Genomic DNA, 114,783 nt, shown 5'->3' on the forward strand with positions numbered 1-114,783 from the left:
TCGACTACTCCGGTCGTTCCGTCATCACCGTGGGCCCAACCCTCAAGCTGCACCAGTGCGGTTTGCCCAAGTTGATGGCCATCGAGCTGTTCAAGCCTTTCATCTTTGCCCGTCTCGAAGCCATGGGCATCGCGACGACCATCAAGGCGGCCAAGAAGGAAGTCGAAGCCGGTACACCGGTGGTGTGGGATATCCTGGAAGAAGTCATCAAAGAGCACCCCGTGATGCTCAACCGTGCGCCTACGCTGCACCGTTTGGGTATCCAGGCGTTTGAGCCTCTGCTGATCGAAGGCAAAGCCATCCAGTTGCACCCCCTCGTTTGCGCGGCCTTCAACGCCGACTTCGACGGTGACCAGATGGCTGTTCACGTGCCGCTGTCGGTGGAAGCCCAGATGGAAGCCCGCACCCTGATGCTGGCTTCGAACAACATCTTGTTCCCTGCGTCTGGCGAACCTTCCATCGTGCCGTCCCAAGACGTGGTGTTGGGTCTGTATTACGCGACCCGTGACCGCATCAATGCCAAGGGCGAGGGCCTCATCTTCTCCGACATCGGTGAAGTGCAGCGCGCATTGGATGCGGATGCCGTCGAGTTGACCGCCAAGATCAACGTGCGCATGACCGAGTGGACCAAAGACAAAGTCACAGGTGAATTCACTTCATCGGTGTCGATGGTCGAGACCACCGTGGGCCGTGCATTGCTGTCGGAAATTTTGCCCAAAGGCCTGCCTTTCTCGAACCTGAACAAGGCTTTGAAGAAGAAAGAAATTTCCAAGCTGATCAACACGTCTTTCCGCAAGTGCGGCTTGAAAGAGACCGTGGTGTTCGCCGACAAGCTGTTGCAAAACGGGTTCCGTCTGGCCACACGCGCCGGTATCTCGATTGGTATCGACGACATGTTGGTACCGCCAGAGAAGCCAGCCATCATTGAAGCGGCTGAAAAAGAAGTTCGCGACATTGAGCAGCAATACGTCTCTGGTCTGGTGACCGCTGGCGAGCGCTACAACAAGGTGGTCGACATCTGGGGCAAAGCCGGTGACGTCGTCTCCAAGGTGATGATGGACCAGCTCCGCAAAGAGAAGACCATCGACCGCCATGGCAATGAAGTCGATCAGGAATCGTTCAACTCGATTTACATGATGGCCGACTCCGGTGCCCGTGGTTCTGCAGCGCAGATTCGCCAGCTGGCCGGTATGCGTGGCCTGATGGCCAAGCCTGACGGCTCGATCATTGAGACCCCCATCACGGCGAACTTCCGTGAAGGTCTGAACGTGTTGCAGTACTTCATCTCGACCCACGGTGCGCGTAAAGGTCTGGCCGACACGGCTTTGAAGACCGCCAACTCGGGTTACCTGACCCGTCGTCTGGTGGACGTGACACAAGACTTGGTTGTGACCGAGCTCGATTGCGGTACGTCTGATGGTTCGCTGATGCGCGCCATCGTCGAAGGTGGTGAAGTCATCGAATCTTTGCGTGACCGTATCCTCGGCCGAACTGTGGCCGATGATGTCTTGCACCCAGAGAACCGTTCTGTCTTGGCTCCTGCGGGCGTCATGCTCGATGAAGACCTGATCGATGAGCTCGAAGCCGTTGGCGTCGACGAAGTCAAGGTGCGTACAGCATTGACCTGTGCCACACGTTTTGGCTTGTGCGCCAAGTGCTATGGCCGCGACTTGGGTCGTGGCGGCTTGGTCAACAACGGCGAAGCCGTGGGTGTGATCGCTGCCCAGTCCATTGGTGAACCGGGTACCCAGCTGACCATGCGTACGTTCCACATTGGTGGTGCAGCTTCGCGTGCAGCCGTCGCCTCCAGCGTGGAAGCCAAGTCCAACGGCACCATCGGCTTCAATGCCACGATGCGTTACGTGACCAACACCAAAGGTGAGTTGGTGGTGATTTCCCGCTCTGGCGAAATCGTGATCAGTGAGCACGGCCGTGAGCGCGAGCGTCACAAAGTGCCTTACGGCGCGATCTTGGCCATCAAGGCGGACCAGACCATCAAGGCTGGCACCATCTTGGCCAACTGGGATCCATTGACCCGCCCGATCATCACGGAATTCGCCGGTCAGGTGAAGTTCGAGAACGTCGAAGAGGGCATGACCGTTGCGAAGCAGCTCGACGAAGTGACCGGTTTGTCCACCTTGGTGGTCATCGACCCCAAGCGTCGCGGTGCAGCCAAGGTCATCCGTCCACAGGTCAAACTGATCGACGCGCAAGGCAAAGAAGTCAAGATTCCTGGCACAGACCACTCGGTGACGATTGGTTTCCAGATCGGCTCGCTGATCCAGGTGCGCGACGGCATGGATGTGGGCCCGGGCGAAGTGCTGGCCCGTATCCCTGTCGAAGGTCAGAAGACCCGAGACATTACCGGTGGTTTGCCACGTGTGGCCGAACTGTTCGAAGCCCGTACGCCCAAAGACAAAGGCATGTTGGCAGAGATCACCGGTACCGTGTCGTTTGGTAAAGAGACCAAAGGCAAGGTTCGCTTGCAGATCACAGATCCTGAAGGCAAGGTCTGGGATGAACTGATCCCCAAAGAGAAGAACATCCTGGTGCACGAAGGCCAAGTGGTCAACAAGGGCGAGAGCATTGTGGACGGCCCCGCCGACCCACAAGACATCTTGCGCCTCTTGGGTATCGAAGAGCTGGCCCGCTACATCGTCGACGAAGTGCAGGACGTTTACCGCTTGCAAGGCGTGAAGATCAACGACAAGCACATTGAAGTGATTGTTCGTCAGATGTTGCGTCGCGTGGTGGTGGAGAACATTGGTGACTCCACCTACATCTCCGGCGAGCAGGTTGAGCGTTCCGAAATGCTCAACACCAACGATGCATTGCAACGTGAAGGCAAGATCCCTGCGACATTCAGCAACTTGTTGCTGGGTATCACCAAGGCCTCCTTGTCGACCGATTCGTTCATCTCGGCCGCTTCCTTCCAGGAAACGACCCGTGTGTTGACCGAAGCGGCCATCATGGGCAAGCGCGATGAGTTGCGCGGCTTGAAGGAAAACGTGATCGTGGGTCGTCTGATCCCCGCAGGTACAGGCTTGGCTTATCACAAAGCCCGTGCAGTCAAGGACGCCATGGACGACGCAGAGCGCCGTGCGATTGCCGATGCCGAAGCGGCCGACTTGGCTGGCGAGGCGACTGAAGATACAGTCACAGACGCAGGCGAAGCCGCCTAAGTGATGGGTTCACCTTTCATCGGGTGACCACGGATCAGCCCCTGCACCGTTTTGCGGTCAGGGGCTGTTTTTATGGCGAGGATTCAGCGGAGGTAAAACCATGGGGGCATTGATCTTTGGCCTGCTGTTGGCCGTCACCCTGTTTTGGGCGGTCGGGGCGCACAACCGCTTGGTGCGTTTGCGCGCAGAGGTTGTTCGCCAGTGGAGCAGTGTCGACGCGGTATGGCTCCGTTTGCTGGTGCGCATGCAAGGCGGCATCGCTGCGCGCCAGTCGCTGACGGCTGAAGCAGACGCAGATGAATTGCAAAGCTTGCAGCAGGCTTGTGACGAGTTGTTGGAGGCCTTGTCTCAAGCTCGGTTGCAACCCCTGGATGGTGAAAGCCAGAAACAGGTGATCGCGCAGCACCTGAAGGTGCTCGCTGAAATTCGACTGATGCTGCAAACGGCCAACGATGCGGTCAAGCCCGACCTCGACATTGCCTTGAACCGGATGCGTCAAACACTGCCTGCCGCACTCATCCCCTACCATGTGGCGGTGGCCGCCTACAACGATGCGCTGGCCATGCGGCCGGCATCTTGGTTGGCCAGACGCTTGAATCTCAAACCAGCGATGCGCATGGATTTGTCCATGGGTGCTGCTTGAATCTGACCATGACACCCATGCCCCCATTGACCGGACAACCCGCAACGGGCCAGTCGCCACCTTTGTGGCGCTTGCTGCAAGCAACGGCTGCAGCCGTACAGGCCACACGCCAGGGGCGCTCACTGACAGCACAGCTGGAGGGCGTTTCTCAGGATTTGCGTCCAGGCGTTCAAGCCCTGAGTTTTTTGGCCTTGAGACAACTGGGCCGTGCGACCGCTTTGCGTGAGCAGTTGGCCGCTAAAACACCACCACCTGCGGTGGATGCTTTGCTCTGCACGGCCCTGGCCCTGTGCTGGAGCGAAGTAGATGCCCCATACCCTGTTCATACGCTGGTCAACCAAACGGTAGAGGCCGCGCGCAAACAACGGCAAACCCAAGCCCAAAGCGGGTTCATCAATGCCTGCCTGCGCCGTTTCATGCGCGAACGTGATGACTTGGTGCATCAGACCGATGGCAACCTCCAGGCGCAATGGAATCATCCGCGCTGGTGGATAGAGCGCCTGCAGGCGGATCACCCGCAGCAATGGCAGGAACTGCTGGACATGGCCCAAAAGCCTGCGCCGATGACGTTGCGTGTCAACCGTCAACATCACACTGTGGCCGCCTATCAGCAGCAGCTTGACGCGATGGGTGTGTCATCCCGGGTCGTGGGCTCGCAGGGCCTGCAATTGAGCAAGGCCATGCCCGTGCACTTGTTGCCTGGCTTTTCTGCGGGCCATGTGTCTGTGCAAGATGCGGCAGCACAAGTGGCGGCCCCCCTGCTCATGCAAGGCTTGGACCCGACGCAACCCTGGAAAATTCTGGACGCGTGCGCAGCGCCCGGGGGAAAAACCGGACATTTGCTGGAGCTTCACCCCCACGCGAATGTGCTGGCACTGGATGTGGACGAATCCCGTTGCGAGCGGATTCATCAAAATTTGCAGCGCTTGGGTCAACGTGCCCAAGTGCGCGCCGCAGACGCCGGCCAGCCCGATCAATGGTGGGACGGTGAGCCGTTTGACGCTATTTTGCTGGACGCGCCCTGCACAGCATCGGGCATTGTGAGAAGGCACCCGGATGTGCGCTGGCTGCGCAGACCCACAGACAGCGGGCAATTGGCCAAAACTCAGGAGAGCTTGCTCAAAGCCCTTTGGCCCTTGTTGAAGCCCGGTGGGCACTTGCTTTATTGCACCTGTTCGGTTTTCAAGGCCGAGGGAGATGAGACCGTGCAAGCGTTTCTTCAACGCAACACAGATGCCTTATTGCAGCCCTCTCCAGGGCATTTGATACCCGGGCAGACACCAAGTGGTCTGCCAGTCGAGCACAATCCATTGGGTGAACATGATGGGTTTTATTACGCACTGCTGGAAAAGCGCCGCAGCTGAGCTCGGGCGCATGACTCGCTGGGTCCTGGGGGCCTGGCTGCTTGTCGCGTCTTGCGCTTGGGCCCAGACCTCGGTGGCTGAGCTGACAGAGCTGCGCGCCGAGCGTCGGGACGCTGCGTTGTTCGTGACCGCTCAGCTGAAACTGGAGCTGGGGCCCGCCGTTGAGGACGCGTTGCTCAAAGGCCTGGCGGTTCACTTTGTTGCCGAGGCTGAGGTCATGCGCGACCGATGGTATTGGTATGACCGAAAAATTGGCATGTCCACGCGCTATTACCGCTTGGCCTTTCAACCGCTGACGCGCCGTTGGCGCTTGAATGTCTCGAACGAGCCCATTTCGGGTTCGGGCCTGGCGGGCAGCATCTCGCAAAATTTTGAAACGCTGTCCGAAGCGCTGGACGTCATTCGACGTCAATCCGGCTGGAAAGTGGCCGAAATGGCCGACCTGGATCTGGATGCCCGGCAATACATCGCCTACCGTTTCCGGCTGGATATTTCCCAGCTGCCACGCCCTTTTCAGATCGCAGCGGGCAACCAGGCTGAGTGGACCTTGGTGGCGAGCAGGCAATTGCGCCTGACAACAGACATGGTGCGCTGACGTGGGGCTCTCCATCCGTCGTTCCGAGAAGCAAGTGATGCAGGCATCGCGTACCAGCCGATGGCTGTTGGGTTTGGGTGCTTTGGCGATGGTGGTGATTGGTTTGGGCTTGCTGGTGTTGATGACACAAGCCACGGGCAACCGTGAACGCTACAACCAGAATTACCAGTGGCTGACGCTGATCAATGCCGTGGTGGCCAGTGGGCTCTTGATCACCATCTTGTGGGGCGCTGTCCGGCTGCTGCTTCGACTTCGCCGTGGTCAATTCGGCTCCCGTTTGCTGGTCAAACTGGCCGGCATTTTTGCGCTGGTGGGGGTGATTCCCGGTGTGTTGATTTATGTGGTGTCCTACCAGTTCGTATCACGCTCGATTGAAAGCTGGTTTGACGTCAAGGTGGAAGCGGCGCTGGTGGCGGGGCTGAATCTGGGGCGAGCCACATTGGACACGCTGAGCACGGATCTGGCCAAGCAATCGCGTGTTGCCGCGGCTCAACTGAGCGATGTTGCCGATGTGAGCGCGGGCGTCGCCCTGGAAAAAATACGCGAGCAGCTGGGCGTCAGTGATGCGGTGCTGTGGACGACCAGTGGCCGCATGGTGGCCAGCGCAGGCCAATCGCGTTTCCAGATCAGACCGGAGTTACCGCCGAGTCAGCAAATCAAAGAGGCGCGTCAAAAAGGCCACATCGAATGGGTCGAGGGGTTTGATGAAGCCATTCCGGGGGGCGACAAAGGGCGCATCAAGGCGCTGGTCTTGTTGCCCCAATCGGGCCTTGCGTTTGATGAAGACCGACGCTTGTTGCAAGTGACGCAAGACTTGCCACCAACGCTGGTCAACAACGCGCTGGAGGTTCAGTCCGCTTACAGCGAATACCAAGAGCGCGCCTTAGCGCGTGAAGGCCTTCGGCGCATGTACATCGGCACGCTGACCCTCAGCTTGTTTTTGGCGGTACTTGGGGCGATCTTGTTGGCCGTGGTGCTGGGCAACCAGTTGGCTCGGCCTTTGCTGTTGCTGGCGCATGGTATGCGCCAGGTTGCTTCGGGCGATTTGACCCCCAAGTTGGCATTGCAAGGCAACGATGAACTTGGGGGGCTGACGCGTTCGTTCGCCGACATGACGCAACAGTTGTCGGATGCTCGATCCAATGTACAGCGCAGCCTGGTTCAGCTGGATACGGCCCGTGGCAATTTGCAAACGATTTTGGACAACTTGACCGCCGGTGTCATGGTGTTCGATGCACAAGGCGTGATTCAGTCGGCCAATCCGGGTGCCACGCGCATCTTGCGTGTGCCGGTGGCGGCGTACAAGGGCATGTCCTTGCTCAGCTTACCTGCGCTCGAAGGGTTTGCGCAAGGCGTTCTTGGCCAATTCGCGATGTTGCGCGCTGACAGCGGCGCCCATGAGCTGGACCATTGGCAAAAATCTTTTGAAATTCATGCAACGGGCCAAGGCCTGTCTGAAACAGCGGTGACCTTGTTGGCCCGTGGTGCGGTACTGCCAGATGGGATGCGCCTTTTGGTGTTCGATGACATTTCGGAAATCGTCTCGGCTGAGCGAGCGCAGGCGTGGGGTGAAGTGGCCAGACGTCTGGCGCATGAAATCAAAAACCCGCTGACCCCCATTCAACTGTCCGCTGAAAGATTGCAGAGAAAATTGATCGGCAAGTTGGATGCCCAAGACGACGCGGTGCTGGCCAAGTCGGTCAAGACCATCGTGGACCAGGTCGATGCCATGAAGCGATTGGTCAATGAGTTTCGCGACTATGCCCGACTGCCTTCTGCCGATTTGAAGCCGGTTCAGCTCAATGCCCTGATCTCTGATCTGATGGTGCTGTATGCGAATGAGCCTGCCGATCAGATCCACCGCGCCATGGTGGTTACGGAACTTGACGCAACGTGCCCGCCGATCCTGGGTGATGAACAGCAACTTCGGCAAGTGATCCACAACCTGCTTCAAAACGCACAGGATGCCTGCGAGTCAAAAGGTGAACCGGCCCAAGACGCACGCGTGGGCGTGCGCACCGAATGGAATGCCGCACGCAACAGGGTTCGGTTGGTCGTGTCCGATACGGGGCCTGGTTTTGAGCCCAATATCCTCAAGCGTGCGTTTGAACCTTACGTCACAACCAAGGCCAAAGGCACGGGATTGGGCTTGGCCGTGGTGAAAAAAATTGCCGATGAACACGGGGCCAAAATTGAGCTGAGCAATGTGATGCAGGATGGCGACATCAAAGGCGCGCAAGTCTCGCTATCATTCGCACTGGAAACAACCAAGGGCAAATTGAATCAGCCCGCTTATTGAACAGAGACACGCAGACAATATGGCAAATATTTTGGTCGTTGACGATGAGCTGGGAATACGTGATCTGCTCTCTGAAATCCTGTTCGATGAAGGGCATCAAGTCGAGCTGGCCGAAAACGCTGCCAGGGCACGCGAAGCACGTTTGCGCATGCGACCCGACTTGGTGCTGCTCGATATCTGGATGCCCGATACCGATGGCGTGAGTCTCTTGAAAGAATGGGCGACCGCCGGCTTGCTCAACATGCCCGTGATCATGATGAGCGGACACGCCACCATTGATACAGCGGTGGAGGCCGTCAAGATTGGTGCCCAAGCCTTCCTGGAAAAACCCATCACCTTGCAGAAATTGCTCAAGGCTGTTGAACAGGGTTTGGCCAGAGACCAAGTCAAACAGGCGGTGAGTTCGCTGTTGGCCACGCAAGCAGCCAGCGTGATGCCTTCGTCGTTGATGGGCAGCGATATCGCCAGCGTTGTGCTGGAGGTTCAGCAAAGTTTCGATTTAGACCGACCTTTGCGAGAGGCTCGCGATGCCTTTGAAAAGGCTTACTTTGAATTTCACCTGGCCCATGAAGCCGGCTCCATGACGAAAGTGGCGGAGAAGACGGGCCTTGAGAGAACCCACTTGTACCGAAAACTCAAACAGTTGGGTGTGGACTTGTCTCGCAGCAAACGCAATGGCTGATTTGTCCGTGATTCACCGGAACACGCCTTTTCCTCTGCTATAATCTTGCTTCCGGCCCGGTAGCTCAGTTGGTAGAGCAGCGGATTGAAAATCCGCGTGTCGATGGTTCGATTCCGTCCCAGGCCACCAGTTTTACACCGTAAGTACGCAAGTGCTTGCGGTGTTTTACTTTGCGCGGAGCATTTATCCATACATGACAGCATCTCCTCAATCTCTGACTGGGCTTGTTCCTTTTTTGAAGCCGTATCGGTGGGCTTTGGTCTTGGCAGCGTTGTTCTTGCTGCTGGCCGCAGGCACCACGCTGGCTTTTCCGTGGGTCTTGCGCCAGTTGATTGACCAAGGCCTGTCGACCGGGGCCACGGCCGAGCAGCTGTCGGGCAATTTTTTGCAGTTGTTTGGCGTGGCAGCGGCTTTGGCCATGTTTTCTTCCGGGCGTTATTACACCGTGAGCTGGCTGGGCGAGCGCATCACGGGTGACCTGCGCAACGCGGTGTATGGCCATGTGCTCAAACAAAGCCCTGCCTTTTTTGAAACCACGCAGTCGGGCGAAGTGCTCTCACGTCTGACCAATGACACGACGCTGGTGCAAACCGTGGTGGGCTCCTCGTTTTCGATGGGGCTGCGCAATCTGGTCATGGGCGCGGGCGCCTTGTTGATGCTGGTGTGGACCAACCCTGTGCTGATGCTGCAAGTGGTGGCGGTGCTGGCGGCGGTGATTTTCCCGAGCGTCTATCTGGGCCGCAGGGTGCGCCGTCTCTCTCGCGCCAACCAAGACCGCGTGGCCGACTCAAGCGCCATCGCCTCAGAGGTGCTCAACGCCATCAGCGTGGTGCAAAGCTACACCGCCGAAGGCCGTGAGACGCGCCGTTTCATCGACTCGACTGCCCGCGCTTTGGGCACAGCCCAGGGCCGCATCCGTGCGCGCGCCGTGCTGGTGGGTTTCATCATCATGGCGTCCAGCGCGGTGCTGCTCTGGGGCCTGTACATGGGCACGCTGGCGGTGCGCGCAGGCACCAGCACGGCAGGCCAACTGGGCGAGACGGTGTTTTACGTGATCTTGCTGGCCAGCGCCTTTGCGGTGCTGGGCGAGGTGTATGGCGACATGCTGCGCGCAGCCGGGGCCACCGAGCGCCTGATGGAGTTGCTGCACACAGAGTCGAATCTGAAGATCGCTGCCAAACTGCAAAAGGCTAGCTGGCCGCAAGGCGGCTCGTCCTTGCAGCTGGAATCGGTTCGGTTTCACTACCCCTCGCGCCCAGACACCTGGGCGCTGGACCAGCTCAGTGGGCAAATCCACCCGGGCCAGACAGTGGCTGTGGTGGGCCCAAGCGGCGCGGGCAAAACCACGCTGTTCGATTTGCTGATGCGCTTTCACGACCCGCAGTTCGGCCGCATCGTGCTGGACGGCGTGCCGATCGACCAAATGGACCTGCACGACCTGCGGGGCCGCATGGCCATCGTGCCGCAAGAACCCGTGATTTTTTCGGGCACGGTGATCGAGAACATCCGCTACGGCCGCCCCGAGGCCAGCGTGGAAGAAGTGCACGCTGCCGCCGAAGCGGCTTACGCGCAAGAGTTCATCCGCGAGCTGCCTGAGGGCTTTGACACCTATTTGGGCGACCGGGGCGTGCGCCTGTCGGGCGGTCAGCGCCAGCGCATCGCGATTGCAAGGGCCATATTGAAGAACCCACCGCTCTTGCTGCTGGACGAAGCCACCAGCGCGCTCGATGCGCAAAGCGAGAAGATGGTGCAAGCCGCTTTGGACAAAGCCATGGTCGGCCGCACCACGCTGGTGATCGCGCACCGCCTGGCCACGGTGCAGCGCGCCGATGTGATCTGGGTGCTGGAGCGCGGACGGCTGATGGAGCAGGGCACCCACGCCGAGTTGCAGGCCAAGGGCGGGCTGTACGCCAGTTTGGCTGCGCTGCAGTTCAACGCGACATGAGATGCGCTGGGCATGCCCTATGGGTCATGCAGGCAAAGAAAAAGCCGCTGTGAAGCGGCTTTTTCATGGGCAAGCTGAAAAGGATCAGTTGCGGTTGTCGCGGTAGCCGCTGCCGTAGCCAGTGGTTGGCTCTTTGGGCTTGGAGATGTTCACCACGATTGAGCGGCCGCTGACCGACATGCCATTCAGGCCGGTGATGGCTGCTTGGGCTTCTTCGGCGCTGGACATTTCGACAAATGCGAAGCCTTTGGAGCGACCTGTGTCGCGGTCCATCATGACTTTGGCAGACAGGACGCCGCCAAATTCAGAAAAGTTTTGACGCAAGCTGGCGTCGTCGATGGTGTAAGGCAAGTTGCCCACGTAAATTTTGCTGCTCATGGTTGAGCCTTTCAGAGAGGTGGCGTGCAGGTTTTGAAATCAACATGCACGCAGGAAATGGCGGTTTCCTGAGGGATTCCGCCGGGAAAAGTGCCTTGCCTTGCAGGCAAGGGCACCTTTATTGGGGGGGGGGCGCACTGGCAAGCTGCGGCGTCTGCCGATGACGGGCTTACTTGCTGCTTGTTTGGAGGGGCTTTGCTTGGCAGCACAAAGGCGTTGGGCTTGTCGCTGCGCCGGGCGTCTGCTTGTGGCAAATCGTTGATTCCGACAAGCGGTGCCACAAACGAATGGTGATTATATTCTCGAATTAAATATCGGTCAATTTTCTTATTTCCATTGGTTTTAAGCGTGGCTGCTTGAGTCGGCTTTCTATTCGCCATGCAAAAAGCTCAACTATCTGACTTTTGCTGACAGTGCCGCTGGCATGGCTCACAATTCGGCATCCAGTATGTTCTGGCAAATTGCGCTAAGGAGTGCCCTATGTCTTCACGTTTCATGTCTTCCAATTCCAGCCGCCGTGTCTTCATGATGCAAGTGGCGACAGCGGCCAGCGCTTTGGTGGTGGCCAGCGAGGCTTCTGCCCAAGCCATGGTGGACGAAAAAGATCCTCAGGCTGCAGGCTTGGCTTACAAAGCCGATGGCACCAAAGTGGACAAAGCCAAGAACCCCAAATTTGTTGCCGGTTCGAATTGCGCCAATTGCGCATTGTTTCAAGGCAAAGCAGGCGCTGCAGCCGGTGCATGCCCGCTGTTTGCAGGCAAGCAAGTGTCGGCCAAAGCCTGGTGCTCTGCCTGGGCCAAGAAGGCCTGATCATTCATGGTGCCTGGCAAGGCATCTGTTTGATCCAAACCGCCTGCGGGCGGTTTTTTTATGCCCCCAGCAAATCAGGCGTCGTGCAATGTGTCGCCATGAACTTCCAGGGCGCCGCTGCGCTCCAGTTCTGCCAGCATCATGTCGAGCCAGGTGTTCACGTCGTGGCCTTGGCCAAATCGGCGGTGCAAGTCATTCATGTAGGGCACGTTCAAGGCCCAGTCGCTGAATTCGGCTTTGGATATCTGCCCCCATTCGAGCAGTTTGAATTTGAGCAACACCTTGGTGCCGTAACGCGCATGGCGCTCGGGATTTTTGGCAAAGCCTTCGAGTTTGCTGCGGGCCAGCGCCAAGGCTGGCGCTACTTCGGTGAACACCGCCCCATGCCCGGGAATGATGGTTGCGGGTTGGAGTCTTTCGATCAGGTCGAGGGTTTGACCCACTTCGTCAAATGCATCCACCCCGACCAACTCGGGGAACACCACGCCAAAACCGTTTTGCCAAAGTGCATCGGCGGACATCAGCAAGCGGTGCTCCGGGGCGAACAAGATGACGGAATGCGGGTCATGTCCCGGGGCCGCATGCACTTCCCAGTCCATATTCGCCCAGCGGTGGCTGGTGCCTGGCTTGAGCAAGCCGGTGAATGTGAAAGCTGGGCAGTTTTGCCCCGTGGGCTTGTAGCTCAATTCGTCTTCGCACCAGGTGTGAACAGCAGGTGCCAAGCCAGGGGGGATCCAGGTTTTCAGCACCGGGTAGCGCGCTTGCAAGGCCTGATTGCCACCACAGTGGTCACTGTGCAGGTGCGTGTTCGCCAATTGGTCCAGTGCGCGGCCCTGCAATGCTTGGTCAACCAAGGCCAGGGTTTGTGCTTGGTGCGTGACATAGCCGCTGTCCACCAGTGTGGCGTTGTCTGCGTCGCACAGCAAAACGTTGTTGGCCGATAGCCACCCGCGTTCCAAGACGGTCACGCCTGCAGGCAAGGAAACGAGGGATGTCATGCGGTCGTGGGTGGTTATTTGTTGCTGCGCAATTCCCGACGCAGGATTTTGCCGACGTTGGATTTGGGCAATTCATCGCGGAATTCGATGTATTTGGGGCGCTTGTAGCCGGTCAGGTTTTCCTGGCAGAAGCGTGATACCGCTTCTTCGGTCAGCAAGGGGTCGTTGCGCACCACAAACACCTTGATGGTTTCGCCTTGCATGGTGTCGGCAATGCCGACGACCGCACACTCCACCACGCCCGGGCAAGTCGAGATGACGTTTTCGAGCTCGCTCGGGAAGACATTGAAGCCGCTCACGATGATCATGTCTTTCTTGCGGTCCACGATGCGTGTGAAGCCCTCGTGGTCCATGATGCCCACGTCGCCGGTGCGCATGAAGCCGTCGGTTGTGAAGGTCTTGGCGTTTTCTTCAGGCTGGTTGTAATAACCCGTCATCACGTTCGGGCCCCGGATGCAAATTTCACCCGAACTGCCCACAGGCAAGCTTTGACCAGCATCGTCCTTGATGGCGATGTCGATGCTGGGCAGCGGCAAGCCGATGTTGCCGCTGAAGTGGGTTTGCGTGACGGGGTTGTTGGTGCCAATGGCGCAGGTCTCGCTCATGCCCCAGCCTTCGATCATGGCGCTGCCGGTGGCGGCTTGCCAATGTTTGGCAGTCCCCTCGGATGCGGCCATTCCGCCAGCTTGCGTCAAACGCAGCGAGGAAAAATCGATCGTCTTGAACATGGGGTGTTGCATCAAGGCGTTGAACAAGGTGTTGACGCCGGGCAGCATGTGGAAAGGGCGCTGCTTGAGCACGTCAATGAACTTGCCAAAATCGCGCGGGTTAGGCACCAGCGTGAGGTGCGAGCCTTGGCGGATGGCCAGCAAGCACAGCGTCAAAGCGAAGATGTGGTACAGCGGCAAAGCGGCGATGCTGTTGACTTTGCGCAGATCGCCAATGCTGGTCAGGGCCGGCGTGAACCAGCCTTCGGCTTGCAGGATGGCCGCCACGATGTTGCGATGCGTCAACACCGCACCTTTGGACAGTCCGGTGGTGCCGCCGGTGTACTGCAAGAAGGCGATGTCGTCCAAAGTCTGCGGCACGGGCTTCAGGCTCAGATGGCGGCCTTGGGCGATGGCTTTCTTGAATGGGGTCACTGTGCGCCCACCCGCCAAAGGCAGCTCGAATTCGGGCACCATTTTGGCCAGATGGCGCACGGCAAATGTCATCCAGCGGCCATACCAGGGGCCGAGCAGGTCGCCAATCGAGGCCACCACCACATGTTGAATGGCCGTGTGTTCGATCACCTCTTGCAAAGTCGACGCAAAATTTTCGAGAATCACAATGGTGCTGGCCCCCGAATCTTTGAGTTGGTGCTGCAGCTCCCGTGCGGTGTAAAGCGGGTTGACGTTCACGCAGGTGTAGCCGGCGCGCAAGATCGCAGCCATGGTGACGGCAAATTGGGGCAAATTGGGCAGCATGATGGCCACGCGGCTGCCGGGTGCCAACCCTTTGTCCTGAAGCCAGGCCCCCAGGGCTTTGGACAATTCGTCCAGCTCCTTGTAGCTCATCCAGCGGTCCATGCAGACCGAAAACGGGCTGTTGCCATGCTCACGGAAAGCGGTCTCCAGCAAGTCTGTCAGGCTGCTGTATTGGTCCGGATCAATGTCGTGCGGTACGCCAGGGGGGTAATTCTTCAGCCAAATACGTTCCATCGCTTGTTCTCCTCAATCCGTTCATTGTCACCGTCTGTTTCGCAAAGTGTGATCGGGCAATTCCCCATGGAGGCTTGATAAGGTCTCTCAGGCGACAAATAAGCAGTACAGACAAAGGCGGGGGATTGGGTGCAAAATAAGGGAAAACCCGAGCCACCCGATGACCAAACCCCCAAACTCTCGCCCCGGATTCTGGTGCCAATTTTGGCGACGATGGGTTGCGGGTGTCGATACGCCAGCGTCCGGGCAGCAGCGGAGCGGAGGATGGATTCCCATTCGGTCTTTGTCGCCCCGGCACAAGCCGCGCATCCTGAAACATTTGCTGTCTTTGGAGCCACAAGACCGGTATTTGCGTTTTGGCTACCCCGCCACCGATGAACAAATCGAGCGCTATGTCTTGGGCTTGAACTTCGACCGGGATGAGATTTTCGGGGTGTTCAATCGCCGCTTGGCTTTGGTGGCCATGGCGCATTTGGCCTTTTCGGTCGATCCGCAGTGGGCCACTTGCGCCGAGTTTGGTGTGTCGGTGGCTTCGCACCAGCGTGGCAAAGGTTTGGGCGGGCGACTTTTTAACCATGCCGTCATGCACGCGCGCAACCAAGGCGTGAGCATGTTGTTCATCCACGCGCTGAGTGAAAACGTGGCCATGCTCAAAATTGCGCGCCATGCAGGTGCCAAAGTTCAGCGGGATGGCAGCGAAAGCGAGGCCTATTTGACCTTGCCCGAGGCAACGCTGGACAGCCAGTTGAGCGGCTTGATGCAAGAGCAGATGGCTGAATTCGATTACCAGCTGAAAAATCAGGCCCACCAATTTCGCGAATGGCTGGCCACAGTGCAAGAGATTCGCCAAGGGGTGCGTGATGCCCGCCACACAGTGCACAAGCCATGATCTGGCGAAGTGTCATGTGAATCCGCTATCCTAGAGCCTTAGCCATAACAGCATGTCCTGCACTCTCTGACTGTGTCCGACCCCTATCCTGCGCGCCACCCCGAGCGCGAAGACAAGCGCAGTTTTTTGCAAAAACTCGCCGAATTCATCCACCCCGGTCCTGACTCTACCGACGAGTTGATCGAAACCTTGGCCGAGGCCGAGGACAACCACATCATCAATGCCGAGAGCCGTCTGATGCTCGAAGGCGTGATCCGCATGGCCGACATGACCGCGGGCGATGTGATGGTCGCGGCCCCCCGAATGGACCTGCTGGACATTGAAGACCCTTTTGACCAGTTGTTGCACCAGGTCATTGAAACCGCGCACTCGCGCTTTCCGGTCTTTGAGGGCGAAAAAGAAAACATCATTGGCATCTTGCTGGCCAAAGACCTGCTCAAGCTGCAGCGTGCGCCCGAATTGAACATCCGGGCGCTGCTGCGCCCGGCTGTGTTTGTGCCCGAGAGCAAAGGCCTGAACGATCTGCTGCGCCAGTTCCGCGACAACCGCAACCACCTGGCCATCGTCATCGACGAGTTTGGCCGCACGGCAGGTCTGATCACCATTGAAGACGTGCTGGAGCAAATCGTGGGCGAGATCGAAGACGAATTCGATATTGCAGACGATGAGGGTGATATTTTTGGGTTGCCCGACCGCAGCTTTCGCGTCAGCGGCGACACGTCGCTGGAGCGCGTCAGCGAGGCTTTTGGCGTGAACTTGCAAGAAGCCCGTGAGGACGCGGAAGGCCCGGACTTTGACACCATTGGTGGCTTGATTGCCCACGAAATGGGCCATGTGCCACGCCGTGGCGAAAAGCATGTTTTGGCGGGCTTGCAGTTTGTGGTCTTGCACACCCGTGCCGGTGCCGTGCGCTGGTTCAAGGTGTCGCCTGATTCCCTGACCTCGACCTCAGAGCCCAAGGCATGAATTGGGGCGCACAGCGAGCTCGCGGCCTGTCAGCCGTGTGGCCCGCTTTGGCCGGTACCTTGCAGGCAGCGGCCATCGCCATGCCTGGCAGTGGCCAAGCGCATGGCTGGCTTCAGGTCTTGAGCCTGACTGTATTGGCCGCAGGCCTGACCCACATCGTCCATTTTGCGCATTTCGCGCATTCACCCCGTTTCGCCCTGAAGTCTGCCGCCTGGTCGGGCGGCATTTTTGCCGCCGCTTGGCTCACGGGGTGCTTTTGGTGGCTGTATGTGTCCATGCACGATGTGGGCGGTTTGCCTGCGCCTTTGGCGGCGCTGGCGGTGCTGCTTCTGGCATCGGCCTTGGCGCTTTATTACGCCGCAGCTTGCGCGGCGTGGGTGGCCTTGGCACGGGGTGCCTTGCGGCATCGGCCCGGTTTGGCCAGTGCCTTGTTTGCTTCTTTGTGGACATTGGCCGAGCTCATGCGCGGGCGCTGGCTGACCGGCTTTCCGTGGGGCGCGGGCGGTTACGCCCATGTCGATGGGGTGTTGGCCGTCTGGGCACCTTGGCTCGGGGTGTATGGCATCGGCGCGTTGGCGGCTTGGTTGGCCATGCGTCTGGCCTTGTCGGGTTGGCGGCTGCGTGCGCTCAAACCCTTGGTCGGCGTGCTGGTGGTCTCCTGGGGGCTGCAGGCTTGGGGGCCCTCTTTGACCACGTCGGCCGGCTTCGGTCAAGTCGAGCTGCTGCAGGCCAATATTTCCCAAAACGTGAAGTTTGACGTGGGCAGCGGCATTCGCGATGCGCTGCAGTGGTACGACGCCCGGCTGCGCAGCAGCCATCAAGCGTTGGTGGTGGCACCCGAGACGGCTGTGCCCTTGTTGCCCCGGTATTTGCCCGAGGGTTATTGGGCCGGCTTGCAGCAGCATTTTTCACGCCCCGGTCAGCCGCTGGCGCTTGTTGGCGTGCCTCTTGGTGACATGGCGCAGGGGTACACCAACTCGGTGGTGTCCCTCGGCCCCACCGGTTTCCCGGATTACCGCTACGACAAGTCGCACTTGGTGCCATTTGGCGAGTTCATGCCCCCTGGCTTTGTCTGGTTTGTGCGCATGATGAACATCCCCTTGGGCGATTTCCGCTCCGGCGGATGGGATCAGTCCTCGGTGGCTTGGCAAGGTCAGCGCCTAGCGCCCAACGTTTGCTACGAAGACCTGTTTGGCGAAGAGTTGGCGGCGCGTTTCAAAGACCCCACTCAGGCCCCCACGGCCTTGGTGAATGTGAGCAACATCGCCTGGTTTGGCGACACCTTGGCGGTCGATCAGCACCTGAGCATCTCGCGCATGCGCGCCATGGAGCTGGGGCGGCCCATGCTGCGCGCCACCAACACAGGTGCCACCGCCATCATTGACCACCAAGGTCGCGTGACCGACCAATTGCCGCGTTTTACCCGTGGCACCTTGGTTGGCCAATACGAAGGGCGTGATGGCTTGACGCCCTACGCGCGTTGGGCGGCCGCTTTCGGCTTGTGGCCGCTTTGGGGGCTGTGCTGTGCGGTGGTGGGGGTCGCCTTGTGGCGCCGCCGAGCGGCCTGACGGCCTGATTTTCGGGACGCTGGACGGGCTTGGCTTGGTTCGCACAGCGGTGCACGCGCGATCAGCCCGTTTTCACTCGGCAAAGACCGTAAAATCAAGGGTTTGCGCAAACGCTTTGCGCCCAATCAACCCCGGCCAGCTCGCTGCTGGCTCCGCTTCGGCCATGTTGACCTTCCAGCAGATCATTCTCAAATTGCAGCAGTACTGGGACGCCCAGGGTTGCGCCTTGCTCCAGCCCTACGACATGGAGGTCGGCGCGGGCACCAGCCACACCGCCACGTTTTTGCGCGCCATCGGCCCCGAGCCTTGGAAAGCTGCTTACGTGCAGCCCAGCCGCCGCCCCAAGGACGGCCGCTATGGCGAAAACCCCAACCGCCTGCAGCACTACTACCAGTTCCAGGTGGTTTTGAAGCCCGCACCCAGCAACATCCTGGAGCTGTACCTGGGCAGCCTGGAAGCGCTGGGCTTTGACCTGAAAAAAAACGACATCCGCTTCGTCGAAGACGATTGGGAAAACCCCACGCTGGGGGCCTGGGGTTTGGGTTGGGAGGTGTGGTTGAACGGCATGGAAGTCACGCAGTTCACCTACTTCCAGCAGGTGGGCGGCATCGACTGCAAGCCGATCACGGGCGAGATCACCTACGGCTTGGAGCGTCTGGCCATGTACCTGCAGGGCGTGGACAACGTCTACAACCTGCAATGGACCGATGGACTGACTTATGGTGATGTGTACAAGCAAAACGAAGTCGAGCAATCGACGTACAACTTCGAGCACAGCGATGCCGAGTTTTTGTTCACCGCCTTTGGCGCGCACGAAAAGCAAGCCCAGCACCTCATGGGCGCACAGCTGGCTTTGCCCGCCTACGAGCAAGTGCTCAAGGCCGCACACACCTTCAACCTGCTGGACGCGCGTGGCGCGATCAGCGTGACCGAGCGCGCCGCCTACATTGGCCGCATCCGCAACCTAGCGCGCAGTGTGGCCCAAAGCTATTACGAGAGTCGCGAACGTCTGGACTTCCCGATGGCCCCGCGCGAGTGGGTTGCGCAAATGCCCAAGAAGGCCGCCTGAGAGGAACAAGAACAATGACAACACAAAATCTTCTCGTTGAACTGTTTGTGGAAGAGTTGCCGCCCAAGGCGCTGAACAAACTCGGTGCCGCCTTTTCGGGTGTGCTGGCTGAACAACTCAAGGTCCAAGGCTTGGCTGCGGCCGACGCGGTGGTGACGGCGTTCGCCTCGCCCCGCCGCTTGGCCGCCCATGTGACGGGCGTGCTGGCGCAGGCCGCCGACAAGGCAGTGCAACAAAAGCTGATGCCCGTGGCGGTGGGCCTGGACGCGGCGGGCAACGCCACGCCCGCCTTGCTCAAAAAACTGCAAGCCCTGGGCGCCGATGTGAGCGATCCGGCAGCCGCTGTGGCTGCGCTCAAGCGTGCGCCGGACGGCAAGGCCGAAGCTCTGTTTTATGACAGCGTGGTCAAGGGCGCGTCCTTGCAAGCCGGTTTGCAAAAAGCGCTCGATGAAGCGCTGGCCAAATTACCGATTCCCAAAGTCATGCAGTACCAGCTGGAGACCGATTGCGAACTGCCGGGCTGGAGCAGCGTGAACTTTGTGCGCCCCGCGCACAGCCTGATCGCTTTGCACGGCAGTGCCGTGGTGCCTGTCAAGGCCCTGGGCCTGACTGCTGGCAACAGCACCCAAGGCCACCGCTTTGAAGCCAAGGTACCCACAGTGGTGGTGCAGCATGCCGACCACTATGCCGAGACGCTGAAAAATGACGGCTCGGTCATCGCCAGCTTTGCTGAACGCCGCGCCGAGATCGTGCGCCAGCTGCAAGCCGCAGCGGCCAACGTTGGCCACGGTGCCCGCCCCATCGAAGACGAGGCCCTACTGGACGAAGTGACCGCCCTGGTCGAGCGCCCCAACGTGCTGACCTGCCAGTTCGAGACCGAGTTCTTGGGTGTCCCGCAGGAGTGCCTGATCCTCACGATGAAGGCCAACCAGAAATACTTCCCGCTGATCGATGCCTCGGGCAAGCTGACGAACCGGTTCTTGGTGGTGAGCAACATCACGCCCGACGACGCCTCGTTTGTGATCGGCGGCAACGAGCGAGTGGTGCGCCCGCGCCTGGCCGATGCCAAGTTCTTCTTCGACCAGGACCGCAAGAAGTCGCTCGAATCGCGCGTCGAAGGCCTGTCCAAAGTGGTTTATCACAACAAGCTGGGCACGCAAGGCGAGCGCATGGCGCGTGTCTGCGCGATTGCCAAGGCGATTGGCCTGCAAGTCGGTGGCGACGCCCTGGCCGCACAAGCCGAGCAGGCTGCTCGTTTGGCCAAGACCGATTTGCTGACCGACATGGTGGGCGAGTTCCCCGAGCTGCAAGGCATCATGGGCGGGTATTACGCCCGTCACGACGGCCTGAGCAGCGATGTGGCCGAAGCGATTGAAGACCACTACAAGCCCCGCTTCGCGGGTGACGAGTTGCCCCGCAACAACGTCGGCCTGGTGGTGGCGCTCGCCGACAAGCTCGAAACCCTGGTCGGCATGTTCGGCATCGGCAATGTGCCCACGGGCGACAAAGACCCGTTTGCGCTGCGCCGTCATGCGCTGGGCGTGATCCGCATGCTACTTGAGCGTTTGCCTGAGCAAGATATCGATGCTTTGCTGCAAACAGCCTTTGGCAGCTTTGAGCACGCTGCGTACTCGACAGAACTTGCCGATCGTGCAGTCGTCGCAGGTTCGGTGACGGCATTCAATCTGGATACGCCTGAGTTGGTCGCCAACTTCATCTACGACCGCCTGTCGGGCAGCCTGCGTGAGCAAGGCTTCAGCGCGCAAGAAGTCGACGCCGTCATGGCCCTGCGCCCCGCCCGTCTGGGGCAGGTCAGCCAGTTCCTGTCGGCCGTGCGCGCCTTTGCGGCGCTGCCCGAGAGCCCGGCGCTGGCCGCCGCCAACAAGCGCATTAGCAACATCTTGAAAAAAGCCGGTGAGGTGGACGCCCACGTCAATACGGCGCTGCTCAAAGAAGACGCCGAGAAAAACCTGCACGCCGCGATGCAAAAGCTGCTGCCAGAGTCCGAGGCGCAATTCAAGGCGGGCGACTACACCGCCAGCCTGCAAACCCTGGCCGCGCTGCGCGCGCCGGTCGACGCCTTCTTTGACGACGTCATGGTCAACGCCGAAGAGATGGACCTGCGCCTGAACCGCCAGGGCCTGCTGAAAAGCCTGCATGTGGCGATGAACCGCGTGGCCGATTTGTCGCGCCTGGCCGCCTGATTCCGCAACGGCCATGCAAATCAAACTCGTCATCCTGGACCGCGACGGCACGATCAACCGGGCCAGCGACGAGTTCGTCAAGTCGCCCGATGAATGGCACCCTTTGCCTGGCGCGCTGGAGGCGATCAGTCGCCTGAATCACGCCGGGTTCCATGTGGTGTTGGCCACCAACCAGTCGGGTCTAGGGCGCGGTTTGTTTGACATGGCGGCTTTGAATGCGGTGCATGGGTACATGCTGAAAAATCTGGCTGCAGCCGGCGGGCGCATTGATGCCATTTTTTATTGCCCCCATGCGCCGGACGAAGGCTGTGCCTGCCGCAAACCAGCACCCGGTTTGTTGATGCAAATCCAGGAGCGTTACGGCATTGATTTGGCGGGCGTGCCTTATGTGGGCGACAGCTTGCGTGACATGGAGGCGGCACAGGCAGCGGGGTGCGCGCCGCACCTCGTGCTGACAGGGCGTCACCCCGACATGCAGAACCAGGTTTTGCCACCAAATTTCCCGGCCAACACCCAAGTGCACACCGACTTGGCGGCCTTTGTGGATCACCTCTTGGGTGATGCTTCTTCAACGACGCAGCTCTGAATCGCCACAACCCATGAATTTTCTACGCTCAATCGCTCACCTTGTCTGGATGGCCGTCACGGTCATTCCTTGGGCGCTGTTCGTGGTCGTGATTTCTTACTTTGTCAGCAGCACGCGCCTGTACTGGATTTGTGCCGCATGGCTGCGTCTGGCGGTGAACAGCGGTACCTGGATTTTGGGCATCGAAAACCGCATTCAGGGCATGGAAAACCTGCCCCAGGGCAGCAAAGACCCGGCGGTCTTGCTGGTCAAGCACCAGTCCACCTGGGAGACCTTTGTGATGCCCGCGATCATGCCGCACCCACTGGCTTATGTGTTCAAGAAAGAACTGCTCAGCGTGCCGTTTTTTGGTTGGGCCATGGGCCGCCTGGACATGATTCACATCGACCGCAAACAGCGCTCGCGCGCTTTTGCCAAAGTGGTGCAGCAAGGCCGCCGCCTGATGGAAGAGGGCGTGTGGGTCATCATGTTTCCGGAAGGCACACGCATTCCCCGTGGTCAAAAAGGCGAGTACAAAAGCGGTGGCGCGCGTCTGGCCATTGCGGCGGGTGTTCCCGTCATTCCGATCGCGGTCACGTCGGCCCGCTGCTGGCCAACACGTGCATTCGTGAAGACGCCCGGGGTGGTAGACATCTCGATCGGCAAAGCCATCTCCAGCGAAGGGCGCAGTGCCGATGAGCTGATGCTCGAAGTCGAAGCCTGGATCGAATCCGAAATGCACCGCCTTGACCCTGAGGCCTATCCGCAATCCTTGGCCCACTGAGGCTCCGGGCAGGCAAACCATGCGTGCGCCTTTGCAGTTTGTGCTGGATTTTTTCACAGGGGGCGACCCCGTGATGCCGGTGTCCGGTCGTGCAGCCGGGTCTGCAGAAGCCACACCAGCCCAGTCGTCACGCGATGCCGATGCACCCTCGGGCCAGCGCCCTCCTGTTGTCGATCCCGGCTTGCCCGGTACCGCGTTGGTCCCTTCCCCCTCCGGCTTCACGCATCCTGCAGCCAACCGCCATGCGCAGCTGCAAGAGGTGTTGGTGTCTTACCGTTTTGAACGTTCGCGCCGCAAGAGCATCGGCTTCATGGTCGGTGCCGATGGCTTGGTGGTGCGCGCCCCCAATTGGGTGCCGCTGCGCGAGGTGGATGCCGCCGTGCAGGAAAAAGGGGCCTGGATCGTCGCCAAGCTGCAGCAGTTCAAGGAGCGGCAGACCGAGCAGTTTCAAAAAGCCATCGAGTGGCGACATGGTGCCGAGGTGCCTTTTTTGGGGCGCACGGTTCAGCTGTGCGTGCTCGAGCGCGGCGTGGGCCGGGTGTTGGGGCAAGACATTCCGCCGGATCGGGTGTTGCCTGTCACGGTGCCGCCGGGGGCGTCGGTTACCCAGGTGCGCGATGCGGCGCAGGTGTGGCTCAAGAAGCAGGCCAAGACCTTGTTTGAGCAGCGGCTGCACCACTTTGCGCCCTTGCTGGGGGTGCGCTGGGAAAAGCTCAGCCTGTCGAGCGCCAGCACCCGATGGGGCAGTGCACGCAACGATGGTCACATTCGCCTGAACTGGCGGCTCGTCCATTTGCCCATCAGCCAGATCGACTATGTGGTGGTGCATGAGCTGGCGCACTTGCGTGAGATGAACCACAGCCCCCGGTTTTGGGAGACCGTGGGCGAGGTCATGCCGGACTATGCGCAGCGGCGCAAAGCCCTGAGGCAAGCGCCGGTGGACTTGGCTCAGGACTGAGCGGTGCTGAATCGGTAAATGCCGTCGGCGCTGCGATGGCGCACCAGTCGCCCTGCCAGCCACAGCAAATTCAAATGGGCCACGGCTTCGCCCATGGCAAAGGTGGTCTGGTGGACATCCAGAGCGCGCCTGAAAATCAGGGGCAGTGCATCGTGTGCACTGTGTGCTTGTTGGCTGCAGGCTTCCAGCAATTCGTTCAAGCGCTCGTCGTGGTGGGCGCGCAATTGCGCAATGCGACTGGCCGCCCCTTTGAACGGGCGCCCATGCGAGGGCAGGATCAGCGTCTCATCCGGCAGGTGGGCCATTTTGTCCAGCGAGTCCAGAAACAGCTGCAGTGGGTTGCTGTCGGGCTCCATGGCGTACACGCTGACGTTGGTGGAAATCGAGGGCAGCAACATGTCGCCGCTGATCAGCACTTGGTTTTGGGCATCGTGCAAGGCCATGTGCTCAGGTGAATGGCCAAAACCACTGATGCACTGCCAGGTTCGCTCACCGATTTTGACCGGTGCGCCCGCCATCAAGCGCACGTAAGTTGGCGGTATCTTGGGCACCATGCTGGGGTAGTAGCCCACGCGTGACTTGACCACGGCCAACTCGTCGGCTTTGTTCCAGCCATGGGCGGCAAAAAATTGCACGGTGGCATCGCCGCCAAAGTTCGATTGACCGCTGCAAGCCAACATGGCCGACTGGTATTCGCTGGTGCTGATCCATAAAGGCGCTTGCCATCGCTCGCACAGCCAATGCGCCAGACCCATGTGGTCCGGGTGCATGTGGGTCGCCAACACGCGCAGGATGGGCAAACCTTGCAGCACCGCTTGTTCGACTTGCAACCAGGCCTCCCGCGTGGCCGGGTTGTCGATGCCGCAGTCCACCGCCGTCCAGCCCTCTTGCATCACACCCGCTTGGGTGGGGTGGGGCAAGCGGTCGCGCAACAGCCACAGGTTGATGTGGTTCAGCGCAAATGGCAGACCCATGCGCAACCAGAAAATGCCGGGTGCCACCTCGATGACCGAACCCGCGGCGGGCAACTGTTCACCCAGGGGGTAATGCAGAGGGGGGGCTTGGACGCTGGCCTCTGGTCGATGCATCACGGCGGGTGTGGGCAATGTGGACATGCGTCGGGTGGTTTGGGTTAGCATTCGGATCATTGACGTTAACGTTAACGTCAAACATGAATTTGCATTCTAGGGGGCGGTTTTTGACAAAGCTGTCTCCGTTGCGCAAGCAAGCTAAGGACTCCTTCCGTCATGGCGAACACGTACACGATCAGCGATTTGGCCCAGGAATTTGACCTGACCACCCGCGCCATCCGTTTTTACGAAGACATGGGGCTGCTGGAGCCCGAGCGCTCTGGCCCGGGTGGGCGCAATCGGGTTTATTCGGCCCGAGACCGCACCCGCCTGAAGTTGACCTTGCGGGCCAAACGTCTGGGTTTGTCGCTCACCGAGGCCAAGGATCTGATTGACATGTACGACAGCCCGCGTGACACGGGGCCTCAGCTCAAGAAGTTTCTGGTGGTGTTGGCCGAGCACCGCCGCCAGCTCGAGTCGCAACTGGCCGATCTGGAAGCGACGCTGGACGAGGTCAAAACCCACGAAAAAGAAACACGCAGTTTGCTGAACAAGGCTTCCAAAGCCGTGAGCCCCGGCTAAATCGTGTGCGAACGAGGCGTGCATGCAGGTGTTTTTCTAATTGACGTTTACGTAAACGTCAATTAAAGTCTTGGCCTGAACTGCTTACAGGATTTCATGTGACCACAGCCCCATCTCCTCATGAGCGCGTCGCACTCAGTCTGGCCCGTCAGGGCATGATGACCCACTTGGGTGTGCGCTTGGTGTCGGCCACGCCAGGGCAGGTGGAGTTGGCTTTGCCCTATGGTGACAAGCTCACCCAGCAACAAGGTGGCTTCCATGGCGGGGCCATTGGCGCACTGGCGGACATCGCTGGTGGCTATGCCGCCCTCACGGTGGCGCCTGAAGGCATGGAAGTGGTCACCGTCGAATACAAAATCAATTTTCTGAACAGTTTGCAGGGGGGCGAAATCCGCGCCATCGGCAAAGTGCTCAAAGCGGGTCGCCGTGTCATCGTCACATCTGCCGAAGTCGTGCACATCGATGCCGATGGCAAAACATCGCCTTGCGCGGTGATGCAGCAAACCGTGGCACCCGTTCCCCAAACGTATTAACCCCATTTCAGACGCAACGCTGACGCGCTGACACCCCAAAGACCCCCACAAGGAAAACCCATGAACAACTTGCCCGGCCTGAATTTCCAACTCGGTGAAGACATCGATGCCCTGCGCGACGCCGTGCGCGACTTTGCCCAAGCCGAAATCGCCCCCCGTGCCGCCGAGATCGACCGCAACGACCAATTCCCGATGGACCTGTGGCGCAAGATGGGTGACCTGGGCGTGCTGGGCATCACCGTGGGTGAGGAATACGGTGGCGCGAACATGGGCTATTTGGCCCACATGATCGCGATGGAAGAAATCTCACGCGCCTCGGCCAGCGTGGGCTTGTCGTACGGCGCGCACTCCAACCTGTGCGTCAACCAGATCAAGCGCAACGGCACGCCCGAGCAGCGCGCCAAGTACCTGCCCAAATTGATCAGCGGCGAGCACGTCGGCGCCCTGGCCATGTCCGAACCTGGCGCGGGCTCGGATGTGCTGAGCATGAAACTCAAGGCCGAAGACAAAGGCGGTTATTACCTGCTCAACGGCTCCAAGATGTGGATCACCAACGGGCCTGATGCTGACACCTTGGTGGTGTACGCCAAGAGCGAGCCCGAGCTGGGCGCGCGCGGCGTGACGGCCTTCCTGATCGAAAAGGGCATGAAGGGCTTCAGCATTGCGCAAAAGCTCGACAAGCTGGGCATGCGCGGCAGCCACACGGGCGAGCTGGTGTTCAACAACGTCGAAGTGCCCGAAGCCAATATTTTGGGTGGCCTGAACAACGGGGCCAAGGTGCTGATGAGCGGCTTGGACTACGAACGCGCCGTGCTCACCGGTGGCCCGCTGGGCATCATGCAGTCGGTCATGGACAACGTGATTCCTTACATCCACGACCGCAAGCAGTTTGGCCAAAGCATTGGCGAGTTCCAGCTGATCCAGGGCAAAGTGGCCGACATGTACACCGTGCTGCAAGCCGGTCGCAGCTTTGCCTACACCGTGGCCAAAAACCTCGACTTGCTCGGTGCCGAGCACGTTCGCCAAGTCCGCAAGGACTGCGCCAGCGTCATCTTGTGGACGGCTGAAAAAGCCACCTGGATGGCGGGCGAGGGCGTGCAAATCTTTGGCGGCAACGGCTACATCAACGAATACCCGCTGGGTCGCTTGTGGCGCGATGCCAAGCTGTATGAAATCGGTGCAGGCACGTCAGAGATTCGCCGCATGCTGATTGGCCGCGAGCTGTTCGCTGAAACCTGCTGAAGCCCATTGGTCATTCCGCGGTAGTCCAGTCCGGCGACAATCCCACCATGACTTCTTCACTGCAAAACCTTCTGGACAACAACCGCCAATGGTCCGCGCGCATGGTGCGCGATGACCCGGCTTTTTTCTCACGCTTGGCCAACCAGCAAAATCCCAAGTACTTGTGGATCGGTTGCTCCGACAGCCGGGTGCCTGCCAACCAGATCACCGGGCTGGACCCGGGCGAGGTGTTCGTGCACCGCAATGTGGCCAACGTGGTGGTGCACTCCGACCTGAATGCCTTGTCGGTCATCCAGTACGCGGTGGATGCGCTCAAGGTCGAACACATCATGGTGGTGGGCCACTACGGCTGTGGCGGCGTGCTGGCCACGCTGCGGGGCATGCGCGTGGGCCTGGCCGACAACTGGTTGCGCCATGTGCATGATGTCCAAGTACGCCACCGCCGTCGCCTCGATCACCTGACGGTGCCCGAGCAAGAAGACGCCCTGTGCGAAATGAACGTTATCGAGCAGGTGGGCAACGTGGCCCTGACCAATGTGGTGCAAGACGCCTGGTCACGCGGCCAAAAGCTCAGCGTGCACGGCTGGTGCTACGGCATCAAGGACGGCCTGGCCAAAGACATGGGCGTCAGCATGAGCGGTGCCCACGAGGTGGTGGACGTGTTCCGCAACGCCTTCAAGCGCTACCCGCGCGGTGGTGTGTGAAATTGGGCACAGACATGCACGCCATACATCCTTTGGCTTATTTCTTTCGCTGAGTCCAAGGCCCAAAGTTGATTTCCTTTTGAATTTTCTGGAGAAAACCATGTCCGATCCCATCGTCATCGTCAGCGCTGCACGCACCCCCATGGGCAGCTTTCAGGGTGACTTTTCCGCGCTGGCCGCCCACGACCTGGGTGGCGCAGCCATCAAGGCCGCTGTCGAGCGCGCAGGCCTGAACTCGCAATTCACGCCAGAACTGGTGACCGAGGTGCTGTTTGGCAACTGCCTGATGGCAGGCCAGGGCCAGGCCCCGGCGCGTCAAGCCGGTTTCAAAGGTGGCCTGCCCAAAGGCGCGGGTGCAGTGACCTTGTCCAAAATGTGCGGCTCGGGCATGCGCGCAGCCATGTTCGCCCACGACATGCTGGTGGCGGGCTCGCACGATGTGCTGGTGGCCGGTGGCATGGAAAGCATGACCAACGCGCCCTACCTGATGCTCAAAGGCCGTGGTGGCTACCGCATGGGCCACGACAAAATTTACGACCACATGATGCTCGACGGTCTGGAAGACGCTTACGAAGCCGGTCGCAGCATGGGCACCTTTGGCGAAGATTGCGCTGCCAAATACAGCTTCACCCGCGCCGAACAAGACCACTTTGCCACCACCAGTGTGCAGCGCGCCAAGGCCGCTACCGAGTCGGGCGCGTTTGCCGCCGAGATCACACCCGTCACAGTCAAAGACCGCAGCGGCGAACGCGTGGTGTCCATCGACGAAGGCCCCGGCAAAGTCAAGCTTGACAAGATCACTTCACTCAAGCCCGCCTTCAAGAAAGACGGCACCATTACCGCGGCCAGCAGTTCGTCCATCAACGACGGCGCGGCCGCCATGGTGCTGATGCGCGAAAGCACGGCCGCCAAACTCGGCTGCAAGCCCTTGGCCCGCATCGTGAGCCACGCCACCCACGCGCAAGAGCCCGAGTGGTTTGCCACCGCCCCCGTGGGCGCGACGCAAAAAGCCCTGGCCAAAGCCGGCTGGAAAGTGGAAGACGTCGACCTGTGGGAAGTCAACGAAGCCTTTGCCGTGGTGCCCATGGCGCTCATGAAAGAGCTGAACGTGCCGCACGACAAGGTCAACGTGAACGGCGGTGCGTGCGCTTTGGGTCACCCCATTGGCGCATCTGGTGCACGCATCATGGTCACCCTGATCCACGCCCTGAAAGCCCGCGGCCTCAAAAAAGGCCTGGCCACGCTGTGCATCGGCGGGGGTGAAGGCACAGCGGTCGCGCTGGAATTGGTGTGATCGAGGCGCTTACTGTGGGAGGCCGCCCCTGCGGCCGAATGCCTGCAGTGGCGCGGCGCACATTCGCGAGCAGGGGCTCGCTCCTACAAAAAACGCAGTCTTCATGAGCACCGTCCTTCTGATAGGCGCATCACGCGGCATAGGCCACGAACTGGCCCGCCAGTACATCGCAGACGGCTGGCGCGTGATCGCCACCGCCCGCTCGGACGATGGGCTGGCGAGCCTGAAGGCCTTGGGCGCACAAACCCTGCGCCTGGATGTGGCCAACCCGGCCAGCAACTCGGGCCTGTCCTGGCAGCTGGATGGCGAGAAGATTGACCTGGCCATTTATGTGGCAGGCGCGATGGACCGTGCCAGCGCCAGCACCCCGCCCACCCGCGACAGTTTTGATGCCGTCATGCACACCAACGTGATGGGCGCGATGCAGGTCATTCCGCAAATCGCGCCCATGGTGCAAGAGGCGCAAGGCGTGATCGCCTGCATCAGCTCGGTCATGGGCAGTCTGCAAGAGACCACCAACGGCAATGCCGCGCTTTACCGCGTGAGCAAGGCGGCGCTCAATATGGTGGTGCGCTGCACACAGGCCGAGCAGCCCGACATCACCGTGCTGGCCATTCACCCCGGCTGGGTGCAGACCGAGATGGGCGGTGCAGCCGCACCCCTCACGCCCGGGCAAAGCGCAAGCAGCCTGCGCCAAACGCTGAACCGCATCCTTGAACAACGCGACCCGATACACCGGGGCGCATTTTTGAACCACGACGGCCAGAGCCTGCCGTGGTGACCCGATAAAGAAAGAGACCCATGCTGCTGACCCCCGACCAGGAAATGATCCGCGACGCTGTGCGCGACTTTGCACAACGCGAACTCTGGCCCCATGCGGCCGAGTGGGACAAAAAACACCACTTCCCGAAAGACGTGCACAAAGGCCTGGCCGAGCTGGGCGCGTATGGCATTTGTGTGCCCGAAGAGTTGGGTGGCGCGGGTCTGGACTATGTGACGCTGGCGCTGGTGCTCGAAGAAATCGCGGCCGGTGACGGCGGCACCAGCACCGTGATCAGCGTGACCAACTGCCCGGTGAACGCCATCTTGATGATGTACGGCAACGCCGCACAAAAAGCCCAGTGGCTCACGCCCCTGGCCCAGGGCCAGATGCTCGGCGCGTTTTGCCTGACCGAGCCGCATGTGGGCTCCGACGCTTCTGCGCTGCGCACCACCGCCGTGAAAGACGGCGACGGCTACGTCATCAACGGCGTCAAGCAGTTCATCACCAGCGGTCAAAACGGCGATGTGGCCATCGTGATCGCGGTGACCGACAAGGGCGCGGGCAAAAAAGGCCTGAGCGCCTTTTTGGTGCCCACCAGCGCACCCGGCTATGTGGTGGCACGCCTGGAAGACAAGCTGGGCCAGCACAGCAGTGACACCGCGCAAATCAACTTTGACAACTGCCGCATACCCGCCGAAAACCTGATCGGCCAGGAAGGCGAGGGCTACAAGATCGCCCTGTCGGCGCTCGAAGGCGGGCGCATCGGCATCGCCGCGCAAAGCCTGGGCATGGCCCGCAGCGCCCTCGACGTGGCCATTGACTACGCCAAGCAGCGTGAGAGCTTTGGCACGGCCATCTTCAACCACCAGGCGGTGGGCTTCCGTCTGGCCGACTGCGCCACACAGCTCGAAGCGGCGCGCCAGCTGATCTGGCACGCGGCCAGCCTGCGCGACGCAGGCAAGCCTTGCCTCAAAGAAGCCGCCATGGCCAAGCTGTTCGCCAGCGAAATGGCCGAGAAGGTCTGCTCCGCCGCCATTCAGACCCTGGGTGGCTACGGCTATGTGAGTGACTTCCCGGTCGAGCGCATCTACCGCGATGTGCGGGTGTGCCAGATCTACGAAGGCACCTCCGATGTGCAAAAGATCATCATCCAGCGCGCGCTGTAACAGGAGAGTTTCATGCCCATTACCAAAGGATTTCAAGCGTTGGTGGACGAGGCCATGGCCGAGGTCACGACTTACAGCGTTGACGAAGTGCGTGCCCGCCTGAACCAGCCGAATGTCCAGATCGTCGACATCCGCGACCCGCGCGAGCTGGAGCGCGAAGGCACGGTGCCTGGCGCTTTGCTGGCCCCACGCGGCATGCTCGAATTTTGGGTCGACCCGGCATCACCGTATTTCAAGCCCGTGTTCGCCGACGAAAGCAAGGAGTTCATCCTGTTTTGCGGCGCAGGCTGGCGCAGCGCGCTGGCTACCAAGACCCTGCAAGACATGGGCATGACCAACGTGGCCCACATCGACGGCGGCTATGCGGCCTGGAAAAAAGCCCACGCGCCCATGGTCACGCTGGAGCAGCACAAAGCCGAAAGCGCTTCGCGCAAAAGCCATTGAGCGTGATGGCGTCTGGGCGGAAGCACCTGCTCGCGAATGCCTGCCAGGGCCTCAACACATTCGGCCGCAGGGGCAGCCTCCCACAAAGACAGAGATGTACGCATTCGTGTGATGCGTGTGGGAGCGAGCCCCTGCTCGCGAATGCCTGCCCGAGCCCCAATACATTTGACCCACACTCATGAATAAGACTTCTTGCCCCTGCGGCCGCACCACCGCCAAAGGCCAGCCGCTGGCGTTCGATGCTTGCTGCGGCCCTTGCCATGCTGGTCAGGCCGCACCCGATGCCGAAAGCCTGATGCGCTCGCGCTACAGCGCCTTTGTGCGCGGCGATGTGCCGTATCTGCTGGCCACCTGGCATGCGGCCAAACGCCCGGCCAGCCTGGAGCTGGAAGCCGCCGCCCAATGGCTGGGCCTTCAGATCAAACAGCACCGCGTCACCGGCGAACACACCGCCGAGGTTGAGTTTGTGGCCCGCTTTCGCGTGGGCGGCAAAGCCGTGCGCCAACACGAGCGCAGCCGCTTTGTACGTGAGGACGGGCGTTGGTTTTATGTGGACGGCGATGTGCTCTGAGGCCGTGCAGAGACAGACCGTATGATTCACGGCATGAACTTTGAAGCCATTTTGTTTGATTGCGACGGCGTGCTGGTGGACAGTGAGGCCATCACCTGCGGCGTGCTGCGTGACATGTTCGAGGAGCAGGGTTGGCGCATGACGCTGGCCGAGTGCATGCAGCGCTTTGTGGGGCACACGGTCAAAAGTCAGCGCGACACCATCGAGGCCCATACGAACCAGCCCCTCACCGACGCGTGGTTGGAACAGTTTTTTGCCCGACGAAACGAGCGGTTGACGCAAAGCATCACCGCCATCGACGGCGTGCACGACGCGGTGGCTCACCTGCATGACCACTGTCAAGGCCGCATCGCCGTGGCCTCTGGGGCAGACCGTTTCAAGGTCGAGATGATGCTCAAGCAAGTGGGCTTGATGGACTTTTTTGAAGGCCGCATTTTCAGTGGTCACGAAATGCCGCGCAGCAAACCCCACCCTGATGTGTATTTGGCTGCAGCCGCGCATTTGCAAATCGATCCGGCGCGTTGCCTGGTGATCGAAGACACCACCGTGGGCATCACGGCGGGTGTGGCTGCGGGGGCTACGGTCTGGGCCTATGCGGCACCGCCAGCTGAGCACACACCGCTGTTGCAAGCGGGTGCGCAACGGGTGTTCACCGACATGCAGGCTTTGCGGCTTGGCTGAAAGGGCTGGCCACAGGCTGGGGCTTGTGAAGCGCAGCATGTGATGCACAAAAAAAGGGCGCCGAAGCGCCCTTTGGTTTTTCAGTGTGTGCTGAAAGATCTGTGGTCTGAAGCGGCGGCAGCGCCGTAGCCGGTTTCAGAGCGCACTTGCTGGGCAGGGAAGGCCGCGCGCTCTTTCTTGGCTTGCTCGCTCTTGTCCAGAATCGAGAAGAGCCAGATGCCCACAAAGCCAATGGTCATCGAGAACAAGGCAGGCGAGCTGTACTGGAACCAGGCCGAGCCCTTGGGGTTGCCCAAGGTCACCTCCCACACCGCAGGTGACACGATGGTCAGGCCCACGGAAGAGATCAGGCCGAGGAAGCCGCCGATCACCGCGCCGCGTGTGGTGCAGTCTTTCCACAGCACCGACAAGAACAGCACCGGGAAGTTGGCCGAAGCCGCGATCGCGAAAGCCAGCGACACCATGAAGGCGATGTTCTGCTTTTCAAACGCGATGCCCAGACCCACGGCGATCACACCCAAAGCCACGGTGGTGATGCGCGAGACACGCAGCTCGGACGTGCTGTCGGCTTGGCCTTTTTTGAAGACGGTTGAGTACAAATCGTGCGACACGGCCGAAGCACCCGACAGCGTCAGGCCCGCCACCACGGCCAGGATGGTGGCAAACGCCACCGCCGAAATGAAGCCATAGAACACATCGCCGCCCACGGTTTTTGCCACCAGCACGGCCGCCATGTTGGCTGTACCTGCGCCGCCCTTGATCACGCCTTTGCTGATGTCGGCCAATTCGGGGTTGGTCAGCACCAAAGTGATCGCACCGAAACCGATGATGAAGATCAGGATGAAGAAGTAGCCTACCCAGGTTGTGGCCCAGAACACCGACTTGCGCGCTTCTTTCGCATCGGGCACGGTGAAAAAGCGCATCAGCACATGGGGCAAACCGGCCGTGCCGAACATCAGCGCCATGCCAAACGAAATGGCCGAAATCGGGTCCTTGATGAAGCCGCCGGGGCCCATGATGGACAGACCGGCTTTAGCGGCTTCTTCGGGCGTCTTGCCGCCGGCTTCGGCAATCGCGGTTTTCACGGCCACGCCTTTGGCAAACAGCGCTTCGGGGCTGAAACCGAACTGCGCCAAGACCATGATGGCCATGAAGGTGCCACCGCACAGCAGCAAGCAAGCCTTGATGATCTGCACCCAGGTGGTGGCGGTCATGCCGCCAAACAGCACGTACACCATCATCAGTGCGCCCACGATGACCACAGCCATCCAGTACTCCAGACCAAACAAGAGCTTGATCAACTGACCAGCACCGACCATCTGGGCGATCAGGTAGAAGGCCACCACCACCAGCGTGCCTGAAGCGGCAAAGGCGCGGATGGGCGCTTGCTTGAAGCGATAGCCCGCCACGTCGGCAAAGGTGAACTTGCCCAGGTTGCGCAGGCGCTCGGCCAGCAAGAAAGTGATCACGGGCCAGCCGACCAAAAAGCCAATCGAGTAGATCAAACCGTCATAGCCTGAAGCCATGACAGCCGCCGAAATGCCCAGAAAGGACGCGGCCGACATGTAGTCGCCAGCAATCGCCAGGCCGTTTTGGAAACCCGTGATGCCGCCACCGGCGGTGTAAAAGTCTGCGGCCGATTTGGTTTTGGCCGCAGCCCATTTGGTGATCCACAGCGTGCCGACCACGAAGGTGCCGAACATCAAGATGGCAGTCCAGTTGGTGGATTGCTTGGCGGCGTCGCCAATGTCTGCACCGGCAGCCAGGGCGGCGTTGCCCGCGATCAGGGTCAAAGCGCCCAGGAAAATTTGCATCGCCTTGTTCATTTCGTGGCGTCCTTCAGGATGTCTTTGGTCAGCGCGTCATAGCGCTTGTTGGCGCGGTTGACGTAGATGCCGGTGATCACGATGGTGAAAACAATCACACCCATGCCGAGTGGGATGCCCACGGTGGTCACACCAGCGCCCAGAGGCTGTGCGAGAAATGGCTTGTTGAAGGCGATCAGTGAGATGAAGCCGTAGTAAACGACCAGGGTCAACACGGTCAGGAGCCAGCCGAATGCATTGCGCTGCTTGCGCAGCTGTGCGTACTTAGGGTGGCTTTGGATCTTGGCGATCACGGGGTCAATCATTGTTATGTCCTGCTTTAAAAACAAAAAAGGCAGACCCCCAATTCACCCGATCTTTAGATCTGAATGAGTTGTTTGTCTGCCTGACGGCGAATGTCGCACAAGGGACTGACCTTTTGCTTACTTAAGGCTGCGCAGTAGGATCAGGGCCATGACTTCAACATCTCACGCCCCCTTGCGCCAACTGCCTGCGGGCGTTTGGGTTTTGGGCTTCGTCAGCCTCTTGATGGACATCTCTTCGGAAATGGTCCACAGCCTATTGCCCTTGTTCATGGTGGGCGTGCTGGGTGCCAGCGCCTTGACGGTGGGCCTGATCGAAGGCATCGCCGAGTCCACCGCCCTGATCGTCAAAGTGTTTTCAGGCGTGATCAGTGATTACCTGGGCAAGCGCAAAGCCCTGGCTGTGCTGGGCTACGCCATGGGCGCTTTCAGCAAACCCTTGTTCGCGTTGGCCCCCACCATGGGGTGGGTGCTCACAGCCCGCTTTGTGGACCGCATTGGCAAGGGCATTCGTGGCGCACCGCGTGATGCGTTGGTCGCCGACATTGCACCACCCGAGATGCGTGGCGCGGCCTTTGGCCTGCGGCAATCATTGGACACGGTGGGTGCTTTTTTGGGGCCCTTGCTGGGTGTGGCTTTGATGCTGTTGTGGGCCAATGATTTTCGGGCGGTGTTCTGGGTCGCTGTGGTGCCGGGTGTGTTGGCGGTGTTGTTGCTCATATGGGGTGTGCGTGAGCCTGTTGCACATGTGGGCGAGCGCAAAGTCAATCCGATTCGCCGTGACAACATCCGGCGTTTGGGTGGGGCATACGCTTGGGTGGTTGGCGTGGGGGCCGTGTTCACGCTGGCGCGTTTCAGCGAGGCTTTTCTGGTGCTGCGTGCGCAACAGGCCGGGATTGCCTTGGCGTGGGTGCCCCTGGTCATGGTGGCGATGAACCTGGTCTATGCCGCTTGTGCCTACCCCTTTGGACTGCTGTCAGACCGCGTGAGTCACCGTGCCTTGCTGGCCTGGGGCTTGGTGGTGCTGATCGCCGCCGATCTGGTGCTGGCCAGCGACCCGCATTGGACACGTGTGCTGTCGGGTGTCGCGCTGTGGGGCGTGCACATGGGCATGACCCAGGGTCTGTTAGCCACCATGGTGGCCAACACCGCGTCAGCCGATTTGCGTGGCACTGCGTTCGGATTTTTCAACCTCATCAGTGGGCTGTCGATGTTGGTGGCCAGTGTCTCGGCTGGTTTTCTGTGGGATCGCTGGGGCGCATCTTTCACGTTTTATGCCGGGGGCATTTTTTGCGTGATCGCGTTGCTGGGGCTGATGTTTCAACCGCCCCCTGGGCGATTTGCCGACAGCGAAGCTTGAACGTCAACGTTCAGATCGGAACTCATCTGGCGTGTGCCCTGTCCAGCTTTTGAACGCCCGCATGAAACTCTTCTCGTTCTGAAACCCCACTTCGGCTGCGATCTGTTTGATCGGGCGTGTGGTGCGCAAGAGCAAGTCGGTGGCAGTGTCGCGGCGAACCGCATCCTTGAGTTGCTGCAGGCTGGCACCTTCTTCTTTGAGTTGTCGGTGAAGGGTGCGTGCCGACAGGTTCAACCACCCGGCCAGATCGGCTGCATTGCGGCTGTGTTCGGGGTGCTCGGCCAGGGTCTGGCGCACTTTCTCGATCAGCAGGCGGTCGCGTCGGTAGGGGCGCACCGTGAGCAAGAGGGCGCGTTGCAGCATGCGTTGCAGCGCGGCTTCGTCGCGACGCACCGGCAGACTCAGGTACCCCGCATCGAATTGCAGGCTGTGCGCCGGAGCGTTGAAGTGCGTGGGGCCGTCAAACAGCACGCGGTAACTGTCGGCATGGGGGGGAGGGGCAAAACGCAAAGTAGTTTGCAGCAGCGGAATGCGGGAGTCGGTCAGCCAGCAGGCCACGCCCAAAGCGTTGCGCAGCACCGACACCACCGCAAATTCCTGCAATGCGCCCAGGTCCCGGTTTTCATGCAATTGCAGCTGCGCTACGCCACCTTCCATCGTGACTTGCAGGTGGATATCGTCGGTCAGCAGGCCATGGTGGCGGCACCAGCGCTGCAGCGCCACGCCCAAATTGGGCGCGGTCAGCGAGGCGCGCACCAGCATGCCGTAGCTGCCCCAGGGCAAGCGGCGGCTGAACCAGCCCAGGGCCTCGTCGTCCAGTGCTTTCATGGCAGTGGCCGATAGCCATTCCATTTGCAGTGCGGTGATGCGGGCGTCGTCCTGACTCAGTAAGTTTGGCGCAATTTGTGCCTCGTTCAAGGCGGGCAACGGGTCCATGCCGCGCTGGATGTAGGCTTGAACAATGGCGCGAACAAAAGCCACGGGCGTCTCGGCGCGACCCGTGACGGGTGGGCGAAGTGGGGCAGGCAATGGGTGATCCATGTGGCTTGAAATTGTGGCACGATTTGCAACCCATTTGACGCCACGGGAGAGGGAAACCGGCCTAAGCTGGCGAACATTGCACGTTTGATGCCCCGTTTGCCCCGACCCGATGGGCACAGCCAAGGAAGACACATGACTGTTTTGCACTCCCAATTGAACCCGCGTTCGGCCGATTTTCAGCACAACGCCGCTGCCATGCGCGGCTTGGTCGATGACTTGCGCGCACACCTGGAGCGTATCGCTTTGGGCGGCGGTGACGCTCCTCGCGCCAAACACACCGCCCGGGGCAAGCTGCTGCCGCGTGACCGCGTGCAAATGCTGCTCGACCCCGGCACGCCCTTCCTCGAAGTTGCGCCGCTGGCGGCCCTCAACATGTACAACAACGACGCGCCCAGCTCGGGCGTGATCGTGGGCATTGGCCGCGTGAGCGGGGTGGACTGCATGATCGTGTGCAACGACGCCACGGTGAAGGGCGGCACCTACTACCCCATGACCGTCAAAAAGCATTTGCGTGCGCAAGAGATCGCCCAGCAAAACCGCTTGCCCTGCATTTATTTGGTCGACTCGGGCGGTGCCAACTTGCCCAACCAGGACGAGGTCTTTCCTGACCGTGACCACTTTGGCCGCATCTTCTTCAACCAAGCCAACATGAGCGCGCAAGGCATCGCGCAAATCGCGGTGGTCATGGGCTCGTGCACGGCAGGCGGGGCTTATGTGCCCGCCATGAGCGACGAAACCATCATCGTCAAAAACCAGGGCACCATCTTTTTGGGCGGCCCGCCTTTGGTCAAAGCGGCGACGGGCGAAGTGGTCACCGCCGAAGACCTGGGCGGTGGCGATGTGCACACCCGGTTGTCTGGTGTTGCCGATCACCTGGCGCAAAACGATGTGCATGCCTTGTCTTTGGCGCGTCAGGCGGTCAAAAACCTCAATGCGCAAAAGGCCCCCAACATCGCCACGCACGCGCCGGTGCCGCCCAAGTTCGATGCCGAAGAGTTGTACGGCGTGATCCCGACCGACACGCGCAAGCCCTTTGATGTGCGAGAGATCATTGCCCGCATCGTCGATGGCTCGGAGTTCGACGAATTCAAATCGCGCTTCGGCACCACCTTGATCTGTGGCTTTGCCCGCATCGAAGGCATGCCCGTGGGCATCATTGCCAACAACGGCATTTTGTTCAGCGAGTCGGCCCTCAAAGGCGCGCACTTCATCGAACTGTGCTGCCAGCGCAAGATCCCGCTGGTGTTTTTGCAGAACATCACCGGCTTCATGGTCGGCCGCAAATACGAAAACGAAGGCATCGCCCGCAATGGTGCCAAGATGGTCACGGCCGTGGCCACAGCCGCTGTACCCAAGTTCACCATCATCATTGGCGGCAGCTTTGGCGCAGGCAACTACGGCATGTGCGGCCGCGCCTACAGTCCTCGCTTTTTGTGGATGTGGCCCAACGCCCGAATCTCGGTCATGGGGGGCGAGCAGGCCGCGAGCGTGCTGGCCACCGTCAAGCGCGACGGCATCGAAGGCAAGGGCGGCCAGTGGAGCATGGAGGAAGAAGAAGCCTTCAAAGCCCCGATCAAGCAGCAATACGAAGACCAAGGCCACCCCTACTACGCCACCGCCCGCATCTGGGACGACGGCGTGATCGACCCGGCCGACACGCGCCGCGTGCTGGCGCTGGGTTTGAGTGCATCGCTGAATGCGCCGATCCCCGAGACGAAGTTTGGTTTGTTCCGGATGTGAAGGTGTGCAAATGAGTGCCCTCTATATTTCCATCCAAGGCGGCGTGCAAACCATCACGCTGTCGCGCCCCGATGTGCGCAATGCGTTCAACGACGAAGTCATTGCCGAGCTGAAACAGGCTTTTCTGGCGGTGGCCCAAGACGCCAGCGTGCGCTGTGTGGTGCTGGCGGCGGTTGGCCCAGCCTTTTGCGCCGGTGCCGACCTGAACTGGATGCGCCGCATGGCCGACTACACCCGCGACGAAAACCTGACCGATGCGGGCGAGCTGGCGGCGATGCTTCGGGCGATTTACGAATGTCCGCAACCCACCATCGCCCGCGTGCAGGGCGACGTGTATGCCGGGGGCATGGGCCTGGTGGCAGCGTGCGACATGGCGGTGAGTGTGGACACGGCGAACTATTGCCTGAGTGAAGTCAAGCTCGGACTGATCCCCGCGACCATCAGCCCTTACGTGATCCGCGCCATGGGCGCGCGTGCGGCGCACCGTTACTTTTTGACGGCCGAACGCTTTGGCGCGGCTGAAGCACACCGTATCGGTTTTGTGCACGAGGTGGTGGCGGCCGATGCGCTGGATGCCAAAGTGGCCGAGCTGACCCAAGCGCTGGTGAGTGCCAGCCCCCACGCCGTGTGCGCCTGCAAGAAGCTGGTGCAGGACGTGGCCGAACGCGAGATCAACGACGCGCTGGTGCGTCAGACGGTGGAAGGCATTGCCGACATACGTGCCAGCAGCGAAGGCAAAGAGGGCGTGCAGTCCTTTTTGCAAAAACGTAAACCCAACTGGTTGGTGTGAGGAAATAGACATGTTCAAAAAAATACTGATCGCCAACCGTGGCGAAATCGCCTGCCGAGTCGCAGCCACCGCCCGCCGTATGGGCATCCAGACCGTGGCCGTTTACTCAGACGCTGACGCCGGTGCCAAGCATGTGCAGGCTTGCGACGAAGCGGTGCATGTGGGCGGCAGCGCCCCCAAAGACAGCTACCTGCGCTGGGAGCGAATTCTGGAAGCCGCCAAGGCCACGGGCGCTGAAGCGGTGCACCCCGGCTATGGTTTTTTGAGCGAGAACGAAGACTTTGCCAAGGCCTGTGCCGCAGCCGGTCTGGTGTTCATCGGCCCGCCTGCTTCGGCCATTTTGGCGATGGGCCTCAAGGCCGAGTCCAAGCGTTTGATGGAATCTGCCGGTGTGCCCTTGGTGCCTGGCTACCACGGCGCAGACCAAGACCCGGCACTGCTGCAACGCGAAGCCGACCGCATCGGTTATCCGGCCTTGATCAAAGCCAGCGCAGGCGGTGGTGGCAAAGGCATGCGCGTGGTCGAAAAGTCCGAAGACTTTGCCGCTGCGCTGGCAGCGTGCCAACGCGAAGCCATCAACAGCTTTGGCAGCGACGCGGTGCTGATTGAAAAATACGTGCAGCGCCCTCGTCACATCGAGATTCAGGTGTTTGGCGACACGCAAGGCAACTGCGTCTATCTGTTTGAGCGCGACTGTTCGGTGCAGCGCCGCCACCAAAAAGTGCTCGAAGAGGCCCCGGCCCCCGGCATGACCGAAGCCCTGCGTGCGCAAATGGGCGCAGCTGCGGTGGCGGCGGCCAAAGCGGTGAACTATGTGGGCGCGGGCACGGTGGAATTCATCGTCGAGCAAACGGCGTATGACCAGCCTGAGTCCATGAAGTTTTTCTTCATGGAGATGAACACCCGCTTGCAGGTGGAGCACCCGGTGACCGAGGCCATCACTGGTCTGGACCTGGTGGAGTGGCAGTTGCGTGTGGCCAGCGGCGAGCCTTTGCCTTTGCGTCAGGACCAACTGCGCATTCAGGGCCATGCCATCGAAGCGCGCATCTGCGCCGAAAACCCCGACAACAACTTCTTGCCTGCCACCGGCACCTTGCAGGTCTACCGCAAGCCGCAAGCCAGCAGCTTTGAGCGAACGAACATGAGCGACACAGGCGTCGCGGTGCGCATCGACGACGGTGTGCGCGAGGGCGACACCATCAGCCCGTTCTACGATTCCATGGTGGCCAAGCTGATCGTGCACGGCGACACCCGTGAACAAGCGCTGGCGCGTCTGGACACCGCGCTCGCGCAAACCCACATCGTGGGCCTGAACACCAATGTGCAGTTCTTGCGCCATGTGGTGCGTTCGCCCGCCTTTGCCAAGGCACAACTCGACACCGCGCTCATTCAGCGTGAAGCAGCGGTGCTGTTCAAACAGGAAGCCGTGGGCTTGCCTGCGGCCGTGGCCGCCGTGGTGGCGCACACTTTGCAGGCCGACAAGGCCTTGCAGGGGCAAGACCCGTTCAGCCGCCGCGATGGCTGGCAGTCACACGGGCTGGCGCAGCGCCGTTTTGAATTCGTCTGGCAAGACCAGCCACGCTCGGCTCGCCTGAGCTATCTGCACGACGGCGCTGTGAGCCTGTCGCTCGAAGGCGATGCCCCGGTGTCGGGCATGTTGAGTTTTGCGCCCCATGGTGCAGGCCTGTGGGTGCAGTGGGACGATGCACGGTGCTTCAGCCAGATCGACTGGCAAGGCGAGACCGCGCACATCTTCACGCCCCAGGGCGCGACCCGCATCACCGTGCTCGACCCCTTGGCCCACGCCGGCGAAGCCGCCCAAGAAGGTGGCCGCCTCACCGCCCCCATGCCGGGCAAGGTGGTGTCTTTTGCCGTCAAGGCGGGCGACAAGGTCAAGGCCGGTCAGGCGCTCGCGGTGATGGAAGCCATGAAGATGGAGCACACCATCAGTGCGCCCAAAGATGGCACGGTGGCCGAGCTGCTGTACGCACCCGGCGATCAGGTGGCCGATGGGGCTGAGCTGCTCAAGCTGTCGGTGTGAAACGTTTGCGGCTGCGGCGTACGCTGGCTATTGAAGTGGGCTCAGACTGTTGTGGGAGGCCGCCCCTGCGGCCGAATGCCTGCTCAGCCTTGGCGCGCATTCGCGAGCACGGGCTCACTCCCACAAAAGGAAACTGACGGGCCTGTACAGGAGGGCCTTGCCCTTGGTGACAGCCCGGTCAGACGCTTGCTGACAAAATCACGCCATGAAAATCACCATCTGTTTTGCAGGTCTGCCGCCAGAGCCTTGGGTGCAGGGCCTGCAGCAAGCGTTTCCACAGGCTGAGGTTTTTGCATGGGCTCCCGGAGCCCCCCAAGCCGACCACGCCATCGTCTGGGCACCGCCCCAGCAGTTCATCGACGAACAGCCGGGGTTGCAAACCCTGTTCAACATTGGCGCGGGTGTGGATGCCTTGCTCCAGTTGAAACTGTCGCCAAGCCTGAAGGTTGTGCGCCTGGACGATGCGGGCATGTCGGTGCAAATGGCCGAGTTCGTGTGCCACGCGGTGATCCGACATTTTCGGGAGCTGGATGGCTACGACGCCGACACGCAAGCGGGCAAATGGTCCTACCGCAAACCCCGCAGCCGTGCCGATTTTGCAGTGGGCGTGATGGGCTTGGGCGTGCTGGGTGAGCGCGTGGCCAAGGCCTTGCAGGTCTTCGAATTCCCGGTGAACGGCTTCAGCCGCAGTGCCAAAGACCTGCCAGGCATCCGCTGCTTCAGCGGCGCACAAGGCTTGTCTGAGTTTTTGGCCGCCACGCGGGTGCTGGTCAACCTGATGCCGCTCACGCCCGAAACCGAAAACATCCTGAACCACGCCAACTTGTCGCAGTTGCAAAAGGGCGGCTATGTGATCAACGTGGCGCGCGGCAAGCATCTGGTGGAAGAAGACTTGATCGCATTGATCGACAGCGGTCATTTGGCCGGGGCTACGCTCGACGTGTTCCGCACCGAGCCCTTGCCAGCCGAACACCCTTTTTGGCAACACCCAAAAATCACCGTCACGCCCCACACCTCGGCCCGCACTTTGCGCGAAGAAAGCGTCGCGCAAATCGTGGGCAAAATTCAGGCTTTGCAGCGCGGCGAGGCGATCAACGGCATCGTCGATCACCAGCGCGGCTACTGAGCAGAAAGAAAAGAACCATGCCCATTCCCAAACGCGTACAACTCATCGACGTCGGCCCCCGCGACGGCCTGCAAAACGAAAAGCAGCCTGTGCCAGCCTCGGTCAAGATTGAGCTGGTGCACCGCTTGCAAGCCGCAGGCCTGACCGAAATCGAAGTCACCAGTTTCGTCAGCCCCAAGTGGGTGCCGCAAATGGCCGACAACGCCGAAGTGATGGTGGGCATCCAGCGCCAGAGCGGTGTGCGCTATTCGGTGCTCACGCCCAACCTGCAGGGCTTTGAGGCGGCTCTCAAAACGCAGCCCGACGAGATCGTTGTTTTTGGTGCGGCCAGCGAAGCCTTCAGCCAGAAAAACATCAACTGCTCCATTGCCGAAAGCATCGAGCGTTTTGCGCCGGTGGTGCAGGCGGGGCTGGCCGCAGGCATCGCGGTGCGTGGTGCGATGAGTTGCACTGTGGGCTGCCCTTACGAGGGCGACATCGCACCCGAGCGCGTGGCGTATCTGGCTGGTTTGATGAAGCAGATTGGTGTGCAGCGCGTGGACGTGGCCGACACGATTGGCGTGGGCACGCCGTTCAAGGTGCAAAAGGCCATCGAGGCCACGCTGCAATCTTTCGATGTGGACCACATCTGCGGCCACTTCCATGACACCTATGGACAGGCGCTGTCCAACACGCTGGCGGCGCTGCAGATGGGTGTGTGGAATTTCCAGTCGTCGGTGGCCGGTCTGGGTGGTTGCCCTTATGCCAAGGGGGCGACGGGTAACGTGGCCACAGAAGACGTGGTCTACATGCTGCATGGCATGGGCATCGAGACCGGTGTTGATCTGGACAAGCTGATCGATGCCGGGGCCTACATCAGCGAGTTTTTGGGCCGTAAAACCCAGTCGCGTGTGGCCACCGCCATCCTCAACAAGCGGGCGGGCTGAAGCATGTGCGGATCAGAACTTCATGCCCTGCCTGAAGGCGTGCAGCGTGTCTCGCGCGTTTTGCAAGAGGCCGCCCATCCGCATGCGCCGGTGATGCTCGATGGCGCAGCGCGCACCGCCCAAGAGGCTGCCGATGGTTTGGGTGTGCAACTGGGCCAAATTGCCAAGAGCGTCATCTTCAAGCGCAAGGAAGACGGCGTGGCGGTGTTGGTGGTCACGTCCGGGGACCGGCGTGTGGATGAAAAGAAAGTTTCGGCCTTGGTGGGCAAGGTCGGCCGCGCCGATGCCGATTTCGTGAAAGCCCAAACGGGCTTCACGATTGGCGGTGTGTCGCCCGTCGCACACCAGAACCCTTCGGTCACTTTGCTTGACCAGGATCTTTGGCGCTTTGAGGTGGTTTGGGCGGCAGCAGGCCACCCGCACGGGGTGTTTCAATTGCAGCCCGATGACCTCAAGCGCCTAACCGGCGCACCGGTGGCCGACGTGGTGCAAGCTGCGCCAGAGGAACTTGCATGAGCCAGCACTATTGGAAAAAACTGAGCGAACGCGCAGAGCAAGTTCTGGCCGAGCCCACGCCGCCAGCGCCGAATTCGGTGCCATCGCCTTGTGTGTCGCTGTGCCTGATGCACCCCAGCGCAGGCTGGTGCGATGGCTGTCTGCGCACACTGCCCGAAATTGGCGGCTGGAGCCGGGCCACCGACGAAGAAAAACGCCAGGTCTGGGCGCAGATTCCGGAGCGTTTGCGCCAACGCCAGGCGCTGGAATCCTGAGCTTTTGAAACGTCGATCACCGAGGCCTGCACCATGAAAACCATCCACTTTTACCTCGACTTCATCTCGCCTTACGCCTGGCTGGCGTTCGATGCCTTGCCGCAAGCCTTGCAAGGCATCAGTGTCCGGGTGGTGCACAAGCCGGTGGTGTTTGGTGCCATGCTCCATCACCATGGCCAGTTGGGGCCCGCAGAGATTCCCGCCAAGCGTGACTGGACTTACCGGCAGGTGCAGTGGCAAGCGCGCGCGCAAGGCACGCCCTTGCAGCTACCCGCCAGCCACCCTTTCAATTCTTTGGCTTTGCTGCGCTTGGCCACGGCGTGTGACCCCGCAGGCGAGCCCAACCGCTTTGTGTGCGAAAAGATTTTCCGGCACGTCTGGTGCAGCGGGCAGGATGCAGCAGATGCACAGCGTCTGGCCGCCTTGAGTGCCGATCTGGCCCCAACGGCCGATGTGGGCAGCGCCGAAGTCAAGCAGCGCCTGAAGGACAACACGGACGAAGCCCTGGCGCTGAACTTGTTTGGGGTGCCCAGTCTGGTGGTCGATGGCCAGGTGTTTTGGGGCAACGATGCCTTGCCCATGTTGCGCGCCTATTTGCTGGGCGACCCCTGGTTTGAGAGCGATGACTGGACAGCCGTGGGCCGTTTGCCGGTGGGCGTTCAGCGCAAAGTCTGAGTTTTTCCGGGGCGTTGCCCATCGGTCTAACCCTCGAATTTGATCTGCGGCAAGTTCTGCATCAGCTTGGGCTGTCATCATGGTGCTGGAGACTTCGATGAAACTGGCCCTGATTTCCGACATTCATGCCAACCGGCAAGCCTTGCAGGCTTGCCTGGCCCATGCGCGCCAGCAGGGAGCCGATCAATTTGCTTTTCTGGGTGATCTGGTCGGCTACGGCGCAGACCCTGCGGCTGTGCTGGACGACATCATGGCCTTGGCAGCGCAGGGCGCGCTGGTTTTGCGCGGCAACCACGACGACATGGCGTTGAACCCGCCCCATGCGCAGGGCGGCGAGGCCACCTTGGGCGCGCAAGGCGCGCAATGGACACACGCGCAGTTGGGTGCTGCCCACCGCGAATTTTTAACCCATTTGCCGCTCACCTTGTCGCACGATGGCTTGCTGCTTGTGCATGCCAGCGCCGACCGCCCGGAGTCGTGGCGCTATGTGGATGGCGAGGGTGCCGCTGGGCGCTGCCTGGAGCAGGCCCTGGCGCAACAGCTGGGGCCGCACGTCCTGGTGGGGCATGTGCACCACCAAGCCTTGTATTACCAGGGGGCAGGCCGAAGCCTGATGAAATTCGAGCCCATGCCGGGTTCGCCCGTGCCCACCCCGGCGCACAGGCCCATGGTGGCCTGTGTGGGGTCTTGCGGTCAGCCCCGTGATGGCGATCCCCGCGCCATGTATGCGATTTGCGACCGCAAGCTGCAAAAGATGACCTTTCATCGGGTGCCCTACAACCACACCGAGGCCGCCGCTGCTATTCGCCGCGCCGGCTTGCCTGAATCTTTTGCAGAGCGACTGGAGCGTGGACGTTGAAACTGCTGAACCCCGGACACTTGATCGACGGCTTTGAGGTGGAAGCCTGTTTGCATGCCGGCGGCATGGCCCACATTTACAAGGTGGTCTACGCCCCATCGGATGACGGAAGCCGTCGAGCAGCCGAGTTCCCCATGGCCATGAAGATCCCGCGCATGACGGCGGCCGATGGCGCAGAAAACATTGTCAGCTTCGAGATCGAGCTGCAAATCCTGTCCGAACTCAAGGGCACGCATGTGCCGCGTTTTGTGGCCGCAGGCGATTTGTCGCGGCTGCCTTATCTGGTGATGGAATATGTCGAAGGCCGCACCCTGCAGCATTGGCTGGACAACCGTGAAACTTTGACCGTGTCGGAGACGGCGGCACTGGGCACCGCCATGGCGCGAGCGGCCCACAGCTTGCACCAACAAAACGTCTGTCACCTCGATCTGAAACCGGCCAATGTGCTGATCCGCCCCGATGGCTCTGCGGTCATGCTGGACTTTGGTTTGTCGTGCCATGCGCAATACCCGGATTTGCTGGCCGAAGAATTGCGCAAAGCCGTGGGTTCACCCGTCTGGATTTCTCCTGAGCAAGTGGTCGGCGTTCGGGGTGATCCGCGCAGCGATATTTTTGCGATTGGGGTGATGCTGTATGAGCTGGCCACGGGCGAGCTGCCGTTTGGCGAGCCTGCCACGGCGGCAGGCATGCGCCAGCGTTTGTGGATGGACCCACCCCCGCCGCGCAAACACCGCCCCGAATTGCCCGAGTGGCTGCAAGAGGTCGTCTTGCGTTGCCTGGAGCCGGTGGCCGCCAATCGTTACCCTTCGGCCTCGCATCTGGCGTTCGATCTGACCCACCCCGACCAGGTCAAGGTGACCGAGCGGGGTCGCAAAACCGAGGGCACGGGTTTCTGGACGCACTTCAAGCGCTGGGTCCGGGCCAGCGGCATGGCCTACCGCCCAAGTCCTGTGCCGGTGCAGCAGATCGAGCAGGTGCCCATCATCATGGTCGCTGTGCCCCACCACGATGTGAGCGATGCCACTTTGTACTCATTGCGTGAAGCGGTGGCGCGGTCGCTGGGCATACGTCCAGGGGCCAGGCTGGCTTGCGTGACGGTGATCTCGCCCGGCTTGACCAGCAGCACCGAGTCGGAAAAAGGCGAAACCCAGGTGCACCGCTGGCATCTGAGCCGCTTGCAGCAATGGGCTCAGCCCTTGGATTTGGCGGGACACCAAAGCTCTTTTCATGTGCTGGAGTCAGGCGACGTGGCCGACGCCTTGTTGCGCTACGCCGAGGGCAATCAGGTCAACATGGTCATCATGGGGGCTGCAACCCATGGCTTGCAAATGCAGCGTGTCGTGGCCACCGTGCCCATCAAGGTGGCGATGCAGGCACCTTGCACGGTGATTCTGGTCAAGCAAACCCTGCCGTTTGAGCGGTTGGCAGAGGTCGCTGCCTGAACTGCATCAATGCAATGAAGTGGGCGCTTGGGCCTCTGCGTCTTGCTGCGCTTTTTCCCAGCGGTTGACGCACCAGGCGTTCACCACGGTCAGCAGCAAAAAAACCAGCAGGCTGCCTTGCGCCGCCATCCAGAAGTTGAATGTCCAGTCGCCGATCTTGAAGTCCAGCGCTCTGGCAAACCAGACCCAACCAAAAGAAACCAGCGCCCAGACCCACAGCAGAACGCCTGTCAAAAGGCGAATCTTCTGGCGAATGGACAAGAATGGAGGTGGGTTCACGAACGACAAACGTCTGAAATAGAGAGCGAGTTGTTCATTATCGTGTTCAAGGCGGCTAGGGATTACCCGTGAAATGCGCTTGATTTTTACATTGCGGGAAAAATACCAAGGGTTACTACTTGGTATGTAAGTATCTGTTGGTTCGCTGTCAGATGGGGGCAAGTGCCACGGCCAAGAATCGCCCCAAGTTTCCATGTTGGAGACTCTTTTTTGGAGACAGCTATATGGCTACAACAGCACCCCGCCCGATGTCGGCGGAAGAGAAGAAGGTGATTTTTGCCTCTTCTCTGGGCACCGTTTTTGAATGGTACGACTTCTACCTGTACGGCTCTTTGGCCGCCATCATCGCCAAGCAATTCTTCAGCGGTCTGGACGAAGGTTCTGCCTTCATCTTCGCGCTGTTGGCGTTTGCCGCCGGTTTCATCGTGCGTCCTTTCGGCGCGATCTTCTTCGGCCGCTTGGGCGACATGATCGGCCGCAAGTACACCTTCCTGGTCACGATCCTGATCATGGGTGCTTCGACCTTCATCGTGGGTGTTTTGCCCAACTACGCCAGCATTGGCGTGGCCGCTCCCGTCATCCTGATCTGCTTGCGCCTGTTGCAAGGCCTGGCTTTGGGTGGTGAGTACGGCGGTGCTGCCACTTATGTGGCCGAGCATGCCCCTCACGGCAAGCGCGGTGCCTACACCGCCTGGATCCAGACCACAGCGACTTTGGGCTTGTTCCTGTCGCTGATGGTGATTCTGGGTACCCGGACCATCGTCGGTGAAGACGCCTTCGCTGAATGGGGCTGGCGCGTTCCGTTCATCGTCTCGATCATCATGTTGATCATCTCGGTCTTCATTCGCTTGAGCATGAACGAATCGCCTGCTTTCGTGAAAATGAAAGCCGAAGGCAAGACGTCCAAGGCACCTTTGTCCGAGTCCTTCGGTCAGTGGAAAAACCTGAAGATCGTGATCTTGGCCCTGATCGGTTTGACCGCTGGTCAAGCTGTGGTCTGGTACTCCGGTCAGTTCTACGCTTTGTTCTTCTTGACGCAAGCCCTGAAGGTGGACGGTGCGACCGCCAACATCATGGTCGCGATCTCTTTGATCATCGGCACACCGTTCTTCGTCATCTTTGGCGCCTTGTCTGACAAGATTGGCCGCAAGCCGATCATCTTGGCCGGTTGCTTGTTGGCTGCTTTGACTTACTTCCCTGTGTTCAAGGCCTTGACCAAAGCGGCTAACCCCGATTTGTTTGCTGCTCAAGCGGCTTCGCAAGTGGTGGTCATCGCTGATCCAGCCGAGTGCTCGTTCCAGTTCAACCCCACAGGCACCAAGAAGTTCACTTCTTCTTGCGACATCGCCAAGCAACGTTTGGCTGGCGCTTCGGTGAGCTACGCCAACGAAGTCGCTCCTGCCGGTACACCTGCCGTCATCAAGGTGGGCGACACCGTCGTGAACATCAAGTACTCGGCTGAAGACATTGCTGCTGCCAAGGCCAAGGCCGAGGAAAAGCTGGCTGCACTGAACGCTGCTGAAGCCAAAGACGCCAAGGCCATCGAAGCTGCGACCAAGTCTGTCAAAGACCTGAGCAACGAGAAGACCGCTGGTGCGACCCTGTTGGGCTCCAACCTGGGCGCTGCTCTGAAGGCCGCGAACTACCCAGCCAAAGCTGACATGGCCAAGTTCGACAAAGTGACCGTCATCATCATCCTCACCTACTTGGTGATTCTGGTGACCATGGTTTACGGTCCTATCGCCGCCATGCTGGTCGAGATGTTCCCAACCCGCATCCGTTACACCTCCATGTCTTTGCCTTACCACATCGGTAACGGCTGGTTCGGTGGCTTGCTGCCCACCACCGCCTTCGCCATCGTGGCCCAGACCGGCAACATGTACAACGGCTTGTGGTACCCCATCATCATCGCCGGTGCAACCGTCGTGATCGGTGGCTTGTTCATCAAGGAAACCAAAGACGTCGACATCTACGCTGACGACTGATCTTTCTTGTAAGCATCCCGGGGTGACTCGGGTGCTACATTCTGGGCCTTCCCTCTGTGGAGGGCCTTTTTCATTATTGGAGATGAACTATGTGGAAAATTGCTGTTGGATTCGCGATCTTTGCTGCCTTGGGTATTTATGTGATCAGCAAGGGCGGTGACAAGTTGGACATGGGTGGTGAAAAGCATGGCGCTGACGCTGTGCATGTTGAGCCCGCCAAGGCCGATGCACCTGCAGCAGCTCCCGCTGCTGACGCCAGCGCTGCCAAATAAGCACGCGCGTATCGCCGGGCTTTTGGCCCTGGCGATCCACCCAAAGCCACGCAGCCGCGTGGCTTTTCTTTTGGGCCGCAGAAATGTCACGGCCTGCGCCCTAGAATGTTTGGCCTTCACCCCAAAAAGCCAAGCATGTCCCAAGGTCTCATTCGCATCCGTGGTGCCCGTCAGCACAACCTCAAAAACATCGATCTGGACATTCGCACCGGCGAGTTGACGGTGGTCACCGGCCCCAGCGGCTCGGGTAAATCGAGCTTGGTTTTCGACACGCTGTATGCCGAAGGCCAGCGCCGCTATGTGGAAACCTTCAGCGCCTACGCCCGCCAGTTCCTCGACCGCATGGACAAACCAGCCGTGGACAAGGTTGAAGGCGTGCCCCCGGCGATTGCGATTGACCAAACCAACCCGGTGCGCAGCTCCCGCTCCACCGTGGGCACCATGACCGAGCTAAACGACCACCTCAAGTTGTTGTTTGCCCGTCTGGGCCAGCTGTTTGACAAAGACACCGCCCAAAGCGTGCGGCATGACACACCCGAAACCATTTATGCCGAGCTGGCAGCGCGCGCAGCCCAGGCGCAAGACCCGCGCCTGTACCTGACCTTCCCGGTGGAGTTGCCCGCCAACACCAGCGCTGAGCAAGTCGAGCAATGGCTCTCCGCCAGCGGTTTCACCAAGGTGCAAGCCGAGCGCGAAGTGGCCACGCCCACCGGTCCGCGCAAAGTGCTGGATGTGATTGCCGACCGCTTTCGCATCGGCAAGGCCGAAAAAGCCCGTGTGGTCGAAGCCATCGAAGTGGCCCTCAAACGCGGTGGTCGCCTGAATGTGTACGTTGAGAAATCGGGTTCCGACCCTGAGTCGTCCGAGACCGGTTTTGACATCTGGCGCTTTTCGACGGGCCTGCATTGCCCCGACAGCGATCAGCGCTACACCGACCCGATTCCGTCGATGTTTTCCTTCAACTCGGCGGTGGGCGCGTGCGAGACCTGCCGGGGCTTTGGCCGTGTGATCGGGGTCGACTACGGGCTGGTCATCCCCAACCCCAAGCTGACGCTGCGCGGCGGCGCCATCAAAACGCTGCAAACCCCGGCCTGGCAAGAAAACCAGGACGACCTGATGCGCCACGCCGAGGCCGCAGGCATTCCGCGTGACACGCCGTGGGACAAGCTGACGCAGGCGCAGCAAGACTGGGTGATCCAGGGCTCGCCCGAGTGGAAGGGCCGCTGGAACCACCAGTGGTACGGCGTGAAGCGGTTTTTCGAGTACCTGGAGAGCAAGGCCTACAAGATGCACATCCGTGTGCTTTTGTCCAAGTACCGCAGCTACACCGAATGCCCGAGCTGCCAGGGCGCGCGCCTCAAGACCGAGAGTTTGTTGTGGCGCATTGGCAGCCACTCTGACGCCGATGGGGTGTTGCCGGTTGAAAAGCGTTTCATGCCAGCGGGTGTGAAGTGGACGCGGGCACAGTTGGAGGCGTTGCCGGGTTTGAGTTTGCACGACATGATGATCATGCCGCTGGACCGGTTGCGATTGTTCTTTGACCGCTTGTCTTCGTCGGGTCATTTGGGGCAGGGTACTGTGGGCGTTGTCGGGCAGGCTCCGGCCGGGGATGGGCTGGGCTCCTCATACGGCGGGGGTACGCCAAAATCGTCGCCCAGCCCATCCCCGGCCGAAGCCGTGGGAGCCAGCGCAAAAGCACAAGAGCAGATAGCAACTGCTACATCGACAGAGAGGGCACAAGACACTCGATCGACCACAAGGTCTGCGTCAGAGCGGGGGGCGGGCGACGATTTTGGCGTACCCCCGCCGTATGAGGAGCCCGCCCCCCGCTCTGATGCTGACCGCCCCTACGAAGAAACCACTCAGGGTCCAACTCAAGGCAAAAGCGCCGAACAAAAAGCCTTGCAGCTGCTGCTCGAAGAAATCACCACCCGCCTCAAATACCTGTGCGACGTGGGCATCGGCTACCTCACCCTCGACCGTCAAAGCCGCACCCTCAGCGGCGGTGAGGTGCAGCGCATCAACCTGACCACGGCTTTGGGCACCAGCTTGGTCAACACCCTGTTTGTGCTGGATGAGCCCAGCATTGGCCTGCACCCGCGTGACATGAACCGCATCACCCAGGCCATGCACCGCCTGCGCGATGCAGGCAACACCCTGGTGGTGGTCGAGCACGACCCGGCCGTGATGATGGCCGCTGACCGCATGATCGACATGGGCCCCGGCCCTGGTGAGCGCGGCGGTCAGATCGTGTTCGATGGCAGCACAGCCGACCTGCGCAAGGCCGACACGTTGACGGGCGCTTATTTGGGTGGGCGCAAGCAAGTGGGCCTGGGTTTCAAGCGCATGGTCACCGACAGCACGCCGCGTTTGATTTTGGAAGGCGCCCGCGAGCACAACCTGCAAAACATCAGCGTGGACTTTCCGCTGCAACGCCTGGTCACCATCACCGGTGTCAGTGGTTCGGGCAAGTCGAGTTTGATCCAGGACGTGCTTGCCCCCGCACTGATGCGCCACTTTGGCAAAGCCACCGAAACGCCCGGCGCGCACGACCGCCTGCTGGGCGCAGACCACCTGAGCGATGTGGTGTTTGTGGACCAGTCACCCATTGGCAAAACCGCCCGCTCCAACCCCGTGAGCTACGTGGGCGCGTGGGACGCGATCCGCGAGATTTTTGCCACCGCGCCGCTGTCGCGCCAGCGTGGCTACACCGCAAGCAAGTTCAGCTTCAACGGTGGCGATGGCCGCTGCCCCACCTGCGGCGGCTCAGGCTTTGAGCACGTCGAAATGCAGTTTTTGAGCGACGTGTATTTGCGCTGCCCCGATTGCGATGGCCAACGCTACCGCCCCGAAATTCTGGAAATCACCATCGAGCGCCAGGCCATTGGTGGGGCGGTGCGCCACCTCAATGTGGCCGACATTCTTCAGCTGACCGTCAGCGAAGCAGCGGCCTTGTTCGCGCAAGACCGCGAAGTGATCCGTGCTTTGCAGCCCATCGTCGATGTGGGCCTGGAATACGTGCGCCTGGGCCAGCCAGTGCCCACGCTGTCGGGCGGTGAGGCGCAGCGCCTCAAGCTCGCGGGCTTTTTGGCCGAGGCCGCCAAAAGCGCGTCCAAGAGCCGCCAGAGCCTGGCGCGCAAGGGCACGCTGTTCTTGTTTGACGAGCCGACCACCGGCCTGCACTTTGACGACATCGCCAAGCTCATGCGCGCTTTGCGCAAGCTGCTCGAAGCCGGGCATTCGCTGATCGTGATCGAGCACAACCTGGACGTGATCCGTGCCAGCGACTGGTTGATCGATCTGGGCCCCGAAGGCGGCTATGCCGGTGGCCTGATCGTGGCCGAGGGCACGCCCGAAGATGTGCGCCAACACGCGACATCGCACACGGGGCTGGCGTTGCGTGAATACGCCGAGTCCATGGGGGAGGTGTTTGGTGTGGCAGAGCGTTTGAATGTTTATGGGGGTGAGGGTGGGCGATCGAATGTAGATGGGGGCGAGGCTGCGGTGTCAGCGGGTTCCTCATACGGCGGGGGTACGCCCAAATCGTCACCCTCTGACACCGCAGCCACGCTGGCAAAAGTTCGAGGCAGGGCTGGTGCAAGCTCACTTGCCCCAGACGCTCGTCGCGCGCCTATGCTCAACAACAACATCCAGATCGTCAACGCCAAAGAGCACAACCTCAAAAACCTGAGCGTGGACATTCCACGCGGCAAGTTCAACGTGGTCACGGGCGTGAGTGGTTCCGGCAAGTCCACGCTGGCCTTTGACATCTTGTTCAACGAAGGCCAGCGCCGCTATCTGGAAAGCCTGAACGCTTACGCCCGTTCCATCGTGCAGCCCGCAGGCCGCCCCGAGGTCGATGCGGTCTATGGCATTCCGCCCACTGTGGCGATCGAGCAGCGCTTGTCGCGCGGTGGCCGCAAATCCACCGTGGGCACCACCACCGAGGTCTGGCATTTCTTGCGCCTGCTGTACGTCAAGCTGGGCATCCAGCATTGCGTGCACGACAACACGCCGGTGCAGCCGCAAACGCCCGACAGCATCATCGCGCAGCTGATGACACAGTTCCGCGACCAGCACATCGGCCTGCTGGCCCCGCTGGTGACGAACCGCAAGGGTGTCTACACCGAGCTGGCCGATTGGGCGCGTCCGCGTGGCTACACGCACTTGCGTGTGGACGGTGAGTTTTTGCCCACACAAGGTTTTCCGCGCATCGACCGTTTCAAAGAACACAACATCGAGCTGCCCGTGGCCAGCCTGGATGTGCTGCCGACGAATGAAACCGCGCTGCGCGAGGCGCTGAGTAAAACACTGGAACACGGCAAAGGCGTCGTGCATGTGCTGAGCGATTTGGGCAATTTGCGCGAAGCCATGTTCAACGGCGAGTCCACCGCCCGCATTGGCCAGCACCGCGTTTTTTCGACCCTGCGTGCCTGCCCTGCATGCGCCACCTCGTATGCCGAACTCGACCCGCGTTTGTTCTCTTACAACAGCAAGCACGGCTGGTGCCCCGACTGCGTGGGCACGGGCGTCAAGCTCAGCAAGGATGAGCGCAAGGTGTTTGACGACTCGGTACGTGACGACAAAGACAAAGGCCGCGAGCAGACCTTTGCCGAGCCGGAGATCGAAGACCTGGCCAACGTGGCTTGCCCCAGCTGCGAAGGCACCCGCCTGAACGCCACGGCGCGTGCCGTGCGCTTGGGCGCGGCCCCGGGCCAAGGCTGGCGCATCACCGACATCGCCAGCTTGTCGGTGAGCGATGTGCGGCAGTGGGTGGAGAAACTGCACCTCACGGGCCGTGATGCCGACATCGCCCGCGACCTGGTGCCCGAGATCAAGAGTCGTTTGGAGTTCCTCGAAGAAGTCGGTTTGGGCTACCTCACGCTCGACCGGGGCGCGCCCACGCTGTCAGGTGGCGAGGCGCAGCGCATCCGTTTGGCCGCACAACTGGGCAGCAACCTGCAAGGCGTTTGCTATGTGCTGGACGAGCCCACCATCGGCCTGCACGCCCGCGACAACCAGATTTTGCTCAACGCCCTGCACAAGCTGGGTGACAAGGGCAACACCCTGGTGGTGGTGGAGCACGACGAAGACACGATCCGCCGTGCCGACCACATCATCGACATCGGGCCGAGTGCAGGCAAGCGCGGTGGCCGACTGGTGGCCGAAGGCTCTGTGGCCGACATCACGGCGTCTGCCGATTCACAAACCGGGCGCTATCTGCTGCATGCGATGAAACATCCGATGCAAATGCGTCGCGTGGTGGATGCTTCTGCGCGGGGCAATGCCGCAGGCTCCTCATACGGCGGGGGTACGCCCAAATCGTCGCCCACGCCATCGCCCCGCGCAGAAACAGCGGGCACAGACCTGAATTGGCTCACCCTCACAGGCGCCAACCTGCACAACCTGCGCCAGGTCGATGTGCAAGTGCCGCTCAAACGTCTGGTGGCCGTGACCGGTGTCAGTGGCTCTGGCAAATCCACCCTGGCACGCGATGTCTTGCTGGCCAATGTGCAGGCGCTGGTCGGTCAGCGCTCTACCTTTGCAGGCCGCACCGCGCAAGACGCCGGTCAACGCGTGGCTTTGTCGGCTTGTGCCGATGTGCAGGGCTTTGAGACGATTGACCGCGTGCTCGAAGTCGACCAGACCCCGATTGGCAAAACACCGCGCTCTTGCCCCGCCACCTACATTGGTTTTTGGGACACGATCCGCAAACTGTTTGCCGAAACGCTGGAGGCCAAGGCCCGGGGCTATGCCGCCGGTCGCTTCAGCTTCAACACCGGCGAAGGCCGTTGCCCCAGCTGCGAAGGGCAGGGCATGCGCACCATCGAGATGAGCTTCTTGCCCGATGTTAAAGTGCCTTGCGAAACCTGCCGGGGTGCCCGCTTCAGCCCCGAGACACTGGCCGTGACCTGGCGCGGCAAGAGCATTGGCGATGTGCTGCAAATGGAGGTGGACGAGGCGGTGGACTTCTTTGCCAGCATGCCGAGCATCGCGCACCCGCTGCAGTTGCTCAAGGACGTGGGCCTGGGTTACCTCACGCTGGGGCAGCCCTCACCGACCTTGAGCGGTGGCGAGGCTCAGCGGATCAAACTGGTGACTGAGCTGACCAAGGTGCGCGACGAAGTGGGTAAGCGCGGCAACAAGGCCCCGCACACTTTGTATGTGTTGGACGAGCCCACGGTGGGTCTGCACATGGCCGATGTGGACAAGCTCATCAGCGTGCTGCACCGATTGGTCAACGCTGGGCACAGCGTGATCGTGATCGAACACGACCTGGACGTGATCGCCGAAGCCGACTGGGTGATTGACCTGGGGCCGGAAGGCGGTAACGCGGGTGGCCGCATCGTCGCCGCCATGACGCCTGAAGCGCTGGTGCAGCTGGGCACCCACACAGGCGTGGCGCTGGGGCCTGTGCTGGCGAGGGTCTGAATCGCAGCGGCCACTCTTGGGGCGTGGCCGCTGTAGGTTTTGATTGATATGAACTTTTTGGTTCAAAGAGGTTCTTTTAATAATTTTTGTAAATATTAAGTAAACATTCAACGGTTAAGATTCCTGATTTTTGAAATTCAGGAATCGTTTTGAAATCCTTTGTTGCCTACCTGTCTGCACTCGGTTTGGGCTGCACCTGCGTTTGCGCACAAACTGCAAACGACCTCCAACAACGTTCTCTAGAACAAGAGCGACGCGCCCAAGAAGCCTTGCAGGAAAGGCAAAAAACCATTGCAGCGTCTGATGTGCGATTGCAAAAGGAAGGGTTCGAACCAGAAGAACGGTGGCTGGCAACAGAAACCCCCTGTTTTCCGATTCAGGAATTGGGTCTATCCCCCGAGTCCCTGCCACAGTGGTCGTGGCTGCTGAGTCATGCAGATGGCCATGCCACGCTGAACAAGCCAGACCCTGTAGAGGGCCGCTGTATTGGTGCACAAGGCGTTCAAACCGTCATAGACCGTCTGCAAAACGCCCTGATCGCCCGGGGCTTTGTGACCAGTCGCATTCTGGCTGCTCCACAAAATTTACAAACAGGTCGGCTGACCCTCCAGGTCTTGCCCGGTCGCATCCAAGAAGTCCGCTGGGCACAAGGCTCCGGCCAGCGCGGCAGTCGCTGGAACACCGTACCTTTGCAGCCGGGTGATGTCCTGAACCTCAGAGACATTGAGCAAGCCCTTGAAAACTACAAGCGCGTGCAGACCGCAGAGGTAGACATCAACATTGAACCCGCTCAAGAGCCAGGGTATTCCAACCTGCTCATCCGACATGAGCAAGCCCTGCCATTTCGCCTCAGTGCCAGCATGGATGACAGCGGCACCCGCAGTACCGGTCAACTGCAAGGCAGCCTCACCCTCAGTTATGACAACTGGTGGACGCTGAGCGACTTGTTCTACATCACCGTGCAAGGCGAGTTGGGAGCCAAAGACCCAGGGCCCCGAGGCACTTATGGACGCACCGTGCATTACTCGGTGCCCTGGGGGTACAACCTGCTCTCGGTCACGCTCAGTCAAAACCGTTATCACCAGACCGTGGCGGGTGCCAATGCCGATGTACTCTATAGCGGCACCAGTGCCAACAGTGAGGTCAAACTCTCGCGCATCGTCCAGCGCGATGCCGCAGGCAAAACCACCGTCAGCCTCAAAGGCTTTCAACGGCGCTCCAACAACTACATCGACGACCAGGAGGTCGAAGTCCAGCGCCGCGTGGCCGGTGGCCTTGAGTGGGGGCTTGGACACCGCCGCGCCATCGACCGTGCCACGCTCGAGGCCAATCTGACTTATCGCGCCGGCACCGGTGCCTGGGGCTCACTGCCTGCGCCCGAAGAAGGTTTTGGCGAAGGCACCTCGCGCATGCGGCTGTGGTTGCTCGATGCCAATGTGCAATGGCCGTTTGAAGCAGCGCAGCAATCCTGGACATGGAACAGCGCCTGGAAAGCCCAATACAACAAGACACCGCTTACCCCACAAGACCGTTTCAGCATCGGTGGCCGTTTCACGGTGCGCGGTTTTGATGGCTTGAGCGTCTTGACCGCAGAACGCGGCTGGCTCTGGCGCAACGAACTGAGCTTGGCCGCCGCACAAGGCACTCAAGTCTATGCAGGCATTGACCACGGCCATGTCGCCGGTGCCAGTGCCCAAAACCTGGTTGGGCAAAACCTGACCGGTTTGGTGCTGGGTTGGCGCGGGCAATACAAGCGCATGCAATTTGACCTGTTTGCCGGACGCCCACTGCGCAAACCCGAGCGCTTCAAAACCGCCACCGAAACCGCAGGCTTCAGCCTGAGCATCAGTTTTTGAAATTCGAAGACGTCACTCAAGTGAACGCACACAAGGGAGCACACCATGAACAAAACCCGTTACCGCATCGTTTTCAACAAAGCCCGAGGCTGCTTGATGGCGGTGGCAGAAACCGCCATTGCGCAGGGCAAAGGCGCATCCGGTGCTACAACGTGTGGCGCGACTCACCCGGGTCAGCTCAGACTGTCTGTCCTCGGTCTGGTATGCAAATGGTTGACCGGGACGGTCTTGGTTTGTTTGCCTTGGGCATGGCTTGCACCCTTGCAGGCCCAGACCGTGGCTACACGCATCGTGGCCGACCCCACAGCGCCCTCGGCTCAGCGCCCCACCTTACTTACCAGCTCCAACGGTGTGGTGCAAGTGGACATCCGCACCCCCAGTGCTGCGGGTGTCAGCCGCAACACCTACAGCCAGTTTGACGTGGGCGCCGCAGGAGCGGTGCTGAACAACAGCCGCACCCCTGTGCAAACCCAGCAAGGCGGCTGGGTGCAAGGCAACCCCTGGTTGGCCACGGGCAGTGCGCGGGTCATCCTGAACGAAGTTAACTCCAACAACCCTAGTTATTTGCAAGGCTATGTAGAGGTGGCCGGACAACGCGCCCAAGTCATCATTGCCAACCCATCAGGCATTGCCATCAATGGCGGCGGTTTCATCAATGCCAGCACGGCCACCTTGACCACCGGCACCCCGATCATGAACGCCGGGGCTCTGGAAAGCTTCCGGGTTCAAGGGGGACAAATGACCATTGAAGGGCAAGGCCTGGATGCTCGCAGCACAGACTACACCGCCATCTTGAGCCGTGCCTTGCAAGTCAATGCAGGCATTTGGGCGCAGCAACTGCAAGTGGTCACGGGTGCCAACGACATTGCCACAGCCAGCGTGAGCGCCGACACCGCTGTGCAAAGCACTGCGCTGTCAAACACAGCAAGTGCACCCAGTTATGCGCTTGACGTGGCGGCTCTGGGGGGCATGTATGCCGGAAAAATTCACCTGATCGGCACAGAGGTGGGTGTTGGTGTCCGCAATGCAGGCTTGTTGCAAGCGAGCAGTGGCCCCTTGATCCTGAGCCACCAAGGCTGGCTTTCCAACAGTGGCACCCTCCAGGCCTCAGGGGGCGATGTGATCGTCCAGACCCAAGGCACCATGGCGCAAAGCGGCACGATCTACAGCGACCGCAACGTCCAGTTGAACTCTCAAGCCAGCCAAACCCACAGCGGCGTTGTGGCCGCATTGGGCAGCGTGAAAATTCAGGCCAAAGACGCAGGCACAAGCACAAATACAGGCAGCGCTGCCCCCCAAATCCTGGCCAGCACCACCACGGTCTGGGCCGCTGGCATGCGTGCAGACGGCAGCCTCGAAACGCGGCCTGCGGGTGACACCACGGGTGGTCAAACCCTGCGAGTATCCGCCGATGGGCTCTTGCAAACCACAGGCCAAGCCTTGGCCACCGAAGCGCTTAGCTTGCAAGCAGCCAGCCTGGATGTCTCGAAATCGCGCCAACAAGCGCCCAGCATCCACATGCAAGCCACCACAGGCGACCTGCAAGCCACAGGCAGCCGCATTCTGGCTGCGCAAACCCTGCACATGCAGACAGCCCAAACACTGACCACCGACCGTGCTCAATTGCAAGCGGACACTCTCACCTTGCAAGCCCAGGCCTTGAGCAACGTTGCGGGCCAAATTACACAGACGGGACAAACCGACCAAAGTTTGACCCTGCAAGGACAACTCAACAACACCGCAGGCACCATCTACAGTGCCGCCCGGCACCTGAACATCCGTGCGCAAGGCATCGACAACACCGCCGGACAAATCTTGCACGCCGGTCAAGGCACCTTGGCCATTGACAGTCAAGGTGACTTGACCAACACCGTGCAAAGCAATACCCAGCCCGCCGTGTCCGATGGGGGGCGCATCATTGGCTCCGGGGCGGTGCAAGTCAGCGCTCAAACACTCACCAACAGTGGCAGCATCTATGCGGCCCAAGATCTCAGCAGTACAGCCAAGAGCCTGGACAACAGCGGCAATCTTTATGCCGGTGGCGCACAAACACTCACCGTCAACGAAGGCCTCCAAACCAGCGGCACCATTGCTGCCGCCAAAGACCTGAGCATCCATGCTGCCAGCATGGCAGGCACCAGCACCAACGTGCTGGCAGCAGGCATGGCCGCAGACGGGCAACTCAGCGGCACAGGCGCACTCACGGTGAACACCAGCGGGGTTTTGCAAAGCGCAGGCCAAGTGCTGGCGACGAACGGCCTGAGCCTTACGGGATCTGCCCTCAATCTGGCAGGCAGCGAAACCGGCACCACCGCAGCAGACGTGAGCCTGATCGCTAACAGTGGCGACATCAACACCCGACAAACCCAACTGAGCACGCCGGGCAAGCTCACCATCACCGCCAACAGCCAAGCCACACAAAAGCTGGACAACACCCAGGGCCAAATCAGCGCTCAGCAACTGGACATTCGTATTGGCCAACTCGTCAACGACCATGGGGCTATAGAGCAGACAGGTACAGGCGTGCAAACGGCCAGCATCAACACATTGGGCAGCTTGAACAACACCAGCGGCCGAATCGTGGCCAACGCACAAAACTTCACCTTGAATGCCGGTGCGCTGACCAACACCAGAGGCCTGATCGGCCATGCAGGCACAGGCCAGCTGCAAATGGATGCGATCAGCCTGGACAACACCCAAGGCAAGACCATAGGTAACGGTGCCGTCCTGCTCACAACAAGTGGCAACACCACCAACGCCAATGGTTTGATTTCCGCACAGCAGAACATGACACTGAGCGCAGGGGGCATCAACAACACCCAAGGCACTGTGGCCTCCATGAATGGGCAGGTCTCTTTGCAATCCCAAATCAACGGCTTAGACAACCGTCAAGGGCTCGTTCAAGCCAAGCAAAACCTGGACATCACCCTCGGCGGTACAGACAACAGCTTGCAAAACACCCTCGGTCAAATCATTGCCGGACACGAAATTAATCTGAGCACAGGCGTCTTCAACAATGCCCAGGGCTTGGTTACAGCCGGGTCAGACCTGCAAGTTGACACCCACGGCCAGACCCTGAACAACCAAGGAACCCGCAGTGCTGACCCCCATGCGGCAATCAAGGGCTTGATTGCCGGTGGTCAACTGGGCATTCAAAGCGGCGGCGTCGACAACAGGTCTGGCCTCATCCATGCCCTTGGTGATTTGGCCTTGACCAGCACCGGTGCTGTGAACAACTCGGCGCTTGCTGGCACCAGCAGCCAAATCTACAGCGGTGGCCAAATGACGCTGCAGGCCACAGGCCTGAACAACACCGGCAGCCAAATGTTGGCCGTGCAAAGCATGACTGCAGATGTCGCCAGCGGCACCATCGACAACAATCTGGCCTTGATGCGCACAGGCCAATCCCTGACCCTGCAGGCGGGCACCATCACCAATGCCAGCACCTTGGGCACAGCCAGCGACGGCACACCCGCGCCGACTGGCCTTGAAGGACAAAACGTGGCCCTGAGTGCGAGCAACATGGACAACAGCCAAGGTGCCATTCGGGCTGTGTACAACCTGAACATCCAAAGCAACGGACTGTTGAGCAACGATGCAGGCCTTGTGGTGGCCGACCAAAGCGTTGTGGTGCGTGCAGGCCGCTTGAGCGGGGCTGGGCAAATCGTCTCGCAAGGCGACGTCAGCCTGAGCTTGCAAGGTGACCACACCTTGGCAGGCACCTTGCAAGCCGGGGGCGAATTGCAATTGCAAACCACAGGCACGCTGACCAACCCGGTCACCGTGCAAGCCGGCAAAAACCTCAGCATCACGGCGGGCAACCTGGACAACCAAGCCAGCGGTCAACTGCTCAGCGCCCAAACCACCACACTGCACATCGGCAACACCCTGACCAATCGGGGCTTGATCGACGGGGCGGACACCCGCATACAGGCCACCGCCTTGAACAACTTGGGGACAGGTCGCATCTATGGCGACCGTGTGGCCATTGCGGCCAATACCTTGCACAACCAAGAAGAAACCGTGGGCATCGTCACACGAGCTGCCACCATCGCCGGGCGTGAACGTGTAGACATGGGCGTGCAATCCCTGACCAACCGAGAAAACGCTCTGATTTACAGCGGTGGCGACATGGCTCTGGGCGGCTCGCTGAACGCCACCTGGCGCGCAAATGGCGCAGCACAAAGCATCCACAACAACAGCGCCACCATCGAGGCAGCCCAAGGGCTGACGATTCAAGCGGTCAACATCCGCAACACCAACGAACACTTTGCCAGCCAAGTGCAGCAAATCAGCCAGACCGCTGTCCGCGAATACCAACATGCCCCAGGTGACGTGGTGTCCGCCAGTGACAACAGCACCCGATTTTCTTCAGCCCAGACAAGCATCACGGACTGTGAGTCTTTGTGCATGACCACCGTCGCAGGCACCAGTGATGCATTTGTGCAGTACAACTACACCCGCACCGTCGACGCCAGCGTGGTCACGCAAACCGCGCCTGGCCAAATCCTGGCAGGTCAAGGCATCACCATGACGGCAGACTCGCTGCTCAACGACAAAAGCCAGATCGTGGCTGGCGGCACTTTGAGTGTGCAGGCCACACGCGTGGACAACCTGCAGGGCGAAGGCACTCAAATCACCACCGACGAAGGCACAGCCACATCGTATTGGCGCAGAAGAAGAAGCGGGCGCGACACTTACAGCAGCAGTACTGGCGCCTATGCCCCTGCGGCCGCAACACAAACCATCGGCCTGAACGCTGCACGCTATGAGCAATATGCGGCCAGCGCCTCCTCAAGCACCGCACCTGCAGACAGCACCTTGTCTGCTGTGCAAACACAAGCGGACACGGCGGGTGGTGTGACCCGTCAGACGCTGGGCGTAGGGCTGGCCGCCATTGCGGGCACCCAAGCCAGCACTGCACAAGGCAGCAACATTACCGCACAAACCAACGCACAAAGCCCCAGCACGCAAACGCAGGTGCGCACCCAAACTTGGCGTGCCACGGTGCCAAACACCAGCCTGTACCGCCAACACCCCGAAGCTGGGGCCAAATACCTGGTTGAGTCCGACCCCCAATTCACGCAATACAAAACCTGGCTGGGCAGCGACTATATGACCGCGCAGCTGCAGTTTGACCCCGCCACCTCACAAAAGCGCATGGGCGATGGGTTTTATGAACAAAAGCTCGTGCGTGAACAGGTGCAAGCCCTGACCGGTCAGCGCTTTCTGGGCGACTACAGCAACGACCAAACGCAGTACATGGCCCTGATGAACAACGGCCTGACCTATGCCAAAGCCTTGAACCTGCGCCCCGGCATTGCTCTGAGCGCAGCACAAGTAGCGCAGCTGACCAGCGACATGGTCTGGCTGGTCACCCAAGAAGTCACGCTGGCCGACGGCTCCAAACAAAGCGTGCTGGTGCCGCAGGTCTATGTGCGCGTGCAGCCCGGCGATGTGGACGGCACTGGCGCCTTGCTTGCAGGACGTGACGTGCAGCTCAACTTGAGCGCAGACGCCACCAACAGCGGCACCATCGCCGGACGCAACCTTGTGCAAATCAACGCCAACAACATCAAAAACTTGGGCGGCAACGTCAGCGGCGCAGCCGTGGCGCTGCTGGCCGAGCAAGACATCAACAACATTGGCGGGCAAATCCAGGCCCAAAGCGCAGCGCTGCTCAGTGCGGGGCGGGACATCAACATCACCACGACCACCCAAAGCAGCACCAACCGCGCAGGCAACAACAGCTTTGCCCAACCCGGCATCGACCGCGTGGCCGGCCTGTACGTCTCTGGCCCCGCAGGCGTGTTGATTGCCAGCGCCGGGCGAGACCTCAACCTGACTGCCGCGCAAATCAGCAACCAAGGCACAGGCCCTGGCTCAGCAACCACCCTGAGCGCAGCACAAAACATCAACTTGGGCACCGTCACCACCAGTTCCAGCCAAGATATCCGCTGGAGCGGCGTGAACTACCTGCGCCAAAGCGCAAGCCAAGACGTGGGCAGCCAAATCAACACCGCAGGCAACCTGACCTTAAACGCCGGGCAAGACCTGAGCGCCAAAGCGGCCACCATCAACGCAGGCCAAGCCCTGAACGTGAACGCGGGCAACAACGTCAACATCACCACCGGCCAAGCCAGCCAAAGCCTGGACACGGCCAACACCGTCACCAGCAAAGGCACGCTGTCCAGTCGCACGCTCAACACCCGACAAACCAGCCAAAGCACCACCGCCGTGGCCAGCAACCTCGAAGGAGCCAGCGTGAGCATCCAGACAGGGCAAGACCTCACGGTCAAAGGAAGCAACATCCTCGCCGACCAAGCCGTGAACCTCAGCGCCGTGCGCAACGTGACCATTGAAGCGGCGCAAAACACCCAAAGCCAAACCGATTACCGGCAAGAGACCAAGAGCGGCCTCATGAGCGGTGGTGGCATTGGCTTCACGGTGGGCAAGCGACAGCAAAGCCTGGACCAACAAGGCCAAAGCACCACCGCAGCGGCCAGCACCATCGGAGCGATCAACGGCAACGTGACCATCAAGGCAGGCGGGGCCTACACCCAGACCGGCAGTGACGTGATGACCCCCAAAGGAGACATCGACATCACTGCCAAGAAAGTAGACATCACCGAAGCCCGGGAAACCGGCAGCCAAAGCACAGAACAAAAGTTCAAGCAAAGCGGGCTGACGGTGGCCATCACCAGCCCGGTGGTCTCGGCCCTGCAAACCGTGCAAAGCCAGATCAAGGCGGCAGGCAACACCAGCAGTGGCCGCATGCAAGCCCTGGCCGGGGCCAACGCGGCGTTCAACCTCAAACAAGCGGCAGACGCGCTCAAGGCTGGACAAGGAGACGCCAACGGCATGGTCAAAACGGGTGCGACAAACCCAGACGGCAGCCCCAAGACCAACGCAGACGGGACACCAGAAACTGCACAAGGCAACGCCGCAGACAAGGCTGGAGGCATTGGCATCAGCATCAGCGTGGGATCGAGCAGCAGCCAGTCCAAGCAAAGCTCCAGCGCAGACAACGCCCGTGGCAGCACACTGACGGCAGGCGGCAACGTCTCGATCAAAGCCACAGGCGATGGACAGGGCAGCAACCTCACGGTGCAAGGCAGCAGCATCCAAGCCGGGCAAACCACCACACTCAAAGCCGACAACCAAGTGAACTTGCTGGCCGCGCAAAACACCACCAGCGAGAGCAGCAGCAACCAAAGCAAGAGCGGCAGCGTGGGCGTGGCCATCCAGTTGGGTGCAGGCGGGGGCGGCATGGGTTTTACGGCCAGTGCCAGCAAAGCCTCGGGCCAAGGTGCAGGCAATGGCACGACCTACACCAACACGCAAGTGGCGGGCAGCGCAGTGAACATCGAATCGGGCGGTGACACCACCTTGAAGGGAGCCACAGTCAAGGCAGACCAAGTGACAGCCAACGTGGGCGGCAACCTCAAGATAGAAAGCCTGCAAGACACCCACCAATACAAAGAAAGCAGCAAAAGCGCAGGCGGCTCCATCATGGTGGGCGCTGGTGTCAGTGGCAGCATCAACCTGGCCAAGAGCAGCATCAACAGCACGTACACCAGCGTCAATGAGCAAAGCGCGATCAGGGCGGGAGACGGCGGCTTCCAAGTCGAAGTCAAAGGCAACACCACCTTGACGGGCGCACAGATCACCAGCACGCAAGCGGCTATCGATAACAACAAGGACAACAACAAGAACAGCTTCCAAACCGGCGGCACGCTCACCACCACCGACCTGCAAAACAAAGCCAGCTACGAGGCCAAGAGCGTGAGTGTGGGTCTGGGCGCAGGGGCCTTGCCCGGCAAAAGCGCCAGCGCAGGTATGAGCGGAGTTGGCTTTGGCAGCGACAAAGAATCGGCCAGCAGCACGACCACAGCAGGCATATCTGGCGTGGCGGGCAACACGACAGTCAGAACCGGAGATGCCAGCACCAGCCTCAAGACCATCTTTGATGCAGACAAAGTCAAAAAAGAGATAGAAGCGCAAGTGACCATCACGCAAGAGTTTGGCAAGCAGGCTGGTAAAGCCATCACCGACTACACCAACGGCCAGCGCAAGATCTTGCAAGAGCAGGCCAAGAACGCCAGCACACCGGAGGACAAGGCCAAAGCAGAACAGGCCATCAAAGATGTGAACATGCAAGAGCGGGCCTTGAACATCCTGACTGGAGCCCTGACGGGCATGGTGGGCAGTGTGATCACCAAAGAAGCCCTGTCCACGGCGGCAGAGAAGATGCGGGACTTGATGGTGGAGGACTCCAAGAAGTTTGCCGGGGTGGTGGACAGCACGGGCAAGCCTTTGTTCAGCAACCAAAGTGGTGAAAGTGCGGGGGTCAACGGGACTGGATTCAAACTGGGAGGCACGAGGGCTGATCTAGACTTGTTGTGTGGGACTGATGGAAACAGATGTTCGTTTGAAAAGAATCCCGACGGCTCAATTGACAAAAGCAAACCGGTGACGTTCCTAGGACAAGAAAACGCAGACAAATCGCGCCAGTCGTACGCTGAATTCTTGAAGACAGAGGAAGGCCAAAAAATGCTCTCAGCGCCCTTCGGTGGGTTGCAAGGCGGCGAAAGAACTTTGTTTGGTCAAACCTATGAGAAAGGCAGTTGGCAAGATAAGCTGATCGAGGCGTTTGCCGGTCCGCATGATTTGATTGGGGGCAAGCTCAGTGGGTTGTATGACGTACAGGGGAATGCGACTCAGGGACGCACACAGACAACAAAAAACGCCCAAGAAATATGGAGCGGTGCAGCCTTGCTGCCTGCTGCCCCGTTTGCAGCCTCACAGGTTTTGTCGCCTGAAATTTGGAAAGCCATTGGTATTTTGCTGAAAGCGGGGCAATGATCATGAGAAGCCTTTTTGTGGGGGTATGTGCCTCGATGATGTTGTTATCTGGCTGCGGTATTGGTGGGGTTTGGCTAGAGCCAAGTAATCGACCTCTCAGTCCTTCCTACCCCTACGGAGCCCGTTGGGTCAAGGAAGGGATGACGAGAGAAAGTCGCCTTGCTGACTGGGTGGCTTGTGGGGGGGGGGTGAATTTGAGTAATGGCTTTCGCACCAACAGTCACGGTGAACTTATGCGTCAGTATTTGGATGAAATGGAGAATCACAGCAGAAAATTGTCGAGTTGTATTCAGGCTAAGGGTTATGTATTCCAATATTTTTCCCGTCCTGGCTTGCCTGATGAATGCAGTCCCCAAATCTGTCTCTACCCCTGATTTTTCAGAATCACCGCCAAGAACTCGATTCATTGGACCGTGCAAAGCCAGCTGCAAGCCGCAGGCAACACCAGCAGTGGCCGCATGCAAGCCCTGGCCGGGGCCAACGCGGCGATGATCCTCAAACAAGCGGTCGACGCGGTCAAGGCAGGACAAGGTGATGCCAAAGGCCAAGTGCCCACGGGCAACAAGAACCCAGACGGCACACCAGAAACCAAACAAGGCAACGCCGCAGACAAGGCTGGAGGCATTGGCATCAGCCTCAGCGTGGGCTCTAGCAGCAGCCAGTCCAAACAAAGCAGCAGCGCAGACAACGCCCGGGGCTCCAGCATCAACGCAGGGGGCAACATCACCATCCAAGCCCCTGGCGCTGGACAAAACAGCAACCTCACGGTGCAAGGCAGCAGCGTCCAAGCCGCAGGCACAACCCGCCTGCAAGCCGACAACCAAGTGAACTTGCTGGCCGCGCAAAACACCACCAGCGAGAGCAGCAGCAACCAAAGCAAGAGCGGCAGCGTGGGCGTGGCAGCGCAGTTGGGCAACGGTGGAGGTGGTATCGGCTTCACGGCCAGTGCCAGCAAAGCCACAGGCCAAGGCGCGGGCAACGGCGTCACTTATACCAACACGCAAGTGGCGGGCAACACGGTGAACATCGAATCGGGCGGTGACACCACGCTCAAGGGCGCTGTGGTCAAGGCAAACCAAGTCACCGCAGACGTCGGTGGCAACCTAAGCATCCAAAGCCTGCAGGATCAAAACCAATACAAAGAAAGCAGCAAAAGCGCAGGCGGCTCCATCATGGTGGGCGCTGGTGTCAGTGGCAGCATCAACGTGGCCAAGAGCAGCATCAACAGCACGTACACCAGCGTCAATGAGCAAAGCGCGATCAGGGCGGGAGACGGCGGCTTCCAAGTCGAAGTCAAAGGCAACACCACCTTGACGGGCGCACAGATCACCAGCACGCAAGCGGCTATCGATAACAACAAGGACAACAACAAGAACAGCTTCCAAACCGGCGGCACGCTCACCACCACCGACCTGCAAAACAAAGCCAGCTACGAGGCCAAGAGCGTGAGTGTGGGTCTGGGCGCAGGGGCCTTGCCCGGCAAGAGCGCCAGCGCAGGCATGAGCGGGGTGGGCTTTGGCAGCGACAGCGGCAACGCAAGCAGCACAACGACAGCAGGCATCAGCGGCATAGCAGGCAACACGCAAGCCCGAACGGGCGACAAAGAAACCGGCATCGGGCAAGTCTTCAATAAAGACAAGGTCAAAGCCGAAGTGAACGCGCAAGTGGCGATCACCAGCGAGTTTGGCAAGCAGGCCTCAAAAGTGGTGGGGGACTACGCGGGCAGTCAGCTCAAAGACCTGAAAAAACAAGCCGACACAGAAACCGACCCCACCAAGAAAGCTGCTTTGCAGGCCGAAGCGGCCAAGTGGGAAGAAGGTGGCACAAACCGAATAGCCTTGCACGCGGTGGTGGGCGGGCTCACGGGCGGAGTGCAGGGCGCAGTGGGTGCAGGAGCAGCCAGCGCAGCAGCGCCGGGCATAGACCCACTGCAAGGCCAACTCAAAGCGGCCCTCAAAGACGCGGGCATGAACGACAGCGCAGCGAACGTGATCGCTGGCCTGGCCGGTGGCGGCGCGGCAGCAGCGGTGGGCGCAGCGGCCAGTGGCGGATCAACCGCAGGTGGGGCGACGGCATTCAATGCGGACATGAACAACCGGCAGTTGCATTCGACAGAAGTGCAAAAGGCCAAAGAACTGGCAGCTAAGAGCGGGGGCAAGTACAAGCAGTCAGAGATTGAAGAGCAAATGCGCCTGATGGGCAACACCGCCACTGCTGAACTATCAAACACCACCACGGTGCTGACCAACACAGATGCCATTGTCAACAGCCTCAACAACGATCCGAGCATGCCCAAGATTGCACAGGGCAACGTGGTGGTGGAAGTGCCAGGTAAAGCCAACCCAGAATTGCAAAATTGGATCATCAGCAACACCACACAAGGCGCGGACTATATCCCCGGACAAAGCCCATACATCAACAGCAATGCGGCGTTGAACGGACCCAAACTGACCACGGATGTGAAAGTGAACGCACCCACTGCGGCTGTGGCAAACAATGATGTGGCAGGTAAATCGGGGGTTGGCGTTCAGCAAAACGCACCATTGACACAGCAAGCGAGAGAGACGATTGCTGACGCGGCAAGCGATGTGAGCCGACAGGCGGGAGTGATTGGCGCAGCTGCTACAGCTGCAACAGGCGCAGCCTCGCCACAAATTAAACCGTTGACAGGCTCAGTAGCCGTAGGGGCAACAGTCATCGGTGTGGCGGCTGATGTAATAGAGCAAGTGGCTAGGCCGGATTTGGGTGTAACAACAACGAATACTGCAGGAACAATTGTTCAAACAGCGGTTGAGCGAATTCCTGGCAGCAAGGCGGTCACTCCGATTACGAACGAATTGATTGAAATGTGGAAAAACTCCGGTAGCGCTCGTTCTATTCAAGATTGGATTAACGAACGATTCGGCGGGAAAACACAATGAAAAATATTTTTATATCTGGAGGCAAATTCACCTTGTTTGGTGTTGCCTTTTTTGTTGTCAGTGGTTTTTTTGTAGTGTATTTATCTGTTGAATTTGTTCCTTGGAAGTTGGGAAAATTTCTCGGCTTGTGTCTTGGCCTAGCAATTGCGGCGGTTGGTGGTTTTAGCGGAAGAGCGCATGCATTGGACTTGCCTCCTCCTTTCACCAAAGACCCCATAGGCTGGCGCAAAGCCAAGGAGAGCTACAAATCACAAGAGGATGCTGACAAGTCGGTGAAGAAGGACGAGCAGACATGAACCCCCAAACTCATCGACTAATCTTCAATCGATCTCGAGGTTGCCTGATGGCGGTGGGTGAACATGCCCGCAGCAGTGGCGGTGGGTGTTCTGGTGCAAGGCGCAGCAAGCGTAGGTGCAGCCAAAGCACAGAACAAAAGTTCAAGCAAAGCGGCCTGACGGTCGCCATCACCAGCCCTGTGGTCTCAGCCCTGCAAACGGCCAGCAGCCAGTTGCAAGCCGCAGGCAACACCAGCAGTGGCCGCATGCAAGCACTGGCTGGGGCCAACGCAGCCATGAACCTCAAGCAAGGCGCAGACGCGCTCAAGGCCGGACAAGGCGATGCCAACGGCCAAGTGCCCACGGGCAACAAGAACCCAGACGGCACCCCGGAGATGAAAAACGCCAACGCCGCAGACAAAGCCGGAGGCATTGGCATCAGCCTCAGCGTGGGATCGAGCAGCAGCCAATCTAAACAAAGTTCCAGCGCAGACAACGCCCGGGGCTCCAGCATCAACGCAGGGGGCAACGTCACCATCCAAGCCACAGGCGATGGACAGGCCAGCAACCTCACGGTGCAAGGCTCCAGCATTCAAGCCGGGCAAACCACCCGCCTGCAAGCAGACAACCAAGTGAACCTGCTGGCCGCACAAAACACCACCACCGAGAGCAGCAGCAACCAAAGCAAGAGCGCCAGCGTGGGCGTAGCCATCCAACTGGGGGCAGGCGGCGGCGGTATGGGCTTTACGGCCAGTGCCAGCAAAGCCACGGGCCAAGGCGCGGGCAACGGTGTCACTTACACCAACACGCAAATGGCGGGCAATACGGTGAACATCGAATCGGGCGGTGACACCACGCTCAAAGGCGCAGTGGTCAAAGCCAACCAAGTGACAGCCCAAGTGGGCGGCAACCTCACCATCCAAAGCCTGCAAGACACCAACCAATACAAAGAGAGCAGCAAAAGCGCAGGCGGCTCCATCATGGTGGGCGCAGGTGTCAGTGGCAGCATCAACCTGGCCAAGAGCAGCATCAACAGCACTTACACCAGCGTCAATGAGCAAAGCGCGATCAGGGCGGGAGACGGCGGCTTCCAAGTCGAAGTCAAAGGCAACACCACCTTGACGGGCGGGCAGATCACCAGCACGCAAGCGGCCATCGACAACAACAAGGACAACAACAAGAACAGCTTCCAAACCGGCGGCACGCTCACCACCACCGACCTGCAAAACAAAGCCAGCTACGAAGCCAAGAGTGTGAGTGTCGGTCTGGGCGCAGGGGCCTTACCCGGCAAGAACGCCAGCGCAGGCATGAGCGGAGTTGGGTTTGGCAGCGACAGCGGCAATGCGGCCAGCACCAGCACAGCAGGCATCAGCGGCATAGCAGGCAACACGGCAGCCCGAACCGGAGACAAAGAAACCGGCATCGGGCAAGTCTTCAACAAAGACAAAGTCAAAGCCGAAGTGAATGCGCAAGTGGCGATCACCAGCGAGTTTGGCAAGCAGGCCTCAAAAGTGGTGGGGGACTACGCCAAGACGCAATACGACAAAGCAGTTGCGGCAAAAGACCAAGCAGGCATAGACGCGTGGAAAGAAGGCGGCACGAACCGTGTAGCTTTGCACGCAATCGTCGGTGGGCTCACCGGCGGAGCCAGTGGCGCAGTCGGGGCGGCTACCAGTCAAGCGGTCATTGACCAAGTTGGTCAAGCCCTCAAAGACACCAACCTGCCCACGGAACTCAAACAAGCCTTGGTCTTAGCAGCAGGCACCGTCGTGGGCTCCGCCACAGGCGGTTCGGCAGGTGCGGCCACTGCATTCAATGCGACGGCAAATAACTACCTCACACACGCTCAATTGCAAAGCAAACAACAGCAACTGGCCGCATGCAAAACAGACGTCTGCAAAAAAGAAACCACCAGTACCTGGGACAAAGTGAGTCAAGCCGCTAACAGCCGCGTCGAAGAAAAGGTGCTGCAAAGCAGCGAAAGCACCAACCTCAAGACCATGGAGCAACTGTCTGCAGACATGAGCGGACTGGCACAGTACAAGCGTGGTCTAGAAACGCAACTGCGCAGCACCACAGACCCGACGCAAAGGGCGAACCTGCAACTGCAAATCAACGAAGCCGACAACAGCATGCGCCAGGTTGCCAACCTAGGCAAAGACACGTTGGCGTTGATGTACCAGCAAACGGGCAATCCGCAATATCAAAATGCGTATCAAGCACTCACCGCCGCAACCAGCGGCAACGAAATCGCCGGGGCATTGGTCATGCCCGGAGGCAGCGGAGGTAACATCAACAAGGCGGTGCAAGAGACTAAGTCAGGGGCGCAGCTGGCACAGTCTGCAAAAATCAACGCCTTGGCTGATGAAGCGCAAACTGCGAACGCCTCTTTAAACAAGGCAAGCGGTGCAGCAGCAGACTTAACGTATGTACCGCCAAAGCACACCAGCAACGAGAACTTCCAAACGCATGGACTGAGCACAGACCAAGTGCCTGCCAGCATCAAAAACCAGATGACCAAGGATTTGGAGGCTACGTTTGGGGCGGGGGCGGCAGGTCAAGCTGCTGAGCTCATCAACTCAGGTCGTTCGGTCCCTGTTCCGATGCAAGCCACCCAGGAGACGAAGTTGTATAAGTTGGTCGCAAATGAAAACCCCAACTCTCCAAGTGGCGCATCACCATACTTTGTCGACGGCACGCAGTTACAGCGCATCCAAAAAAACCCATCTCTTGCCAATGACTTATTAGGTCTACCTTCCAGCAGCCAGAGTTCGGGTTTCAAGGTGTACGAGATCCAACCTCAACCCAGTACTACCCCTACGGTTTACCAATCGGATGTCGCTACGGCCACTAACAAAGTGGGTCCTGCTGCAGTTGGCAATGCTACGCAAACCTTGGTGCCTGATCGTAGCTTGTGGACTGAACCTAAACTTACCAATATCAAGATTGGAGGTAAGTAATGTCAACGCCGTTCAAACTCGATCACGATGCGTTGGCCTGCTGTGCATTAGAGCTCCGTAACGCGATGCAAACATCCACGAATCGTGAAATCGCATATTTTAGAAAATTTATCGATGATCAATTGGAGGGGCTTAATCCTCTTCTAGACCTGTGCATCAATAAACATCTGGAAGAACCATTTTATTTGAGTGGGGCGAAAGTATTTAATGATGAGTTGGCATTTCCAGAATTTACAAAACCGTTCTATGAACTTGCTCATTTACTTCAGGGTGGAATGACGCATGAAGAATTCTGGGCGTCGGAATATTACAAAGAACGTCGCCTTCCCCGCCAACTACGCAAGCCCCCCGAATACGTGCCCAGTGCGGAGACACTGCGCAAGATATGAGTAGCAGATGCAGCACCAAAACAGTTCGCATCGCTACGACCAGACTATAGGCACAGGCGCCTTGCTTGCAGGACGTGACGTGCAGCTCAACTTGAGCGCAGACGCCACCAACAGCGGCACCATCGCCGGACGCAACCTGGTGCAAATCAACGCCAACAACATCAAAAACTTGGGCGGCAACGTCAGCGGCGCAGCCGTGGCGCTGCTGGCCGAGCAAGACATCAACAACATTGGCGGGCAAATCCAGTGTCATGTCCGAGTGTCCGCAACACTTTCCCTGTTGGAATTCAAGCCCCATTTTTTCAAACCTCAGCCTCTTTGGGCTGGTTTTTGATGGCGTGGTTGGGCTTGTTGGTGTTGCGCTGTGCCTGCTTTTTACGCAAATGCTGGCACCTGCGCAGGCTGCCCCCCTGCCCTGTGCGGACAGTGGCGCTTGAGGTGTTTTAACGTGTCTGCTTTGACTGCACTACCTCCTGATCCAGTAACCACGCATCAGCCCGGCCAAGGCGTGCACTTCGGTGGTTTGCTTGATCGGCATCTGTCGAATGTCAGCAGGCCTGAGCCCCGCAAAGTGCTCAGCCGGTGTGAGCCCGTGCAGGTTTTGGTGGGGCCTCGCGTGGTTGTAGAAAACCCGAAACTCATCCAGTGCCGCTTGCAGCGCTGCGCCGCTGGGGATGGCGAGCTGCCTGAGCAAAGGCTTGAGCGTGCCAAACAAACGCTCGATCCTGCCGTTTTGCCAAGGGGCATGCTTTTGCGTGGTCTGGTGCTTGATGCCCGCCAGCTTGAGGAGGGTGTTGAACACCCAGCTGTTGAAGACTGCCTCGTTGTCGGTGCGCAAGCGCCGGGGTTTACCGTGTTGGGCAATGGCCAGACACAGGTGCCCCAACATGGACCAGCTGCAGCGGTGCGTGAGGGTGTGCAAGCGCAGGGCCAGGCGGCTGCCGTGGTCGATGATGCCGATGGCGGCATGGGTGGTGTGCTGGGTGTCGGTGAAGAATGTCATGTCCATGGCCCAGGTGTGGTTCACATTCACGGTGCGGGGCTTGGTTGCTCGAATTTGGCGGCGCAGTCCGGCAACCTCGTGCTGGTGGCTGGCGATCAACTCGGCGACAAAGGTTTTGCCTACGCTCAGACCCGGATGCAGGCGGTTGAAGGTGCGGGCTACTGCACGGCAACCAGCACAGGGCATATGGGCTTTGAGACGCAAGACCTCACGGCGCAGCCAGTCTGGTTTGCGGCGGTGCAAGGGAGTAACGCTGGGGATGCAGGCTTTGGGGCGACGCACGAAGGTGGGCGGTGTTGGCCTTGGCATCAGGCCCAAGACAAGCAACACCACAAAGCACAGAACGGCGCAAAATAATTGCAAATGAAGCAAGGCAAAATCACTGACTTTTAGATGGGCTAAAAATTCCGATTCAGCGCTCAACCTGGTCATGAATCACCCAAGCCCTGAGCGTCTGACCGCATGAACAAGCAAAGCTATCGCATTGTTTTCAACGAATCCAGAAGCTGCCTGATGGCCGTGGCCGAAACCGCCTTATCGCAAGGCAAATCGGCAAGTGGCGTGCACGTCGGCGGCACACCTGCTCGAAGCATGCCGAGCATTGCGCACCCTTTGCAATTGCTCAAGGACGTGGGCTTGGGCTACCTCACGCTGGGGCAGCCCTCACCCACGCTCAGCGGTGGGGAGGCTCAGCGGATCAAATTGGTGACTGAGCTGACCAAGGTGCGCGACGAAGTGGGTAAGCGCGGCAACAAGGCACCGCACACTTTGTATGTGCTGGACGAGCCCACGGTGGGTCTGCACATGGCCGATGTGGACAAGCTCATCAACGTGCTGCACCGATTGGTCAACGCTGGGCACAGCGTGATCGTGATCGAACACGACCTGGACGTGATCGCCGAAGCCGACTGGGTGATTGACCTGGGGCCGGAAGGCGGTAACGCGGGTGGCCGCATCGTCGCCGCTATGACGCCTGAAGCGCTGGTGCGCTTGGGCACGCACACCGGTGTGGCGCTGGGGCCTGTCTTGGCCAGGGTTTGATGGCAGATTTTGTGGGAGGCAGCCCCTGCGGCCGAACAGTGGTTTTGCGCTGAAGCTGGCGTTGAGTGCCAGTGGTGGTTCAACCTTTCGCGAGCAGGGGCTCGCTCCCACAGGGGCCGTCCTTATCAGGGGGCCGTCAGTTGGCCACGCACAAGCGCCACAGCGAGGTGACTTCTGCCGACCGCGCTGCATGCAGCGGGTCGGTGGTGTCTTGGGCTTTGGCGTGCACGGGTTTCACATCCATGCGGCCTGCGACTTCCAAGCCCGCATCCGCGATCCAGCCCAGCAGCGCTTCGCGTGTGCGCAGACCCAGGTGTTCGGCCAAGTCAGACAAGATCAGCCAGCCTTCGCCGCCTGCGCACAGGTGCGCGGGCAAACCGGCCAAAAAGCCCTTGAGCATTTGGCTGCCTTCGTCGTAAACGGCTTGTTCCAGCAGTGTGGTCGGGCGTGCGGGCAGCCAAGGTGGGTTGCAGACCACCACGGCCGCTTGGCCTTCCGGGAACAAGTGGGTGTGTTGCAAGGTCACCTGGTTTTGCAGGCCCAGGCGTTGCAGGTTGTCCAAAGCGCAAGCCAAAGCGCGCTCTGACATGTCGGTGCCGACCACGTGGGTGGCACCGCGTCGCGCCATCACGGCGGTCAACACGCCTGTGCCCACGCCGATGTCAAAAGCCATGGGGTTGGCACGAAATGCTTCGGGCAAGGGCGCATTGGCCACCAACTCGACATATTCGCCGCGCACGGGCGAGAACACGCCGTAGTGTGGATAAATGCGCAAGGCCTCGCCCATGTCGGGAACCTCGACGCCGTTTTTGCGCCACTCAAAGGAGCCAATGACCCCTTGCAAACTGCGGAGCGATATGACCGAGGGCTGTCCGTTGGCTGGGCCAAAGGCTTGCATGCAGGCTTGCTTGGCGTCGGGTGCGCGGCGCAGGTCAATGCCGTAGTCGCCATTCAGTTCAATCAAGACCTGGCTCAGAATGCGCGTGCGCTGGGCTTGCGCCTGGCGGTGGGTGTGGAAGGCCGCACCGGCGATCACAGGTGCATCCGGGTCTTGTTTTTTGACGCGGACTTTTTTGGGCTTGTCGATGCGCCGTGTTAGCGCTTGCAGCATTTGCCGGGCATTCTGAAAGTCGCTGCGCCACAGCAAACCGGTGCCCGCGCAGGCCAGCCGGTAGGCCGTGTCGGCCGTCATGGTGTCGTCGGCCAGCACCACGCTTTTGGGCAACACTTGGTCTGAGCGCCACAGGGCCGAGCGCGGGGTGTCTTTTTCAGACCAGGTCAAAAAGGTGGGGGCGTTCATGCGCGTGTCCAGTCAGAGTTTGTGTGTGCCTCGCAGCTTGCCGCGAAGGATTTTGTCATCAGCGGCAGGGGATGCCCGCCAGCAGATGCCGGGTCAGTTCGGCGAAACCTGCGCCGCGTTCACTGGGGGTGATGTAGCGAGGCGGGTGCGTGAGTTGCGCTTCGAAGCGTCGGATGTTGGCCACGCCCACACTGTGTGGGAAGTGCTCAAACATCACTTGGTCGTTGGTGGAGTCTCCCACATAAACCCAGCGGTTCATTTCTGCATCGAGATCGCGCCCATACAACTCGCGCACGATCCAGCGGGCACCGGTGAGTTTGCTGTGCTCGCCAAACCAGCCATTGATGTGGATGCTGCTGACGGTGGCGGTCATGCCTTCGGCCTGCATGAGGCGCACGACCTCGTCGATGGCCGTTGGGGGTAAATGGGTGAATTCGCTGTGGTCGATGGCGATGTCGGTTTCGCGGCCTGCGCTGTCTTGTGAGCGGTACGCACCAGGTACAACTTGCTCGATGTGCGCCAGCACCTGCTGCATGCGGGCGAAGTTGGCGGTGCGTGTGGCGGTGTCTTGCTGGTAGCGCTTGCGCAGGCCTTGTGTTACCGAGTGTTGCAGGCCCACCGCGCCGTTTTCGGCCACGATGGCGTCGACCGGCCAGCTGGCTGCAAACGGCTCGCTCCAGCCCACCGGCCTGCCGGTGATCGGCACCACCTGTAGGCCTGACGCCTTCAGATCGGCCAAGGCTTGCAAGGCATCGGGCGTGATGGCCCCTTCGGTCGTCAGCGTGTCGTCGATGTCGGTGAAGACGCCGACGATGGGGCGTGGGACCAGCCAGCTGGAGAGGGGGCGCATCGGTGAACGTTGGCTCGGTTTAATTGGAATCTGACCCCAACTAAGTCATCAACCCGCCGAGCCCAGCGCCAAGCCCGCGTGCTCGCGCAGCGGGTGGAAGTGGATCTTGGGAAAGCGCTCTTGCGCCAGGCGCACGTCATAAGGACTGGTGCACAAGTAGGCCAGCGTGCCTGCCGCATCCAGCGACATGCGCTGGGGGTAGGCGTTGGTGAACTCGCGCAGCTCGGCCGGGGTATCGGCGGTGATCCAGCGGGCGCCGGTGTACTGGCAGCCTTCCAGGCGCACGTCGCAGTCGTATTCGGCCTTCAGGCGGTGCTGCACCACTTCGAACTGCAGCTGACCCACCGCACCCAGCAGCATGGGGCCGCCGATTTCGGGTTTGAAGACCTGAATCGCGCCTTCTTCACCGAGTTGGTCGAGGCCGGTTTGCAGCTGCTTGGTGCGCAGCGGGTTCTTCAGGATCACGGTCATGAAGAGTTCGGGCGCGAAGAAGGGCAGGCCGGTGAATTGCAGATTCGCGCCGTCGGTGATGGTGTCACCCAGCTGCACGCCGCCGTGGGTGGTGAAGCCAATGATGTCGCCCGCATAGGCTTCGTCGACCGCTTCGCGGCGCTGGCTGAGGAAAGTGACCACGCTGGTGGGGCGCAGTTCTTTGGCGGTGCGTTGCACCTTGAGCTTCATGCCCGGGGTGTATTTGCCAGACGCCATGCGCACAAAGGCGATGCGGTCGCGGTGGTTGGCGTCCATATTGGCTTGCACCTTGAACACCACGCCTGAAAACGCGCTGTCTTCGGGCTGGATCTCTTTGACCACAGGCTGTTTGTTGACCAGCAAGTTGCTGGTGCGGGGCTTGGGCGCGGGGGCCAGGTCGACCAGGGCGTCGAGCACTTCCATCACACCGAAGTTGTTCACGCCGGAGCCGAAGAACACGGGCGTTTGTTTGCCCGCCAAGAAGGCCGCTTCGTCAAAGGCGGGCGATGCGCCAGTGGCCAACTCCATGCTGTCCATCGCGGTTTGCCATTCCAGGCCAAAGCGCTCGGCCAGTTGGGCTTGCTCGGTCAGGGGAATGGTTTCAAAGTCTTGCGGCAGGCGTTCAGAGCCAGAGTCGAACACGGTCATGGCCTGCGTGCGCAGGTTGATGATGCCGCCGAAGCTCTTGCCTTGGCCCACGGGCCAGGTCATGGGCACGCAGGGCATGCCCAGCTCGCGCTCGACTTCGTCGAGGATGTCGAGCGGGTCGCGCACTTCACGGTCCATCTTGTTCACAAACGTGATGATGGGCGTGTCGCGCTGACGGCAAACCTCGATCAGGCGGCGGGTTTGCGCTTCCACACCGTTGGCCGCGTCAATCACCATGAGCGCCGAGTCCACGGCGGTGAGCACGCGGTAAGTGTCTTCAGAGAAGTCTTTGTGGCCGGGGGTGTCGAGCAGGTTGATGACGTGGTCGCGGTACAGCATTTGCATGACCGACGAGGCCACCGAGATGCCGCGCTGCTTTTCAATTTCCATCCAGTCTGAGGTGGCGTGGCGCGAGGCTTTACGGGCCTTGACCGAGCCAGCGATCTGGATCGCACCCGAGAACAGCAGCAGCTTTTCGGTCAGCGTGGTTTTACCCGCGTCGGGGTGGGAAATGATGGCAAAAGTCCGGCGGCGCCGGGTTTCGTGGGCGTAGGTCACAAGGGGTCCTGAAGATCGTGCGGGTGGCCAAACAGCCCCCGTGGTGGCCAAGCCCTGTGCAGGCTGGCAAAAGCGTGATTTTACCGGGCCAGCAGGGCGGCAAGTCCCTGTCGGGCCATCGGTGGCAGAACGGTCAGCCGATCGACCGGGCGCTCAGCGTGAGGCCACCGGGCATTTGAAGTCGTCGTCCCAGGGGATGGGGCGCGCCTCTTCGGCTTCGCAGCCGGGCGTGTGGGCGGCGCATTGGGGGCGCAGGTCCTTGAATTCCAGCCGCAGTTCGACGCGGCGGCTTTTTTCGGGCTGGTTCAGGATGGCCGAGTTGAACGAGGAGCCGCCCACGAAGAACATTTCCCGGATCGCTTTGCGGTCTTCGAGGCTGGGGGCTCCGGGTGCCTTGGCATCAAGTAGCACGCACAGCACGCGTTGGGAGCGTTCCAAGCTCAGGTTGAGGTTGTACAAATAAGAGCCTTCAGGGCTGGCATAGCCTTCGAGCACGAAGCGCTTGAGCCAATCCTGGCAGCCAGGCGTGTGGGCCACTCGGAGCATTTGCGGCACGAAGCTGCGCAAAAAAGCCATGCGTTGGGGTTCCAGCTCGTTGCTGTCTTTTTTGAATTCTGCCAAGGCACCCCATTCCAGGGTCTGACCCCGCAGTTTCACGCCCGCGTATTCGGCTTGCTGGGTGAGTTGCTGCACATGACTCAGGCAGCTGGAGATGGCTTGGTCACGCGTCATGCGGTTCTCGTCCATCTTGCGCAAGCCCTGCGTGACGTTCATCAAGGCGACCGCCATGGCCACCAAAAACAGCACCATGAGGGCGGTCATCAAATCTGAAAACGAAATCCAGAAGGGTTTTTCTGCCTCGTCACTGCGCTTGCGGGTGGGCGCTTTTCTGGAGCCGATCATGGGGCCGAACGTGTTGGGGTGTGCGTGGGCGATTCGCGCAGTTGACTCAGGATTTTGAAGGACAGCGCGGCTTGCATCTCGGCCGCCAAGGTCAGGCGCGCCATGTACTGCACACCCCCTTGCGGGTTGAACAGGGTGTCGAGCCATTGCTGGAGTTCCTCGACCTGCCGGTAACGCCCTGTCAGCACCGATTTCTCGATCCAGGTGAACACCATCGCCAAGGTGATGGCCAGGGCCGAGACCAAAAAGGCGTGGCCCACGGTTTGTACCAGTTGGCTCAGTTCGGCCTGCACCCGCTCCGGGTCGGAGACGTCAAAGCTGATGAGCCCGGCAATCAGGCCTGTGAAGGTGCCAATGATGCCCACGCCCGTCAGGATGCCGGGGATGTGTTTGTAGAAGTTCGATTGCAGTGGCGAGTCCACCAGGGCTTGCTCGGTGAAGTAGTTTTCGGCATGGCTGTTGGCTTGCCATTGGCCGGTGGTGTTTTGCGTCGACACCTCCAGTTGCTGCAGCGCCTCCAGCGCCTGGTTGTATTCGGTCCAGAGCTTGCCCAGGCTGGGGTCGTTTTGCGCCAGTTGTTCCAGGTTGGAGAGGTCGAGACGGTGGCCGTTGGAGGCCACGTCCATGTGGGCGAAAAATGCCCGGGACAAGTGTCCCACCCGCTGCCGGGCCGCCCCGAGTGGACCGGCATCGGCCGCTTGCCATTGCGCCTGCAGCGTGCTGGCATATTGCTGCCAGGCGTGTTGCAAGGCGGGCGATGTCATCACCTCGTCTTTCAACTGGGCCAGATCGATGTGGGTGCCGGGTGCTTGCTGCGACAGCGCTGCCAAATGGGCATTGACCTGAGACAGACTGGTTTTGAGCCGAAGCGCGGGGCTGACAAATTGGGTGCCGTAATTCAGGGCAATGAGTCCAATCACGGCCGCAACGGCCCACAAATGCCAGTAATCGGGGAGGTGAAGCATCAGGTCTGACATGGGTGAGGGGCTGGGAAGCTGCAAACCGGCTCAGTCTAGCGGAATCGACGGCAAACAGGGCTGCCATTCGCTGTGACGTGCATGGCTTGGCGTCAGCTGCGGTAGAATGCGGCCTTCCGAGGAGCGTTGCAGCGCCCCCTGACTTGTTCAAAAGTCGGCAGCGGGGCGTGAGGCTCGGAACCTTCATACAGCAACGACGCTCATCCACTCGACGTGCGGTGAGCCTGTTTTTCCCATTCAGTGCCTTCATCCACGCGTGTGGCTTATTCACATTTGCTTTGGAGCTGAAAAATGAATGCACGTTTGAACACTGCCATCAACGCCGATTGCGTGATCGCCGACATCGGCCTGGCCGATTGGGGCCGCAAAGAGATCAAGATCGCCGAAACCGAAATGCCCGGCCTGATGGCCATCCGCGAAGAATTTTCCAAGGCCCAGCCTCTGAAGGGCGCACGCATCACCGGTTCGCTGCACATGACCATTCAGACGGCCGTGCTGATCGAGACACTGCAAGCCCTGGGTGCCAACGTGCGCTGGGCTTCTTGCAACATCTTCTCAACCCAGGACCACGCCGCCGCCGCGATTGCCGCAGCCGGTACCCCCGTGTTCGCCATCAAGGGCGAAACTTTGGCCGATTACTGGGACTACACCCACCGCATCTTTGACTTTGGCGCAGCAGGCACCGAAGGCGAAGGCCCCAACATGATCCTGGACGACGGCGGCGATGCCACGCTGCTGATGCACCTGGGCAAGCGCGCCGAAAAAGACGCCAGCCTGATCGCCAACCCCACCAGCGAAGAAGAGACCTGCCTGTTCAACGCCATCAAGGCCAAGCTGGCCGTGGACCCGACCTGGTACAGCCGCAAGGGCGCGCACATCATCGGCGTGACCGAAGAAACCACCACCGGCGTGCTGCGCCTGAACGAGATGGCCGCCAAGGGCAGCCTGATGTTCCGCGCCATCAACGTGAACGACTCGGTGACCAAGAGCAAGTTTGACAACCTGTACGGCTGCCGCGAATCCTTGGTCGATTCGATCAAGCGCGCCACCGATGTGATGATCGCGGGCAAAGTGGCTTGCGTGGCCGGTTACGGCGACGTGGGCAAGGGCTCGGCCCAAGCCTTGCGCGCTTTGAGTGCCCAGGTGTGGGTGACCGAGATCGACCCGATCAACGCACTGCAAGCTGCGATGGAAGGTTACAAAGTCGTGACCATGGAATACGCTGCCGACAAGTGCGACATCTTCGTGTCGGCCACCGGCAACAAGAACGTGATCCGCTACGAGCACATGGCCGCCATGAAAGACGAAGCCATTGTTTGCAACATCGGTCACTTCGACAATGAGATCGATGTCGCTTCGCTCGAAAAACTGCAGTGGGACGAGATCAAGCCGCAAGTCGACCATGTCATCTTCCCCGATGGCAAGAAGATCACCCTGTTGGCCAAAGGCCGTCTGGTGAACCTGGGTTGCGCCACCGGCCACCCCAGCTTTGTGATGTCGTCTTCGTTCGCCAACCAGACCATCGCCCAGATTGAGCTGTTCACCAAGCAAGACCAATACGAGTCCGGCAAGGTCTATGTGTTGCCCAAGCACCTGGACGAAAAAGTCGCGCGTTTGCACCTGAAAAAGGTAGGCGCGATGCTGTCCGAACTCACCGACGAGCAAGCCGCTTACATCGGCGTGTCCAAAAACGGCCCTTACAAAGCCAACTCCTACCGTTACTGAAATTCACCGCATGCGCATTGATCAACTTCTCGTCGAACGCGGCCTGGCCGCTTCCCGCTCACAGGCTCAGCGCCTGATCGCCGGGGGCGTGCAGTGGCAGCTGCCCGACGGAAGTTGGCGTGCGGTGGTGAAAAACCGCGACGAGGTGCCCGAGAGCGCTGCTTTGCAGTTGCTCGACGACGCCGAGTCGCGCTATGTCTCGCGTGGTGGCCTCAAGCTCGAAGGGGCCTTGAAGGCCACGGGCGTGAAGGTGGATGGATTGCGGTGCCTCGATGTGGGCCAAAGCACCGGTGGTTTCACAGACTGCTTGCTGCAGCAAGGTGCTGCGCAGGTGGTGGGTGTGGACGTGGGGCATGCCCAGGTGCACCCGCGCATCCGCGAGGACGAGCGCGTGGTGTGCATCGAAGGCGTGAACGCCCGCGAGCTGGAGCCGGGGGATGAGCGCATTCCCGAAGCCTTGGAAGGGTTTGACTTGATGGTGGGCGATGTGTCCTTCATCTCGCTCACCCTTGTGCTGCCGGGCGTGGTGCATTTGCTCAAACCCACGGGGCAGTTGCTGATGCTGGTGAAACCCCAGTTTGAATTGCAACCCGGTCAGGTGGGCAAGGGCGGTATCGTGAAAGACGATACCCATTACCCCTTCATCGAGAACCGTGTGCGCACGGCTCTGACCGAGTTGGGCATGCAGGTGACGGCGTGGCTGGACAGTCCGATCGAGGGCGGTGACGGCAACCGTGAATTTTTTGTGCAGGCCTGCTGGCCTGACCCCGCTGCCGTGTTGCCCGCGCGCGAGGCCACACGCGTGGCACAAGAGGCCGATCTGGCCGCCAAGGCGTATGCCAAGGCCAACGACTATTGAATTTTTGAAGGTGAAGTGATGTCTGGTTTGAAGCTGCCGATCAGCCTGGAATTTTTTCCGCCCAAAACGCCCGAAGGCGCAGAGAAGCTGCGCGGTGTGCGTCAAGCGCTGTATGGCTTGAAGCCCGAGTTCTGCTCAGTGACCTACGGTGCCGGCGGTTCGACGCAAGAGGGCACTTTTGCCACAGTGGGTGAGATCCTGGCCGAGGGCGTGAGCGCAGCATCGCACTTCTCGTGCATTGGCGCGACCAAAGCCTCTGTGCGCGAAGAGCTGGCCACGCTCAAAGCGATGGGCGTCAAGCGTTTGGTGGCTTTGCGGGGTGACCTGCCCAGCGGCTATGGCGCGGGTGGCGAGTTCCATTACGCCAGCGATCTGGTGGCGTTCATTCGCTCCGAAACCGGTGACGATTTCCACATCGAAGTGGCGGCTTACCCCGAAATTCACCCACAAGCCAAATCGCCCGAATCCGATTTGCAGGCCTTTGCCACCAAAGTGAAGGCCGGAGCCAATTCGGCCATCACGCAATACTTCTACAACAGCGACGCGTATTTCCGCTTTGTGGACGATGCCTACAAATTGGGTGTCGATGTGCCGGTGGTGCCCGGCATCATGCCCATCACCAGCTCTTCGCAGTTGTTGCGCTTTTCGGACGCTTGCGGTGCAGAGATTCCGCGTTGGATCCGTTTGCGTTTGCAAGGCTATGGCGATGACATCGCGTCCATCAAGGCCTTTGGTCTCGATGTGGTGGCCGACTTGTGTGAGCAGCTCATCAACGGCGGGGTGCCTGCTTTGCACTTCTACACGATGAACCAGAGTGCTGCCACGACGGATATTTTGCGTCGGTTGTGAAGCGCACACAGCGGATTGGCCCGACGGGTTGGCTTGATGTGACGCAAGCTTTGACAAGATGCGCGGGTCTGGCACCGTTGCGTTTGATGAACCTCAAATGAGCGGTGGTATTTTGAGCATCCAATGAACTTGAGCACAAAGCTCTTCGTTCATAAGGAAAATCAAAATGAAAAAACAAACCATCGTTGCAGCCGTGTTGGCTGCTTGTTCTGTCACTGCCGCCATGGCGCAGGCTTCAGGCGAAGGCCCTTGGGTGGTGCGCGCACGCGCTGTGCATCTGGACATGGCCAACAAAGACGGCACGGGCTTGGGTTTGTCGGTCAACAACAAGACCATTCCTGAAGTGGATGTCAGTTATTTCTTCACCCCGAACTTGGCGGCTGAACTGGTGTTGACCGTGCCACAAAAGCAAACCGTGTCCTTGGGCGGCGCATCGATTGGCACGTTCAAGCATCTGCCGCCCAGTTTGCTGTTGCAATACCATTTCACCGGTCTGAATGGTTACAAGCCGTATGTCGGTGCGGGTGTGAATTACACCAAGATCACCAGCGTCAATTTGCTCAATGGCGGTGCGACCTTGGACGACCACAGTTGGGGCGGCGCTTTGCAAGTGGGCATGGACATCCCTTTGGACAAAAACTGGTCCCTGAACTTTGACCTCAAGAAGGTTTACATCCGTTCCGATGTGTTCGTCGGCACGGCCAATCAGGGCACTTTGAAGCTCGACCCCGTTTTGGTGGGGGTGGGTCTCGGTTATCGCTTCTGACCTGCCGTGGTTCAAAGCAAAACGCCCTGCACTGCAGGGCGTTTTTACTGGGGCAGTCCGGAGGCTGGTCAGCGTTCGTCGAAGCTCACCACCACGCGGTTGCTGGTGGGGCGGGCCTGGCAGGACAGGATGAAGCCCTGCTCGACTTCGGGCTTTTCAAGGGTGAAGTTTTTCTCCATCTCGGTCGTGCCTTCCACCACTTTGCAGCGGCAGGTGCAGCAAACGCCTGCTTTGCACGAATAGGGCAGGTCCAGGCCCAGCGACAGGGCGATGTCGAGGATCTTCTCGTTTTTGTTCATCGGCATGTCGTAGGGCTTGCCGTCCAGCACCACCGTCAGTTGCACCTCGCCGGCACCGCGTGTGGCCGGGTGACCCAGCACGGCTTGGCTGCGTTGCTCGGGGCTGAGTGCGTCGAGCGTGGGTGAGCTGAAGCGCTCGGTGCGGATGCGCTCGGCCTTGACGCCTGCACCGAGCAATGTCTTCTCGGTTTCTTCGATCATGGCCTCGGGGCCGCAGATGAAGACTTCGTCCATGCTACCCACGGGCAAAAATGCGTCGATGATGGCTTGCACTTTGGCGGCGTCAATGCGGCCTTCCAGCAAAGGCACTTCTTGCGCTTGGCGCGACAGGACGTGTATCAGCGTCAGGCGATCGGGGTAGCGGTCTTTCAGGTCTTGCAGCGCCTCGTTGAACATGACGCTGTCCATGCGGCGGTTTCCGTAGACCAGGGTGAATTTGGATTCAGGCTGCTCTTCGAGCGTGCTCGACAAGATGGACAGGATGGGCGTGATGCCCGAGCCTGCCGCAAAGCCCACCCGGTGAATGGCACGTGGCCGTTGCACCACAAAGCGACCGTCAGGCGGCATCACGCGCAGGGTGTCACCTGCTTGGAGTTGTGTCGCAGCCCAGTTGGAAAACACACCACCTTCGACAGGCCGGATGCCCACTTCGAGCACGCCTTGTTTTTGCAGTTGGCTGCGGGCCGAGCTGATGGAGTAGCTGCGGCGCACATCGTTGCCATGGATGCTGGCGCGCAAGGTCAGGAATTGGCCGGGCTGAAAGTCAAAGCTGCTGCGCAGGTCGGAGGGAACTGTCAGCGCAATGGCGACGGCGCCTGCCGCTTCGGGTGTGATGCGTGCAACTTGGAGGTCATGAAAGCGGAGTGCGGACATGGTGCTTCACTGCGGCAAGGCAGCTCAGTAAGGTTTGAAGTAATCGAAGGGTTCCATGCAGGCCAGGCACCGGTAAAGGGCTTTGCATGCGGTGGAGCCGAAGTGGGAGGTTTCGGTGGTGTTGGCCGAGCCGCATTGCGGGCAGTGCACCACCTCGGGTTTGGCGCTGCGCGCTGCAAACTGCACCACGTTGGCCGAGCCCGATTTTTCGCTGGCGCAGGCGTGCGGCGGGGCGATGCCATAAGCGCGCAGTTTGTCCTTGGCGGCTTCGCTCATCCAGTCGGTGGTCCAGGCCGGGGCCAGCTGCGTGACCACGCGGCCTTGCAGCCCGTGGGCTTGCAGCAGGGCTTTCACGTCGTCTTCGATCTGGCCCATGGCGGGGCAGCCGCTGTAGGTGGGCGTGATGACCACTTCGAGCCCCGTGGCGCTTGCACGCACATCGCGCAGGATGCCCAGCTCGCGCAGCGTGACGACCGGGATTTCCGGGTCGGTCAGTGCGTCGAGCAGGCTCCACGCACGGGCCACATCGGTGGTGTGGCTCAGCGAAGAGGTGGGCGCAGCAGTCAAGGCCATGGGTGTGAATTACCAGGTCGCTTCGGGGTGCGCACGGGCCAAGCTTTGCATTTCTGCCAGCACAAAGCCCAAGTGCTCGGAGTGGATGCCTTGTTTGCCGGTGGGCACAAAGCCGCCGTCGGCTGGGCGCTGGAGTGTGGCTTCCTTCAACGCTTCGTCCACGATCTGATTCCAGTCGGATTGCAGTGCAGCCATGTCGATGCCGGTGCCATTGGCCTGTGCGGCCTGCTCTTGCGGGCTGGTGCTCCAGAACTCTTGGCAATAGGGCAGCAGTTGGTCCAGCGCCGCTTGCGCCTTGGCGTGCGACGCTTCGGTGCCGTCGCCCATGCGCACCAGCCAGTCACGCGAATGGCGCAGGTGGTAGCGCACTTCCTTGAGCGACTTGGCGGCAATGGCGGCCAATTGCGTGTCTTTGGAGGTTTGCAATTGGTCCCAGACCAGCACCATCAGGCTGCTGTACAAAAAGTTGCGAACGATGGTGATGGCAAAGTCGCGGTCACCTTGGGCGGTGGCCGACATGAGCGGCATGTGGGGCAGTTCGCACAGGGTGTAGTTTTTGAAGTCGGGCACATCGCGAAAGTACGCGAGCGTGTCTTCGGTGGCTGTGCCGCCTTGCAGTTCGGCCGCACGTTGGTACAGCATGCGGGCCTGACCGATCAGGTCCAGGCTGTTGTTGGACAGTGCGATGTCTTCTTCGAGGATGGGGCCGTGGCCACACCATTCGGCGTTGCGCTGACCGAGGATCAGCGCGTTGTCTGCGAGGTGCAGCAGGTAATCAACAGGGGCGTTCATGGTGGCGCTCACATGTGTCCGACTTCGTCGGGGATCACGTAAAACGTCGGGTGGCGGTACACCTTGTCGCTGGCCGGATCGAAGAACTCTGGCTTGTCATTCGGCTCACTGGCCGAGATGCTGGCCGAGGGCACGACCCAGATGCTCACGCCTTCCTGGCGGCGGGTGTATACATCACGCGCCATTTGCAGGGCGTGCTCGGAGTCTGATGCGTGCAGGCTGCCGCAATGCTTGTGTTCCAGGCCTTGCTTGCTGCGGACAAAAACCTCCCACAGAGGCCATTCTTTCAATGCGGCGGTATTGGCGGGGGTGCTCATGCTGCTTCCTTCATTTGACGCGCTTGTTGTTTTTGGGCGTGGGCCAGGGCCGCTTCGCGCACCCAGGCTCCGTCGTTCCAGGCCTTGACACGGGCACCCAGGCGCTCCTTGTTGCAGGGGCCGTTGCCGTTCACGGTGGCCCAGAACTCGTCCCAGTCGATCTGGCCGTAGTCGTGGGCCTGGCGTGCTTCGTTCCACTTGAGGTCGGGGTCGGGCAGGGTCACGCCCAGCACCTTGGCTTGCGGCACGGTGGCGTCTACAAACTTCTGGCGCAGGTCGTCGTTGCTGATGCGCTTGATGCCCCAGCGCATGCCTTGCGCGCTGTTGGGGCTGTCGGCGTCTGGCGGGCCAAACATGGCCAGGCACTTCCACCACCAGCGGTTGACGGCGTCTTGCACCATGGCTTTTTGTTCGGCCGTGCCTTGCATCATGACCAGCAGTGCTTCGTAGCCCTGGCGCTGGTGGAAGCTTTCTTCCTTGCACACGCGCACCATGGCGCGGGCATAAGGGCCGTAAGAGCAGCGGCACAGCGGCACCTGGTTCATGATGGCTGCGCCATCGACCAGCCAGCCGACCACGCCCACATCGGCCCAGTTGAGCGTGGGGTAATTGAAGATGGAGCTGTATTTGGCCTTGCCGGTGTGCAGCGCGTCCAGCATCTGGTCACGGCTGGTGCCCAGGGTTTCTGCGGCGCTGTACAGGTACAGGCCATGGCCGCCTTCGTCTTGCACTTTGGCGATCAAAATCGCTTTGCGTTTGAGGCTGGGGGCGCGGCTGATCCAGTTGCCTTCGGGCAGCATGCCGACGATTTCGCTGTGGGCATGTTGGCTGATCTGGCGCACCAGGGTCTTGCGGTAGGCCTCTGGCATCCACTCGCGCGGTTCGATGCGGCCATCGGCATCGATGCGGGCGTCAAATTGGGCCTGCAGGGCGGCATCTTGCGCACTCAGGGCTTTGGGAACGGCTTTCAGACCGGCCGACTTGGCGTCGTCGGATCCGTCCGGGACGCTGAAAGATTGCGTGTACATGGGCTTCTCCTGCGCCAAACAGGATGGGATGATCGCGGCGCGGGTGCCAGTATATCAATTAACCGACCGATCGGTCGGTTAATTTAAACGCGTCAGAGTCAGGACTTTCCCTGATCTGTGGGGCGTGGGTTCAGGACGACTCAACCTGCCAGCTTTTGCCGGTGCCGCGAGCCAAGGCGGGCCCGACCACATCCAGGGCTTTGCGGATCTGGTCCTTCAGGGTGAAGGGCGGGTTGATGACAAACATACCGCTGGCCACCAGGCCACCTTCGTCGCCAGGGCCTCGACCGATGGCCAAGGTCGCGTTGAGCCAGGGCTTTTGGGCCTGGTTGGCCAGGGTGCGCAGGCGGCGTGGCAGATCGTGGGCTTCCGGGCGCGGAATGATCGGGTACCAGACCAGGTAGGTGCCGGTAGAAAAGCGTTTCAGGTATTCCTGAATAACGCTTGCAACCTTGCCGTAATCGGATTTGATTTCGTAGCTGGGGTCGATCAGCACCATGGCCCGTTTGGAGCCGGTGGCCGAGGCGGGTGGGGGCAGGAGCTTTTTGAGGGCTTCAAAGCCATCTTCGCGGCTGACGGTGATGGTGCGACCGGCACCCAGCTGCGCTATGTTGGAGGTCAACGATTTGCTGTCGGTGGGGTGCAGCTCAAACAGGCGCAGGCGGTCGCGTGAGGCGTGGCGCATCAGTTTGTGCATCAAAAAGGGCGAGCCGGGGTAAATTTTGGCTTGCCCATTGGGGTTGAAGCTGGCGATCTGCTCCAGATAATCCTGCACGGGGTCAGGCAAGGCATCGAGCTTTTCTGCCGCAGCCAGCAGCTTGAACAGCCCGTCTTCTGCTTCGGCGCCTTTTTGGGAATAGTCGCCGTCCAGGCGGTACAAACCGGCCCCGGCATGGGTGTCAATGAGGGTGATGCCTGCCTCTTTTTGCATGAGGTGGCGCATGGTGGCCAGCAAGGTGATGTGTTTGAGCACATCCGCATGGTTGCCGGCGTGGAAAGCGTGTCGATAACTGAACATGCTCCGATGGTAACCAATAAGCCCCGCAAGTCCTTGATTTTTCGTATAATGGCAGGCTTCGCAGCGATTTTGTGGCCCCGCGGCGAAGACGCCCAGACCTGTCAAGGTCAAAGCAATCTCCCACCTAAGAGGTTCCCAACAGAGGAACACCGACCGTGGAAAAGGGCCCGACAAACCTTTCTTCAAAGAGAAAACTCATGACAACAACTTTCAGCGCCAAACCCGCTGAGGTCGTGCACGAGTGGTTTGTGATTGACGCGACCGACAAGGTCCTCGGACGAGTAGCCAGCGAAGTTGCTCTCCGTTTGCGCGGCAAACACAAGGCCATTTACACGCCTCACGTCGACACCGGTGACTTCATCGTCATCATCAATGCTGCCCAGCTCAAAGTGACTGGCACCAAGACCATCGACAAAGTGTATTACCGTCACTCGGGCTATCCCGGCGGTATCACTGCAACCAACTTCCGCGACATGCAAGCCAAGCACCCTGGCCGCGCACTCGAGAAGGCTGTCAAGGGCATGTTGCCCAAGGGCCCACTCGGTTACGCCATGATCAAGAAACTCAAGGTGTATGGTGGCGCTGAGCACCCACACACCGCCCAACAGCCTAAAGTGCTGGACATCTAAGGAGCCTTGAGATGATTGGTGAATGGAACAATGGCACAGGCCGTCGCAAATCCAGCGTCGCCCGCGTGTTTCTGAAAAAAGGCACTGGCAAGATCACGGTCAATGGCAAGGACATCCAAGCCTACTTCGGCCGCGAGACTTCGATCATGATCGCCAAGCAACCCCTCATGTTGACCAACCATGCCGAAACTTTCGACATCATGATCAACGTGCACGGTGGTGGTGAATCCGGTCAAGCCGGTGCATCGCGCCACGGCATCACCCGCGCCCTGATTGACTACGACGCAACGCTCAAGCCCGTGCTGAGCCAAGCTGGTTTTGTCACTCGTGACGCTCGTGAAGTCGAACGTAAAAAGGTCGGCTTCCACTCAGCCCGCCGCCGCAAGCAGTTCTCCAAGCGTTAATCCGCTTTCCTGCTTCGTCAAAAAGCCGCACCGGTTCGCCGTGGCGGCTTTTTTCATGGGGGCTTGGGCTGTCAAAAGCCCACAAGCCCAGTAGCGTTACTGCCGGACGGCGGCCGTAATTCCCGACCAGCGCGCTATACTATTTGGCATTGAACCGGAGAAACACCATGAGCGCTGTTGCTGAAAATATCCAGACCGAAATGCCTGCCCCGATTGTCTTCACCGACAGCGCGGCCGCCAAAGTGGCTGACCTGATTGCCGAAGAAGGCAACCCCGATCTGAAGCTGCGCGTGTTTGTGCAAGGTGGCGGCTGTTCGGGCTTCCAGTACGGTTTCACTTTTGATGAAATCACCAACGAAGACGACACGACCATGAGCAAAAACGGCGTGTCGCTGTTGATCGATGCGATGAGCTACCAGTACCTGATTGGGGCCGAAATTGATTACAAGGAAGACCTGCAAGGTGCGCAGTTTGTGATCAAGAACCCGAATGCCACCTCCACCTGCGGCTGCGGATCGTCGTTTTCGACCTGATTTGAAGCGTAGGCGAGCAGCGCTCGCTTGCCATCAGCGGGGGTAAATGGCCCCCAACACACGGGCGCCTCTGGCGCCCGTGACGCTTGGCAGGCTCGCGGTTTCTCGCCGCATGGTTTTGAAGGCCAGCCAGGCAAAAGCCGCCGCTTCGACTTGCAAGGGCGGCAAGCCCCGCGCCTCGCTGCTGATCACCTGCAATGGGGGCAAATGATGGGCCAGGCGCGCCATCAGGTGGCCGTTCAATGCGCCCCCCCCACAAACAAGCAAGGATGACGCATCACTGGCGTGGCGCTGTACATCGTGGGCGCACGCCAAGGCGGTGTATTCGGTCAGCGTGGCCTGCACGTCCACGGCTGACAAGTCGGCTCGACTTTGGACATGTCGCGCCAGCCAAGCCGGGTTGAACAAGTCGCGGCCCGTGCTTTTGGGGGGCGCGTCTTGAAGGAAGGGCTCGGTCAGCAATGCTGCCAACAGGGTGGCGTTGACTTGGCCTGTTGCGGCCCAGTCGCCGTTTCGGTCAAAGGGCTGGCCTGTGTGGGTGGCGCACCAGAAGTCCATCAAGGCGTTGCCGGGACCGCAGTCCCAGCCGGTCACCACAGTGCCAGGCCGCAGCACACTGATGTTGGAGATGCCGCCGATGTTGAGCACAGCCACGCAAGCGTCTGGCTGTGCAAACACACCCTGGTGGAAGGCGGGCACCAAAGGCGCACCTTGACCGCCAGCGGCCAAATCACGGTTGCGAAAATCGGCCACCACATCCATGCCTGTGAGTTCGGCGAGCAAGGAGGGGTTGTTCAACTGGAGCGTGTAGCCCACAGCGGCTTGCTGTTTGGCTGCGTCACCATCAAAAGCCAGAGGGCGGTGGCGCACCGTTTGCCCGTGTGCACCGATGGCGGTGATGCCTTGCGCTGACATGCGGCTTTGTTGCAGCAGGTCATGAACCACTTCGGCATAGTGGCGTGCAATCTGGTTACCAGCCAAGGCGCTGAGGTGCAGTTCGTCGGGGCCACTTTGGTTGAGTGCCATCAACGTGGCTTTGAAAGACGCATCAAAAGCCACAAAAGCATGAGCTTTGACCTGAATGTGCCCGCGTGCATCGATGCTGGCCAAGACGCCATCGGCGCCATCGAGTGAGGTGCCCGACATCAGGCCAATGAAGTGCTCAGTCATGTGAAGTGGCGGTCAAAGAGATGGCGTGGTTTGCTTGGCGGTCGATGCCCAGCGGCAAAGCATCAAAAAAGGGCCTTGCGGCCCTTGGAAATCACTGCGCTGCGCCTTCGCGCATTTGCGCTGCGGCTTCGAGCTGTGCTCGGGCTTCTGCAGCCGTGGATCTGAAACGCGCCATGGCCGAGGGGCTGAGGGGCGTGCTTTGGGCTTGCTGAATGACCTTGTCAGGGTCCATGTGCACCCCGTTGACACGGAACTCAAAGTGCAGGTGTGGGCCGGTGGACCAACCTGTGGTGCCTACGGCACCAATCGTTTGACCTTTTTGCACGCTTTGGCCATTGCGAACCAGAATGCGACTGAGGTGGGCATAAACCGTGGAGTGGTTGCCGCCATGGCGAACGATCACCACATTGCCGAACCCGCCTTGAACGCCCGCAAATTCGACCACGCCATCGCCCACGGTTTGCGCGGGTGTGCCGGTCGGGGCTGCATAGTCCACACCCAAGTGGGCTTTCATGGTCTGGAAGATGGGATGCAAACGCATGCTGAAGCCGCTGGTCTTGCGTGAGAAAGCCACGGGCGATGCCAGGTAGGCGCGGCTCAGGCTTTTACCGTCCAGGCTGTAATAGTTGCCTTTTTGACCGGGTTCTTGATGCCAGACGGCTTGGTAAGTCTTGTTGTCGTTGTTGAACTCGGCGGTCAACACACGGCCGGTCCGAACGGGCTCGCCATCGGCTTCCAGAACTTCATAGACCACAGAGAACCGTGCGCCCTTGCGCAGGGTGCGGTGAAAGTCGATCTGGTTTGAAAAAATCTGGGTCAGCTGACCAATGACGGCATCTGGCAGTCGGGCTTCGTCGGCGGCGTCATACAGGGAGCTGGCCACCGTACCACCCGTCATGCGGATGCTGGTGTTCATGGGCGATGTTTCCAGGGCCGCTTGCAGGCCTTGTGGCGTGCGCTTGACGACCAGGCGCTGGAAAAAGGTGTCTGTTTCGTTGTTCAGCCAGCGAACACTCAGTTGGCGCAAGTGTTGTTGGCTGTCTGCGTCTGCCAAGACCGATCTGCCAGCTTGTTTCAAGGCTTGCTTGACCAACGGGTTGTTGCGCAAAAAAGCCGCAGCTTGCGGGTCGACCAGGCCCAGGCGACGCAACAAACTTTCGGGCGTGTCCGATGCCCGTGTGCTGTCGGTGCGCGTGAGGCTGATGTCGACCAGGTCGAGCGATTTCGCCTGTTCTTGCAGTTTGTCAATTTCGACGGGCACCGTCACCGTGACAATCGGCTGCTTGGAAATGTCCGGCCCCAAATTGGCAATGGCAAATGCCCCCCCACCGCCGGCCAACAAAACGGAAGCGAGTGTTGTGCTGATGGTTTTGGGGTGTCGGCTCAACCAGCGGACCACCGTTTGAAGCACGCGGGTCAATTGAGGATGTTGCCCATCCAGCCACGCGAGCACGCGTTGGGTGGCGATCAGCACTGCACCCAGCACAGCGGTGCACAGGAACAGAAAGCCAATGAACAGGGAGACCAGTCGGGACTGGATGGAAGAGAGAAATTGCATCAATTCGGGGTGTTTCACTTGCCTCATGCATCTTGCGATGAGGTGTTGCGATGGGCACAGTCAGGCCGCCCCTAAAATGGACGACTTGGACAAAATGGGCCATTGTACCGGTCTGTACCCATCTGACTTTAGAAAAAACCCTTATGAATCAAGCGCTTGTTACAAAATTCCCGGTCACGGACAAGACCCGTAACGCTTTGGAAGTCACCTTGCGGGGCTGCGAGGAGCTGATTCCCAAGGAAGATTGGCTGCAAAAGCTGGCCAAATCCGAAGCCACCGGTGTGCCCTTGCGCATCAAACTGGGCTTGGATCCGACGGCACCCGACATCCACATCGGGCACACCGTGGTGCTCAACAAGATGCGCCAGCTGCAGGATCTGGGGCACCAGGTCATCTTTTTGATTGGCGACTTCACCAGCCTGATTGGCGATCCTTCGGGCCGCAACAGCACCCGCCCGCCACTCACGCCCGAGCAAATCAAGCTCAACGCCGAAACTTATTACAAACAGGCCAGCATGGTGCTGGACCCGGCCAAAACCGAGATCCGCTACAACAGCGAATGGAGCCTGCCTCTGGGCTCCATGGGCATGATTCAGCTGGCCTCCAAGTACACCGTGGCCCGCATGATGGAGCGCAACGACTTCCATGACCGCTTCCATGCGGGTACGCCCATCAGCGTGCACGAGTTTTTGTACCCCTTGATGCAGGGCTATGACTCGGTGGCGCTCAAGTCTGACCTCGAGTTGGGCGGCACAGACCAGAAGTTCAACCTGCTTATGGGCCGTCACCTGCAAGCCGAATACGGTCAGGAACAGCAATGCATCTTGACCATGCCGCTGCTCGAAGGTCTGGACGGCGTGGACAAGATGTCCAAGTCCAAGAACAACTACATCGGCATTGCCGAAGAGCCCAACACCATGTTTGCCAAGGTGCTGAGCATTTCCGATGTGTTGATGTGGCGCTGGTTCACCTTGTTGTCCTTCAAGTCCATGGCCGAGATCGAGGCGCTCAAGAAAGAAGTCGAAGGCGGCCGCAATCCCAAAGACGTCAAAGTCATGTTGGCCAAAGAGATCACGGCGCGGTTTCACAGCGCAGCTGCGGCCGATGCGGCCGAGCAGGATTTCATCAACCGCAGCAAGGGCGGCGTGCCCGATGACATCCCTGAAGTGACCCTGTCGGGCGCACCCATGGGCATTGGCGCTTTGCTCAAAGCGGCCGGGCTGGCCCCCTCCACCACCGAAGCCGGTCGTCTGGTTGATGGCGGCGGCGTGCGCGTGGACTCCAGTGTGGTCAGCGATAAGGGGCTCAAGCTCGAAGCGGGCACTTACATTGTGCAAGTTGGCAAGCGCAAGTTTGCCAAAGTCACGCTGGCCTGAGCGGCAGGCATGAGGGCTCCATGTTCATCCCCAGTTCATCGCGACGGGGTATGCTGAAACCATGAAAAGATTTGATTCCTGGATGACACCCACCCGCATGTTGTGGGCCTCTGTGGTGGTGGCGTTGATCACGATTGGCCTGAAAACGCTGGCTTGGTGGTTGACCGACTCGGTCGGCCTGCTGTCGGACGCCATGGAGTCACTGGTGAACCTGGCCAGCGCGATTTTTGGTTTGATGATGGTCACCGTGGCGGCTATGCCTGCCGATGACGACCACCCTTACGGGCACCACAAAGCGGAATATTTTTCTTCGGGTTTTGAGGGCATTCTCATTTTGGTGGCCGCTTTGGGCATCATTTGGGCCGCCGCCCATCGCATTTTTGACCCGCAACCCATAGAACAAGTGGGTTTGGGCTTGGCTTTGTCGGTGGGCAGTTCGGCCCTGAACGGCTTGTTGGCCTGGCTGATGTTTCGCGCTGCCAAACAGCACCGCTCGCTGGCGCTGGAGGCGGACGCCCTGCATCTGGTGACCGATGTCTGGACGTCAGCCGGCGTGGTGATGGGCATCGCTTTGGTCAGCGTGACCGGCTGGTTGTGGCTGGACGCGCTGGTGGCCATTGCCGTGGCCCTGAACATCCTGAAGGAAGGCTGGCACCTGATTTGGGTGTCTTCACAAGGGTTGATGGACGAAGCACTGGAGCCTGAGGTTTTGGCCGAAGTGCAAAAAGTGCTGGATGGTTTCGCACACCAACGAGGCGAAGTGGAAATCATCCGCTTTGACCACCTGCACACCCGCAAAGCCGGGCAGCGGCGTTTTGTCGATGTGCACATGCACATGCCTGCGAGCTGGACATTGGGGCGCGCGGCGGCATTGCGCGGCAGCGTCGAGCAAGCCTTGATGAGCGAGGTGCCCGGATTGCGCGCCACCATCCAACTTTTGCCCAGCGATGTGGAAGCGCATTTTCACGATGCCCGGGATTTGAAATGATTGCGGTTTTGCAGCGCGTGAGCGAAGCCAGCGTGCGGGTGGATGGCACCGTGATCGGCCAGATTGGCGCGGGCTTGCTGGTGCTGTTGTGCGCAGAAAAGGGCGATACCGATGATGTGGCCGACAAAATGCTCGCCAAGATCCTCAAGCTGCGCATCTTCGGTGACGACGCTGGCAAGATGAATTTGAGCGTGCAGGACGTGCAGGGTGGGTTGCTGGTGGTCAGCCAGTTCACTTTGGCTGCAGATGTGGCTTCGGGGACCCGTCCGGGTTTTTCGGCGGCTGCTGCACCCGAAGAAGGTCGGCGACTTTATGACCACTTCGTGGCCCGCGCACAGCAGTTGCATGCGGTGGTTCAGACCGGGCGTTTCGCAGCCGACATGAAGGTCGCTTTGGTCAATGATGGCCCGGTGACAATCCCCATGACGTTGCGCGCCTCCGGGGCTTGAGCAAACAATGGATGGCTGATTTTTGTGAGTTCTTCAAAATGAAAAAACTTTTTTGGACCGGGTGTATTGCCGGCATGTTGTGGGTGTTTGGCGCGCAGGCGCAAGAGTCATTGGTTCGCGTGGGGCGTATCCAGGCGCTGGGCAAGACCAATGCCCCCCAGGACATCTATGACGTGCGGATTCAATCCCCCAAGTCCGCGATGTTCTCGCAAGACGGCAAGAAGCTTTACATCAATGCACTGGAAGGTGGGCAAACGCTGGTTTACAGCTTTCCAGAGCTGCAGCCGCTGAAGTCGATTGACCACACCTTTGGCCCGGCCGACGCCGCGCTCTTCCAGAACGAAACCACGGTTTTCGGCTACCCCTATTTCCATGGCAAGTCGGGACAGTACAACCATTTCCTGGGCAAGCCCGTCGAAATGGCGATGTCGCACAACGGCAAATACCTTTGGGTGCCCTATTACCGCCGCAGCTTTGACCTCAATGCCTCGTCGCCCTCGGCATTGGCCATCATTGACATGCAAACCGACAAAGTGGTGCGTGTCATGCCTACGGGCCCTTTGCCCAAATATGTGGCCATTTCCCCCGATTCCCGTCAGGCGGTGGTGACACATTGGGGCGACAACACCTTGGGGGTTCTGGACATCAGTGCAGACCATCCGCGTGACTTCCGCTACAGCGGGCACTGGGTGGTGGAGCGCAAACTGCCAACCGAAGGCATCAAAGGCAACCGAGACAGCAATTGCGGCTTTTGTTTGCGCGGCACGGTCTACACGCCAGACGGGCAGACCGTGCTGGTGGCCCGCATGGGCGGCGGAGGTGTGGCTGGTTTCGAGGCCGCCACAGGGCGTTACCTGGGTACCGTGACCGACATCGTGCCCAATCCCCGGCATGTGGTGATCAGCCACGATGGTCGGACGCTGTATGTCAGCGGCAACCAAAGTGGGCTGGTGGGGCGTTACGACCTCGCAGCCGTGGTGCAGGCCCTCAAAAAGGCTGACGCGCAGCGCGTCGCAGGGCCCGGTGGCCGCAGTCTGAGCGTGGGCATGGGGGTTCGAACCATCGAGTTGAGCCCGGATCAGCGCAGTCTGTATGCCGCCATCAACAACGATGCGCGACTGGTCAAAGTCGATCTGGCTTCGTGGTCTGTGGTCGCGCGCAGCGAGGTGGACCCGTTCACTGTCGGCTTGGCCGTCAGCCCGGATGGCAAGACCATCGTGACCACCAGCCAGGGGCGCGAGATGGTGGGCGGCTACTCGGTTGGCTTTTATCGCGATTCCGGGCGGTGAAGCGCCGTTGTCCGGAGAACGATAATCCCCGGATGACTGCAACTTCTCCCGCCGCGACATCGACTCGCTTTGATCAGCTCGCGCTGGCCCCCGCCACGCTCCAAAACCTCGAACAACTGGGCTACACCCAGATGACGCCTATCCAGGCGGCCAGCTTGCCACTCACGTTGGCAGGGCAGGACCTGATTGCCCAGGCCAGCACCGGCAGCGGCAAAACAGCCGCCTTTGGCTTGCCCCTGATCGAGCGCTTGCAAAGCGCCGGTTCACCCAGCGCCGCCATTCAAGCCGTGATCCTGTGCCCCACGCGCGAACTGGCCGACCAGGTGACGCAGGAAATTCGCCGTCTGGCCCGTGCCCGGCAAAACGTGAAAGTTGTCACCCTGTGCGGCGGCGTGGCTTTGAGAGGCCAGACGGTGAGCCTGGAGCACGGTGCCGATGTGGTGGTGGGCACGCCCGGCCGCATCCTGGATCACCTGGAACGCGGCTCGCTGAGTTTGGCGGGCGTGAACACCCTGGTGCTGGACGAAGCCGACCGCATGCTGGACATGGGCTTTTTTGACGACATCGCCAAAGTGGTGCGCCAGTGCGCCAAAGATCGCCAGACCCTGTTGTTTTCGGCCACTTACCCTGAAGGCATTGCCAAGCTGGCGTCGCAGTTCATGCGTGCGCCCCAGACCGTCAAGGTCGAGGCCCAGCACAGCGCGCACAAAATTCGCCAAATTTATTACGAAGTGAGCGAAAGCCAGCGGCTGGACGCTGTGTCCAAACTGTTGGCGCACTTCCGCCCTGAGCGGACGCTGGCGTTTTGCAACACCAAGCAGCAGTGCCGCGACCTGGTGGCGGTTTTGCAGGCCCAGGGCTACAGCGCGCTGGCGCTGTTTGGCGAGCTGGAGCAGCGCGAGCGCGACCAAGTGCTGGTTCAGTTTGCCAACCGCAGCTGCTCGGTGCTGGTGGCCACCGATGTGGCCTCGCGCGGGCTGGATGTGGAAGGGCTCGAAGCGGTGATCAACGTGGACGTGACGCCCGATGCAGAAATCCACATCCACCGCATTGGCCGCACCGGCCGTGGCGATGCCGAAGGTCTGGCCTTGACGCTGGCCAGCATGGACGAGATGGGCTCGGTCGGCAAGATCGAGGTGATGCAGGGCCGTGAATCGAAGTGGGAGCCCTTGTCTGGTCTGACCCCAGCCGCAGGCGGACCATTGCAGCCCCCCATGCGCACCCTGCAAATTGTGGGCGGACGGAAGGAAAAAATCCGCGCTGGCGATGTGATGGGTGCGCTGGCGGGCGAATGCGGTCTGACCCGTGAGCAGGTCGGCAAGATCAATGTGAACGAATTTTCGACCTATGTCGCGGTACAGGCTGCATTGGCCAAAAAAGTCGAGGTGCAGTTGTCACACGGCAAGATCAAGGGCAAGAGTGTGAAGGTTCGGTTGCTCTGATTTTTTTCTGAGAGCGGTGAATGGGGCGATGCGGCGGGCGCCTCATGACGGGGTACCGAAAATCGGCGCCCGCCGCATCGCCCCATTCACCTAGGTGGTCTTGAAAAAAATCAGCGTGCTTCAGAGCACAACGGTTTCGGTTTGGGTAGGGCCGGGTGACGATTTTCGGTACCCCGTCATGAGGAATCCGGCCCTACCCAAACCGGAACCTCACACAGTCACAGGTAAGGGTTCTTCAACCCCAACCCCGCCAAGATCGCAACTTCGTAGGCCTCCATCTCCTCAGCATCGGCCGTGCTGGTCTCGTGGTCCCAGCCCTGCGCGTGAAGGGTGCCGTGCACCAACAAATGCGCGTAATGCGCGGCCAAAGTCTTGCCTTGTTCTTTGGCTTCGCGGGCCACCACCGGAGCACACAGCACCAGATCGGCCATCACCACCGGCTCTTGCGCATAGTCAAAGGTCAGCACGTTGGTGGCGTAATCCTTCTTGCGGTAACTTTTGTTGAGCTCACGCCCCTCGTCCTCACCGACGATGCGGACGGTGATTTCTGCATCGTCCACCAAAGCGTGGCGAATCGCGCGCGTCACCGCATGGCGGGGCAGGGCGGCGCGGTGTCGTGCGGCGTAAGGGATGTCGCCAAATTGCAGGGACAGTTGGAGTTGTTTCAAGGCCATGGGGCGTTCTTCAATCAGGGTTCAATCGTCGGTCGGCAAGGGCTTGCGGCGGGTGGTGATGCCCGCGCGCAGCGCGGCACTGCCTTGTGCGTCGTAGGCGTCCACAATGCGAGCCACCAGCGGGTGGCGCACCACGTCGGCACTCGAAAAGCGCGTGAAGGCAATGCCCTTGACGCGCTTCAACACCCGCTCGGCGTCGATCAGACCGCTCAGTTGCCCCTTGGGCAAGTCAATCTGGCTCACATCGCCTGTGACCACTGCTTTGGCGCCAAAGCCAATGCGGGTCAGGAACATCTTCATTTGTTCGGTGCTGGTGTTTTGTGCTTCGTCCAGAATCACAAAGGCGTTGTTCAGGGTGCGTCCGCGCATGAAAGCCAGCGGCGCGATCTCGATGGCGTTGCGCTCAAAGGCTTTTTGCACCTTGTCGTAGCCCATCAGGTCGTAAAGTGCGTCGTAGAGTGGGCGCAGATACGGGTCGACTTTTTGTGACAGGTCGCCGGGCAAAAAGCCCAGCCGCTCACCGGCTTCCACGGCCGGTCGCGTCAGCACAATGCGCTGCACGCTGGCGCGCTCCAGCGCGTCCACCGCGCAGGCCACAGCCAGATAGGTCTTGCCTGTGCCCGCCGGGCCAATGCCAAAGGTGATGTCGTGGCTGGCAATGCTCTCCAGATAGGCCGCTTGCACGGGGGTGCGGGCCTTCAGGTCGGTGCGGCGGGTTTGCAGGGCGGGCAAGTCTGCCTCTTCGCCTCCGCTGTCGCCCACCAGCATGAGCTGCACCATGTCGGTCGCGATCGGGCGGTCGGCCCGCTCGTAAATCGCTTGCAAAATTTCCATGGCCCGCATGGCCACGGCCTTGGGGCCGTCCACCTTGAACTGTTCGTGGCGGTGTGCAATGCTCACTTGCAAGCCCGCCTCGATGGTGCGCAGGTGCGCGTCCATGGGCCCGCACAGGTGGGACAAGCGGGTATTGTTGTGCGGGATGAAGGTGTGTCTGACGATCAAGGGGATAATCCTGTCCGTGGGTGGTTTCGCTGGGTGATTTGCAAGCCAAGGAGCCCCGATTCTCCTCCATATCCATGCAAACCAAAGGCCCTCCATGATTGGCAAACTCACCGGCATCCTGAGCGACAAAAACCCACCCGAGGTGATCGTGGACTGCCATGGCGTGGGCTACGAGGTCAATGTGCCGATGAGCACTTTTTACAATCTCCCCGCCACCGGCGAAAAAGTCAGTCTGGTCACGCACTTTGTGGTGCGCGAGGACGCGCAAATCCTCTACGGCTTTGCCACCCTGGCCGAGCGTGAAGCCTTTCGCCAGCTCATCAAAATTTCCGGCGTTGGCCCCCGCACTGCTTTAAGCGTGCTGTCGGGCATGAGCGTGTCCGATCTGGCGCAGGCCATCACCACGCAAGAGGTGGGCCGTCTGGTCAAGGTGCCGGGCATCGGCAAAAAGACCGCCGAGCGTTTGCTGCTCGAACTCAAGGGCAAGCTGGGCGGTGACCTGGGCGGCTTGTTTGCCGTGAACAACAGCGACGCGCAAAGCGACATCCAGCAAGCCTTGCTTGCGCTGGGTTACAGCGACAAGGAAGCTGCCGCCGCGCTCAAGAGCTTGCCTGCTGATGTGGGCGTGAGCGAGGGCATCAAGCTGGCGCTCAAAGCCTTGAACAAATGAAGACGAACTGAGCCATGAGCATCCGCACCGACGACTTTGCCCCCCAGCCCGAACCCCGGGTCATTTCTGCGGCCCCTGTGTCCCATCAAGAAGAAGCCATTGAACGCGCCTTGCGCCCCAAGCTGCTCGACGAATACGTGGGCCAGGTCAAGGTGCGCGAGCAGCTGGAGATTTTCATCAGCGCCGCCAAGATGCGCGAAGAGCCGCTGGACCATGTGCTGCTGTTTGGCCCACCGGGTTTGGGCAAGACCACGTTGAGCCACATCATCGCGGCCGAGCTGGGCGTGAACCTGCGCCAGACCAGCGGCCCAGTGCTGGAAAAACCCAAAGACCTGGCGGCGCTGCTCACCAATCTCGAGCGCAACGATGTGCTCTTCATCGACGAGATCCACCGCCTCTCGCCTGTGGTCGAAGAAATTCTCTACCCCGCGTTGGAGGACTACCAGATCGACATCATGATCGGCGAAGGGCCTGCTGCGCGCAGCATCAAGCTCGATTTGCAGCCCTTCACATTGGTGGGTGCGACCACCCGCGCCGGCATGCTGACCAACCCGCTGCGTGACCGTTTTGGCATCGTCTCGCGCCTAGAGTTCTACACGCCCGAGGAACTCTCGCGCATCGTGACGCGCAGCAGCGGCCTGCTCAAGGCCCCGATTGACCCGGAAGGTTCGTTCGAGATCGCCCGCCGCTCACGCGGCACGCCGCGCATTGCCAACCGCCTGCTGCGCCGGGTGCGCGACTATGCCGACGTCAAAGGCGACGGCACCATCCACAAAGGCATTGCGCAAAAAGCCCTGACCATGCTGGATGTGGACCCCGAAGGCTTTGACCTGATGGACCGCAAACTGCTCGAAGCCGTGATCCACCGCTTTGACGGCGGCCCGGTGGGCCTGGACAACATCGCGGCCAGCATTGGCGAAGAGCGCGACACCATCGAGGACGTGATTGAGCCGTATCTGATTCAGCAGGGTTATTTGCAGCGCACCCCACGCGGTCGCATGGCCACGCTGGCAGCGTTCAAGCATTTGGGCGTCACGCCGCCCAAGTCGTTTGGTGAGCGGATTTAAATAATGCGAATTCTTTTTATTTATTTGGTAATTAGTTTACTGCCGATTAGCGCGGTGGCGCAGTTGCAAATGCCTGCTTGCCAGACAGGTTCAGTATTTCATAATTGTTTTGGTGTTATCTTGAGCAATAAGGATACCAAGTACGTAGGGGAGTTCAAGGATGGCAATTTTCACGGCCAAGGAATTTACACCTATGCCGACGGCACCAAGTACGTAGGGGAGTTCAAGGATGGCAATTTTCACGGCCAAGGAACTTACACCTATGCCAATGGCAACAAGTACGTAGGAGAGTTCAAGGACGGTAATTTTCACGGCCAAGGAACATTCACCTTATTCAACGGCAACAAGTATGTAGGCGAGTTCAGAGATGATCGTTTTCACGGCCAAGGAACTTACACCTATGCCAATGGCAACAAGTACGTAGGAGAGTTCAAGGATGGTAACCCTACTCAAGGAATATTGACGTTAAGCAACGGCAGCGAGTACGTAGGAGAGTTCAAGGATAACCAGCCTCACGGGCCAGGCACAAAGATCTATGCCAATGGCAGCAAGTACGTGGGAGCGTTCAAGGACGGCAAGCAGAACGGTCGAGGTACACATACTTGGAAAAACGGCGACAAGTATGTGGGGGAGTTCAAGGACGACGAGCTTAACGGCCAAGGAACTTACTTCTTCACTAATGGCGACAAGGATGAGGGAGAGTTCAAAAGCGGCAAGCTTAACGGGCGAGGTGCAAAGATCTATGCCAATGGCAGCAAGTTCGTTGGGGAGTTCAAGGACGACAAGCAGAACGGCCAGGGGATTAAGTACGACTCAAGCGGCGCGGTGGAATTGCAGGGTCATTGGGAAAACGGAAACTTTGTGCAAGCCGAGCGCAGAGTTGCACTGGTTTTAGGCAATGCTGATTACAAAAACGCCCCACTTGCTAACCCCATTAATGATGCTGTCGACATCTCGGCGACCTTAAAGGGTCTGGGTTTTCAGGTGACCACCGTGCAAAATGCGAACCTCCGAAAAATGCGCGAGGCCACTCGGGGTTTTGAAAGTTCCGTTGCTTCTGCTGATGTTGCGCTAATTTTTTACGCGGGTCATGCTGTAGAAGCTAAAGGCAAAAACTTTGTGATTCCGGTTGACGCTGATGTAGCGCGTGAATATGAACTCGAAGACCAAGCATACGACGCGCAACAGTGGTTGGCTATGCTTGGAGACACCAAGGGAAGAAATACGCAGCGTGTCAATATCGTTATTTTGGACGCTTGCCGTGACAATCCAGTATCGCGCCAATGGCGAAGTTCCATCAGTGGCTTGGGGCGAATGGACGCACCCAGTGGTACATTGCTGGTGTATTCCACTTCGCCTGGCAAGGTGGCATCAGATGGCCCCAAAGGTCAGCGAAACAGCCCGTTCACCAAAAGTCTTTTGCGATCAATACAAACACCCAATTTACCTGTGGAGCAGGTGCTGAAAGATGTACGTCGCAAGGTGATGGCAGAAACTAAAGGCGAACAAATTCCTTGGGAGAACTCCAGTCTGATTGGGGATTTTGTATTCAAACGTCAACCTTGAATTCTAATGATTTCGACGGCTAGCCATTACTATGTCGGGCAAAACGAATGTTTTTCGAGGATGGTTGGTCAGAGCCAGCTAAATTGAAAGCATGCGCAAGAAAATCAAAAACAATCTGAAATCGATTGAAACGATTTACTCCAACAATCTCGACAAGCAAATCCAAAATGGGGAGCATTACTGCCTGCGCAATACGGACTTGCCCATAATCTATGGTTGCAAGAGTTTTGCAGGGGCGACTAAGACAGTCTCTTTTTGATAGTTGAGAGATCAAGCCTCCGCTCGCGAATGCGAAGTTCCCCGAAATGACTGATTCGATTTGAAGGCATGAGCGCTTACAAATTCAGGTAGTCGTTTCATCCTTGCCCAGTGCGTCCAAGTGCGAGGTATCGCCCCAGCCCACCAAGGACAGCCCTTGTGGCGTCCACAGCAGGCGGTTGACGGCTGTGTTGGTCAGTTGCCAAGTGCGTGGGGCTTGCAGGTCGAGCCGGGTGGCGGCGCGGTACAGGATGTCCAAAACACCACCGTGAGCGACCAGCACGATTTGCTGCCCGGTGTGTTGCGCAGCCAGTTCATCGACGGTCTTCAGGATGCGTTCGCGCAGCGCCACCAAAGATTCACCACCGCCAGGAGGTGTCCAATCCGGGACCCGTTTGCGCCATTGAAAGGCATGGTCCGGCAGCTCGGCCTCGATCTCGGCAAAGGTCCGGCCTTGAAACTCGCCAAAGTGCCGCTCGCGCAGACCGCTGTGCGCCGTCACTTGTTGCCCCATGGCCTTTGCAATGGCGCCGGCCGTGGTGTGTGCCCGAGACAGGTCGCTGGCATAAATCGCATTCACTGCGTCACGCTGGGCCAAGGCCTGTGCCAGATGGTCTGCCTGACGCAATCCGGCGTCGTTGAGTGGAATGTCCAGATGCCCCTGAATGCGGGTGGCCACATTCCAGGCGGTTTCTCCGTGGCGAATGGCCAGAATGCGAGTGGCGTCCATGAAATCCTTGGTTCAGCGCGGCAGCTCAATGTTCACCCGGCGCAGGCCTGTGGGTGGGTTGGGAAAGTTGGCCAGTGCGGCCTGAAACAGCGTGGCAAAAATGGTAGTGTTGTCTCGCCAAGGGCCATCGTGCACAGCGCGGGTTTCGTAGACCACTTGGCCTGTTTTCAGGTCCCGCATGATCAGGCTCACCTCCCGGTGGTAATGCGTGGGCGGGGGGAAGCGCATGCCCATGCCCAAGCCGATATGCGGTCCCAAGCCATTGCCCATGTAGACGTTGCCGTAGGGCGTCCAGCCCGGTGGCAGTGGGCGACCCCATGGGTCTGCCAGATACTGGGTGCCAGCAAAACCGACCAACACGCTCAGTTGCGCGCCAGCGTCGTCGCGCACCAAGCCCACGGCGCTCATGGCGGCTTGGGCTTGTTGTTTGGCCAGCCCGGCTTCGGGGTTGTTGACTTGGGACGGCAGGCGCTCAAAGCGGTATTTCGCACCCTGCAGGCTCATGCCGGGCGGCACGGCTGCCACCGACACCACGTCGCTGTCAATGATGCGCATCGAGGCGCAACCGGTCAGCCCACTCAGTGCCAACGCACCCAGCAAACATGCCCAACGCCGCATCGATTTTGTCGTCATCACACACCTCCCTAGAGGGGTTACATCGAGATCACTTGAATGCCGGGCAAGCCGGGTTCGGAAAACGTCTCTTCGTCAAAAGCCTTGTCGCCATCGTCCGACTCGATGCCGGTGATCTTGAGGTCTTTGAAACCGTGCAACTTGGCGTCCATCAAATGCGAGGGCACCACATTTTGCAAGGCCGCAAACATGTTTTCAATGCGGCCGGGGTGCTTCTTTTGCCACTCGCGCAGCATGTTGCCCACTTGCAGGCGTTGCAGGTTTTCCTGGCTGCCACACAGTGTGCACGGGATGATGGGGAACTGTCGGTGCTCTGCCCAACGGATCAGATCGGACTCGGCCACATAGGCCAGCGGGCGGATCACCATGAACTCGCCGTTGTCGCTGACCAGCTTGGGGGGCATGCCCTTGAGCTTGCCGCCAAAGAACATGTTCAAAAAGAAGGTTTGCAACATGTCGTCGCGGTGGTGACCGAGCGCCAACTTGTTGCATTTGAGCTCACGCGCCACGCGGTACAAAATGCCCCGGCGCAGGCGCGAGCACAGGCTGCACATGGTCTTGCCTTCGGGGATCTTGTCTTTCACGATCGAATACGTGTCTTGGGTTTCGATGTGGTACTCCACCCCCAGCTCTTTCAGGTAAGCGGGCAGGATGTGGTCCGGAAAGCCCGGCTGCTTTTGGTCCAGGTTGACCGCGACCAGCTCGAAGTCGACCGGGGCGCGGGCCTTCATCTTGAGCAGGATGTCGAGCATGCCGTAGCTGTCTTTGCCGCCGGACATGCAGACCATGATGCGGTCGCCCGCTTCGATCAGGTTGAAGTCGCTGATGGCCTGGCCCATTTGGCGGCACAGACGTTTTTCGAGCTTGTGGGTTTCGCGCTCGATCTTGACGGCCTTGGCCGCCGCTGCGCTGGCTTCGGCTTCGGCATCCACCCAAGTGTTTTCAGTTGTTGTGTTCATGTTCACCACTGTCCGGTTTCCATGCGAATGGCCACTTCGCAGTCTTCAAAAATTTCAAGTTTGGCAATCTTGACGCGCACGCCCAGCACGCCGGGCAACTGCATCAGGCGGTTCGAGAGTTTGCCGATCAGCGTTTCCAACAGGTTGATGTGCTCGGCCGTGCATTCGTCGATGATGATTTTGCGCACCTTGCGGTAGTCCAGCACATGGTTGATGTCGTCGTCGCTGGGCAGCAGGGGCTGTGTGCCCAGGTTCAGTTCGGCATCGACCTGGATCGGTTGCGGGTCGGTTTTTTCGTGTTCGAGGATGCCCAGGTTGGCGTCAAAGCGCAAACCGGTCAGCTCCAGGGTTTGGTGTCCTGCGGGTGTTTTCATGGCGCGGGTTTGATTTGGAAAATTTCAACCCCGACGGCTTCGCAGTCCGGGTACACATCGGGTTTGCAGCTCGACAGGCGCACCGCCTGCACCTGCGGGTGCGCGATCAGCTCGCGCATCAGGTCGTCGCACAAGGTCTCTTGCAGCACGATGTGGCCCTGGGCCACGCGCCTGGCGATCACCTCGCGGATGAAGTCGTAGTCCACCACTTCGGCCAGATCGTCTTGCGTGGGGGTGGACGCGCTGTAAGGCACGAACAACTCGACGTTGAAGACGATGCGTTGGGGGCCGAGTTTTTCAAAGTCGTGCGCGCCGATGCGCACGTCCACCGTGTGGTTGCGCAAAAACAGGCGGCGGCAGGTCAGGGCCAGTTGGCTGAGAACATCGCTCATGAGTTTGCTTTCGTGTCTGCCAAAAACATCACATCCCGCTCCAGCGGCACCAGATGCTGGCCGTTGTCCACACACACGGTGGTGCCGGTGATGCAGGGGTTTTGCGCCAGAAACAGGCAGGTAGCCGCCACCTGCGCCGGGTCGATCGGCTCGCGCATCAGGTTCACGCGGCTGGCGCGGTCAAAGTTGTCCTGCGTCTGCGGGCCGCTCAAAAACATCAGGCCCGGCGCCACGCCGCACACCCGCAAAGGGGCCAGGGCTTGCGCCTGCAGGGCCACCGAGCGCTCCAGCGCCAGTTTGGACACTGTGTACGAAAAATAGTCCGGGTTCAGGTTGAACACCTTCTGGTCCAGGATGTGGATCACGCTGCGCTGGCCGGGCTTGGCCTGGGGTGCGTTTTGCCGGGCCATGTGCGAGGCCAAGGTCAGCGGGGCGATCAGGTTCACCTCCAGTTGCTGGCGGGCGCCGGGCAAGTCCATCTCGGTGCCGGTGTCGGGCTCGAACAGCGAGGCGTTGTTGACCAGACAATCGAGCGGGCCATGGCTTTGGGTGATCGCAGCCAGCATGCGTTCAACGTCTGAGCTTTGGCCCAAGTCGGCATGGACCAGCTCGACCTCAGCGCCTGTGTTGCGCAGCTCGGTTTGCAGGGCTTGCGCCGCTGATTCAGAGCGTTGGTAATGGCACCACACGCGCCAGCCCGCCGCCGCGAATTGGCGAACGATCTCTGCGCCCAGGCGGTGAGCGCCTCCGGTGACCAGAACTTGTTTCATGAAAGAGGGGCGCAGATGGACTGCGCAGGCACATCAAAGGGTGACAAAGGGCTGAATTATCGGGCAAGCCATGGATTTGGAGCCCGGTGCCCCGGCAAACCCCTGAACACCTTCGGCGACAATCGCCGCGTGACCACGCCGAATCTCATCCCCCCTTCCGAATTGACCCAACGCATCCATCAGGCCATTGCGCAGGCCGGTGGCTGGCTACCGTTTGACCGTTTCATGGCCATGGCTCTGTACGAGCTGGGCTTGGGTTACTACACCAACGCTCTGCAAAAGTTCGGGGCCATGCCTTCTTCGGGCAGCGATTTTGTGACCGCGCCGGGCATGTCCCCGCTGTTTGGCCAAACCCTGGCCGTGCAGGTGCAAGAGGCGCTGCAGGCCACCGGCACCCAAGAGGTGTGGGAGTTCGGTGCCGGAACCGGGGCCCTGGCCTTGCAGCTGCTGGACAGCCTGGGCGATGCGGTGAACCGTTACACGATCATCGATTTGTCGGGCACCTTGCGCGCCCGGCAGGCCGACACCTTGCTGAAATACGCGGGCAAAGTGCGCTGGCTCGACGCCTGGCCCGACGCCATCGAGGGCGTTGTGGTGGGCAACGAGGTGCTGGACGCCATGCCGGTGCAACTCTTACAGCGCACGCAAGGCGTCTGGCACGAGCGCGGGGTGGTCAGTGATGCGGATGGCTTTGCCTGGCAAGACCGCCTGACCGAGCTGCGACCACCGGTGGACATCGAAGGCGAGCAGGACTATTTGACCGAAATCCACCCCCAAGCCGAGGCTTTTGTGGCCAGCCTGGCTGAACGCTTGCTGGCAGGCCAGGGCGGAGCGGCGTTTTTTCTGGACTATGGCTTTCCCGAGGGCGAATACTTTCACCCCCAGCGCCACATGGGCACCGTCATGTGCCACCAGCTGCACCAGGCCGACGACAACCCGCTGGTGGCCGTGGGCCAAAAAGACATCACGGCCCACGTCAATTTCACGGGGGTGGCGCTGGCCGCGCAAAACGCCGGACTCGAGGTGCTGGGTTACACCAGCCAAGCCTGGTTCTTGCTCAACTTGGGTCTGGCCGAGCGCATGGCCCAGGCCAGTCTGGCCGAACGCAGCCAAGCGCAGCGCCTGGTCAATGAGCATGAAATGGGCGAATTGTTCAAAGTGGTCGGGTTCGCCACATCGCCTGATTGGGCGGCGCAGGGCTTTGCCCGGGGCGACCGATCACACCGCCTGTGAGCGGTGCACCAACCAAAGGCAAACCATGCTGCGTTGGCTGATCGTTGTTTTGCTGGCCCTGATCATCTTCAGCGGCCTGCAGCCCTGGTTGCAAAAGCTGGGCTTTGGCCGATTGCCGGGGGATTTCCGGTTTCGGCTGTTCGGGCGCGAGTGGTTCATTCCCATCACCAGCACCTTGCTGCTGAGCATGCTGGCTGCAGCCATCGCCCGGTGGCTGTGAGCCGTCCGTAGGCAACAAAAAGCATCAAAACTGCGAACGTGTTACAGTGCAGCACGCCAATGGCGACTTATGCCCATCTCGCTCTCCCAGAGCCGATAGCGCATCCCGGCAGAGGGATGCCAGTCTTGTCCTCCACTGTGCACATCGCCCGCCATGCTCTTAGACTGAGCTGGCACAGACGATTTTTTGCTTCCTTTTGACGCACCTCTGCACGGTGATGTTCTGTGGCAGACCCCAGGGTCTGCACATCGGGGGCGTTTTTTGGCACCAGGACATGCCAATACCCTAGCCGCTGTAATGCCCCAAGAGGCCAACAAAGCGGCAAGACCCCGTTAGTTAAAATACATGACCATTCATTACTGTTCACACCAACCCATCTCCATGGGAAAATTCCGAATTCAACCGTGCTCCAGGGCTTTGCCCAATGGCGCATTTGGCGCTCAAGTGTCCGTGGCCAGTGGCCGCGGCAGCGCCAGCACCGACCGCGTGATGCGCTTTGTGCCTGAATTTGCAACCCCTGCCGCCGCCAGCCAATACGCCCTCGATGAAGGCATGTTGTGGGTAGAGCGCCAGACCACCAAACCGATCCTGCTTTGAGAAAGACGTTTTAAATGGCTAAAGAAGAACTGATTGAACTGATGGGCGTGGTGAACGAAGTCTTGCCCGATACGCGTTTTCGCGTGACGCTGGACAACGGCCACCAATTGATCGCCTATTCCGCGGGCAAGATGCGCAAGAACCACATCCGCATTCTGGCGGGTGACCGCGTGACGCTGGAACTGTCGCCTTATGACCTGAGCAAAGGCCGCATCAGCTTCCGTCACCTGGCTGGCCGTGCCCCCATGGCACCCCGCCGTCCGCCCGCTCGTTGATCCTCACGTTGACCTGAGTCAACGCGCAAGGCTCTTGAATCGCAGAGCATTGTCCCCAAGTGGTTTTCAACACAGGGGAATTCATGACCGTTTCAGCCGAAGCCTTGCACATTGTTTGTCCGCACTGCCACACCACCAACCGGGTGCGTGTGGCCGACATGCGCAATGCCGCCGATTGCGGACAATGCCACCAAGCCTTGTTTGACGGACACCCGCTGGCGCTGGATGCAGCCAGCTTTGACAAGCACATTGGCCGCAGCCATGTGCCTGTGTTGGTGGATTTTTGGGCGCCCTGGTGCGGCCCCTGCCGCATGATGGCTCCGGCCTATGAGCAAGCTGCCAGCTTGCTGGAGCCCCAAGTGCGCGTGGCCAAACTCAACACCGAAGACGCGCAGGCCATCGCCGCCCGCTTCAACATCCGCAGCATCCCCACACTCGCCTTGTTTGTTGGCGGCAAGGAAGTCGCCCGTCAGGCCGGTGCTTTTCGCACGGCGCAAGACATCGCCGACTGGACCCGTTCGCACCTTTGAGGCTGTCAAGCCGGTCGGAGTCTGCGGCAATGGAGGCTTTGGTTTTGTGGGAGGCTGCCCCTGCAGCCGAAGGCCTGCACAGCCACAACACACATTCGCGAGCAGGGGCTCGCTCCCACAAAGGCCGAATTACAGCGCGGCCTCCGCAATGGCCTGGATGCGGGCTTGGGTGATCTGTGCGCCAATTTGTGGGCCTTGGAGGCCCTGAGCCGCCGCTGCCTGCGCGATGGGCGCGGTCTCGACCGACAAGGCGGCTTGTTGCGCTTGGAGCAAACGCCCGGCCTGCGGGTAAGCCGCCTCATCAAACCCCAATCGTCCCCGCGCATCGCACTCGCACGCTTGCAGCACCCGCGCAAAGCGCTCGGGCTGGCGGATCGCATCGCAGCGTTCCAGCAAGCGCATCAGGGCTTCGGCGTTCAGCTCGGCACTGCGGTGGATGTTGCCGTGCTCACGCGCCACCACTTCGGCCAGTTCCTTGCAGTCGGTCGGCACGCGCAAGCGTTCGCACACCTTTTGCAAGAGCTTGACGCTGCGGCCTTCGTGCCCGATGTGACGAGGTAGCACATCGGCCGGTGTGTTGCCTTTGCCCAGGTCGTGGAACAAACAAGCCACGCGCACCGAAAGCGGCGTGTTCAGCCGGGCGGCCATGTCCGTCACCAGCATCATGTGCACGCCCGTGTCCACCTCGGGGTGGTATTCGGCGCGTTGGGGCACGCCCCACAGGCGGTCCAGCTCGGGCAGCAGCACGCGCAGGGCACCGCATTCGCGCAGCACCCCGAACATGCGCGAGGGCCGCTCGCTCATGAGGCCTTTGGCCAGTTCCTGCCAGACGCGCTCGGGCACCAGGTGGTCCACTTCGCCGTCTTCCACCATCTGGCGCATCAGCGCCATGGTTTCATGGGCCACGCTGAAGTCGGCAAAGCGTGCCGCAAAACGCGCCACGCGCAGGATGCGCACCGGGTCTTCGGCAAAGGCCTCGGTCACATGACGCAGCACCTTGTTCTTCAGATCAGCCTGGCCGCCATAAGGGTCCACGATCTGGCCTGCCCATGCGCCGGGCGCGGCATGGGCCAGCGCCTCGGGCACGGCCATGGCGTTCACCGTGAGGTCACGCCGGGCCAGGTCTTCTTCAAGCGTGACGCTGGGGTCGGCCTGCACCGCAAAACCTTTGTAGCCCCGGGCGGTTTTGCGCTCGGTGCGGGCCAGCGCATATTCCTCGCGGGTCTGCGGGTGCAAAAACACCGGAAAGTCCTTGCCCACGGGCACATAGCCCTGCGCGGTCATGGCCTCGGGCGTGCTGCCCACCACCACCCAGTCGCGGTCGTTGACGCTTTGGCCCATCAGGGCATCGCGCACCGCACCGCCGACGACAAAGACTTTCATCGCAGTCGCTTGGCTCAGCGAGCCACCCGGAAGGGCTCTTCAAAGTCGATGAAGTCCTGCTCGGCCAGCGCGTCATCGATCCAAGCTTTCACGCCGGGCAGGGCGCACACGCGTTCCATGTAGGCGGCCACATCGGCAGGCACGGGCAGGGCGTAGGTTTTCAGGCGCATCACCACCGGTGCAAAGTAGGCGTCGGCCACGCTGAAGTCGCCAAACAGCAGGGGGCCGCCGTGTTCCTTGAGCAGGCCGCTCCACAGGCTGCAGATGCGCTCCAGGTCGGCGCGCACGGCAGGCTTGTCGCGCAGGGCCAAAGCACCGATCTCGGGCAGATGCGCTTCGATGTTCATCGGGCAAGCGCTGCGCAGGCCTGTGAAGCCGCTGTGCATTTCGGCGCAGATGCTGCGTGCGCGGGCTCGGGCGGCGCGGTCTTGCGGCCAGAGCTGCTTGTCGGGGAATTGCTCGGCCACATATTCAGCGATGGCCAGCGTGTCCCACACCGCCAGGCCGTCATGCAACAGCACAGGCACTTTGCCCACGGGGTTCACGGCCTTGAGGCTGGCCTTGAATTGCGAGTTGGGCGCGAAGCTGTCAAAGCGGACATAGATCTCTTCAAAGGCGATGCCGGCTTGGCGCAGCAGCACCCAGGGGCGCATGGACCAGGACGAGTAATTTTTGTTGGCGATGTAGAGCTGGATCATTGTTTTCTCCCGTTGAGAAAAGAGATGTTAACGGGGATCGGTGCAGGGCTGCCCGCAGTCTTGTGGGGGCGAGCCCCTGCTCGTGAATGTGTGCAAGCGCCATGGCCTGCATTCGGCCGCAGGGGCGGCCTCCCACAAGAGGGGACGGCCCCTTTCAGGCCGCATGCAAAACAAGAGACGACTACCCTGCTCAGGTGCAGGTCAAGTCAGCGTCCGGCGCGAGCGCGCCAGCCGTTCAGGCGACTGCGCGGGCCGCGGTGGCCCAGATAGGTGGGTGCCACGC

The 114,783-nt window shown here is 60.1% G+C and carries 102 protein-coding genes, 1 tRNA gene, 2 pseudogenes and 1 riboswitch (2 of these 106 cut by a window edge); of the genes and pseudogenes, 71 read left to right on the forward strand and 34 right to left on the reverse strand.

What is annotated here, in order from left to right; genetic code table 11:
• The 8 genes from rpoC to B9Z33_RS05340 form a co-directional block, all read left to right on the forward strand.
• A protein-coding gene (gene rpoC, locus B9Z33_RS05305; RefSeq protein WP_108285882.1) for a DNA-directed RNA polymerase subunit beta' crosses the window boundary here: on the forward strand, positions 1-3,182 show its 3' portion. Its footprint begins 1,033 nt before the window's first position; the window shows 3,182 of its 4,215 coding nt (coding positions 1,034-4,215); its start codon lies beyond the left edge, outside the window; its stop codon occupies positions 3,180-3,182.
• Between the two features lie 100 nt (positions 3,183-3,282).
• A complete protein-coding gene (locus B9Z33_RS05310) occupies positions 3,283-3,825 on the forward strand; it encodes a hypothetical protein (protein ID WP_108285883.1) in 543 nt (180 codons plus the stop codon).
• Between the two features lie 17 nt (positions 3,826-3,842).
• Entirely contained in the window at positions 3,843-5,189 is a 1,347-nt protein-coding gene (gene rsmB / locus B9Z33_RS05315; protein ID WP_199220285.1) for a 16S rRNA (cytosine(967)-C(5))-methyltransferase RsmB, read from the forward strand.
• Between the two features lie 10 nt (positions 5,190-5,199).
• A complete protein-coding gene (locus tag B9Z33_RS05320; RefSeq protein WP_108285884.1) occupies positions 5,200-5,784 on the forward strand; it encodes a DUF4390 domain-containing protein in 585 nt (194 codons plus the stop codon).
• A gap of 37 nt (positions 5,785-5,821) precedes the next feature.
• A complete protein-coding gene (locus tag B9Z33_RS05325; RefSeq protein ID WP_108285885.1) occupies positions 5,822-8,083 on the forward strand; it encodes an ATP-binding protein in 2,262 nt (753 codons plus the stop codon).
• Positions 8,084-8,102: 19 nt separating this feature from the next.
• Positions 8,103-8,765 carry a response regulator gene (locus tag B9Z33_RS05330; RefSeq protein ID WP_108285886.1) on the forward strand — a complete coding sequence of 221 codons (663 nt, stop codon included), beginning with the start codon at positions 8,103-8,105 and terminating at the stop codon, positions 8,763-8,765.
• Between the two features lie 53 nt (positions 8,766-8,818).
• Positions 8,819-8,894, forward strand: a tRNA-Phe gene (locus B9Z33_RS05335).
• Positions 8,895-8,958: 64 nt separating this feature from the next.
• Entirely contained in the window at positions 8,959-10,710 is a 1,752-nt protein-coding gene (locus B9Z33_RS05340) for an ABC transporter transmembrane domain-containing protein (RefSeq protein WP_108285887.1), read from the forward strand.
• A gap of 84 nt (positions 10,711-10,794) precedes the next feature.
• Here B9Z33_RS05340 and B9Z33_RS05345 read toward each other — a convergent pair whose 3' ends face one another.
• The gene (locus B9Z33_RS05345; protein WP_108285888.1) at positions 10,795-11,088 is read right to left on the reverse strand and encodes an RNA-binding protein; all 294 of its coding nucleotides are present in this window, start codon (positions 11,086-11,088) and stop codon (positions 10,795-10,797) included.
• Positions 11,089-11,099: 11 nt separating this feature from the next.
• Positions 11,100-11,468 (reverse strand): hypothetical protein, encoded by a 369-nt coding sequence (locus tag B9Z33_RS15395; RefSeq protein WP_146183824.1) that lies wholly within the window; start codon positions 11,466-11,468, stop codon positions 11,100-11,102.
• A gap of 100 nt (positions 11,469-11,568) precedes the next feature.
• Between B9Z33_RS15395 and B9Z33_RS05350 the strand changes: the two genes are divergently transcribed.
• A complete protein-coding gene (locus B9Z33_RS05350; protein ID WP_369916440.1) occupies positions 11,569-11,898 on the forward strand; it encodes a high-potential iron-sulfur protein in 330 nt (109 codons plus the stop codon).
• A gap of 74 nt (positions 11,899-11,972) precedes the next feature.
• On the opposite strand, the gene B9Z33_RS05355 is transcribed toward B9Z33_RS05350, so the two are convergent.
• Positions 11,973-12,896 (reverse strand): MBL fold metallo-hydrolase, encoded by a 924-nt coding sequence (locus B9Z33_RS05355; RefSeq protein ID WP_108285889.1) that lies wholly within the window; start codon positions 12,894-12,896, stop codon positions 11,973-11,975.
• A 14-nt stretch (positions 12,897-12,910) separates the two neighbouring features.
• Positions 12,911-14,596, reverse strand: a complete 1,686-nt coding sequence (locus B9Z33_RS05360; RefSeq protein WP_108285890.1) for an AMP-binding protein — start codon at positions 14,594-14,596, stop codon at positions 12,911-12,913.
• A 160-nt stretch (positions 14,597-14,756) separates the two neighbouring features.
• Between B9Z33_RS05360 and B9Z33_RS05365 the strand changes: the two genes are divergently transcribed.
• From B9Z33_RS05365 to B9Z33_RS05400, 8 genes are all read left to right on the forward strand, one after another.
• Positions 14,757-15,485 carry a GNAT family N-acetyltransferase gene (locus tag B9Z33_RS05365; protein ID WP_233252734.1) on the forward strand — a complete coding sequence of 243 codons (729 nt, stop codon included), beginning with the start codon at positions 14,757-14,759 and terminating at the stop codon, positions 15,483-15,485.
• 72 nt (positions 15,486-15,557) lie between these two features.
• A complete protein-coding gene (locus B9Z33_RS05370) occupies positions 15,558-16,451 on the forward strand; it encodes an HlyC/CorC family transporter (RefSeq protein WP_108285892.1) in 894 nt (297 codons plus the stop codon).
• Positions 16,448-18,019, forward strand: a complete 1,572-nt coding sequence (lnt, locus tag B9Z33_RS05375) for an apolipoprotein N-acyltransferase (RefSeq protein WP_108285893.1) — start codon at positions 16,448-16,450, stop codon at positions 18,017-18,019. The genes B9Z33_RS05370 and lnt overlap by 4 nt, the downstream gene beginning before the upstream one ends.
• 163 nt (positions 18,020-18,182) lie before the next feature.
• Positions 18,183-19,088: a glycine--tRNA ligase subunit alpha gene (gene glyQ / locus B9Z33_RS05380; RefSeq protein WP_089952531.1), complete on the forward strand. Its 906-nt coding sequence runs from the start codon at positions 18,183-18,185 to the stop codon at positions 19,086-19,088.
• 14 nt (positions 19,089-19,102) lie between these two features.
• Positions 19,103-21,292: a glycine--tRNA ligase subunit beta gene (glyS, locus tag B9Z33_RS05385; protein ID WP_108285894.1), complete on the forward strand. Its 2,190-nt coding sequence runs from the start codon at positions 19,103-19,105 to the stop codon at positions 21,290-21,292.
• 13 nt (positions 21,293-21,305) lie between these two features.
• Entirely contained in the window at positions 21,306-21,878 is a 573-nt protein-coding gene (gene gmhB / locus B9Z33_RS05390) for a D-glycero-beta-D-manno-heptose 1,7-bisphosphate 7-phosphatase (RefSeq protein WP_108285895.1), read from the forward strand.
• Positions 21,879-21,891: 13 nt separating this feature from the next.
• Positions 21,892-22,641 carry a 1-acyl-sn-glycerol-3-phosphate acyltransferase gene (locus B9Z33_RS05395; protein WP_108285896.1) on the forward strand — a complete coding sequence of 250 codons (750 nt, stop codon included), beginning with the start codon at positions 21,892-21,894 and terminating at the stop codon, positions 22,639-22,641.
• A gap of 19 nt (positions 22,642-22,660) precedes the next feature.
• Entirely contained in the window at positions 22,661-23,599 is a 939-nt protein-coding gene (locus B9Z33_RS05400) for a M48 family metallopeptidase (protein ID WP_108285897.1), read from the forward strand.
• Here the strand turns inward: B9Z33_RS05400 and B9Z33_RS05405 are convergent.
• Positions 23,590-24,714, reverse strand: a complete 1,125-nt coding sequence (locus B9Z33_RS05405; RefSeq protein WP_108286179.1) for an MBL fold metallo-hydrolase — start codon at positions 24,712-24,714, stop codon at positions 23,590-23,592. The two genes, B9Z33_RS05400 and B9Z33_RS05405, sit on opposite strands and share 10 nt — an antisense overlap.
• Before the next feature lie 132 nt (positions 24,715-24,846).
• Between B9Z33_RS05405 and B9Z33_RS05410 the strand changes: the two genes are divergently transcribed.
• The 10 genes from B9Z33_RS05410 (at position 24,847) to B9Z33_RS05455 (ending at position 32,649) form a co-directional block, all read left to right on the forward strand.
• A complete protein-coding gene (locus B9Z33_RS05410; RefSeq protein ID WP_108285898.1) occupies positions 24,847-25,251 on the forward strand; it encodes a MerR family DNA-binding transcriptional regulator in 405 nt (134 codons plus the stop codon).
• A gap of 98 nt (positions 25,252-25,349) precedes the next feature.
• The gene (locus tag B9Z33_RS05415; RefSeq protein ID WP_108285899.1) at positions 25,350-25,784 is read left to right on the forward strand and encodes a PaaI family thioesterase; all 435 of its coding nucleotides are present in this window, start codon (positions 25,350-25,352) and stop codon (positions 25,782-25,784) included.
• A 60-nt stretch (positions 25,785-25,844) separates the two neighbouring features.
• Positions 25,845-27,026 (forward strand): isovaleryl-CoA dehydrogenase, encoded by a 1,182-nt coding sequence (locus tag B9Z33_RS05420; RefSeq protein ID WP_108285900.1) that lies wholly within the window; start codon positions 25,845-25,847, stop codon positions 27,024-27,026.
• A 47-nt stretch (positions 27,027-27,073) separates the two neighbouring features.
• Complete coding sequence (gene can / locus B9Z33_RS05425; protein WP_108285901.1) at positions 27,074-27,730, forward strand: carbonate dehydratase; 657 nt, start codon at positions 27,074-27,076, stop codon at positions 27,728-27,730.
• Between the two features lie 100 nt (positions 27,731-27,830).
• Positions 27,831-29,024, forward strand: a complete 1,194-nt coding sequence (locus tag B9Z33_RS05430; protein WP_108285902.1) for an acetyl-CoA C-acyltransferase — start codon at positions 27,831-27,833, stop codon at positions 29,022-29,024.
• Positions 29,025-29,127: 103 nt separating this feature from the next.
• Positions 29,128-29,805 (forward strand): SDR family oxidoreductase, encoded by a 678-nt coding sequence (locus B9Z33_RS05435; RefSeq protein WP_108285903.1) that lies wholly within the window; start codon positions 29,128-29,130, stop codon positions 29,803-29,805.
• Between the two features lie 20 nt (positions 29,806-29,825).
• The gene (locus tag B9Z33_RS05440) at positions 29,826-30,953 is read left to right on the forward strand and encodes an acyl-CoA dehydrogenase family protein (RefSeq protein WP_108285904.1); all 1,128 of its coding nucleotides are present in this window, start codon (positions 29,826-29,828) and stop codon (positions 30,951-30,953) included.
• Between the two features lie 12 nt (positions 30,954-30,965).
• Positions 30,966-31,397, forward strand: a complete 432-nt coding sequence (locus B9Z33_RS05445) for a rhodanese-like domain-containing protein (RefSeq protein ID WP_108285905.1) — start codon at positions 30,966-30,968, stop codon at positions 31,395-31,397.
• Positions 31,398-31,575: 178 nt separating this feature from the next.
• Positions 31,576-31,968 carry a YchJ family protein gene (locus tag B9Z33_RS05450; RefSeq protein WP_108285906.1) on the forward strand — a complete coding sequence of 131 codons (393 nt, stop codon included), beginning with the start codon at positions 31,576-31,578 and terminating at the stop codon, positions 31,966-31,968.
• A gap of 33 nt (positions 31,969-32,001) precedes the next feature.
• Complete coding sequence (locus tag B9Z33_RS05455) at positions 32,002-32,649, forward strand: HAD family phosphatase (protein WP_108286180.1); 648 nt, start codon at positions 32,002-32,004, stop codon at positions 32,647-32,649.
• A gap of 80 nt (positions 32,650-32,729) precedes the next feature.
• Here B9Z33_RS05455 and B9Z33_RS05460 read toward each other — a convergent pair whose 3' ends face one another.
• The gene (locus B9Z33_RS05460; protein ID WP_108285907.1) at positions 32,730-34,475 is read right to left on the reverse strand and encodes a cation acetate symporter; all 1,746 of its coding nucleotides are present in this window, start codon (positions 34,473-34,475) and stop codon (positions 32,730-32,732) included.
• Entirely contained in the window at positions 34,472-34,780 is a 309-nt protein-coding gene (locus B9Z33_RS05465; protein ID WP_108285908.1) for a DUF485 domain-containing protein, read from the reverse strand. Before B9Z33_RS05465 ends, B9Z33_RS05460 begins: the two co-directional genes overlap by 4 nt.
• 148 nt (positions 34,781-34,928) lie before the next feature.
• On the opposite strand from B9Z33_RS05465, the gene B9Z33_RS05470 reads away from it, so the two are divergent.
• Positions 34,929-36,137, forward strand: a complete 1,209-nt coding sequence (locus B9Z33_RS05470) for an MFS transporter (RefSeq protein WP_108285909.1) — start codon at positions 34,929-34,931, stop codon at positions 36,135-36,137.
• Between the two features lie 3 nt (positions 36,138-36,140).
• Here the strand turns inward: B9Z33_RS05470 and B9Z33_RS05475 are convergent, their stop codons facing one another.
• Positions 36,141-37,178: an AraC family transcriptional regulator gene (locus B9Z33_RS05475; RefSeq protein ID WP_108285910.1), complete on the reverse strand. Its 1,038-nt coding sequence runs from the start codon at positions 37,176-37,178 to the stop codon at positions 36,141-36,143.
• A gap of 132 nt (positions 37,179-37,310) precedes the next feature.
• Here B9Z33_RS05475 and B9Z33_RS05480 point away from each other — a divergent pair, with 132 nt between their 5' ends.
• The 10 genes from B9Z33_RS05480 to B9Z33_RS05525 all read left to right on the forward strand — a co-directional run bounded on the left by B9Z33_RS05480 (position 37,311) and on the right by B9Z33_RS05525 (position 47,547).
• Positions 37,311-38,918 (forward strand): carboxyl transferase domain-containing protein, encoded by a 1,608-nt coding sequence (locus tag B9Z33_RS05480; protein ID WP_108285911.1) that lies wholly within the window; start codon positions 37,311-37,313, stop codon positions 38,916-38,918.
• A gap of 10 nt (positions 38,919-38,928) precedes the next feature.
• The gene (locus B9Z33_RS05485; protein WP_108285912.1) at positions 38,929-39,708 is read left to right on the forward strand and encodes an enoyl-CoA hydratase/isomerase family protein; all 780 of its coding nucleotides are present in this window, start codon (positions 38,929-38,931) and stop codon (positions 39,706-39,708) included.
• Between the two features lie 10 nt (positions 39,709-39,718).
• Positions 39,719-41,749, forward strand: a complete 2,031-nt coding sequence (locus B9Z33_RS05490; protein ID WP_108285913.1) for an acetyl/propionyl/methylcrotonyl-CoA carboxylase subunit alpha — start codon at positions 39,719-39,721, stop codon at positions 41,747-41,749.
• Between the two features lie 205 nt (positions 41,750-41,954).
• Entirely contained in the window at positions 41,955-42,875 is a 921-nt protein-coding gene (locus B9Z33_RS05495; protein ID WP_108285914.1) for a glyoxylate/hydroxypyruvate reductase A, read from the forward strand.
• Between the two features lie 17 nt (positions 42,876-42,892).
• Entirely contained in the window at positions 42,893-43,801 is a 909-nt protein-coding gene (locus B9Z33_RS05500; protein ID WP_108285915.1) for a hydroxymethylglutaryl-CoA lyase, read from the forward strand.
• A 3-nt stretch (positions 43,802-43,804) separates the two neighbouring features.
• Positions 43,805-44,317, forward strand: coding sequence for a YbaK/EbsC family protein (locus B9Z33_RS05505; RefSeq protein WP_108285916.1), 513 nt, complete (start codon positions 43,805-43,807; stop codon positions 44,315-44,317).
• The gene (locus B9Z33_RS05510; protein ID WP_108285917.1) at positions 44,314-44,571 is read left to right on the forward strand and encodes a DUF1289 domain-containing protein; all 258 of its coding nucleotides are present in this window, start codon (positions 44,314-44,316) and stop codon (positions 44,569-44,571) included. Before B9Z33_RS05505 ends, B9Z33_RS05510 begins: the two co-directional genes overlap by 4 nt.
• 33 nt (positions 44,572-44,604) lie before the next feature.
• Positions 44,605-45,246 (forward strand): 2-hydroxychromene-2-carboxylate isomerase, encoded by a 642-nt coding sequence (locus tag B9Z33_RS05515; RefSeq protein ID WP_108285918.1) that lies wholly within the window; start codon positions 44,605-44,607, stop codon positions 45,244-45,246.
• A gap of 97 nt (positions 45,247-45,343) precedes the next feature.
• A complete protein-coding gene (locus B9Z33_RS05520) occupies positions 45,344-46,105 on the forward strand; it encodes a metallophosphoesterase (protein ID WP_108286181.1) in 762 nt (253 codons plus the stop codon).
• Positions 46,102-47,547, forward strand: a complete 1,446-nt coding sequence (locus tag B9Z33_RS05525; protein WP_108285919.1) for a bifunctional serine/threonine-protein kinase/universal stress protein — start codon at positions 46,102-46,104, stop codon at positions 47,545-47,547. The genes B9Z33_RS05520 and B9Z33_RS05525 overlap by 4 nt, the downstream gene beginning before the upstream one ends.
• Before the next feature lie 6 nt (positions 47,548-47,553).
• Here B9Z33_RS05525 and B9Z33_RS05530 read toward each other — a convergent pair whose 3' ends face one another.
• Positions 47,554-48,021: a DUF4212 domain-containing protein gene (locus B9Z33_RS05530; protein WP_108285920.1), complete on the reverse strand. Its 468-nt coding sequence runs from the start codon at positions 48,019-48,021 to the stop codon at positions 47,554-47,556.
• 29 nt (positions 48,022-48,050) lie between these two features.
• Between B9Z33_RS05530 and B9Z33_RS05535 the strand changes: the two genes are divergently transcribed.
• From B9Z33_RS05535 to B9Z33_RS05570, 10 genes are all read left to right on the forward strand, one after another.
• Positions 48,051-49,811 carry an MFS transporter gene (locus tag B9Z33_RS05535; RefSeq protein WP_108285921.1) on the forward strand — a complete coding sequence of 587 codons (1,761 nt, stop codon included), beginning with the start codon at positions 48,051-48,053 and terminating at the stop codon, positions 49,809-49,811.
• A gap of 89 nt (positions 49,812-49,900) precedes the next feature.
• Entirely contained in the window at positions 49,901-50,083 is a 183-nt protein-coding gene (locus B9Z33_RS05540) for a hypothetical protein (RefSeq protein ID WP_108285922.1), read from the forward strand.
• Between the two features lie 342 nt (positions 50,084-50,425).
• Positions 50,426-56,515: an excinuclease ABC subunit UvrA gene (locus B9Z33_RS05545; protein WP_369916515.1), complete on the forward strand. Its 6,090-nt coding sequence runs from the start codon at positions 50,426-50,428 to the stop codon at positions 56,513-56,515.
• Positions 56,516-56,664: 149 nt separating this feature from the next.
• On the forward strand, positions 56,665-58,371 hold the full coding sequence (locus tag B9Z33_RS05550; RefSeq protein WP_233252735.1) for a ShlB/FhaC/HecB family hemolysin secretion/activation protein: 1,707 nt from the start codon (positions 56,665-56,667) through the stop codon (positions 58,369-58,371).
• Positions 58,372-58,416: 45 nt separating this feature from the next.
• Positions 58,417-67,236, forward strand: coding sequence for a hemagglutinin repeat-containing protein (locus B9Z33_RS05555; protein ID WP_108285923.1), 8,820 nt, complete (start codon positions 58,417-58,419; stop codon positions 67,234-67,236).
• 413 nt (positions 67,237-67,649) lie between these two features.
• Positions 67,650-70,157: a hemagglutinin repeat-containing protein gene (locus B9Z33_RS05560; RefSeq protein ID WP_108285924.1), complete on the forward strand. Its 2,508-nt coding sequence runs from the start codon at positions 67,650-67,652 to the stop codon at positions 70,155-70,157.
• The gene (locus B9Z33_RS15400; protein ID WP_146183825.1) at positions 70,154-70,453 is read left to right on the forward strand and encodes a hypothetical protein; all 300 of its coding nucleotides are present in this window, start codon (positions 70,154-70,156) and stop codon (positions 70,451-70,453) included. Before B9Z33_RS05560 ends, B9Z33_RS15400 begins: the two co-directional genes overlap by 4 nt.
• A complete protein-coding gene (locus B9Z33_RS05565) occupies positions 70,450-73,392 on the forward strand; it encodes a hemagglutinin repeat-containing protein (protein WP_108286184.1) in 2,943 nt (980 codons plus the stop codon). The genes B9Z33_RS15400 and B9Z33_RS05565 overlap by 4 nt, the downstream gene beginning before the upstream one ends.
• Entirely contained in the window at positions 73,392-73,781 is a 390-nt protein-coding gene (locus tag B9Z33_RS15405) for a hypothetical protein (RefSeq protein WP_146183826.1), read from the forward strand. Before B9Z33_RS05565 ends, B9Z33_RS15405 begins: the two co-directional genes overlap by 1 nt.
• Before the next feature lie 7 nt (positions 73,782-73,788).
• Positions 73,789-74,115: a hypothetical protein gene (locus tag B9Z33_RS05570; protein ID WP_108285925.1), complete on the forward strand. Its 327-nt coding sequence runs from the start codon at positions 73,789-73,791 to the stop codon at positions 74,113-74,115.
• Between the two features lie 132 nt (positions 74,116-74,247).
• Here B9Z33_RS05570 and B9Z33_RS05575 read toward each other — a convergent pair whose 3' ends face one another.
• Positions 74,248-75,066 (reverse strand): integrase core domain-containing protein, encoded by an 819-nt coding sequence (locus B9Z33_RS05575; RefSeq protein WP_158270177.1) that lies wholly within the window; start codon positions 75,064-75,066, stop codon positions 74,248-74,250.
• A 180-nt stretch (positions 75,067-75,246) separates the two neighbouring features.
• On the opposite strand from B9Z33_RS05575, the pseudogene B9Z33_RS15785 reads away from it, so the two are divergent.
• Together B9Z33_RS15785 and B9Z33_RS05580 are read left to right on the forward strand one after the other, a co-directional pair.
• Positions 75,247-75,363 (forward strand): annotated as a pseudogene (locus B9Z33_RS15785) (ESPR domain-containing protein); the annotation flags it as partial.
• A 9-nt stretch (positions 75,364-75,372) separates the two neighbouring features.
• Positions 75,373-75,825, forward strand: a pseudogene (locus B9Z33_RS05580) (hypothetical protein); the annotation flags it as partial.
• 136 nt (positions 75,826-75,961) lie between these two features.
• Here B9Z33_RS05580 and B9Z33_RS05585 read toward each other — a convergent pair.
• The 5 genes from B9Z33_RS05585 to B9Z33_RS05605 form a co-directional block, all read right to left on the reverse strand.
• The gene (locus tag B9Z33_RS05585) at positions 75,962-77,125 is read right to left on the reverse strand and encodes a class I SAM-dependent methyltransferase (protein ID WP_108285928.1); all 1,164 of its coding nucleotides are present in this window, start codon (positions 77,123-77,125) and stop codon (positions 75,962-75,964) included.
• 58 nt (positions 77,126-77,183) lie between these two features.
• Positions 77,184-77,975 (reverse strand): HAD-IIB family hydrolase, encoded by a 792-nt coding sequence (locus tag B9Z33_RS05590; protein WP_108285929.1) that lies wholly within the window; start codon positions 77,973-77,975, stop codon positions 77,184-77,186.
• A 48-nt stretch (positions 77,976-78,023) separates the two neighbouring features.
• Positions 78,024-79,652, reverse strand: coding sequence for a peptide chain release factor 3 (locus B9Z33_RS05595; RefSeq protein ID WP_108285930.1), 1,629 nt, complete (start codon positions 79,650-79,652; stop codon positions 78,024-78,026).
• A gap of 153 nt (positions 79,653-79,805) precedes the next feature.
• Positions 79,806-80,555 (reverse strand): flagellar motor protein MotB, encoded by a 750-nt coding sequence (locus B9Z33_RS05600; protein WP_108285931.1) that lies wholly within the window; start codon positions 80,553-80,555, stop codon positions 79,806-79,808.
• Entirely contained in the window at positions 80,552-81,532 is a 981-nt protein-coding gene (locus B9Z33_RS05605; protein WP_108285932.1) for a hypothetical protein, read from the reverse strand. Before B9Z33_RS05605 ends, B9Z33_RS05600 begins: the two co-directional genes overlap by 4 nt.
• 112 nt (positions 81,533-81,644) lie before the next feature.
• A riboswitch (S-adenosyl-L-homocysteine riboswitch) is annotated at positions 81,645-81,741 on the forward strand.
• Between the two features lie 82 nt (positions 81,742-81,823).
• On the opposite strand from B9Z33_RS05605, the gene ahcY reads away from it, so the two are divergent.
• From ahcY to B9Z33_RS05625, 4 genes are all read left to right on the forward strand, one after another.
• Positions 81,824-83,257: an adenosylhomocysteinase gene (gene ahcY, locus B9Z33_RS05610; RefSeq protein WP_108285933.1), complete on the forward strand. Its 1,434-nt coding sequence runs from the start codon at positions 81,824-81,826 to the stop codon at positions 83,255-83,257.
• Positions 83,258-83,267: 10 nt separating this feature from the next.
• Positions 83,268-84,116: a TlyA family RNA methyltransferase gene (locus tag B9Z33_RS05615; protein WP_108285934.1), complete on the forward strand. Its 849-nt coding sequence runs from the start codon at positions 83,268-83,270 to the stop codon at positions 84,114-84,116.
• An 18-nt stretch (positions 84,117-84,134) separates the two neighbouring features.
• Positions 84,135-84,965 (forward strand): methylenetetrahydrofolate reductase [NAD(P)H], encoded by an 831-nt coding sequence (gene metF, locus B9Z33_RS05620; protein WP_108285935.1) that lies wholly within the window; start codon positions 84,135-84,137, stop codon positions 84,963-84,965.
• A 166-nt stretch (positions 84,966-85,131) separates the two neighbouring features.
• A complete protein-coding gene (locus B9Z33_RS05625) occupies positions 85,132-85,731 on the forward strand; it encodes an OmpW family protein (protein ID WP_108285936.1) in 600 nt (199 codons plus the stop codon).
• A 68-nt stretch (positions 85,732-85,799) separates the two neighbouring features.
• On the opposite strand, the gene B9Z33_RS05630 is transcribed toward B9Z33_RS05625, so the two are convergent.
• The 6 genes from B9Z33_RS05630 to B9Z33_RS05655 form a co-directional block, all read right to left on the reverse strand.
• On the reverse strand, positions 85,800-86,903 hold the full coding sequence (locus tag B9Z33_RS05630; RefSeq protein ID WP_108285937.1) for a 2Fe-2S iron-sulfur cluster-binding protein: 1,104 nt from the start codon (positions 86,901-86,903) through the stop codon (positions 85,800-85,802).
• A 24-nt stretch (positions 86,904-86,927) separates the two neighbouring features.
• Positions 86,928-87,476: a 1,2-phenylacetyl-CoA epoxidase subunit PaaD gene (paaD, locus tag B9Z33_RS05635; protein WP_108285938.1), complete on the reverse strand. Its 549-nt coding sequence runs from the start codon at positions 87,474-87,476 to the stop codon at positions 86,928-86,930.
• A gap of 9 nt (positions 87,477-87,485) precedes the next feature.
• The gene (gene paaC / locus B9Z33_RS05640) at positions 87,486-88,268 is read right to left on the reverse strand and encodes a 1,2-phenylacetyl-CoA epoxidase subunit PaaC (protein WP_108286185.1); all 783 of its coding nucleotides are present in this window, start codon (positions 88,266-88,268) and stop codon (positions 87,486-87,488) included.
• An 8-nt stretch (positions 88,269-88,276) separates the two neighbouring features.
• Positions 88,277-88,585, reverse strand: a complete 309-nt coding sequence (paaB, locus tag B9Z33_RS05645; RefSeq protein ID WP_108285939.1) for a 1,2-phenylacetyl-CoA epoxidase subunit PaaB — start codon at positions 88,583-88,585, stop codon at positions 88,277-88,279.
• Positions 88,582-89,613 (reverse strand): 1,2-phenylacetyl-CoA epoxidase subunit PaaA, encoded by a 1,032-nt coding sequence (paaA, locus tag B9Z33_RS05650; protein WP_108285940.1) that lies wholly within the window; start codon positions 89,611-89,613, stop codon positions 88,582-88,584. The genes paaB and paaA overlap by 4 nt, the downstream gene beginning before the upstream one ends.
• Positions 89,614-89,743: 130 nt before the next feature.
• Positions 89,744-90,631: a 23S rRNA (adenine(2030)-N(6))-methyltransferase RlmJ gene (locus tag B9Z33_RS05655; RefSeq protein WP_108285941.1), complete on the reverse strand. Its 888-nt coding sequence runs from the start codon at positions 90,629-90,631 to the stop codon at positions 89,744-89,746.
• 197 nt (positions 90,632-90,828) lie between these two features.
• Here B9Z33_RS05655 and rplM point away from each other — a divergent pair, with 197 nt between their 5' ends.
• The 3 genes from rplM to erpA all read left to right on the forward strand — a co-directional run bounded on the left by rplM (position 90,829) and on the right by erpA (position 92,197).
• The gene (gene rplM, locus B9Z33_RS05660) at positions 90,829-91,260 is read left to right on the forward strand and encodes a 50S ribosomal protein L13 (protein WP_089953382.1); all 432 of its coding nucleotides are present in this window, start codon (positions 90,829-90,831) and stop codon (positions 91,258-91,260) included.
• A gap of 11 nt (positions 91,261-91,271) precedes the next feature.
• Entirely contained in the window at positions 91,272-91,664 is a 393-nt protein-coding gene (gene rpsI / locus B9Z33_RS05665; RefSeq protein ID WP_108285942.1) for a 30S ribosomal protein S9, read from the forward strand.
• A 167-nt stretch (positions 91,665-91,831) separates the two neighbouring features.
• The gene (gene erpA, locus B9Z33_RS05670) at positions 91,832-92,197 is read left to right on the forward strand and encodes an iron-sulfur cluster insertion protein ErpA (protein ID WP_090137811.1); all 366 of its coding nucleotides are present in this window, start codon (positions 91,832-91,834) and stop codon (positions 92,195-92,197) included.
• Positions 92,198-92,230: 33 nt separating this feature from the next.
• On the opposite strand, the gene B9Z33_RS05675 is transcribed toward erpA, so the two are convergent.
• The gene (locus tag B9Z33_RS05675) at positions 92,231-93,367 is read right to left on the reverse strand and encodes an anhydro-N-acetylmuramic acid kinase (RefSeq protein ID WP_108285943.1); all 1,137 of its coding nucleotides are present in this window, start codon (positions 93,365-93,367) and stop codon (positions 92,231-92,233) included.
• Positions 93,368-93,458: 91 nt separating this feature from the next.
• Positions 93,459-94,925, reverse strand: a complete 1,467-nt coding sequence (locus B9Z33_RS05680) for a M23 family metallopeptidase (RefSeq protein ID WP_108286186.1) — start codon at positions 94,923-94,925, stop codon at positions 93,459-93,461.
• A gap of 143 nt (positions 94,926-95,068) precedes the next feature.
• Here B9Z33_RS05680 and tyrS point away from each other — a divergent pair, with 143 nt between their 5' ends.
• The 5 genes from tyrS to dbpA all read left to right on the forward strand — a co-directional run bounded on the left by tyrS (position 95,069) and on the right by dbpA (position 100,469).
• Positions 95,069-96,301, forward strand: a complete 1,233-nt coding sequence (gene tyrS, locus B9Z33_RS05685) for a tyrosine--tRNA ligase (protein WP_108285944.1) — start codon at positions 95,069-95,071, stop codon at positions 96,299-96,301.
• A gap of 61 nt (positions 96,302-96,362) precedes the next feature.
• On the forward strand, positions 96,363-97,289 hold the full coding sequence (locus B9Z33_RS05690) for a cation diffusion facilitator family transporter (protein WP_108285945.1): 927 nt from the start codon (positions 96,363-96,365) through the stop codon (positions 97,287-97,289).
• Complete coding sequence (gene dtd, locus B9Z33_RS05695; RefSeq protein WP_108285946.1) at positions 97,286-97,738, forward strand: D-aminoacyl-tRNA deacylase; 453 nt, start codon at positions 97,286-97,288, stop codon at positions 97,736-97,738. The genes B9Z33_RS05690 and dtd overlap by 4 nt, the downstream gene beginning before the upstream one ends.
• Before the next feature lie 38 nt (positions 97,739-97,776).
• The gene (locus tag B9Z33_RS05700) at positions 97,777-99,027 is read left to right on the forward strand and encodes a YncE family protein (RefSeq protein ID WP_158270178.1); all 1,251 of its coding nucleotides are present in this window, start codon (positions 97,777-97,779) and stop codon (positions 99,025-99,027) included.
• A 32-nt stretch (positions 99,028-99,059) separates the two neighbouring features.
• On the forward strand, positions 99,060-100,469 hold the full coding sequence (gene dbpA, locus B9Z33_RS05705; protein WP_108285948.1) for an ATP-dependent RNA helicase DbpA: 1,410 nt from the start codon (positions 99,060-99,062) through the stop codon (positions 100,467-100,469).
• A gap of 218 nt (positions 100,470-100,687) precedes the next feature.
• On the opposite strand, the gene ybeY is transcribed toward dbpA, so the two are convergent.
• Positions 100,688-101,143, reverse strand: coding sequence for an rRNA maturation RNase YbeY (ybeY, locus tag B9Z33_RS05710; RefSeq protein ID WP_108285949.1), 456 nt, complete (start codon positions 101,141-101,143; stop codon positions 100,688-100,690).
• A gap of 21 nt (positions 101,144-101,164) precedes the next feature.
• Positions 101,165-102,145 carry a PhoH family protein gene (locus B9Z33_RS05715; protein ID WP_108285950.1) on the reverse strand — a complete coding sequence of 327 codons (981 nt, stop codon included), beginning with the start codon at positions 102,143-102,145 and terminating at the stop codon, positions 101,165-101,167.
• Positions 102,146-102,239: 94 nt separating this feature from the next.
• Between B9Z33_RS05715 and ruvA the strand changes: the two genes are divergently transcribed.
• From ruvA to B9Z33_RS15515, 4 genes are all read left to right on the forward strand, one after another.
• Positions 102,240-102,815, forward strand: coding sequence for a Holliday junction branch migration protein RuvA (gene ruvA / locus B9Z33_RS05720; protein ID WP_108285951.1), 576 nt, complete (start codon positions 102,240-102,242; stop codon positions 102,813-102,815).
• Positions 102,816-102,829: 14 nt separating this feature from the next.
• Positions 102,830-103,882 carry a Holliday junction branch migration DNA helicase RuvB gene (gene ruvB / locus B9Z33_RS05725; protein WP_108285952.1) on the forward strand — a complete coding sequence of 351 codons (1,053 nt, stop codon included), beginning with the start codon at positions 102,830-102,832 and terminating at the stop codon, positions 103,880-103,882.
• Between the two features lie 3 nt (positions 103,883-103,885).
• The gene (locus B9Z33_RS15510; RefSeq protein WP_158270179.1) at positions 103,886-105,448 is read left to right on the forward strand and encodes a caspase family protein; all 1,563 of its coding nucleotides are present in this window, start codon (positions 103,886-103,888) and stop codon (positions 105,446-105,448) included.
• Between the two features lie 91 nt (positions 105,449-105,539).
• Positions 105,540-105,707, forward strand: a complete 168-nt coding sequence (locus B9Z33_RS15515) for a hypothetical protein (RefSeq protein WP_158270180.1) — start codon at positions 105,540-105,542, stop codon at positions 105,705-105,707.
• A gap of 84 nt (positions 105,708-105,791) precedes the next feature.
• Here the strand turns inward: B9Z33_RS15515 and B9Z33_RS05735 are convergent, their stop codons facing one another.
• Genes B9Z33_RS05735 through B9Z33_RS05760 form a run of 6 tightly spaced genes read right to left on the reverse strand, consistent with a single transcriptional unit; the run spans position 105,792 to position 109,564 of the window.
• Positions 105,792-106,436, reverse strand: a complete 645-nt coding sequence (locus tag B9Z33_RS05735) for a histidine phosphatase family protein (protein ID WP_108285953.1) — start codon at positions 106,434-106,436, stop codon at positions 105,792-105,794.
• Positions 106,437-106,448: 12 nt separating this feature from the next.
• On the reverse strand, positions 106,449-107,069 hold the full coding sequence (locus tag B9Z33_RS05740; RefSeq protein ID WP_233252736.1) for a DUF4136 domain-containing protein: 621 nt from the start codon (positions 107,067-107,069) through the stop codon (positions 106,449-106,451).
• Between the two features lie 20 nt (positions 107,070-107,089).
• Positions 107,090-108,028 (reverse strand): tRNA 2-thiocytidine(32) synthetase TtcA, encoded by a 939-nt coding sequence (ttcA, locus tag B9Z33_RS05745; RefSeq protein ID WP_108285954.1) that lies wholly within the window; start codon positions 108,026-108,028, stop codon positions 107,090-107,092.
• A gap of 2 nt (positions 108,029-108,030) precedes the next feature.
• Positions 108,031-108,402: a dihydroneopterin aldolase gene (locus B9Z33_RS05750; RefSeq protein WP_108285955.1), complete on the reverse strand. Its 372-nt coding sequence runs from the start codon at positions 108,400-108,402 to the stop codon at positions 108,031-108,033.
• Positions 108,399-108,794: a dihydroneopterin aldolase gene (locus B9Z33_RS05755; RefSeq protein WP_108285956.1), complete on the reverse strand. Its 396-nt coding sequence runs from the start codon at positions 108,792-108,794 to the stop codon at positions 108,399-108,401. The genes B9Z33_RS05750 and B9Z33_RS05755 overlap by 4 nt, the downstream gene beginning before the upstream one ends.
• Positions 108,791-109,564: an SDR family oxidoreductase gene (locus tag B9Z33_RS05760; RefSeq protein WP_108285957.1), complete on the reverse strand. Its 774-nt coding sequence runs from the start codon at positions 109,562-109,564 to the stop codon at positions 108,791-108,793. Before B9Z33_RS05760 ends, B9Z33_RS05755 begins: the two co-directional genes overlap by 4 nt.
• Positions 109,565-109,693: 129 nt before the next feature.
• Between B9Z33_RS05760 and B9Z33_RS05765 the strand changes: the two genes are divergently transcribed.
• The 5 genes from B9Z33_RS05765 (at position 109,694) to trxC (ending at position 112,419) form a co-directional block, all read left to right on the forward strand.
• On the forward strand, positions 109,694-110,797 hold the full coding sequence (locus B9Z33_RS05765) for a class I SAM-dependent methyltransferase (protein ID WP_233252737.1): 1,104 nt from the start codon (positions 109,694-109,696) through the stop codon (positions 110,795-110,797).
• 25 nt (positions 110,798-110,822) lie between these two features.
• Positions 110,823-111,017 (forward strand): DUF2905 domain-containing protein, encoded by a 195-nt coding sequence (locus B9Z33_RS05770; RefSeq protein WP_108285959.1) that lies wholly within the window; start codon positions 110,823-110,825, stop codon positions 111,015-111,017.
• A gap of 381 nt (positions 111,018-111,398) precedes the next feature.
• Positions 111,399-111,614 carry a hypothetical protein gene (locus B9Z33_RS05775; protein ID WP_231624533.1) on the forward strand — a complete coding sequence of 72 codons (216 nt, stop codon included), beginning with the start codon at positions 111,399-111,401 and terminating at the stop codon, positions 111,612-111,614.
• 14 nt (positions 111,615-111,628) lie between these two features.
• Positions 111,629-111,889, forward strand: a complete 261-nt coding sequence (gene infA / locus B9Z33_RS05780; RefSeq protein ID WP_019426546.1) for a translation initiation factor IF-1 — start codon at positions 111,629-111,631, stop codon at positions 111,887-111,889.
• Positions 111,890-111,972: 83 nt separating this feature from the next.
• Entirely contained in the window at positions 111,973-112,419 is a 447-nt protein-coding gene (gene trxC / locus B9Z33_RS05785; RefSeq protein ID WP_108285960.1) for a thioredoxin TrxC, read from the forward strand.
• Between the two features lie 129 nt (positions 112,420-112,548).
• Here trxC and B9Z33_RS05790 read toward each other — a convergent pair whose 3' ends face one another.
• The 3 genes from B9Z33_RS05790 to B9Z33_RS05800 all read right to left on the reverse strand — a co-directional run.
• A complete protein-coding gene (locus B9Z33_RS05790) occupies positions 112,549-113,802 on the reverse strand; it encodes a multifunctional CCA addition/repair protein (protein WP_108285961.1) in 1,254 nt (417 codons plus the stop codon).
• Between the two features lie 14 nt (positions 113,803-113,816).
• Positions 113,817-114,500 carry a glutathione S-transferase family protein gene (locus B9Z33_RS05795; protein WP_108285962.1) on the reverse strand — a complete coding sequence of 228 codons (684 nt, stop codon included), beginning with the start codon at positions 114,498-114,500 and terminating at the stop codon, positions 113,817-113,819.
• A gap of 206 nt (positions 114,501-114,706) precedes the next feature.
• Positions 114,707-114,783, reverse strand: partial view of a complex I NDUFA9 subunit family protein gene (locus B9Z33_RS05800; RefSeq protein ID WP_108285963.1) — the 3' portion only. It continues 886 nt past the right edge of the window; only the last 77 of its 963 coding nucleotides appear in the window; its start codon lies beyond the right edge, outside the window; it ends in the stop codon at positions 114,707-114,709.

The organism is Limnohabitans sp. T6-20 (assembly GCF_003063505.1).
Lineage (GTDB): Bacteria > Pseudomonadota > Gammaproteobacteria > Burkholderiales > Burkholderiaceae_C > Limnohabitans_A.

Coding starts and splice junctions, on each gene's coding strand:
- B9Z33_RS05310 (WP_108285883.1), top strand. CDS start 3,283: ATGGGGGCATTGATCTTTGGCCTGCTGTTGGCCGTCACCCTGTTTTGG.
- rsmB (WP_199220285.1), top strand. CDS start 3,843: ATGCCCCCATTGACCGGACAACCCGCAACGGGCCAGTCGCCACCTTTG.
- B9Z33_RS05320 (WP_108285884.1), top strand. CDS start 5,200: ATGACTCGCTGGGTCCTGGGGGCCTGGCTGCTTGTCGCGTCTTGCGCT.
- B9Z33_RS05325 (WP_108285885.1), top strand. CDS start 5,822: ATGCAGGCATCGCGTACCAGCCGATGGCTGTTGGGTTTGGGTGCTTTG.
- B9Z33_RS05330 (WP_108285886.1), top strand. CDS start 8,103: ATGGCAAATATTTTGGTCGTTGACGATGAGCTGGGAATACGTGATCTG.
- B9Z33_RS05340 (WP_108285887.1), top strand. CDS start 8,959: ATGACAGCATCTCCTCAATCTCTGACTGGGCTTGTTCCTTTTTTGAAG.
- B9Z33_RS05345 (WP_108285888.1), bottom strand. CDS start 11,088: ATGAGCAGCAAAATTTACGTGGGCAACTTGCCTTACACCATCGACGAC.
- B9Z33_RS15395 (WP_146183824.1), bottom strand. CDS start 11,468: ATGGCGAATAGAAAGCCGACTCAAGCAGCCACGCTTAAAACCAATGGA.
- B9Z33_RS05350 (WP_369916440.1), top strand. CDS start 11,569: ATGTCTTCACGTTTCATGTCTTCCAATTCCAGCCGCCGTGTCTTCATG.
- B9Z33_RS05355 (WP_108285889.1), bottom strand. CDS start 12,896: ATGACATCCCTCGTTTCCTTGCCTGCAGGCGTGACCGTCTTGGAACGC.
- B9Z33_RS05360 (WP_108285890.1), bottom strand. CDS start 14,596: ATGGAACGTATTTGGCTGAAGAATTACCCCCCTGGCGTACCGCACGAC.
- B9Z33_RS05365 (WP_233252734.1), top strand. CDS start 14,757: ATGACCAAACCCCCAAACTCTCGCCCCGGATTCTGGTGCCAATTTTGG.
- lnt (WP_108285893.1), top strand. CDS start 16,448: ATGAATTGGGGCGCACAGCGAGCTCGCGGCCTGTCAGCCGTGTGGCCC.
- glyQ (WP_089952531.1), top strand. CDS start 18,183: ATGTTGACCTTCCAGCAGATCATTCTCAAATTGCAGCAGTACTGGGAC.
- glyS (WP_108285894.1), top strand. CDS start 19,103: ATGACAACACAAAATCTTCTCGTTGAACTGTTTGTGGAAGAGTTGCCG.
- gmhB (WP_108285895.1), top strand. CDS start 21,306: ATGCAAATCAAACTCGTCATCCTGGACCGCGACGGCACGATCAACCGG.
- B9Z33_RS05395 (WP_108285896.1), top strand. CDS start 21,892: ATGAATTTTCTACGCTCAATCGCTCACCTTGTCTGGATGGCCGTCACG.
- B9Z33_RS05400 (WP_108285897.1), top strand. CDS start 22,661: ATGCGTGCGCCTTTGCAGTTTGTGCTGGATTTTTTCACAGGGGGCGAC.
- B9Z33_RS05405 (WP_108286179.1), bottom strand. CDS start 24,714: ATGTCCACATTGCCCACACCCGCCGTGATGCATCGACCAGAGGCCAGC.
- B9Z33_RS05410 (WP_108285898.1), top strand. CDS start 24,847: ATGGCGAACACGTACACGATCAGCGATTTGGCCCAGGAATTTGACCTG.
- B9Z33_RS05420 (WP_108285900.1), top strand. CDS start 25,845: ATGAACAACTTGCCCGGCCTGAATTTCCAACTCGGTGAAGACATCGAT.
- can (WP_108285901.1), top strand. CDS start 27,074: ATGACTTCTTCACTGCAAAACCTTCTGGACAACAACCGCCAATGGTCC.
- B9Z33_RS05430 (WP_108285902.1), top strand. CDS start 27,831: ATGTCCGATCCCATCGTCATCGTCAGCGCTGCACGCACCCCCATGGGC.
- B9Z33_RS05435 (WP_108285903.1), top strand. CDS start 29,128: ATGAGCACCGTCCTTCTGATAGGCGCATCACGCGGCATAGGCCACGAA.
- B9Z33_RS05440 (WP_108285904.1), top strand. CDS start 29,826: ATGCTGCTGACCCCCGACCAGGAAATGATCCGCGACGCTGTGCGCGAC.
- B9Z33_RS05445 (WP_108285905.1), top strand. CDS start 30,966: ATGCCCATTACCAAAGGATTTCAAGCGTTGGTGGACGAGGCCATGGCC.
- B9Z33_RS05450 (WP_108285906.1), top strand. CDS start 31,576: ATGAATAAGACTTCTTGCCCCTGCGGCCGCACCACCGCCAAAGGCCAG.
- B9Z33_RS05455 (WP_108286180.1), top strand. CDS start 32,002: ATGAACTTTGAAGCCATTTTGTTTGATTGCGACGGCGTGCTGGTGGAC.
- B9Z33_RS05460 (WP_108285907.1), bottom strand. CDS start 34,475: ATGAACAAGGCGATGCAAATTTTCCTGGGCGCTTTGACCCTGATCGCG.
- B9Z33_RS05465 (WP_108285908.1), bottom strand. CDS start 34,780: ATGATTGACCCCGTGATCGCCAAGATCCAAAGCCACCCTAAGTACGCA.
- B9Z33_RS05470 (WP_108285909.1), top strand. CDS start 34,929: ATGACTTCAACATCTCACGCCCCCTTGCGCCAACTGCCTGCGGGCGTT.
- B9Z33_RS05475 (WP_108285910.1), bottom strand. CDS start 37,178: ATGGATCACCCATTGCCTGCCCCACTTCGCCCACCCGTCACGGGTCGC.
- B9Z33_RS05480 (WP_108285911.1), top strand. CDS start 37,311: ATGACTGTTTTGCACTCCCAATTGAACCCGCGTTCGGCCGATTTTCAG.
- B9Z33_RS05485 (WP_108285912.1), top strand. CDS start 38,929: ATGAGTGCCCTCTATATTTCCATCCAAGGCGGCGTGCAAACCATCACG.
- B9Z33_RS05490 (WP_108285913.1), top strand. CDS start 39,719: ATGTTCAAAAAAATACTGATCGCCAACCGTGGCGAAATCGCCTGCCGA.
- B9Z33_RS05495 (WP_108285914.1), top strand. CDS start 41,955: ATGAAAATCACCATCTGTTTTGCAGGTCTGCCGCCAGAGCCTTGGGTG.
- B9Z33_RS05500 (WP_108285915.1), top strand. CDS start 42,893: ATGCCCATTCCCAAACGCGTACAACTCATCGACGTCGGCCCCCGCGAC.
- B9Z33_RS05505 (WP_108285916.1), top strand. CDS start 43,805: ATGTGCGGATCAGAACTTCATGCCCTGCCTGAAGGCGTGCAGCGTGTC.
- B9Z33_RS05510 (WP_108285917.1), top strand. CDS start 44,314: ATGAGCCAGCACTATTGGAAAAAACTGAGCGAACGCGCAGAGCAAGTT.
- B9Z33_RS05515 (WP_108285918.1), top strand. CDS start 44,605: ATGAAAACCATCCACTTTTACCTCGACTTCATCTCGCCTTACGCCTGG.
- B9Z33_RS05520 (WP_108286181.1), top strand. CDS start 45,344: ATGAAACTGGCCCTGATTTCCGACATTCATGCCAACCGGCAAGCCTTG.
- B9Z33_RS05530 (WP_108285920.1), bottom strand. CDS start 48,021: ATGGAAACTTGGGGCGATTCTTGGCCGTGGCACTTGCCCCCATCTGAC.
- B9Z33_RS05535 (WP_108285921.1), top strand. CDS start 48,051: ATGGCTACAACAGCACCCCGCCCGATGTCGGCGGAAGAGAAGAAGGTG.
- B9Z33_RS05540 (WP_108285922.1), top strand. CDS start 49,901: ATGTGGAAAATTGCTGTTGGATTCGCGATCTTTGCTGCCTTGGGTATT.
- B9Z33_RS05545 (WP_369916515.1), top strand. CDS start 50,426: ATGGACAAACCAGCCGTGGACAAGGTTGAAGGCGTGCCCCCGGCGATT.
- B9Z33_RS05555 (WP_108285923.1), top strand. CDS start 58,417: ATGAACAAAACCCGTTACCGCATCGTTTTCAACAAAGCCCGAGGCTGC.
- B9Z33_RS15400 (WP_146183825.1), top strand. CDS start 70,154: ATGAAAAATATTTTTATATCTGGAGGCAAATTCACCTTGTTTGGTGTT.
- B9Z33_RS05565 (WP_108286184.1), top strand. CDS start 70,450: ATGAACCCCCAAACTCATCGACTAATCTTCAATCGATCTCGAGGTTGC.
- B9Z33_RS15405 (WP_146183826.1), top strand. CDS start 73,392: ATGTCAACGCCGTTCAAACTCGATCACGATGCGTTGGCCTGCTGTGCA.
- B9Z33_RS05570 (WP_108285925.1), top strand. CDS start 73,789: ATGCAGCACCAAAACAGTTCGCATCGCTACGACCAGACTATAGGCACA.
- B9Z33_RS05585 (WP_108285928.1), bottom strand. CDS start 77,125: ATGAACGCCCCCACCTTTTTGACCTGGTCTGAAAAAGACACCCCGCGC.
- B9Z33_RS05590 (WP_108285929.1), bottom strand. CDS start 77,975: ATGCGCCCCCTCTCCAGCTGGCTGGTCCCACGCCCCATCGTCGGCGTC.
- B9Z33_RS05600 (WP_108285931.1), bottom strand. CDS start 80,555: ATGATCGGCTCCAGAAAAGCGCCCACCCGCAAGCGCAGTGACGAGGCA.
- B9Z33_RS05605 (WP_108285932.1), bottom strand. CDS start 81,532: ATGTCAGACCTGATGCTTCACCTCCCCGATTACTGGCATTTGTGGGCC.
- ahcY (WP_108285933.1), top strand. CDS start 81,824: ATGAATGCACGTTTGAACACTGCCATCAACGCCGATTGCGTGATCGCC.
- B9Z33_RS05615 (WP_108285934.1), top strand. CDS start 83,268: ATGCGCATTGATCAACTTCTCGTCGAACGCGGCCTGGCCGCTTCCCGC.
- metF (WP_108285935.1), top strand. CDS start 84,135: ATGTCTGGTTTGAAGCTGCCGATCAGCCTGGAATTTTTTCCGCCCAAA.
- B9Z33_RS05625 (WP_108285936.1), top strand. CDS start 85,132: ATGAAAAAACAAACCATCGTTGCAGCCGTGTTGGCTGCTTGTTCTGTC.
- B9Z33_RS05630 (WP_108285937.1), bottom strand. CDS start 86,903: ATGTCCGCACTCCGCTTTCATGACCTCCAAGTTGCACGCATCACACCC.
- paaD (WP_108285938.1), bottom strand. CDS start 87,476: ATGGCCTTGACTGCTGCGCCCACCTCTTCGCTGAGCCACACCACCGAT.
- paaC (WP_108286185.1), bottom strand. CDS start 88,268: ATGAACGCCCCTGTTGATTACCTGCTGCACCTCGCAGACAACGCGCTG.
- paaB (WP_108285939.1), bottom strand. CDS start 88,585: ATGAGCACCCCCGCCAATACCGCCGCATTGAAAGAATGGCCTCTGTGG.
- paaA (WP_108285940.1), bottom strand. CDS start 89,613: ATGTACACGCAATCTTTCAGCGTCCCGGACGGATCCGACGACGCCAAG.
- B9Z33_RS05655 (WP_108285941.1), bottom strand. CDS start 90,631: ATGTTCAGTTATCGACACGCTTTCCACGCCGGCAACCATGCGGATGTG.
- rplM (WP_089953382.1), top strand. CDS start 90,829: ATGACAACAACTTTCAGCGCCAAACCCGCTGAGGTCGTGCACGAGTGG.
- rpsI (WP_108285942.1), top strand. CDS start 91,272: ATGATTGGTGAATGGAACAATGGCACAGGCCGTCGCAAATCCAGCGTC.
- erpA (WP_090137811.1), top strand. CDS start 91,832: ATGAGCGCTGTTGCTGAAAATATCCAGACCGAAATGCCTGCCCCGATT.
- B9Z33_RS05675 (WP_108285943.1), bottom strand. CDS start 93,367: ATGACTGAGCACTTCATTGGCCTGATGTCGGGCACCTCACTCGATGGC.
- B9Z33_RS05680 (WP_108286186.1), bottom strand. CDS start 94,925: ATGCAATTTCTCTCTTCCATCCAGTCCCGACTGGTCTCCCTGTTCATT.
- tyrS (WP_108285944.1), top strand. CDS start 95,069: ATGAATCAAGCGCTTGTTACAAAATTCCCGGTCACGGACAAGACCCGT.
- B9Z33_RS05690 (WP_108285945.1), top strand. CDS start 96,363: ATGAAAAGATTTGATTCCTGGATGACACCCACCCGCATGTTGTGGGCC.
- dtd (WP_108285946.1), top strand. CDS start 97,286: ATGATTGCGGTTTTGCAGCGCGTGAGCGAAGCCAGCGTGCGGGTGGAT.
- B9Z33_RS05700 (WP_158270178.1), top strand. CDS start 97,777: ATGAAAAAACTTTTTTGGACCGGGTGTATTGCCGGCATGTTGTGGGTG.
- dbpA (WP_108285948.1), top strand. CDS start 99,060: ATGACTGCAACTTCTCCCGCCGCGACATCGACTCGCTTTGATCAGCTC.
- ybeY (WP_108285949.1), bottom strand. CDS start 101,143: ATGGCCTTGAAACAACTCCAACTGTCCCTGCAATTTGGCGACATCCCT.
- ruvA (WP_108285951.1), top strand. CDS start 102,240: ATGATTGGCAAACTCACCGGCATCCTGAGCGACAAAAACCCACCCGAG.
- ruvB (WP_108285952.1), top strand. CDS start 102,830: ATGAGCATCCGCACCGACGACTTTGCCCCCCAGCCCGAACCCCGGGTC.
- B9Z33_RS15510 (WP_158270179.1), top strand. CDS start 103,886: ATGCGAATTCTTTTTATTTATTTGGTAATTAGTTTACTGCCGATTAGC.
- B9Z33_RS15515 (WP_158270180.1), top strand. CDS start 105,540: ATGCGCAAGAAAATCAAAAACAATCTGAAATCGATTGAAACGATTTAC.
- B9Z33_RS05735 (WP_108285953.1), bottom strand. CDS start 106,436: ATGGACGCCACTCGCATTCTGGCCATTCGCCACGGAGAAACCGCCTGG.
- B9Z33_RS05740 (WP_233252736.1), bottom strand. CDS start 107,069: ATGACGACAAAATCGATGCGGCGTTGGGCATGTTTGCTGGGTGCGTTG.
- ttcA (WP_108285954.1), bottom strand. CDS start 108,028: ATGAACACAACAACTGAAAACACTTGGGTGGATGCCGAAGCCGAAGCC.
- B9Z33_RS05750 (WP_108285955.1), bottom strand. CDS start 108,402: ATGAAAACACCCGCAGGACACCAAACCCTGGAGCTGACCGGTTTGCGC.
- B9Z33_RS05755 (WP_108285956.1), bottom strand. CDS start 108,794: ATGAGCGATGTTCTCAGCCAACTGGCCCTGACCTGCCGCCGCCTGTTT.
- B9Z33_RS05760 (WP_108285957.1), bottom strand. CDS start 109,564: ATGAAACAAGTTCTGGTCACCGGAGGCGCTCACCGCCTGGGCGCAGAG.
- B9Z33_RS05770 (WP_108285959.1), top strand. CDS start 110,823: ATGCTGCGTTGGCTGATCGTTGTTTTGCTGGCCCTGATCATCTTCAGC.
- B9Z33_RS05775 (WP_231624533.1), top strand. CDS start 111,399: ATGGGAAAATTCCGAATTCAACCGTGCTCCAGGGCTTTGCCCAATGGC.
- infA (WP_019426546.1), top strand. CDS start 111,629: ATGGCTAAAGAAGAACTGATTGAACTGATGGGCGTGGTGAACGAAGTC.
- trxC (WP_108285960.1), top strand. CDS start 111,973: ATGACCGTTTCAGCCGAAGCCTTGCACATTGTTTGTCCGCACTGCCAC.
- B9Z33_RS05790 (WP_108285961.1), bottom strand. CDS start 113,802: ATGAAAGTCTTTGTCGTCGGCGGTGCGGTGCGCGATGCCCTGATGGGC.
- B9Z33_RS05795 (WP_108285962.1), bottom strand. CDS start 114,500: ATGATCCAGCTCTACATCGCCAACAAAAATTACTCGTCCTGGTCCATG.